We start from the raw sequence: 115,343 nt of genomic DNA on the forward strand, positions 1-115,343 counted from the left end.
GAATTGCTTGATTCAATTTGTTAAAGAGCGTTTGGTTAAGAGCTTTTCGTCTCAACCGAGGCGCGCATTCTACGCTTCCCTCATTTGCTGTCAAGCGTTTATTTGAAGTTTTTTACAACCGCTTTCTTTCGAAAGCCAACAACTTCAAACACTTACCGCCTGCCCCGAAGCGTTTGTCGCTGCGAGGAGGCGAATAATACGCGCTTTGAAATTAGAGTCAACACCTTGATCTAAAAAACTTTCCGAATGTGTTTCGCCGCCAGCTGGCAACTAATGAAAGCGCCGCGGATCTGTAATGAAACACCCCCACGGAGCGTAGCGGCCATGAGCGATGGGCAAAGCGAGAAGACCCCGGGCCTTTCTGCAGATGAAGAGCAGGAAGCCAGCCACAACCAGCCGCCGCGGGCGGCAGTGCTGCACGAGATCATTCGTTCCCAGGGCGACCAGGAACTGGAGCGTACGCTCGCCGCGCTGTGGTGGTCGGCACTGGCCGCCGGCTTGTCCATGGGGCTGTCGCTGATGGCCATGGGGCTGTTCTACGCCCGCCTACCGGAAGGTGACGGTGCCCAAGTGATCGCCAGTATCGGCTACAGCGCCGGCTTCCTCGCCGTGATCCTTGCTCGCCAGCAACTGTTTACCGAGAACACCCTCACCGCCGTGTTACCCGTGATGACCTCCCCCACCCTTGCCAACTTCGGCCGCCTGCTGCGCCTCTGGGGCGTGGTACTGCTCGGCAACCTGGCCGGCACCTTGCTGGTGGCCTGGGTCATGCTGGAGCTGCCGATCTTCGACAGCAAGACGGACGTGGCCTTTCTGGAGGTCGGCCGCAAGGTCATGAAGAACGACGTGAGCCAGATGTTCGCCAAGGGCATCGTGTCGGGCTGGATGATTGCCACCATGGTCTGGATGATTCCTTCCATGGAGCACGCCAAGATCTGGATCATCCTGATGGTCACCTACCTGATGGCCCTTGGCGACTTCACCCATATAGTAGTGGGTTCGGTCGAGGTGTCTTATCTGGTGTGGGCGGGTGAAGAAACCTGGCGCGGTTTCTGGCTGGAGTTCGCCTTGCCGACCCTGGCAGGCAACATTATTGGTGGCAGTTTCATCTTCGCCCTGATCAGCCATGCTCAGGTGCGCAGTGACAGCGGCAAGCCGCCCTCACAACGCTTGAAAGACGATCAAGCCCGGCCACCACGCGGCAGGGACGACAAGAACTGAAGCTTAGCGTGCCGCCATCGTGCGCGCTTTCGCCTGCCCCTTCTGACGCACAGGCCGCGGTTGCCACCAGTTCTGCCCCGCATGCGGTGAGACAAGGCTGACCCGTTCGCCCATCTGCGGCGTGCTCAGGCGCACCTGAGCCTGGTTGGCCAGTGTCAGTATGCGTTCGAAGGGCTCCTGCCAGCCATGGGTAGACAGGTCGAAGGTGCCGTTGTGGATCGGCAGCATCCAGCGCCCGCGCAAATCCATGTGGGCCTGCAAGCTTTGCTCCGGCTGCATGTGTACGTTGGGCCAGGCGACGTTGTAGGCGCCGGTTTCGATCAAGGTCAGGTCGAACGGCCCGAAACGCTCGCCTATCTGCTTGAAGCCGTCGAAGTACCCGGTATCACCACTGAAGAACACCCGCACATCGTCGTTGACGATCACCCAGGACGCCCACAGCGTCCGATTGCTGTCCAGCAGCCCGCGCCCAGAAAAGTGCTGTGCCGGGGTGGCGACAAAGCGCACGCCCTCCACCTCGCTTTCCTGCCACCAGTCCAGTTGTCGCACCTTCGCCGGTGCCACACCCCAGCTCATCAGCAGGTCGCCCACGCCCAGTGGGGCCAGGAACACCTCAGTATGTGGCGCCAACTGGCGAATCGCCTGCTCGTCGAGGTGGTCGAAGTGATCGTGCGACAGCACTACCGCAGCCAGCGGCGGCAACTGGTCCAGCGCTAGCGGCGGCGCATGGAAGCGCAACGGGCCTGCCCACTGCACCGGCGAGGCGCGCTCGGCGAACACCGGGTCGGTAATAAAGAAGCGCCCACGCAGCTTGAGCAATACTGTGGAATGGCCCAGGCGCCACACGCTTTGATCGGGGGCGTCGAGTACCTGCTCACGGGTCATGGGCTGGAGGCTGATCGGCATGGCAGGCCGGGTTTGCGGTGGTTTGCGCAGGAACAGGTACTTGAGACCGATGCGCAGCTTTTTCAGCACACCATCCTGCGGCAGCGACGCCTGATTGTGGAAACGCCCATCTCGCTGAGGTGCCGACTCGCCGGCGGCATTGGCCAAAGCAACCATCAGCAACACTCCGAGCAACAGGAAAGCCTTCATGTTACCCCACAGTGACCGGATCAACCGTGAATTGGCTTGTAAGGTCATTTTTCGCCGATGAAACACTGTTCAACAATATTCATGCGCGTTATGCGATAAACGGTACCCCGGCAGAAGAACGATGAACATGATGGACAACCGCAGCGGCAAAGGCCTTTCATTCGTCAAACGCATCTACCTGCCGCGCGTCATCGGCCTGGGCATAGGGCTGTTCAGTGTCATGGCAGCCATTGCACCGCTGTCGCCACCTGTCTGGGCATGGCTGCTGGTACTGTTCAACGGGCTACTGTGGCCGCACATGGCCTACCTGTGGGCAAGCCGCTCGGCAATGCCCTACCAGGCAGAACAGCGCAACCTGCTGCTGGACTCCCTGATGGGCGGGTTCTGGACCGCCGCCATGCACTTCAATCCGCTTCCCAGTGTGACGGTACTCTCCATGATGACCATGAACAATGTCGCTGCCGGCGGCAGGCGCATGGTCTTTCGCGGGCTACTGGCCCAGATCGCCGGTATGCTCATCGCCACCCTGCTGCTCGGCCCCGGCCTGCAGCTGACCGCCACCCCCCTGCAGGTTTACGCCTGCCTGCCAATGCTGACGCTATACCCGCTGGCCTTGGGCTGGGTGTGCTACCAGCTGGCAATAAAGCTGGCTGACCACAAGCGTCGGCTGAGCGCCCTGAGCCTGACCGACAGCCTGACCGGGCTGCTCAACCACGGTGCCTGGAAGGACCTGCTGTTACTGAAGTTCCAGGCCTGTCGGCAACAACAGGGGCACGCCGTGATTGCCCTGATCGACATCGACCATTTCAAGACCATCAACGATACCTTCGGCCATGTGGTCGGCGACTGCGTGCTGCGCCAACTGAGCGCAGAGCTGCGCCGTAATCTGCGCGAAGGCGATCAGGCGGGGCGTTACGGCGGCGACGAGTTCTGCGTCATCCTGCCGGACACCAGCGAGGCTCAGGCCTGCCAGGCCATGGAGCGCCTGCGCGAACGGGTCGCCAACTACCGCAACCCACAGCTGCCGCACCTGCGCATCAGCCTGAGCATCGGCCTCTCCGCGTTCGAGGCTGGCCTGGAATCCCCGGAACACTGGCTGGAACAGGCAGACAAGGCGCTGTATACCGCTAAGCACGCAGGGCGTGACCAAGTCAATTTTGCCCGCGGCGAGGCTGCGACGCTCAGGCTGGCCTATCCTGATTGAACTTCCTGCCTGACTGCCCGGCGGGAGGCTGCTTGAAGGAGCCGCTCGAGCATGGCCAGGACCGCCAACCTTCCACCCGCCAGCCCCACGCCGCGCTTTCAGGTGCGACGCCTCATTGCTGGCTTCAGCGCTGTTTTTGGACTGGCCTGCCTGGTCATCCTCGGTGCGCTGTTCAATATCGCAACCACCCTCGATCAACAGGAGCGTCAGCGCAGTGCCTTCCAGGCCAACCAGGCGCTGGAGCAACGGCTGCTTGCCTCGCGTCAGTTCCTGTCCAGCTACGCCGTGTGGGACGCAGCCTTTGAGCACCTGGCAGGCAAAGCCGACTGGAAATGGGCCTATGAAGAAAAAAACGTAGGGGAGTCACTGTACAGCGCCAGCGGCTATGAAGGGGTGTTCGTGGTAGAGGACACACATACCACCTACGCGTTATTCAAGGGCCAGCCCAGCCAGACAGGCGCCAATACCTATATAGACGCCCCCCTGCAGCCGATCATCGACCAGGCCCGTGCCGCTGCAATACCACGCGAACAGATCACCCGCTTTGTACTGTTCAACGGCTGGCCGGCAGTGCTCACTGCCGCCGCGGTGCGCCCGGACCGGGATGTCACCGACAATGAGGTGCGCTAGGCACCGGTAATGCTGTTTGTCGACCAGCTCACCGAGGACAAACTGGCACGGCTGGGTACTGGCGCCGGCTTGACCGGCATGCATGTGGAAAAGGGCAATGTGGGTGAACACGGCCATCTGCGCATCGAACTCGGCGACACCGGCTACCACCTGGCCTGGAACAGCCCGCTGCCGGGGCGTCAGCTGCTATGGGCCGTATTACCGCCACTCGTGAGCGCACTGCTGGTTCTCGGCCTGGTCATGCTGTACCTGTTCCGCCTTACCTTGCGCAGTTCGCGAGCAATCGGCCTCACGCTTTCGTACCTGCAACAGAGCAACAAGGCCCTAGAGGCCAGCGAGCAGCGTTTTCGCGCGGTGGCCGAGTCGGCATCGGACTGGATCTGGGAAACCGACCGGCAACAACGCCTGACGTACCTCTCGCAACGCTTTACCAACGTCACCGGCTACCCCGTGGACGACTGGCTGGGCCACCCGCTCAACCAGTTGCTGGCCTGCGATACCACACCACTCTCGTCTTGGCTGGACGCCCTGACCAGCGCCGACCCACAACAGTTGGCCAATCTTCGCTGCACCTACCGCGACCAGAATGGCCAGAATCGTTACTGCAGGATTTCGGCCCGCGCCATCTGGTATGACGACAAGCCCATCGGTTTCCGTGGCACCGCCAGCGACATTACCGACGAAGTCGACGCCCACGCGCGCATCCAGCACCTGTCGCTGCACGACCCATTGACCGGGCTGGCCAACCGCAACAAGCTCGCCAGGCACCTGGAACAGGCATTGCTACGCGGCAATGACTCGCCGCCACTGACCCTGCTGTTGCTGGACCTGGACAGTTTCAAGCCGATCAACGATTCCCTTGGCCATGCTGCTGGAGATGCCGTGCTGCAGGAAGTGGCAACACGTCTGCGCGATACCACCCGCGATGGCGATCTGGTCGCGCGCCTGGGCGGCGACGAGTTCATCCTGGTGCTTGGCGGCATGGACAACCGCAGTGAAATCGACCGTTTCTGCGCACGCCTGATCAGCCTGCTGCAGCAACCCATCCTCTTCGACAACCAGCCCCTGCACATTGGCGCCAGCATTGGTGTCGCCCAGACGCGCACCCAAGGCTTCGATGCCGGCGAGTTGATCCGCTGTGCCGACATTGCCCTGTACCAGGCCAAAGCCGATGGCAAGAACACCTGGCGCTATTTCGCTGCCGAAATGAACCAGCAGATCCAATACCGGCGTCAGCTGGAGAACGACCTGCGCCGGGCCCTGCGCAACGAGGAGTTCGAGTTGCATTACCAACCGCGTTACCGCCTCAGCGACCGGCGAATCGTCGCGGTCGAAGCCTTGCTGCGCTGGCAGCACCCGCAGGAAGGGTTGCTGGGGCCGGATACCTTCATCCCGTTGGCCGAGCAGAGCGACATCATCGTTGCCCTTGGCCGCTGGGTACTGCGCGAAGCTTGCCGCACCGCCCACGACTGGCCAGCCGACATTCTGGTTTCGGTCAACCTGTCGCCTGCACAGTTCCTGCGTAGCGACGTGGTGGCCGATGTGCGCGAGATTCTGCTGGACACCGCCTTCCCGGCCCAGCGCCTGGAGCTGGAAATTACCGAGAACGTGATGCTCAACGACATTGAGGGCGCGCTGGGCACCATGCTGTCGCTCAAGGAGCTGGGTGTGCGCCTGAACATGGACGATTTCGGCACCGGCTACTCATCGCTGGGTTATCTGCGCACATACCCGTTCGACAGCATCAAGATCGACAAACGTTTCATCAGTGGCCTGAACAGCAACGGCGGCAGCGACCGTGCGGTGGTTCAGGCCATCATCAACCTGGGCGAGGCAATGGGGTTGACGGTGACGGCCGAGGGTGTCGAAAGCGAACAGCAACTCAGCGCGCTGGAAAAGGACCGCTGCCACGAAGTGCAGGGGTATTTCATGAGTCGGCCGCTGGACAGTGTGGCGCTGGAGGCGTTGATACACCAAACATCCCAAAGCAACACACAGCGTTTGTAGGGCTTGCACCTTTTCTGTGGGAGCGGGCTTGCCCGTGAACAGCGGCGAAGCCGGTGCCATGCACCGCGTTGAATGCTTCGCCGGCACGCCCGCGCCCACAGGGGCGGTGTGAGCTTTTGAGCTTCAGCAAGGCTGCTGCAAGCTGCGCTCCGCCACGATCTCTGGCAGGTCACGACGGCGCAGGTACGCACGCAACGGTTCATCAATGTTCAAGCGGTCATCCATGTGCTGCTCCAGCAACAGCGCAAGCCGCTCGCGGCACAGCGCCATGCGCTGCCCTTTTTCGGGCCGCCAGACAAACTCGTTGCACGGGATAATGCTGTCGTCGGCCACGTCCATGCCGAACGAGTCCTCGGAAAAACGCACGATATGCACACCGCGCTTGCCATGAAAACCGACAAAGCCCTTGAGCTGGTCGGCGGCGTTGCAGATGTCCTGGGAAGTGATGGCCACGACGTAACCTCGCAATGATATCGGAAGATACGCACGCCTGGCGGGGGATGGGTCGCCTCTACCGGGCAACTCGCAAGTCGCAGCCTAACGCAGGTGCGCATGAACTCGCCATGGTTTTCAGCGCTCACCGTTCAGGGTGTAGTGTTGGGGCTACTGCCGATCCCGGTCCTCATGCACCTGCACACTGGCCGTCATCCCCGCACTCAGGGTCACGCCTTCCGGCACCTGGTCCAGGCGAATCCTTACCGGTATGCGCTGGGCCAGACGCACCCAGTTAAAGGTCGGTTCCACCTCCGGCAGTAACTGGCTGTCAGGGTTGCTGTTGCGGTCGGTAATACCGCGGCTGATGCTCTCCACATGTCCCTGCATCGGCTCACCCGCCCCCATCAGCCAGACTTTCACGGTATCCCCCACGCGAATACGTGGCAGCTTGGTTTCCTCGAAATACGCCTGGATATAGAAGGTTGAATCATCCACCAGGGCCATGACCGCTTCCCCGGTGTTCACATAGTTGCCTTCGGCCAGACGCAAGTTGGTGATATGCCCGCTGCGCGGCGCCCGTACTTCGCTGCGCGACAGGTTGATCTTGGCCACCTGCAGTTGCGCCTCGGCTTCGTGTAACTCGCCACGCGCAATGGCCGCATTGATCTGGGCATTTTCACGCAACTCGGCACTGATCGCCTCTGGCCCCAAGGCGGTACGCCGGGCTGCTTCGCGTTCGCGCAAGCGCAACTGCTGGCTGCGGGTTTCGGTCACGGCGCTGGCCTGGTCGAAAGCGGCCTGGAAACGCTCGCGGTCGATACTCATCAACAGGTCGCCCGCCTTGACCTGCTGGTTGTCATGGACCTTGAGTCCGCGTACCCAGCCGGACACGTCAGGTGCAATCACCACCACATCGGCGCGCACACGGGCATCACGCGTCCAAGGGGTAAGCATGTAGTACTGCCACAGCTGGTAGCCGGCCAACACGGCCAGAGCCACCACACACAGCGTCACCAGGGTACGTACGACCGCACGCATCAAAACACTCCTTTATAAAGCTCCCAGCAGCCTTACCACCAGGAACAACACACAGACGAACAACGCCGCGTCGAACAACGCCTCATGCCAAATCCAGCGCCCCAACGGCGTCGCCTGCACCACCAGGCGCAACAGGCCGGTGAACAGCAGCGCCAGCAACACATAAAGCAGAAACGGGCTGAGCAGCACGCCGCCCACTTCCCATTCACGCAACCCCATGGGCTTCCTCCTGCCAGCGGCACCACTTGCCCCAGCTTTTCTGCAATTGCAGCACCGCACCTTCGGCCAGCCGCAGCGGGTCGCTGGCTGGCAGCCGGCGCAGGGCGGAAATGAATTGTTCACTGGCGGCATCCAGGCGCTGCCCGCGCCCAGCGGCAGGCCCTTTGGCCAGTACCACCTCCAACTGCTGCAAGTACTCACGCTCGGCTCGCCCCAAGGGGGCCTGGGCGACCGCCAGGCACATGCGCAGGTGCACCAGTTCATCACCAATATCCAACCCATGCAGGCCGTCGTCCCAGCGCTTGCGCTCGCCTTCCGGTAATTCACTGGCATGCCGCGCCAGTTGCATCAGGCGGTCGGCCATCCGCCCGCCAAACCAGCTGTCGGCCCCACGCAGGTCACGCCGGGTCAGGCGCACCAGGTCACTTTGGGTGGCCGCGCGCAGGCGCCGGCCCAGCCAGGCCGGGTGGCGAAACACCAACAAACGAAAGGCCATGACCGCTGCAGACACACCCACCAGCATGGCCAAGGCACTGTTCAGCAGGGTCGCCACGCCAAACTGCATGGCGTTGAGCGGCGACACCAGCACAATGAAGTGCAAGCAATAGGAGGTGGCCGTGGCCCCGGTACGCGGGTGGGCCATGCCCAGCGCGCCAAGAAACAGCGGCACCCCCATGCCCAGGCAGAGCATGGCGAAGCTGCTCCATTGCGGCAGCACAATCTGACCCACCAGAAAAGCAGCAGGTATGGCCAGGAAGATCCCGCGCAAAAAACTCAAGCCAATCTGCGCGCCGTTCTCACGGCTGGCAAACAGGCTACAGACTACGCAGGTCAGCACCAGGCCACCCGGCGCCGAAGGCCAGGCCGTGGCCAACCAGAACCCGCTCATTACCAGAAAGGCCAGCGCGCTGCGCGAACCAAACAGTAAGGCCAGCGACCAGTCGCGGTGCGCAGCCAGGCCTTGGGACACATCCTTGGGCGCCCTGCCCGCTTCCACATCCTCCAGCGCCTGGCTGGCGGCCATGGCGTAATCCAGCAGCAGGGCCATGCGCGCCAGGCAGAAGTGCTCCGCCGGACTGATCTGCTCATCGTGGGCGGCATCCCAGATACGCTGGCGCAGCAGTAACAGGCCGGGCTTGTCGGGTTTGCCCAACAGTGTGCGCACTTCGTGCAACCAGGGCGCCAAGTGCTCAGCCTCCCGCTCATCCAGTTGCCGCCACTGACGGCGCACCGAACGAGAGATACGCAACAGCACCATCAGCTTCTGGCTAAGGCCACGAATGGCACGGGCACGCTGGCGCCCGCGGTTACCTTCAAACCAGGCATGTTCGCGCTGGCTGTCGATGGCAACGATGCGCCCCAGGCTTTCCAGCAGGCCTTTGCGCGCCTCGTCCTCGCCGCCCAGCATGGCACTGGCGGCCTGCAGGCCGTTCTGCCAGGCCTGCCGCGCCTGCCCGCCCAGTTGCTGCTCGACCCGCATGGGCCAGAGCAAGGCACTGCTGGCGGTGGCGCAGAAAATGCCCAGGCAGATCTCGGTGCAGCGCGCCACCGCCTGGTCGAACACCTGCAGCGGATGGTCGATGGCCGGCAAGGCGATGATGGCTGCGGTGTAGCCAGCCAGCACGAAGGCATAGGCCCAGGCGCTACGTAGCTGTGTAGAGGCGGCGGTGCACAGGGCCAGCCAAAGGGCCAGGGTGAGCAGGAACAGGCCAGGGGTCTGGGCGAACAGGCCGATGAACAGTACCGACATGACGGTACCAACCAAGGTGCCAGCCAGCCGCGCCAGGCCTTTCTGCACCACCATGCCTGACAGCGGCTGGGCAACGATGAAGGCGGTCATCAGTGCCCAGGCTGGTTGCTCCAGGCCCCAGCGCATCGCCAGCCACAACGCCAGGCCGCCACCGAGCAGGGTCTTGATGGCGAACTTGAGGGCGAGACTGCTGGGGGCAAACAGGGCCTGGAGGGTGATGGGCACGAGGCGGACCTTGCGGGGGATGGTCTTGTAGAAAAGATAGACAATGGGGAGCAGGATAAAGTGGAAATGATTAATTAGCTAGCTACGCATCTTTATCGAAGTGAGGCGAAACACAAATCCCAGGCAAAAAAAATGGGCGACCGTAGTCGCCCTAAATGCCTTGCGTGCTCGTGTACCCGGAAGGTCAGCGCGGCTTGCGCTTGTTCGAGTCCTTCCAGATGAAAATGCCCAGACCTGCAAAGAAGGCGACCATCAACCCGACTGTTACCACACCGGCGATAACCACGTTGTCGAAGAACATGCTGGCCTCCCCATTCGTTTGCCGTTGTCCGATGGATGCAAGGTAACCAATGTGGAGGCGGGGGAAATTGATCAGGATCAATGGTGCCCGGGGCCGGGCACACGAGGCGGGTGCAGGGTTGACCTGCATCAAGTTTCAACGTTTCTTTGGCTTGCCCTTGGGCTTCTTTTTCTTGCTAGTGCTCAACGGCAGGGCCTGCTCGAACGCGTTGCGCATTTCGTTCAGGCGCTTTTCCTTGAGGTCGTGGACGCGCTTGGCGCGTTCGGCATCGAAATCGATGAGGTTGTCTTGGCTCATGGGTGGGCTCGACGATCAACTGAGACTTGCATGATGAAGCCAGGCGCAGGCGCTGACCAGCCCTGCGTCAGACTTCGATGTCCACCAGCAGCCCCTGGCGCACATGCTCCCCCATCAACGGGGCCACCGGCACCGTGTTGTCGGCGTTGACCTCGTCACCCGGTACGGCACTGTAGCGTTCCTGGTCGCCCTTTTGCCGACGTTGCTGCTGGCGACGCTGCTCGTCACGCAACAACAGTGCCTGCTCCTGCGGGTCGCGCTGCTGCTTGAGGTCGATGGCACTTTCGCCGGACGTAGGCTGGGCCGGTACTACCGGCTTGATGTCGGGGGTTGGCTTGACCGGATCCTGTTGCGAGGTTACCGGGGCGGCACTGAGCGGAATGATCGGCGGCAGCATGGACGTTCTCCTATGCCCCCTGTATCGGCAGGCGCGGGTTTACCTTGATGTCATGGACAACGTTTACCCGGCGTCGTCGTCAGGCTCGTCGTCACTTGGCGGGCTGGCTTCGCTCCAGGGCCGCTTGTAAACCTGCTGCCAGACCGCATCCATATGATCGCGCAATACTTGCGGCGCGGTTTTCAGCGAGGCGCTGTCCTCGCGCTCGCCACCGACAGGTTCCTCGCCCGCTGGCGTAATCAGCGACTGGCCGGTAATGGTGTAGCTGGCCTGCCCCTCACGCATTTCGATAGCAATGTCGTGCGGGTCGATGCCACCGCCACAGAAGGCATGGCTAGCCACTGTCACCTCGGCCACGCCGTCCTTGTTCAGGTCGCTGACATCACTGACGTCAGTATAGAAATCCACATCCAGATCCAGCCCCGGGCAGGTGGTTTCCTGCTCGATCTGCCAGCGCGCCTTGAACGCATCGCTTTCGGCAGCACGCCCGTACAGCGTGGCCTTGAGCACCACCTTGTCCACTTCCTGTTCGCTTTCCGGGTCGCTGGCCTGGCCATCGCTGCGGCTCAATACCAGCAAGCCTTCGCCGTCGCGGTCACGAAAGTGCACGCTCTTGATCGGCGTCTGCACGCCCAGGACCTCAAGTTGGTCCATCGGGATGGCGGGCAAGGTCTCGAAGTTTTTCTGCTCGCAGGCGGCCAGCAGCAGCAGGCTGCCCGCGGCCATGGAAGCGCTGATCCAGCGGTGCTTGGCAGACATATGGATGCGGTGCCCTCGTCGGCTGCACAGTGCGAGGCAATGAAACGGCTAGACTGACTTACTTCCTGTTGTCGTTCGGCACCTTTCGGTGCGTTCGCACTTTGGTCTGACCGGCCGATCCGTTAACATAATCGGCTTTTTCATCGCGGGAGTTCAGGCAGTATGGCGCAGCAGTATCAACCGGGGCAACGCTGGATCAGCGACAGCGAAGCAGAGCTCGGCCTGGGTACCATCCTGGCGCAGGATGGCCGCCTGTTGACCGTGCTCTACCCGGCCACTGGCGACACCCGTCAGTATTCCCTGCGCAATGCGCCGCTGACCCGCGTGCGTTTCTCGCCAGGTGACCAGATCACCCACTTCGAGGGCTGGAAGCTGACCGTGCGCGAGGTCGAGGACATCGACGGGCTCATGGTGTACCACGGCCTGGACGGGCAGAACCAGCCGCGTACCCTGCCAGAAACCCAGCTGTCGAATTTCATCCAGTTCCGCCTGGCCAGCGACCGCCTGTTCGCCGGGCAGATCGACCCACTGTCGTGGTTCAGCCTGCGCTACAACACCTTGCAGCACACCAGCAAGCAGATGCAGTCGGCGCTGTGGGGCCTGGGCGGTTGCCGCGCGCAACCGATCGCCCACCAGTTGCACATCGCCCGCGAAGTTGCCGACCGCAGCGCCCCGCGCGTATTGCTGGCCGACGAAGTGGGCCTGGGCAAAACCATCGAGGCCGGCCTGGTGATTCACCGCCAGTTGCTGTCGGGCCGCGCAAGCCGCGTACTGATCCTGGTGCCGGAAAACCTCCAGCACCAGTGGCTGGTGGAGATGCGCCGCCGCTTCAACCTGCAGGTCGCCCTGTTCGATGCCGAACGCTTCATCGAAAGCGACGCCAGCAACCCGTTCGAGGACGCCCAGCTGGCGCTGGTTGCCCTGGAATGGCTGGTCGACGATGAAAAGGCCCAGGATGCCTTGTTTGCTGCGGGCTGGGACCTGATGGTGGTCGACGAAGCCCACCACCTGGTCTGGCACGAAGACCAGGTCAGTGCCGAATATGGCCTGGTCGAACAACTGGCCCAGGTGATCCCGGGTGTGCTGCTGCTTACCGCCACCCCCGAACAGCTTGGCCAGGACAGCCACTTCGCCCGCCTGCGCCTGCTGGACCCCAACCGTTTCCACGACCTGGCCGCCTTCCGGGCCGAGAGCGAGCATTATCGCCCGGTGGCCGAAGCCGTGCAGGAACTGCTTGATGAAGGCCGCCTGTCGTCCAAGGCTCACGCCACCATCCAGGGCTTCCTGGGTGCCGAAGGCGAAGCCCTGCTGGCCGCAGTCAGCGACGGTGACAGCCAGGCCAGCGCGCGCCTGATCCGCGAGCTGCTGGACCGCCACGGCACCGGCCGTGTGCTGTTCCGTAACACCCGCGCAGCGATCCAGGGCTTCCCCGAGCGCCAACTGCACCCCTACCCACTGGCCACACCCGAGCAATACCGCGACCTGCCAGCCGGCGAGCATGCCGAGCTGTACCCGGAAGTCGCCTTCCAGGCACAGGGTGAGGTTGCCGATGACGAACGCTGGTGGCGTTTCGACCCACGCGTCGACTGGCTGATCGATACCCTGAAGATGCTCAAGCGCACGAAAGTTTTGGTGATCTGCGCCCACGCCGAAACCGCCATGGACCTGGAAGACGCCCTGCGCGTGCGCTCGGGCATCCCGGCCTCGGTGTTCCATGAAGGCATGAGCATCCTCGAACGCGACCGCGCCGCCGCCTACTTCGCCGACGAAGAGTTCGGCGCGCAGGTGCTGATTTGTTCCGAAATCGGCAGCGAAGGCCGCAACTTCCAATTCGCCCATCACCTGGTGATGTTCGACCTGCCAGCACACCCGGACCTGCTCGAACAGCGCATCGGCCGCCTTGACCGGATCGGTCAGAAGCACACCATCCAGTTGCACATCCCGTACCTGCAGGACAGTCCGCAAGAGCGCCTGTTCCAGTGGTACCACGAAGGCCTCAACGCCTTCCTCAACACCTGCCCCACTGGCAACGCCCTGCAGCACCAGTTCGGCCCGCGCCTGCTGCCGTTGCTGGAAAGTGGCGAAAGCAAGGCCTGGGACAGCCTGGTGGCTGACGCCCGCAACGAACGCGAACGCCTGGAGGCCGAACTGCACACTGGCCGTGACCGCCTGCTGGAGCTCAACTCCGGTGGTGCCGGCGAAGGCCAGGCGCTGGTCGAGGAAATTCTTGAGCAGGACGACCAGTTCGCCCTGCCGATCTACATGGAAACCCTGTTCGACGCCTTCGGCATCGATAGCGAAGACCATTCCGAGAATGCCCTGATCCTCAAGCCGAGCGAGAAGATGCTCGACGCCAGCTTCCCGCTGGGCGACGACGAAGGCGTAACCATCACCTACGACCGTGGCCAGGCGCTTTCGCGCGAGGACATGCAATTCCTCACCTGGGAACACCCGATGGTGCAAGGCGGCATGGACCTGGTGCTGTCCGGCTCGATGGGCAACACCGCCGTGGCGCTGATCAAGAACAAGGCGCTCAAACCGGGCACCGTGCTACTCGAACTGCTGTTCGTCAGCGAAGTGGTGGCACCGCGTAGCCTGCAACTGGGCCGCTACCTGCCGCCGGCGGCACTGCGCTGCCTGCTCGACGCCAACGGCAACGACCTGGCATCGCGCGTGGCCTTCGAAACCCTCAACGACCAGCTGGAAAGCGTGCCGCGCGCAAGCGCCAACAAGTTCGTCCAGGCCCAGCGTGATGTGCTGGCCAAGCGTATCAGTGGCGGTGAGGAGAAAATCATGCCGACTCACGTCGAGCGTGTGGCCGAAGCCCAGCGCCGCCTGGCGGCGGAGGCCGACGAAGAGCTGGCCCGCCTGGTCGCACTGCAAGCGGTCAACCCGAGTGTGCGTGACAGCGAAATCGACGCGCTGCGCAAGCAGCGTGAAGATGGCCTGGCAATGCTGGAAAAAGCCGCCCTGCGCCTGGAAGCCATTCGGGTGCTGGTAGCAGGCTGATTCCATCGGTCTCGTGCAGGAGCAGCCCATCGCGACACGGGGCTGCTCCTACAGGGATCGCACAACGGGCTAGACCTATATTCCTGGCTGCGATCACACTGATAACCAAATCGTAGAAATCAATGTGCCATTAGTCAGGAAGGCTTAAATACTCCTTCCTATACTGCCTCTGGACAGTCTGCACAGGGTTGTAGCGCAGACGAGTGAAAACTCGATCAAGAGGCATTCCATGGAATGGCTGGGGCTGCAACTGTTCGCCGACTTGCCGGCAACCGGGCGTATCGTCATTGATTGCCGCCATGAACCGTTCCAGGTTCTGCTCGCTTATTTCGTTGCCTGCGCGGCCTGCTTCGCCACGCTCGACATGGCCGAGCGACAATCCCACAGCCCCGAACCTACCGCCCACCGCCAATGGAACATGCTAGGCGCTTGCTGCCTGGCAGGTGGCATCTGGGCCATGCACTTCATCAGCATGCTGGCCTTCCAGGCACCGGTGGAAGTGCACTACGACGTTTCCCTGACCATTCTTTCCCTGCTCATCGCCCTGGCCGTAGCCTGGCTGGCCATGCACAGCCTAGAACGCACACAAATGCGCACGCACCACGTTGTGCAAAGCACAGTGCTGATTGGCCTGGGCATCATCCTCATGCACTTTGTCGGCATGGCCGCGATGGAAACCGGTGCCGTCCAGCATTACCAGACCGGCCTGCTGCTGGCCTCTGCCGCCATTGCCCTGCTCACCAGCCTGGCCGCGCTGTGCCTGGCCCGATACTTGCGCAAGGGTAGCGGCACCCTGAATCAGGCCATGAAGTACTGCGCCAGCCTGCTGATAGCCGGCGGTATCGTCGCCACCCACTTCACCGCGATGTCAGCCATGACCCTGGTCATCCCCGCCGACACCGCACTGCGGCTGCCTTCTGGAGACAACAGCCTGCAACTGGCGCTGGGCATCGGTTTCATCACCCTGCTGATCAGTGGTGCCAGCATCAGTGCCGCGCTGGCCGACAAGAAGCTGCAAAGCAAGGAACACGACCTGCGCCGGGTCAGCATGCTGCTCAGCCAGCTGGACCAGGCCCGCGCTTCGCTGCAACAAGCGGCGCACTACGACGCGCTGACCAACCTGGTCAACCGCCGTGGCTTCAACCAGGTGTTCGCCGAGCGCCTGGCCGAACACCTGGCCAGTGAAAGCCGCCTGGCGGTGATGTTCCTCGACATCGACCATTTCAAGCGTATCAACGATAGCCTCGGCCATGACGCCGGTGACGAGTTGCTCAAGGTGATCGCCAACCACATCAAGGCCGCCACCCGCAGCCAGGACCTGGTCGCGCGCTTCGGGGGCGACGAGTTCTGCATCGTTACCAGCCTCAATAACCGCGACGAAGCCCGCCATCTGGCCCAGCGCATCATGCAACGGATGAAGGAGCCGATCGACCTGGGTGGCCGGCGCATGGTCATGACCACCAGCATCGGCATCAGCATCTTCCCAGACGACGGCACCTGCGCCGAAGAGCTGCTCAAGCATGCCGACCTGGCCCTGTACCAATCCAAGGACAACGGGCGCAACAGCCTCAACTTCTTCAACGACAGCCTGAAGGCCCAAGCTTCGATTGCCTTGCAACTGGAAGAGGAACTGCGCCTGGCCCTTCTCGAAGAGCACGGGCTGTGCGTGCATTACCAGCCGATCTTCGACCTGCGTAGCGGGCAGGTGGCCAAACTGGAAGCCCTGGTGCGCTGGCAGCACCCACAGCATGGCCTGCTCGGCCCCGAACGCTTTATCGGCATTGCAGAGGCCAACGGCCTGATCATCGACCTCGACCTGTGGGTGCTGCGCCACGCCTGCACCGACCTGGCCCACCTGCAACGCTACGGCTACGGCGACTTCAAGGTTACGGTCAACTGCTCGGCCGTGACCCTCAGCCACGACGAGCTACCCAACGAAGTGGAAAAGGCGCTGTTCCACGCCGGGCTCGCCCCCCGCCAACTGGAACTGGAGGTGACCGAGAACGCCCTCATGGGTGATATCCAGCGCACGGTCAACCTGCTCAAGCGCGTTCGCGCCCTGGGCGTGGCGCTGTCGATCGATGATTTCGGCACCGGCTACTCGTCTCTGGCCTACCTCAAGCGCCTGCCGCTGGATGTACTGAAGATCGACCGCACGTTCTTGCAGGATGTACCGGGTAGCCAGAAGGATCGCGAAATCGTCCAGGCGATCATCATCATGGCGCATACGCTGCACTTGCAGGTGGTCAGTGAGGGTGTAGAGACCGCGGAACAGCAGGCGTTCCTGGACGCCCACGGCTGCGACTACCTGCAGGGATACCTGCTGGGTCGCCCGGCACCACTGGCCGAGCTGCGACCGCTACTGGAGCGGCTGCAGCGTCAGAACGGCGTACTCAACCCTTGTTACGGTAAAGCTCAACCAGTGTCGCCGGATCTTTTTGCAGGTAACCCTGGCTACCGTGCAGGCGCATCAATTGCGCGGCGAGGCCACTGAGCGGCGTCGCCGACCCCTGCTCGCGGGAGAACTTGACCGCACCATCAAGGTCCTTGAGTAGCGTGCGCACATGCCACTTGATCGGCTCAAAGCGGCTTTCGGCCATTTGTGGTGCCAGAATCTGCAGCGGTTTGGAATCGGCAAAGCCACCCGCCAGCGCTTCGGCGATCAGCGCCGCGTCCACACCGGACTGCTCGGCCAACGCCACCACTTCGGCAATCACCAGGGCATTGCAAGCCACGATCATCTGGTTGCAGGCCTTGGTCACCTGGCCCGCGCCCACCGCCCCCATATGCGTCACCCGCTGGCCAAGCACCTGCAGCACCGGCCGGGCACGCTCAAGGTCGACCGCCTCGCCACCGACCATGATCGCCAGAGTACCGGCTTCGGCACCCGGCGTGCCGCCGGACACCGGGGCATCCAGCCAGGCCATGCCGCACAGTACCGCGAGCTCGGCGGCCATTTCACGCGTGGCCGTGGGTTCCAGGCTGGAGAAATCGATCAGCAACTGACCACTGCGCCCACCCTGGGCAATGCCGTGTTCGCCGAACACTACCTCGCGCACCACGGCCGTGTCGGCCAGGCACAGCAGCACCATGTCGCTGCCCTGGCACAGTTCGGCGGGGCTGTTGGCCAGGCGCGCATCGGCGGCAACCAGTGCGGCGCACTTGTCCGGGCTGCGGTTCCACACGGTCAGCGGGTACCCCGCCGCCAGCAGGCGTCGGCACATGGGCAGGCCCATCAGGCCGATGCCAGCGAATCCAAGCGAAGGTAGTGCAGTGCTCATCAATGACTCCCGACTGTTCGAATTGTTTTACAGGTTGGCAGAGGGATAGACACATTACGCATCGCGTAAACTGTTACCGCCACGCCGAATTGTTACTTACCTCTACCCGCCTTGAGCGCCTTCAAGCACCAAAACGGGGCTTCTGCGCATTTTCGCGCACTAAAAAAGATCACGCCTCTGGTGCTTGCTTCACCTGAATCACGATGAACGGCGAAACGACCACCGCCCAGATCTCTGGATCGCGGCTTTGCAGGTCCAGCGCCTGCTCGGCCGACACAGGCCCAACAGTGCCATCACTACGCCACTTGGCGAAGATCTCGCCGCGATTCTCGGCCATCGCCTCGGCAACGGTGATCAGGTCCAGGCTGGGGTCGACCCAAATCAGGTCACCCTTGGCCCAGAAACGCTCCAACGCTTTCCACTCGATGATTGCCGTCTCGCCAAGCAATTTGGCATAGAGGGTGCTTGTTTGATCAGTCATGGGTGGTATCCGCAAAAATCGGCCAATAAAAAAGGCCGGCATTTTTGCAGAAAAACCCGGTTTCAAATATGTAATTTGGTCGATTGGCCCCGAAGTTATGGGGTGGGGTCACAGATACAGGCAGTTTGATGGCGCCTTTTTGTATCTTTCTGTCGATCAAGCGACAACCCAGGAAACAGGCACTTTTCGACCGCTTTTCAAGCGCTCGAACAGCGCTCTACACTGTACCGGTACAGTTCCGGGACATGTTCCGGGGGAAGGTGGGCTTGCGCGTTGGCATGGCCACGCCGCAAATCCCGCCCGGTCTGTAGCCCTGGCCGCCAGGACTATAAGAATTACAACAGAATGAGTGGAGCACTATGATCAAGATTTCCAAGCTGTTCGCCGCAATGGTACTGGCCGGGGTAGCCAGCCATTCGTTTGCCGCCGATACCATCAAGATCGGGATTGCTGGCCCTAAAACCGGCCCTGTGACCCAGTACGGCGACATGCAGTTCATCGGCGCCAAGCAAGCCATCAAGGATATCAACGCCGCGGGCGGCGTCGATGGCAAGATGCTCGAAGCCAAGGAATACGATGACGCCTGCGACCCTAAACAGGCCGTGGCAGTCGCCAACAAAGTGGTCAACGACGGCGTCAAGTTCGTCATCGGCCACCTGTGCTCCAGCTCCACCCAGCCTGCGTCCGACATCTACGAAGACGAAGGCGTGATCATGATCACCCCGGCCGCCACCTCGCCGGAAATCACCGCCCGTGGCTACAAGCTGATCTTCCGCACCATCGGCCTGGACAGCGCCCAGGGCCCGGCTGCCGGCAACTACATCGCCGACCACGTCAAGCCGAAAGTGGTTGCAGTACTGCACGACAAGCAGCAGTACGGTGAAGGCATCGCCACCGCGGTCAAGCAGACCCTCGAAGGCAAAGGCACCAAGGTTGCCGTGTTCGAAGGCCTGAACGCCGGTGACAAGGACTTCTCCTCGATCATCCAGAAGCTCAAGCAGAACAACGTCGACTTCGTCTACTACGGCGGCTACCACCCAGAGCTGGGCCTGATCCTGCGCCAGGCTCAGGAAAAAGGCCTGAAAGCCAAGTTCATGGGCCCAGAGGGCGTGGGTAACGACTCGATCTCGCAGATCGCCCAGAACGCCTCCGAAGGCCTGCTGGTCACCCTGCCGAAGTCGTTCGATGCCGACCCGGAGAACAAGAAGATCGTCGACGCCATCAAGGCTGACGGCAAGGACCCTAGCGGCCCGTTCGTGTTCCCTGCCTACTCGGCTGTCGAGCTGATCGCCCAAGGCATCAAGGCCGCCAAGTCCGAAGACACCGACAAGGTGGCAGCCGCCATCCACGCCGGCTCCTTCAAGACCCCGACCGGCACCCTGTCGTACGACGAGAAGGGCGACCTGAAAGACTTCAAGTTCGTGGTCTACGAATGGCACTTCGGCAAGCCGAAGACCGAAGTCTCCCCTCAGTAACTGCGTGACTAATAGCTGACCGTAGAAGCCCACTGTGCGAGCAGTGGGCTTTGTTTTACGAGGTTCATGGGCCCGATCCCCGCGATCCGGGGGCAGGCTCACCTGAAAATCTTAAAACCGTCACCCGCGGTTTCCTGGCCTACCCCCGCCAGCGAAATGCAAATCAGGTTTTTAGGAGCGCTGTAATGCCTGAGATCTACCATTTCTTCCAACAACTGGTTAATGGATTGACCATCGGCAGCACCTATGCCTTGATCGCCATCGGCTACACGATGGTGTACGGCATCATTGGCATGATCAACTTCGCCCACGGCGAGGTGTACATGATCGGTTCCTATGTGGCCTTCATCGCCCTGGCGGGCCTGGCCATGATGGGTATCCATTCGCTGCCGATCCTGATGACCGTCGCCTTCGTCGCGACGATCTTCGTCACCAGTGCCTATGGCTACAGCATCGAGCGGGTTGCCTACCGCCCACTGCGCAACAGCAACCGGCTGATCCCGCTGATTTCCGCCATCGGCATGTCGATCTTTCTGCAGAACACCGTCCTGCTGTCGCAAGACTCCAAGGACAAGTCCATCCCCAACCTGATCCCCGGCAGCTTCTCCTTCGGGCCAGGTGGTGCTGAAGAAGTACTGATCAGCTACATGCAGGTCCTGGTGTTCGTGGTCACCCTCGTGGCCATGACCCTGCTTACCCTGTTCATCTCCCGTTCCCGCCTGGGCCGCGCCTGCCGCGCCTGCGCCGAGGACATCAAGATGGCCAACCTGCTCGGCATCAACACCAACAACATCATCGCCCTCACCTTCGTCATCGGCGCCGCCCTGGCCGCTGTGGCGGCCGTGCTGCTGAGCATGCAGTACGGGGTAATCAACCCCAACGCCGGTTTCCTGGTAGGCCTGAAAGCCTTCACCGCGGCGGTACTGGGTGGCATCGGCAGCATCCCGGGCGCCATGCTCGGCGGGCTGGTGCTGGGTGTAGCCGAAGCGTTTGGCGCCGACATTTTCGGCGACCAGTACAAGGACGTGGTGGCATTCGGCTTGTTGGTTCTTGTCCTGCTATTCCGGCCGACCGGCATCCTGGGCCGCCCGGAGGTTGAAAAAGTATGAACAAAAATCTCAAACAGGCGTTCTTCAGCGCCTTGCTGGTATGGGCCGTGGCCTTCCCGGTACTGGGCCTGAAACTGAGCATCGACGGCATCAGCCTGGTCGTGCACAGCCAGGGTTCGTTCACCATCAGCATCATCGCCGTGTGCTCGGTACTGATGTTCCTGCGCGTGCTGTTCGACAAACAGTGGAGTGCGGTGATGGGCAGCCGTTCGGATCGCAAGTTGATCCCGCCGGCTGTCAGCAACTACCTGACCCTGCCCAAGACCCAGCGCTATGTGATCATTGGCCTGATCGTCGCGGCACTGGTGTGGCCGTTCTTCGGTTCGCGCGGCGCGGTCGACATTGCCACGCTGATACTGATCTATGTGCTGTTGGGCCTTGGCCTTAACATCGTGGTCGGCCTGGCGGGCCTGCTCGACCTGGGTTACGTCGGCTTCTACGCCGTTGGCGCCTACAGCTACGCCATGCTCTCGCACTACCTGGGCTGGAGTTTCTGGGTTTGCCTGCCGATCGCCGGCCTGATGGCCGCCACCTTCGGCTTCCTGCTCGGCTTCCCGGTGCTGCGCCTGCGCGGTGACTACCTGGCGATCGTGACCCTCGGTTTCGGCGAGATCATCCGCCTGTTCCTGCGCAACCTCACCGACTGGACCGGCGGCCCCAACGGCATCAGCAACATCCCCAAGCCGGAGTTCTTCGGCCTCACCTTCGAACGCCGTGCCGCCGAGGGCATGCAGACCTTCCACGAGTTCTTCGGGCTGGAATACAACTCGATCAACAAGGTCATCTTCCTGTACCTGGTCGCCTTGCTGCTGGCCCTGCTGGCGCTGTTCGTCATCAACCGCCTGCTGCGCATGCCGATCGGTCGCGCTTGGGAAGCCCTGCGTGAAGACGAAATCGCTTGCCGCGCACTGGGCCTCAACCCGACCGTGATCAAGCTGTCGGCGTTTACCCTGGGTGCCTGCTTCGCCGGTTTCGCCGGCAGCTTCTTCGCCGCGCGCCAAGGCCTGGTGACGCCGGAGTCGTTCACCTTCATCGAGTCGGCGATCATCCTCGCCATCGTCGTGCTTGGCGGCATGGGCTCACAACTGGGCGTGATTCTCGCGGCCATCGTGATGATCCTGCTGCCCGAGCTGATGCGTGAGTTCAGCGAGTACCGGATGCTGATGTTCGGTGCGCTGATGGTATTGATGATGATCTGGCGTCCGCAAGGCCTGCTGCCTATGCAACGCCCACACATGGAGCTGCACCGATGAGCCGCGAAATTCTGCAAGTCAGCGGCCTGAGCATGCGCTTCGGCGGCTTGTTGGCGGTCAACGGCGTGGCCCTGACCGTCAAGGAAAAACAAGTGGTTGCGCTGATCGGCCCGAACGGCGCCGGCAAGACCACCGTGTTCAACTGCCTGACCGGCTTCTACAAGCCCAGCGGCGGCACCATCCTGCTCGATGGCCAGCCGATCCAGGGCCTCGCCGGCCACCAGATCGCCCGCAAGGGCGTGGTGCGGACCTTCCAGAACGTGCGCCTGTTCAAGGAAATGACCGCGCTGGAAAACCTGCTGATCGCTCAACACCGCCACTTGAACACCAACTTCTTCGCCGGCCTGTTCAAGACCCCGAGCTTCCGCCGCAGCGAGAAGGAGGCCATGGAACGCGCGCAGTACTGGCTGGAGAAGGTCAACCTGACCGAATTCGCCAACCGTACCGCCGGCACCCTGGCCTACGGCCAGCAACGCCGCCTGGAAATCGCCCGCTGCATGATGACCCAGCCGCGCATCATCATGCTCGACGAACCGGCCGCAGGCCTGAACCCGAAAGAAACCGAAGACCTCAAGGCACTGATCGCCTACCTGCGTGAGTCGCACAACGTCACCGTGCTGCTGATCGAGCACGACATGAAGCTGGTGATGAGCATCTCCGACCATATCGTGGTGATCAACCAGGGCACTCCCCTGGCCCACGGCACACCGGAAGAGATCCGCGACAACCCTGATGTGATCAAAGCCTACCTGGGGGAAGCGTAAATGCTGAAGTTCGAGAACGTTTCCACCTTCTACGGCAAGATCCAGGCGCTGCACAGCGTCAACGTGGAGATCAATCAGGGCGAGATCGTCACCCTGATCGGCGCAAACGGCGCTGGCAAGTCGACCTTGCTGATGACCCTGTGCGGCTCGCCGCAGGCGCACAGTGGCAGCATCAAGTACCTGGGTGAAGAACTGGTCGGCCAGCCGTCCTCGCACATCATGCGCAAGAGCATCGCCGTCGTGCCGGAAGGCCGCCGCGTGTTCGCCCGTCTGACCGTCGAGGAAAACCTGGCGATGGGTGGTTTCTTCACCGACAAGGGCGACTACCAGGAGCAACTGGACAAGGTGTTGCAGTTGTTCCCGCGCCTGAAAGAGCGTTACATCCAGCGTGGCGGCACCATGTCGGGTGGCGAGCAGCAGATGCTCGCCATTGGCCGGGCGCTGATGAGCAAGCCCAAGCTGCTGCTGCTCGACGAGCCCTCGCTGGGCCTGGCGCCAATCATCATCCAGCAGATCTTCGACATCATCGAACAGCTGCGCCGTGATGGCGTGACGGTGTTCCTGGTGGAGCAGAACGCCAACCAGGCGCTGAAAATCGCTGACCGGGCGTATGTGCTGGAGAACGGCCGGGTGGTGATGCAAGGGACGGGTGAAGCGCTGTTGACTGACCCGAAGGTGCGCGACGCGTACCTGGGGGGTTGATCGGGAAAGGGCCTTCGGGCCCTTTTTCATGCCTGCTGAATGTGTATGACTTGTGATCCCCGCACACCCTGCGTAACGTGGCCGGCTCTTTGCCAAAGATTCCACGGAGCCCGCCTCATGCGCCTCACCCGCACCCTGCTGCTTACCGCCCTGCTGCCCCTGTTCGCCGGCTGCCAGCTCATGGCTGAAACACCAAGCGACCCGAACATCGGCACCACGCGCATGCAGGGCGAGCTGCGTGCCGCCGGTGGCCAGCTGCTGTTCAAGCCGTGCAGCGAAAACCGCACGTTCGTGATCAACGACGTCGGCACCACCGGCATCCTGCAGGAGGCCGCCAACCTCGCCAAAGATGCCAACGACAAGCTGTTCGCCGACGTTCGTGGGCGCCTCACCGGCAGCAAGCAGGCCAACAACGACGGTCAGCTGGAAGTGCGCCGCCTGTACCGGCTGGAACCTTCGACTCGCGCGTGTGAAGACCCCAACTTCAAGCAACTGACCCTGCGCGCCAATGGCCACGAGCCGGAGTGGGACATCAAGGCCAGCGGCAAGGGCATGGTGCTCAACCGCGTCGGCCAGGAACCCCTGCCCCTGCCCTTCCTCGAAGAAGAAGTACCCGGCGGCGGCCTGACCCTCACCAGCGAAGCCAACGGCCAGCATGTGGAGCTGTGGGTCGCACCGCAGCGCTGCGTGGACAGTGCCACTGGCGCCATCCACCACCTGCGTGCCGAGCTGCACATCGAAGGTAAAACCCTGCAGGGCTGCGGTTACTACGGTGGTGCGCGCGACAACTGATCGCCGGGCGCTTTTATCCTGCCAGTCGGGGCGGCTAACAGCTTATACTTGGCGGTTTGTGTAAAGCCGCCGGCCGCCCATGGCCGGGATACTGGACCCTGCCATGCTACGAATCACCGAACTCAAGCTGCCCCTGGACCACCCCGACGAAGCGCTGCGTGAAGCCATCGTCCAGCGCCTGGGCATCAGCGACGAGCAACTGCTCAGCTTCAACCTGTTCAAGCGCAGCTACGATGCGCGCAAGAAGAACAGCGAACTGCTGTTCATCTACACCATCGACCTGGAAGCCAGCAACGAAGCCGAGCTGCTTGCCAAATTCGCCGACGATCACAACATCGGCGTAGCACCGGACGTGGCTTACAAGTACGTTGGTCACGCCCCAGCCGATATTCAGGAACGCCCGATCGTGGTCGGTTTCGGCCCGTGCGGCATCTTCGCCGGCCTGCTGCTGGCACAGATGGGTTTCAAGCCGATCATCCTCGAACGCGGCAAGGAGGTGCGCCAGCGCACCAAGGACACCTGGGGCCTTTGGCGCAAGAGCGTACTCAACCCAGAGTCCAACGTGCAGTTCGGCGAAGGCGGCGCCGGCACTTTCTCGGACGGCAAGCTGTACAGCCAGATCAAGGACCCGCAGCACCACGGCCGCAAAGTACTGGAAGAGTTCGTCAAGGCTGGGGCGCCGGACGAGATCCTGTACATCAACAAACCGCACATCGGCACCTTCCGCCTCACCGGCATGGTCGAACAGATGCGTCAGGACATGATCGCCCTCGGTGCAGAGGTGCGCTTCCAGCAGAAGGTTACCGACCTGCTGGTCGAAGACGGCCAACTGACCGGCGTGGTGCTGGAGAGCGGCGAGCAGCTGCATTCGCGCCATGTGGTCCTGGCCCTGGGCCACAGTGCCCGCGACACCTTCCGCATGCTGCATGCCAAAGGCGTGTACATGGAAGCCAAGCCGTTCTCGGTCGGTTTCCGTATCGAGCACCCGCAAACGCTGATCGACAAGGCGCGCCTGGGCAAGTACGCCGGCCACCCGAAACTCGGCGCTGCCGACTACAAGCTGGTGTACCACGCCAAGAACGGCCGTTCGGTGTACAGCTTCTGCATGTGCCCGGGCGGCACCGTGGTCGCGGCTACCAGCGAGCCGGGCCGGGTGGTGACCAACGGCATGAGCCAGTACTCGCGTAACGAGCGCAACGCCAACTCCGGCATCGTCGTCGGCATCGACCCCGAGCGCGACTACCCGGGCGGCCCGCTGGCCGGTATCGAGCTGCAAGAACGCCTGGAGGCCCATGCTTATGTGATGGGGGGCAGCAACTACCAGGCTCCGGCACAGTTGGTGGGCGACTTCGTTGCAGGGCGGGCATCCACTGCGCTGGGCAGTGTAGAGCCGTCCTACAAGCCGGGCGTGACCTTGGGCGATCTCGCGCCGAGCCTGCCAGATTTTGCCATTGAGGCAATCCGTGAAGCGCTGCCGGCGTTCGACCGGCAGATCAAGGGCTACAACCTGCACGATGCCGTGTTGACCGGGATCGAGACGCGCACTTCGTCGCCACTGCGGATTACCCGGGGTGAGGATTACCAGAGCCTGAACATGAAGGGGCTGTTCCCGGCGGGTGAAGGGGCCGGGTATGCGGGCGGTATTCTGTCGGCGGGTGTGGATGGCATCCGCATTGCTGAAGCGGTGGCGCGGGATATGCTCGGCCTCTGATGCTTGATCGCCTGCCAGCGGCCTTTCACGCGTAAACCCGCGAAAGGCCGCTGGCAGGCATCAGAATAATCCACCCCCAACGTCAGGCTTCCCCTCCCCCTTCCTTCCTCATTTCCATCTAGGCTTCCCCCAAGCCTGTCGGCAACACCATATAACAAAAACGAATATAGTTTTTGTTTTAAAGCATATCGTCACAGGCTAGGGTGTACGCCCGTTCCATTCGTAAACTGCTCATGGAGAGCCTATAGCCCGTGCGTAGCCTGTTCACCCGTTTTTTCCAGCTTGAAGCCGCCAGCGGCCTGCTGCTGATCGCCGCCGCCGTACTGGCACTGGTCATCAACAACTCACCGCTTTCCTACCTGTACAGCGGCCTGCTCGACGTTCCCGTCGCCGTCCAGGTCGGCGCGCTGAACATCGCCAAGCCGTTGCTGCTATGGATCAACGATGGCCTGATGGCTTTGTTCTTCCTGCTCATCGGCCTGGAGGTCAAGCGCGAAGTGGTCGACGGCCACCTCTCCAAGCCCTCCCAGGTCATCCTGCCGGCCACAGCTGCCGTGGGCGGCATGGTGATTCCGGCGCTGCTCTACTGGTTCATCAACCGTGACAACCCGGCGGCCGTGGCAGGCTGGGCGATCCCCACCGCCACCGATATCGCCTTCGCCCTTGGTGTACTGGCCCTGTTGGGCAAACGCGTGCCGGTGTCGCTGAAGTTGTTCCTGATGACCCTGGCGATCATCGACGACCTGGGTGCGATCATTGTCATCGCCCTGTTCTACTCCGGCACCCTGTCGAGCGTATCGCTGATGCTGGCTGCGGCCTGCCTGGTGGTACTGGTAGCGATGAACCGGCTTGGCGTGGTCAAGCTTGGGCCGTACATGGTCGTTGGCCTGATCCTGTGGGTCTGTGTGCTCAAGAGTGGCGTGCATGCCACGCTGGCGGGTGTCGCCTTGGCCTTGTGCATCCCGCTGCGCACACGCAACGCCGAAACCTCGCCGCTGCTGTCCCTTGAACATGCTCTGCACCCTTGGGTCGCCTACGCCATCCTGCCGCTGTTCGCCTTCGCCAATGCGGGTGTTTCACTGGCAGGCATGACGGTAGAAAGCTTCACCCACCCTGTGCCGATGGGTATCGCGGTAGGCCTGCTGCTGGGCAAGACCGTAGGTGTATTTGGCCTGACATGGCTGGCGGTCAAGCTGCGCCTCGCCGCGTTACCCGCAGGTGCTGGCTGGGGGCAATTGCTGGGGGTGGCGATACTCTGCGGTATCGGCTTTACCATGAGCCTGTTCGTAGGCTCGCTCGCCTTTGTCCCGGGTAGCAGTGAGTACGCCGGCATGGACCGCATGGGCATTCTTACCGGCTCGTTCTTTGCCGCAGTGATCGGCTATGCCGTCACTGCCATGGCCAGCCGAAAAGCCAGCGCAGGCTGACTTCGTCTGTGCATGAAAAAACCCCGACTGGCAGGTGCCATGTCGGGGTTTTGTTTTACTGTGCTACGGTCAGTGCGAAACGCGGCTGGTACCGTCAACCGTCATGATGCGCACGCGGTCGCCCACGCGGAAGATTTCGTTCTCCTGCACCGCCTGAACGTAGGCGCGCATGCTGCCATCGTCCTCACGCACGGTGATCTCGACACCCTGGGTGCGAGTCAGGCCTTCCTCGGCAGCGGACCCGGCCAGGCCACCGGCAACAGCACCGATAACCGCTGCCACGATGCTGCCACGGCCACCGCCTACGGCACTACCGGCCACGCCACCGACGATGGCGCCAGCGCCGCCGCCGATCGGGGTCTTGGTACCCTCGATCTTGACCGGACGCAGGGATTCGATGGTGCCCATGCGCACGGTTTGCACGCGGCGGGCCTCGTCACGGGAGTAGCTGTCACCGGTCAGGCTCGAGGCACAGCCCCCCAGCAGCAGCGACATGGTGGTAAAGGTCGCCACCAGCAAAGCGGATTTACGCATGGGTAAAGTCTCCATAAGTCAGGTGCTCATTAGACGCTGCACGTTGACGGCTGTCACGGTACAAACGTAATAAAATTGTTTTCATTCAGCCGGGGTACAGCCTGCCGGGCTGTGTCGAAGGCCTTTCAAGTGAGACCAAGGATAGCCATGGATTACTTCATCGTCGTGGTCACCACCGTTGCGGGGCTGTATTTCCATTGGTGGTTGTTTGTGCGCATGCGGCGCTGGATGGACCGTGACCTGGCGCTGTCATTGGCGGGGGCTGACGCGGGGAAGCGCGCGTATATGCTACAGCGGCTGGAGCAAGCGCGGGTGGAGAAGGTGGGACGCAAGCAGTTGGCGGGGTGGTTGGAGCGAGAGGCTGCGGGGTATGTGGGGTAGCCTGGTCGAGTGTTGGGGCCGCTTTGCGGCCCCAATTTTTCAGGGTGCCAGCCGCTCGCGCTGCCATTGCCCATCAACCAGCCGATAGTTCAACCGATCATGCAGGCGGCTCGACCGCCCCTGCCAGAACTCGATGCGTTCGGGCAGCAAGCGGTACCCGCCCCAATGCTCCGGGCAATGCGGCTGAGTGTCGGAGAATCGCGCTTCGGTGGCCTTCACCAGGCCTTCCAGCTCTTCACGCCCAGCAATCACCCGGCTCTGTGGAGAGGCCCAGGCCCCAAGGCGGCTGCCCAGCGGGCGCACCTGGTAGTAGTCATCCGACTCCTTGGCCGTGACCTTTTCCACCCGCCCTTCAATGCGCACCTGGCGCTCCAGCGCCGGCCAGAAGAAGGTCATGGCCGCATAGGGGTTGGCTTGCAGTTGCTGGCCCTTGGCACTGTCGTAGTTGGTGAAGAAGGTGAAGCCACGCTCGTCGAGCCCCTTCAGCAGCAGTACACGGCAATGCGGACGGCCTTCGCCGTCTACAGTGGCCAGGGTCATGGCGTTGGCTTCCACCGGTACCTGCTCGGTTTTCACCGCATCGGCAAACCACTGGTGAAACAGGGCGAACGGCTCCCCCGGCGCCTGGGCTTCGGCCAGGCCATCACGGGTATAGTCGCGGCGCATATCGGCCAGGGATTGGGTCATTACTGCGTTCCTTGACGATCAGTTGGTCTTCGCAGGGCTGTTGGCAGCTACTTTCTTGTCAGCAGTAGCTTTCTTGGCGGCAGGCTTTACTGGCGCGGCTTTTTTCTTGGCCGTGGCCTTGGCAGGGGCCTTGGCCTTGGCTACCGGCTTCTTCACCACAGGTTTCTTCGCTGCTGGCTTTTCGGCAGGCTTGGCGGCGGGTGCCTTGGCATCCTGCACCGCAACCATCGACGCCGGCGCAGGTGCCGGGGCGGCCTGCTGGTACTTGGCCAGCAATGCAACCATGGTGTTCTGCGGGGTCAGCAACATTTCAACACGGCGGTTCAAGGCACGGCCTTCAGCGCTGTCGTTGGCGGCACGCGGCATGACCGAACCCATGCCCTTGAGGGTCAGGCGATCACGCTGCAGGCCGCTGAGGCGGAAGATGGCCGATACCGAAGCGGCGCGTTCCAGGCTGAGCTTCTGGTTGGCGGCAGCAACACCGCTGCTGTCGGCGTGGCCGAGCACCAGCACGGCAGTCTTGGGGTCACCTTCGACGGTCTTGGCTACCCGAGTGATCGGGCCGAGGGTCATTGGCAGCAGCATATTCGGGCGGTCAGGGTTGTACGAGCTGTCTACCGGCAGGGTTACCGCCAGCACATTGTCGCGGCGCTCCAACTCCAGCTTGCTGTCCTTGATGGCTTCGCGCAGCTTGGGCTCGTACTCGTCCAGCCAGGCCTGGGTGGCCTTCTGGTCGATTTTCGGCACCACGGGCCCCTTGGCTTGCTTGTCGTCACCGCCGAACGGCCACCACCAGCGGCTGGCGCTTTCGGACTTGGCGTCGGCCTTGGCCACGTTTTCAGTGACGGCTGCCTTCACTTCCTGCTCGGCGACCTTGTCCGAACCGAAAGGCCACCAGCTGGAGCCACCTTCCTTGGAGCCGTCCGGGGAGTGACTGGCGCAGCCGGTAACGGCGGTCAGGCACAGGGCGAGTGCTAAGGTTTTATGTGAAGACATCAGCGATACACCATGAAATAGAAAGAAAATTTGCCAACGCACTTCAGGCGTTGGCATTGAGGATAGTCAAAGGGGTGGGGCAATACCCGCGTTACCCGATCAAAGGCAACTGGCAAGAACACGTACCAGTTTCTGGGCGCGCGGGTCCATCAGCACATAAGGGCCAAGGGTGTTGACCACAAAACCAAAGGCCACATCGTGCTCCGGGTCGGCGAAACCGACCGAACCACCGGCACCGGGGTGACCAAAGGCACGGGCGCCGAGGCCGAAGGTGGCATTGGCCACATCAGGTTGATCGAGCATGCAGCCCAGGCCGAACCGGGTCTGGGTGAGCAAGGTGCGGTCCTGGCCAAGGCTGTGCTCGCGGGTCAGTTCATCAAGCAATTCGGATTCGAGCAGGCTGCCGTCCAGCAACCCGGCATAGAAGCCCGCCAGGCTGCGCGCATTGCCATGGCCATTGGCCGCCGGCTGCTGCATACGCCGCCATTCCGGCTTGTTGGTGCTGGTCAGGATCGCTGGCGGGTTGGTGAAGGCGCGGGTCGACAGCGCCTCGGGCTCACGCATGGTTACCTGCAGCAAACGCTGCGCTGCGGCATCCCCAGCGTTGCCCTTGCCACGGGCAATATGCGCCACGCGGTGGAATTCTTCATCTGCCAGGCCAACATGGAAGTCCAGCCCAAGCGGGCGGGCGGTGCGGGCCACGATCGAGTCGCCGGGGCCACGGCCATCGGCGCGGCGAATCAGTTCACCGATCAGCCAACCGTAGGTAATGGCGGCATAACCGTGTTCGCTTCCGGGCGTCCACCACGGCGTTTCGGCCGCCAAGGCATCGACCATGGCCTGCCAGTCATACAGGGCTTCGGCTGGCAGCAGTTCACGGATGGCAGGCAGGCCGGCACGGTGGCTAAGCAGTTGGCGCAAGGTGATCGACTGTTTACCCGCCTGGGCAAACTCGGGCCAGTACTTGGCCACTGGTGCATCGAGGGCCAGCTTGCCCTCGCCTACCAGTTGCAGGGCGGTAACGGCGGTGAACGTCTTGGTACAGGAAAACAGGTTGGCGATGGTGTCGCTGTGCCAGGCCTGCTGGCCATCCTTGTCAGCACTGCCGGCCCACAGATCGACGACGGTTTCGCCACCGACCTGGATGCACAGCGCAGCGCCACGCTCCTGGGGATCATCGAACAGCGCGGCAAAGGCCTCGCGCACGGCTTCGAACTTCAGCTCATAGTGACCCTGGATCTGCACCCGCTGTACCCCGTACGACCATGTTCAAAAAAGGTGTGCATTGTTTCAGTAGTTGGGTGTTTTGCAAACTGGCTTGGGCCAAATGGTCGCGACGAACGGTAGCCCGTACTCAGGGCGCCGGCTTTTCAAGCTGGGCGCGCAATTGGCTCACGGCCTGCAGGTTGCTCTTGCGCACAGCGTCGACAAACCCCGGGTACGGCATATCAGTGATCGCCACCAGCCCCAGGTGCCCGTTCTCACCATCGAGCAGGCGACCGCTAGCCGGCTGATCGAGGTACTGGAACCAGTGAGCGCCCACAATCATCGGCTGCGCCAGGGCCGCCTTGAGGAAGTTGCCATAGGCCGGGCCTCGATCCTCTTCCCGTGCCACCTCCAGCGGCCCTGGCCAGAACGGCCCACGATCGCGCGAACCGAACTGGAACTCGGACACCAGCACCGGTTTGTCCAGCTCGGCCAGGCGGGCGAAGTCGTAGCCGTCCTGCGGCTTGAGGGTATAGAAGTTGAAGCTGAGTACATCGCAGAATTCGGCACAGGCCTTGACCGCCTCCGGCGTGCTGACCGCATAGCGGCCACCCAGCAGCAGGTGATTGGGGGCATGCCACTTCAACGAGTCGGCAATGGTCTTGAAATAAGTATCGGCAAACACCTGCTGGAAGTGCTGGTAGTCGCGCTCGATTTCCGGGTGCTCCGGGTTGGGCAGCGGTGCCTCGAAGCCCGGGTCTTCCATCAGCTCCCAAGCGGTCAGTTCGATGCCCCAGGCCTTGGACAACCCCTCCTGGTTACGGTACTTGTCGCGCAACTGCTTGAGGAAGGCGCGCTTGGCCGGCACGTCGGTGGTCAGGCGCAAGGTCCCATAGGCCAAGCCATAACGGGCCTTGGGGTCGTTACCGGGGGCAGCCCAGGCCAACTCGTTGTCAGCAAAGTAGCCAATCAGCCAAGGGTCGTCGCGGTGATCGCGGGCGGCAATGGCCACGGCGCGTTCTGTAGCCATGGCAAAACGTGGGTCGAACGGGTCGGGCATACTGCCCCACCAGTCCATGCCGGTACTGATGCTGGCGTAGTCACCCACGATCGACAGCGGCAAGGTGTAGGGCATACGTCTGGCCTGGCCCAGGGCAGGCTCGCTCCAGTTGCCGACCGTATTGAAGCCCCAAGCTTGCAAACGGTCGAGCGCATGCGCCTGCCAGCGGGCATTATCCACTACCAGCGCAGGGCAGTCAGCTGGCTGCCCTTCCACCACCGGCGGGCAGGGTTTACCGTAGGTGCGCTGCAGGTTGGCAGCATAGAAATCGAACCAGCGCCCTTGCTTGAAGTTGCGCCCTTGCGATGAGGCATTGCCATCGTCGTTGTTGCCTTCGCCATAGAACGCGGCCAGTGCATCGCCCTCACCCGGCAATGCCTTGAACATGCCTTCACGGCCGGCGACATAAGTACGCCCGCCGTCTGCCGCTATCGCATTTACCCCCAGTGAATAGAACGGGTGCCCCTCGGGCGTTACGAGGTACCAGCGGCCATCACGCTTTTCGGTGCGGAAGAACCCTTTGGCCTCGAACGCCGGCCCGGCGACAAGCCCGCCGTAGCCGTCCAGTTGCTGCTTGCCACGCTCCGCCAGCCAGCCCTTGAGCTGTTGCTGCTCGCGCGCATCGGCTGCCTTGAGTTGCTCGTCATTGGCAACCTTCTCGGGCCAGTTGGCGCGGGTGGACTGGCCATAGGCATCGATCAGTTCGTGGTAGGCAGCCTTATAGGCCTGGTCGTCATCCTGGATGCCCACCCGCTCGATCAGCAGGTTCTGCGCCACCTTGGGGTTGGGGATGCTCAGGCTGACCGAGGCCACCTGTTTGAGGTCAACCGCGCCAGCGCTGCTGGTCAGTAGCAGGCGCTGGCCGCCATGGTTCCAGGGCATGGGAGGGCCGGCGCGCATGCCCTGGCTCAACGGCGAACTGGCCGTCAGTGGCACCATCACGGTTTGCGCAGGGCCGGCCGGCAGGTCAATGCGGCTGGTCAAGGTGCGGCCATCGCTGCCTTGCACCGTCACATCCACCGTCAGCGCCCAGTCCATGGCACTTTGCAGGCGCAAGGTGAGGAACTGCCCGGCAGACCAGTCCCACGCCCCCCCTTGCGGGCTCAGGCGCAAGGTAGGCCGCTCAGCCGGGTTGAACACCACACGCCTCAACACCTCGCCCTCGGCCGTCTGCTCCGCGTTGTACTGCGGCATGCCGGCATCCTCGGTCGCCACATTGACCACCGAGGCCGGGCGCACGAAGCTGAACAGCGTCTGCTGCCCAGCCAGCAAGGGCGAGCTGAACAACAGGGCGAAAATGGCAGGCAGGGTATGGCGGACCATAAGGCTGGGGCTCTCCTTCAGAGCCCAGATGGGCCCAAGACTGAGTAATGGACAACGCACCGGAGCAAGTGCTCCGGCAGTCAGGAAATCTCCCGCCGGAACGGCGGCAGCGCATTGAGAATAGCCTTGCCGTAGCGTTGGGTGACCAAGCGCCGGTCAAGCAAGGTGATGACGCCACGATCCTGCTCGGTACGCAGCAGACGGCCACAGGCCTGGATCAGTTTCAGCGAGGCGTCAGGCACGGCAATTTCCATGAACGGGTTGCCGCCGCGAGCCTCGATCCACTCCGACAAAGCGGCTTCCACCGGGTCGTCGGGCACGGAGAAAGGAATTTTGGCGATGACCACATGCTCGCAGTACGCCCCCGGCAGATCGACACCTTCGGCAAAGCTGGCCAGGCCGAACAACACACTGTGCTGGCCATCATCGACCCGTGCCTTGTGCTTGTTCAGGGTTTCCTGCTTGGACAGGTTGCCCTGGATCAGCACCAGCTTGCGCCAGTCACGGTCCAGGCCGTCGAACACATCCTGCATCTGCTTGCGTGACGAGAACAGCACCAGCGCGCCACGAGCATCTTCGACGATGTTCGGCAGCTCACGGATGATCGCCGCCGTGTGCGCCGCTGCATCGCGGGGGTCGGCCTGCAGGTCGGGGACGCGCAGCAAGCCGGCATCGCCATGCACGAACGGGCTGGGCACCACACAGGTGACCGCATCACGCGGCAAACCCGAGCGCATGCGGAAGCGGTCGAACTTGCCCAGCGCGGTCAATGTCGCCGAGGTCACCAGCGCGCCGTGGGCCACGCTCCACAGGCTGCGACGCAGCATTTCTGCGGCAAGGATGGGGCTGGCGTTGACTTCGATGTCGAACATCGCACCGCTCTCGGCCAACGTCAGCCAGCGAGCCATGGGCGGGCTGTCTTCCGGGTCTTCGGCGGTAAAGGCCGTCCACAGCTCCCAGTTACCCTGGGCGCGGGTGACCAGGCTGCCGAACAACGGGTACCACTCCTCGGCCTGGTGGCTGGCGATGCCAATGTTGACCTCGCCGTCCATGCCTTCCTTCAGCAGGTCGGCCAGGCGGGTGAACAGGTCGTTGAGGCGGGCAAAGCCCTTTTTCAGCTCGATGCCCACCTCGCGGATCTGTTCCGGCACCACGCCGCCCTCGAAGCGGTAACGCGGGCGTTCGCGGCCTTCGGTGTCCTCGCTGGGACGGAAGTCCGCAACCTGCTCGCACAGGGTGAACATGAACTGCTGCTGGGTGCGCACTTCCCGCGCCAGCTCGGGGACCTGCTCGATGTACTTGCCCAAGTCGCCGGGCAGCGGGTGCTGGGCCAGCAGTTTGGTCAGGTTCTTGGCCGTTTGTTCCAGCCAGTCGGACGTGGAGCGCAGGCGCGAATAGTGGGCGAAATGGCCAATGGCCTTGTCTGGCAGGTGGTGGCCTTCGTCGAACACATACATCGTGTCGCGCGGGTCGGGCAACACTGCGCCGCCACCCAGCGCCAGGTCGGCCAGCACCATGTCGTGGTTGGTGACGATCACGTCGACCTTGCCCATGCCTTCACGCGCCTTGTAGAACACGCACTGCTGGAAGTTCGGGCAGTGGCGGCCGGTGCACTGGCTGTGGTCGGTGGTCAGGCGTGCCCAGTCCTGGTCTTCCAGCGCCTCGGGCCAGCTGTCACGGTCACCGTCCCAGCGATTGCCGGCAAGCTTCTCGATCATGCTGTTGAACAGCTTCTGGGTGCGCTCGTCGACTTCGATGTGGAAGCCTTCTTCCTCGAACAACTGGGCAGTGGCCGACTGGGCGTGGCCCTCCTGCAACAGGATGTCGAGCTTGGACAGGCACAGGTAGCGGCCACGGCCCTTGGCCAAGGCGAAGCTGAAGTTGAGCCCGCTGTTGCGCATCAGGTCGGGCAAGTCCTTGAAGACGATCTGCTCCTGCAGGGCCACGGTCGCGGTGGCGATGACCAGGCGCTTGCCGGCGGCTTTGGCCGCTGGAATGGCCGCCAGGCTGTAGGCCACCGTCTTGCCGGTACCGGTGCCTGCCTCAACTGCCACCACGGCAGGCTCGCCGGCACGGCGTCCTTCATCGTCGCAGGCGATGTCGCCAAGCACCTTGGCCACCTCGGCGATCATCAGGCGCTGGCCATAGCGAGGCTTGAGGCTCTTGGCTTCGAGAAAACGCGAGTACGCGCCCTGGATGGTGGCTTTGAGTTCGGTGCTGATCATGGTCTGCAAGTGCCCGGAGGGCTGGATATATTTTCAGTGTTTCGTATGGGGCGGCTATCATACCCCGCTATTGCCCTTTATGCCGCACGGAGATCCGGATGCTCGCCTTTGCCCTGCCCTACACACTGCATGTTCTGGCTGCCCTGGTATGGGTCGGCGGCATGTTCTTCGCCTGGCTGGTGCTGCGCCCGGCAACGGTTACAGCCCTTGAAGGGCCTGCGCGGTTGCGCCTGTGGGTGGAAGTTTTCCGACGCTTCTTCGGCTGGGTCTGGCTGGCGGTGGCGATCTTGGCGATAAGTGGTATCGGCATGTTGCACATGCGTTTCAGCGGTTTCGAGACTGCGCCGAAGTATGTGCAGGTGATGATCGGCGGCGGGATCGCCATGTTTGCCTTGTTCATGCGCATTCAGGCGTTGCTGTTGCCCGAGCTAAAGGCAGCGGTGCAAGCGGAGGACTGGCCGACGGGGGCGGCTGTGCTGGGGCGGATTCGGCGGATGGTGGGGATCAACCTGCTGCTGGGGCTGGCTGTGGTTGCAGTGGCCAGTTCGCGGCTGATGCTCTGACAGGCTCTACGCGGTCCCTGTAGGAGCGGCCTTGTGTCGCGATGGGCTGCGCAGCAGCCCCAGGTTTCAGCGTTTCCACACAAATTGCTGGGGCTGCTGCGCAGCCCATCGCGACACAAGGCCGCTCCTACAGGGGGGCGCGGCGTGGTTCAGAGGCGCTGCAAGATCAACTCACCCGCTGCCCCCGCCAACCCTGGCTGGCCCGGCTGCCCCGGCCGGCCATTGGCCCCGGCGTCGGTGCTGTACACAAGGCAACCTTTACTCGCCCCGCCTTTACCCGCCTTGCCTGCCGCCCCGGCCTTGCCCGGTGCGCCGCCATCCAGGCGCACCACAATGTGCTCCTGCGGGAACCCTTGCGGCAGGCTCAGACGAATGCGCCCACCCGAGGCACCGTCGTGCCCGTTGCCGCCATTATCACCATTGGCACCGCGACTGGCTTGGCCCCATGCGCAACCACCTGCCCGGCCATTGGCACCATCAAGCCCCACATACCCCGGCGCACCGGCGCCGCCACGGGCATCGATCGCCACCCGCTCGGCATCCAGCTCAGCCAGTTTCAGGTCCAGGCTGCGGCCCGAGCGGGCTGCCCGCTGGTAGCTACCGGCGGCCCCTGGAGCACTGAATTCACTGCCTTCGCCCAACCTGGCGCTGCGCGCCTCGATCAGCAACGGGCTATCGGAGGGTGCAATGGCGATACGCGCATCACGCCCCAGCTCAAGCTGGTCGACCTTCAATTGCGCAAGCGAGGCAGGCAGCAGCAGGGTTGCCGAATCAGCGACACGCAAGTGCGTGAGGTGCACGCTGGCCGACTTGTCGGGCAGGCGCAGCATGGAATTTTCGGCGACTTCCAGGCTTTCGGCCTGAGCCAGAGGAGTGGCCAACATGGCCAGCAACATCAGATTACGCATTTCGCGGCGCCTCCTGCGCACGGGGAATGGACATGACATGAAAGATACCCGTCAACAGGATCTGCAAACGGTCGAACCAGCGGTGGCTGCGCCCACGCAGGCTGCCATTGAAGAACAGCACTTCGAGCAGGTGCAAGCCGAACAGGAAGATGCCAGTGGCCTTGATCAGCAGATTGAAGGGCAAAGGTTGTGGCATCAACTGATTGAACAACACCACCCCCCAGAAAGCGACCGTCAGGACCTTGCCCAGGCCCAGGATGAACTTCATACCCCGCCCCTATCGTTTGTTGTTATGTCGAGACGGCCCGATCGAGCGGGCCGTGCGACCCACATTAACTGCAATGCCAAGGCAGGCGCCAGCATCGCTCAGTTGAGGTGCAGCTCCACCCGTCGGTTGCGCGCGCGGCCCTCCTCGCTTTCGTTGTCGGTGACCGGCTCGCTCTCCCCACGCCCCTGGCTGGTGACCTTGCCCGGCTCCAGGCCCTGGCTGATAAGGTACTCGGCAACGCTGCTGGCACGGCGCTCGGAAAGTGCCTGGTTGTAGGTGTCGGACCCCACGCTGTCGGTGTGCCCGATCACGCTGACCTTGGCTACCGTCGGCGAATTGAGTTTCGCCACCAGGCCTTGCAGCCGCTGTTGGGCCGCCGGAGTCAGGTCGGCGGAATCGAAGGCAAACATCACCGCGCCGTTGTCATCGAGGATGATCACCTCAGGCGAAGGTTCAGGTGCAGTGGCAGGCGGCGCTGCCGGGTACACTTTCAACGGGCAACCCATGTGGTCGACTGCGGTGTTGGCGGGGGTGTCGGGGCAACGATCGCGGCGGTCGAAAATACCGTCGCCATCTTCGTCACCATCCTGGGCGTAGCAGATCAGCCCCCCGGTGATGGCGCCCAGGGCGCCGCCGCCTGCCGCCCAGGCAGAACTTTCGATAGCGCCCAGGCCGCCGCCAACCAGGCCGCCCAGCAGGCTGCAGATGGGCCAGGTCCTTTGGTTGAGGGGCGCGCTGCCATCACTGTGGGTAGCGCAGCCCGTGAGCAGGCTGGCAGCCACCAACAGCGGCAATGCCGCCTTCGACGTCACACTCATGCTGAATGCTCCTGTGTCATTGGCCACAAACGGCTGACCGGCATGAAGACGCGCCCGCGCCACTGCTCAAGGCACGGGCGCACGCCGTGTTACCGCTGGATCTTGATCTCGGTACGACGGTTCATGGCACGCCCTTCGGCCGTGGCATTGTCAGCCACCGGTTGGGTTTCACCAGCACCGACCACCGAAACAAAGCTGCTGCGCGGTACACCGCTCTCGACCAGGTAATCGGTCACCGAGTGGGCACGACGTTCGGACAGTTTCTGGTTGTAGCTGTCGGAACCGACGCTGTCGGTATGGCCGCTGACGCTCAGGCGGGCGGATGGCGCTTCCTGTTTCAGGCGAGTGGCAATGGTATTGAGGCGCTCTTTGTCGCGGGCGGTCAGCTTCGCAGAATCAAACTCGAAGTGCACATCGCGGATGACGATGACTTCTTCTTTCTGCACCACCACTTCCTCGACCACCGCTGCCGGCTCAGGCGGGCATCCGTTGGCATCGACCTGCACACCACGCGGGGTGCCAGGGCACTTGTCACGGCTGTCCGGCACGCCGTCGCCATCCTCGTCGCCATCGCCATGGGCCCAGCAGTAGCCCGCCGCCAGGCCACCGCCCAGCAACGCGCCCCAACCAGCCCAGCTGGAGCTTTCAATAGCGCCCAACGCGGCGCCGCCTACACCCCCGACGGCGGCACATTTCGGCCAGTCGGTTTTTTGCAAACCTGCACAACCAGTCAACACACTGGTGAGCAGTACCAGGGGTATCGCTGTGCGTACAATGCTCATTTCATTGCTTCTCCTAGGGGGAATCGGCATAAGGCCGATCTCTGGGAGTAAAGACCGCGCATTCCAACCCTGCCAGCAATAAGCCACGACGCGGTCACATGCCTCTTTGCCCGCAGGCCTCGGCCCGCTAGTCTTGGACGACTTGAACGAGGAATGGCAATGACCGAAGGTTTCTCCCAACGCACGCCGCAGCAGGCTTTGGCAGCCCTGCTGGAGCGATTTACCCCGAAACGCCTGCTGCTGGTGGGCACACGCTTCCCGGCGCTGGACGCTTTCGCCGAAGCGCACCCACAGGTGACCATCGCCACGGCTGCCCCAGGCCCGCTGCCGGCGGAGCTGGCAGCCCAGCGCTTTGACCTGGCGGTACTGGTGGACTGCCTGGAGCACCTGCCAAAACGCACCGGCCTGGAACTGCTCGGCGGCATTCGCAACCTCAATGCCAGCCGGGTTGCCGTGCTGGCCGACCTGGCTGCCTGCGGCTGGCAGGACACCGACTTTTTTGCCCTGGCCCTGTCGGCCAGCGAGAAATTCTGCCGTGACCAGCAGGTATTGAGCCTGTTCACCTATGATCTACATGACTACAAGCAGGTCCCGGACTGGCTCAACGCCAGGTTCTGGGCCAACCCTGAAAACTTCGGCAAGTACTGGTGGTGATGATGAGTGTCTCGGTCTGCCCTTGTGGCAGTGGCAACCTGCTTGACGCCTGCTGCGGGCATTACCATGCCGGTACCCCGGCGCCCGATGCCCAGGCGCTGATGCGCTCACGCTACAGTGCCTATGTGCTGGGCCTGGTCGACTACCTGGTGGCTACCACCCTGCCGGCCCAGCAAACTGACCTGGACCGTGCCGCCATGGCCGCGTGGAGCGCCCAGAGCACCTGGCTGGGCCTGGAGGTAGAAAGCGCGGAAGTGCTGGGCGGACAACCGGAACACGGCTTTGTCACCTTTACCGCACGCTGGCATGACCATGACGGCGACCACCAGCACCGTGAACGCTCGGCGTTCGTCCAGCATGCCGGGCGTTGGTACTTCATCGACCCTACGGTCGGGCTGAAGGCCGGGCGCAATGACCCCTGCCCCTGCGCCAGCGGGCAGAAGTTCAAGAAATGCTGTGCCAGTTATGTGGGGAACTGAACATGAATGCCCGCGCCCGTCTGCTGCTGCTCGGTGCGCTGATGGCATGGCTGACGGGCTGTGCCAGCTGGGGCGGTGACGACTGGCGCGAACCCGAGGTGCACCTGGTCGAGGTCGAAACGGTCAAGGCCAGGTTGCTGGAGCAGGAGTTCGTCCTGCACCTGCGCGTCGACAATCCCAATGACAGCCGCCTGTTCATCCGCAACCTGTCGTATGCCGTACGCCTGAACGACCTGCTGCTGGTGCAGGATGAAACCAGCGTATGGCGCAGCGTGGGCGGACATGCCCGGCGCACCTTCAAGATCACCGCGCGAACCAATCTGTGGCAACACCTGAAGCCACTGGCCAAGCTGCTAAGAAGCAAGCAACCGCTGCATTACACCCTGCAGGGCGAGCTGGCGACCGGGCTGCTTATCCATCGAGACCTGCACTTATCGCGCAGTGGTGAGATAATCCCCGGCGATCTCATCCCGGAGTAACCCTGCAATGTCCCAACAACCCCACGTTCATGGCCCTGACTGCAACCACGACCATGATCACCACCATGACCATGACCATGGCCATGTACACGGTCCGCACTGCAACCACGGCCACCAGGAGCCGGTACGCAACGCCCTGAAAGACGTTGGCCGTAACGACCCGTGCCCGTGCGGTAGCGAGAAGAAGTTCAAAAAGTGCCACGGCGCCTGATCTGACGTTGCCCCCCTGCTGAGGGCCTTGGCCTAGGCGGCCTTACGCCGGGTCGCCCCCAGCAGGTCCTGGTACCAAAGGCCGGCGTCATAGGCGATGGTAACCACAGTGGTCCCGGCATACCGCGGATGCTGGGCCATGCGCTGAGCAACGGCCAGGCAGGCAGCGGCGGTATTACCCACGAAAATGCCACTTTGCATGTAGAACCAGCGCTGTGCAGCCAGCATCTCTGCGTGTTGCACCTGGGCCCGCTCGTCCACCAGCGACCAGTCCATGAAGGGCGGGCAAACCCCCACCGCCATGCCTTCGAAGCGATGATCCGCAAACACACCCGCCCTTGAGTCACACCCACAGGGGTCGACCAACACCGTCGACACCTCGAAACCGTGATCTTTCAGCCCCAGCGTAATACCCGTGAAACTTGCCCCCGTACCCGCACAGCCAACAAACAGGACTTCCCGCCCTACTCCGGCGTTGGTCAGTTGTACGGCCAGCTCGCTGGCGGTCTGGTAACGATGGGCTTCGATGCCCACCGGGTTGTTGAACTGATCGGTATAGAAGTATGACTTGCCCAGCGCGGCCTGGTTATCCAGGTGATGCATCACCACATCCTTGGGTGTGGCGCCGGCCATCAGCATTTCCTTGCCAATCAGCCGGGCACCGAAACACTCGAGCAAATCCCGCTTGGTCTGGCTGAAACTCAACCCGACCGCCAGCTCCACGGCGACCTGGTACTTGTGACACGCCGCCAGCAAGCCGAAACCGAAACTGCCACCGGTTTTCTCGATGACAGTTGTCACCCCGGGAATGATGTCGCCATTACGCACGGCATGCTCGACGATGCGCCGGGCCGCCCGGTATTTGTGGCTGCCACCCGGGTTGTTCATTTCCAGCTTGGTGTAAATGCGATCGCTGACGCTGATGAGCTCGCTCATTTGCGGCTACCTTCCATTGAAGTATGCAGGCAGGCCTTTTTCTGCAGCAGGCCGGCAGTGGCAACCAGCAGCCCGATGCAAAGGGCCATGCAGATGGCATTGGTGCCGTCCCAGCCGACCGTGCTCAGTAACAGCGAAGGGCTGAACGCACCGAGGGTGGCGAAGATGGCGATGGCCAGGTCGTTCTTGCCCTGCATCTGCATCGCTGCTGGGCTGTTCTGCAGCGACTGGGCCAGCAAGGCGCCGCCGCCTACATACGTCAGGTTCCAACCCAGCCCGAGGGCAATCAGTGCCAAGGTCATCATCGCGTAGCTGTGCGACCAGATATTCATGGCCGAGCACCCGATCAACAGGACCAGGCCCGCGCAAATGGTGGTCCTGATACCCAACCGCTGGATGATTGCACCGGTGAAGAACGACGGGGCAAACATGGCAATCACATGCCACTGGATCGCCAGGCGCACGTCAGAGAAGTCCTCGTGCATGTGTTTCATGTGCATCGAGGCCTGGATCATCAGCAGGTTCATGATCGCGTAGCTCAGCGCAGCAACGCCCATTGCCACCACCACGCTCGGGCTTGACGGTTCGGTGCGTGTGCTGGCCGACCGGGCGGCGCTGTTGACCGTACTGGCCATGCCGCCATCGTTTGGCAGGCACAGGGCAATCAGCAGTGACAGCAGCGCCAGGCCGACAAACGCGGCATAACACAGCGAAAACAGTGGATAGCCGCCAACGTCCCGCAGCCACTCGGTGAGCGTCGGCCCGACCACCGCCGCGATGACGCCCCCTGCCACGACCAGCGAAAGGGCTTTGGGCTTCAACGCTTGGGATAGATTGTCGGTGGCCGCGAACCGGTTGAAGTTGGCGAACGCGATATACACACCCAATGCAGAATGGCTAAGTACCAGCGTTGCAAAATGCTGGTGCTCCACCGCCAGAAAACCGCTGATGCCAGACAAGGCCAAGGGAATGGCGCCCAGCATGAAGGCCTTTTTGCGGCCGATGCGGCTCATCAGCCTGGAAACCGGGTAGGTTGCCAGCATCAGGCTCAGAAACTGAAACCCGTACGGCACCGTGGACCACGCGGCATCAGGCGCCAACGCCGCGCCGACAATGGCGGCCATGGTCACTGACATGACCGCGGTGGTCAGGTTGATCGACTGTGCGGTGAAATACAGGTAGGTGCGCCGCGGTAACGTGCTGTTCATAGTGCGTGCCCGTGATAGGTGGACAGGTCGATTTCGGCATCGGGGAACGCGCAGATCAGCCGCTCCTTGCCTTTGCCCAGGCGTTTGCGCCTGACGCTCAGGCGCCCGATACGCCCAGGTGAATCGAGGTGTGTGCCACCGCACGGAATCTCGATACCGTTGTAGGTCCACAAGCGCGCGTCTTCCAGGCCCTCAACCGCATAGTGCTCGATGGGTGCATCGCAGCCGATCAATTCGTTGGCCCGCCGTTCTATTTCAACCACCTCTTCGGCCGTGAAAGCGTCCTCGACCAGGAAGTCGAAACGTGCCGAATCCTCTTTGATGTGGCAGCCGATGGTCCATTGCTGCAGCTCTTCACGCAGCCCGATGGCAGCGGCATACAGGAAGTGACTGGCACTGTGAGACAGCGTCAGCCGTTCGCGCCGTGCAATATCGATGGTGATGCGTGCCGGCATGCCTGGCGTGACGTCATCCAGCAGGTGCAAGTCATCAGGGTGCAGGCTGTGAATAATGATGCCGCCCAGTTTTCCGCCTTTGAAACCTTCGAGGCGAATGGGGCTTCCATAGAGTTTTTTAACCCAAATAAATCGTACGGTACCGATGGGCAGTTCAATCGTGCCGACGTCTGCCTCCTGGCCGCCACCTTCCGGATAGGCCACGGTACTCTGCAACTCTATACCGTCACTGTGCACCCGCGTTACTTGAGTATTCGCGCCCGCCAGGTATTGGTCTTTGTAATACAGTTTTTCGGTATTGCGTAAAACTTCATAGTTCAGAGCGTTCATGATTCAAGTACCACCTGCAATGATGTTTTTACCTGTACCCGGGCGGAGGCAGGAACGTCGTTGGTAATAATGCAGCCTGGCCCGATGAATGCGCCGTCGCCGACATGGATAGCGCCCAGCACACTGGCGAAAGCGCCAATCTGTACCCGGTTGCCCAAGGTGGGATGCCTGGGGCTCGAAGGGTTGCCACTGATACCGCGGGCGCCCAGGGTCACGCCGCCCAGCACATAGCAATCGTCACCGATGGTCGAGGTTTCGCCTATGACGGTGCCCATACCGTGATCGATGATGAAACGTGCACCAATACGGCTGCGGAAGTGGATCTCCGCCCCGGAGAGCATTTTTCCGCGCCTGGAGATCATGGCCGCCAGGCATTGGCCGCCGGCGCCGTAGGCAGCAGCGGTATTGTTGTAGATCCAATGGGCAAGCCGATAATGCAGAACCGCAGAATAAGAGGTGTACGTTCTTGCAATGAATACCAGGTCGCGGCCAGCTGCCGGGTCTTTCAGGGCAAAGGCCTGCAAGTCGGCATGGGCTTGTTCGGTGACGCATTGAATAACCGCAGTTTCTTTAAACGCTTCGAATTCATCAACTGAACAACACTCCAATAGCGCCGATGTAACAAGGTTCCTTACAACCTTGAATGTTTCCAGTTCATCAGGCACAGGTAGCCTGGCAATGACGGCTGATTGCATATCCATAGAGTGCATGGGCTCGATATCCAGTTGTCTGGTTGAACAGACGCTTAAGGTGCTGCCTTTGCGGGCAACCAACACTTCCGACAAGGGGATAGTGGCAGGTACTGGCCATTTGCAAACGAACAGTCGACAAGCATTTCCGTTAACTGTTAGGATTTTTTTTCTAACGGTTTGAGACCTGCCATGAACACCAGCAGCCTTCATCACCAGTTGAGACAACGCCTGGATGCAGGGGAGTGGCTGCCTGGGCAGCGCATGCCCTCCATCAGGAAACTGACAGCTGCGGTCGACTTCAGTTACCACGACGTTGTCTCGGCCTACGCCCAACTGGTCAGCGAAGGTGTGTTGACGGCTTCGCCGGGCAGAGGCTACTTCGTCGCGACCCGGTCACGGCAAACCGGTGTGATCCACGAACCCGAGTGCATGGCGGGCGACCCGCTCTTCAAGTTGCTGCAAGGCGGCCAGCACTACACCAAGCTGGGCAGCGGCTGGCTCCCCCCCGCCTGGCGTGACACCGAGCTGCTGGCCAAGGCCATTCGCCGCACGGCGCGGCTGGAGCAAAGCTCGCTGGCCGAGTACGGCGATATCCAGGGCTACCTGCCCATGCGCAAACAGCTGTGCGTGCACATGAAGCGGCTGACCCGTGTCGATGTCCGCCCCAACCAGTTGCTGACCACACTGGGCGCCACACAAGGCCTGGACCTGGTTGCGCGGCTGCTGATCAAGCCAGGCGACCACGTTTTCGTCGACGAGCCGGGTAACGGCAACCTGATCAAGCTGATCCAGCTGGCGGGCGGGCACGTTGTCGGCATACGGCGGACCCAGGACGGGCCGGACGTGGAAGAGATGAAAACCTACCTGGCCAGGCACAAGGTCAAGGCATTTTTCTGCAACAGCACCTTCCACAACCCTACCGGCAGCAACATCAGCCCGCACAACGCCTTCAGCGTCCTGCGCCTGGCGGTAGAGCACGAGTTCTTCGTGGTCGAGGACGATGTGTATGGCGACTTCAGCCCGGCCGTACGCCAGACCTTTGCCGAGCTGGACAACCTTGACCGGGTCATCTACATCGGCAGTTTCTCCAAATGCCTGTCAGCATCGCTACGCGTGGGTTTCATCGCCTGCTCACAAGACCTGATCGAACCGCTGACACGCCTGAAACTACTGACCTGTGTCGCCGTCCCCGCGTTTTGCGAACGCTTCGTCAACACCATATTGTCGGATGGCACCTATGCCCGGCACATGAATGATGTGCAGCAGCGCCTGATCAGGCAGCAGGTCCAGACCCAGCGCCTTCTGATCGAGCGAGGCTGGCAGTTTGAAATCGCACCGCAAGGGGGGATGTTCCTCTGGGTCTACCACCCGGACCTACCAGACCTGCAACCCCTGGTGCGCAAACTGGAACAAAACAAGATCCTGCTGATGCCCGGCTCGGCGTTCGCCGTCACCCGTGACTACCGGCGCTATGCGCGCATCAATTGCACGCACTTTTCCGAGACGTTGGCAGACCACTTCAACGTTTGAGGCGGCGCTGGCAAATAAACCGACCTGGGACCTTGCATGGCGCCTGCGCGCTTACTACCTTAGCGCCTTTCGAAACCCGCCACGCCTTGCAGGAGCCCTTGTCATGGCCGCCCCCGCCTTTCCTCCCTTCCGCCCGCGGTTCGCAACCGCTGCCACGCTGCTCGGCATGCTCGGGCTGGCTGGCTGCCAGACGGGCGGCTACCAGGACAGCGTGCCACCGACCAGCGGCATGCAGCCGCTCAAGGGCCTGGCGCAGAACGTCTCGGTACGCCGCAACGCCATGGGCGCCCCGCTGATCGAAAGCAGCAGCTTCCATGATGCGCTGTTCAGCCTGGGCTATGTGCATGCCGGTGACCGTATCGAGCAGATGGTCGCCATGCGCCTCTTGGCCCAAGGCCGCCTGGCCGAACTGGCCGGCAGCGAAGCGCTGGACATCGACCGCCTGATGCGCGCGGCCAACCTCAAGCAAAGCGCCGCCCAGCAGTACGCCGACGCCTCGCCACGGCTCAAGCGCTTTTTCGAAGTGTACGCACGCGGGGTCAACGCCTACCTGTTCCGCTATCGCGACAAGCTGCCGGCCGGCCTGGCCAGCAGTGGCTATCGCCCGGAATACTGGAAGCCCGAAGACTCGGCGCTGATCTTCAACCTGTACGCGTTCAGCCAATCGGTGAACCTGCAGGAAGAATTGAGTGCCCTGACCCTGGCGCAGAAAGCCGGCAGCGACAAGCTGGCCTGGCTGCTGCCCGGCGCCCCGGACGAGCCATTGGCCGAAAGCGAGGTGGACAAGCTCAAGGGCCTGAACCTGGCCAGCCAGCTGCCTGGCCTGCCAGCGCTGGCGGCTGCCAGCCAGAAACTGGCCGACCTCGACCTGCTCGGCAGCCCGGGCTCGGCCAACCTGGCCCTGGCCCCCCAGCGCAGCCGCAGCGGCAAGAGCCTGCTGGCCAGCGACAGCCGCGCGGCCTGGGCCCTGAGCCCGGTACAGATTCATACCGGCAAGTACCAGGTTGCCGGCCTGTCGTTACCAGGCTTGCCGATCGTGCTGGCCGGTTACAACGGCAAACTGGCCTGGAGCAGCAGCGCCGTGATGGCCGACAACCAGGACCTCTACCTGGAACAACTGCGTCGCCAAGGCAGCCAGCTGAGCTACCTAGCCGACGGCAAATGGCTGCCGGCCCGCGCCCGTAGCGAAACGTTCTTCGTCCGTGGCCAGCGCCCGCTGCGCGAGGTGATGTATGACACCCGCCACGGCACCCTGCTGGCCCAGCCAGACAACGCCAGCCTGGGCCTGGCGCTGAACCTGCCGCAGTTCAAGGGCGACCGCAGCCTGGATGCGCTGTTCGACCTGACCCGGGCCAGGAACGTGGAACGCGCCTTCGACAGTACCCGCGAAGTGACCGCCGCTGCCCTCAACTTCGTCTTCGCTGAGCCCGAGCACATTGGCTGGCAAGTCAGTGGCCGCTACCCCAACCGCCGCGAAGGCCAGGGCCTGCTGCCCTCACCGGGCTGGGACGGGCGCTACGACTGGGACGGCTATGCCGACCCGATGCTGCACCCGTACGACCAGGACCCAACCGCTGGCTGGATCGGCCATGCCAACCAACGCAGCCTGCCGCGCGGCTACGGTATGCAGCTGTCCAGCACCTGGTACTACCCTGAACGCGCCGAACGCCTGGCCCAGCTGGCCGGCAATGGCCGCCACGACAGCCGCAGCCTGATGGCCCTGCAGAACGACCAGGTGACCCTGCTGGCCGACAAGCTCAAGCAGATGTTCGACGCCCCCGGCATGGCCCAGCCCTTGAAGCAAGCGATCGACGCCCTGCCTGCCGCACAGCGCGACAAGGCCCGCGACACGCTGGCCCGGCTCAAGGCCTTCGATGGCCGCCTGAGCCCGGTGTCGGCAGATGCCGCGCTGTACGCGCTGTTCTTGCAGGAAGTAGCGCGGCAGACCTTCCTCGATGACCTGGGTCCAGAGTCCGGGCCAGCCTGGCAGGCGTTCGTCAACAATGCACGCTTGTCATTCTCGGCGCAGGCCGATCACCTGCTGGGCCGCGACGACAGCCCGTTCTGGGATGACCGCAACACCCCGCAAAAAGAAGACAAGCCAGCCATCCTCGCCCGCAGCCTGGCCGGCGCAATGGATGCCGGTACCGCACAACTGGGCGACGACCGCCGCGCCTGGCAGTGGGGCAAGCTGCACCAGTACCGCTGGCCAGCACCGGCCTACCATGGCCTGGGCGACGCCATCAACCGCTCACCGCTGGCTGCAGGTGGCGACTTCACCACCCTGGCCCTGACGCCGTACGCCTGGGGCAGCGACTTCGACACCCGCCTGCCGGCCTCTGCGCGGATGATCGTCGACTTTGGCCAGGCAGAACCGTTGCAAGTGCTGACCAGCAGCGGCCAGTCTGGTAACCCGGCAAGCGTGCACTACAGCGATGGGCTGGATGCCTGGTTCAAAGGCCGGTTCATGAGCCTGCCGCTGCAGCAGCAGAACTTCGGGCGGGCGTATGGCAACCAGCGCTTGACCTTGGTGCCTGGCAAGTAAGCCTTCGGTCCGAGCCGCCAGCTGTGGCGGCTCAGGCTTTAAACAGCTACGACTGAAAGCTCGATCCGAAGGCCTTTACTGCACGCCGGGTGATTTTTGCCTTGCTACAGCAGCGCATAGGGCGCAAAACGTTGGGCAAGAAATTGCTGAACGATGTGCCGGTGGTGCTGCAGGCCTACCAAGCAGGTAGAAGAGGCGGACGACCTGGCCACATTGCAGGCACTGCTGGGGCTGAAAAGGTCGCGACCCCATTGAGGCGCAACGCCAAAAACTATGCTTCTATCAGTGTGCCGACCTGTGTCGCAGACCGTATTCGCCACGCATCCAGGACCACCATGCACCATTCAACCCACGACCTGCTCTCACCCGTTCCGGGCATCACCCGCCAGTTGCACAGCTTCCACTTCGGCCCTCGCAGTGGCGGCAAAATCTATATCCAGGCTTCCCTGCATGCCGACGAACTGCCCGGCATGCTGGTGGCTTGGCACCTCAAGCGCCGCCTGGTAGAACTGGAAAAACTAGACCGGCTACAGCGCGAGATCATCCTGGTGCCGGTGGCCAACCCGGTCGGCTTGGAGCAAGTGCTGCTGGATGCGCCGCTGGGGCGCTTCGAACTGCAAAGCGGCGAGAACTTCAACCGCAACTTCGTCGACCTGTCGGACAGCATCGGCGACCAGATCGAAGAACACCTGACCCAAAACCCGGCGCACAACGTTGAGCTGATCCGCGAATACCTGCGTCGTGGGCTGGACGCACACCCGGCCCGTACACCGCTGCAAGCCCAGCGCCTGATCCTGCAGCGCCTGGCCTGCGATGCCGACATGGTGTTGGACCTGCACTGCGACTTCGAGGCGGTCGAGCACCTGTACACCACACCAGACGCCTGGCCACGGATCGAACCCTTGGCCCGCTACCTGGGTGCCCAGGCCAGCCTGTTGGCCACCGACTCGGGCGGGCAGTCGTTCGATGAATGCTTCAGCCTCGTCTGGTGGCAGTTGCAGCAACGTTTCGGCAAGCGCTTCCCTATCCCGCTGGGTTGCTGCTCGGTAACTGTCGAACTGCGCGGCCAGGCCGATGTCAGCCATGACCTGGCCGGCAAGGATTGTCAGGCGATACTCGACTTCCTCACCCACGCAGGTGTTATCGAAGGCGCCAGCCCTACCCTGCCGCCCTTGCTCAGCCCAGCCACGCCGCTGGCCGCTGTCGAACCGGTCGTGACGCCACTGGGCGGTTTGCTGGTGTACCACGCCAAACCTGGGCAGCACCTGGAAGCTGGCCAGTTGATTGCCGAAGTCATTGACCCGCTCAGCGACCGGGTAACGGCAGTGCGCAACAGTCAACCGGGCCTGCTGTATGCCCGCAGCGTAAGGCGCATGGCCACTTCAGGCATGGTCATCGCCCATGTTGCTGGCGAGCAGGTGTGTCGCAGTGGCTACCTGCTGGGCAACTGATTCGGTAAAACCATTGCACCTGCCGGGCGATCTGTAGAAGCACAACCTTCGATGGACCATGTGCCTCATGCCCGCCGCCACCGACCTTGCCAAGGTGTGGTTTGCCAAGCGTGGCTGGAAGACATTTGCTTTCCACCGACGCGTTTGAAGGGCGCGTCTGGCCACTTTAAAGGCGCTCAGGCTACAGGCGCTGGGGGCGGCTCATCCGGCAAGGTCGGCTCGCCCGGCTCCATGGGTGGCGTTTCACCAGGCTCTGGTGGCTGCGGGGTATCGGGATCAGGCTGATGGGGCACGCCCCCCGCCTGCAACGGCAGCGGATGCGCCAGCAGTGACCAGGGCAACAACCCCACATGATTGGGCTGCAGGCCTGCCAGCTTGGCACTGATTGCGGGATGGAGTTTCATTGGCTGCTCCTGACGAAAGCCGATGCACATCATGCGCACCGGCATTACTCCGTTGGAGCGCCAAAGGCGCGGGGAATTCCCCGCGCTTGTCGGCTCAGGTACGCGGCAGGGTAACGCCGCGCTGGCCCTGGTACTTGCCGCCACGGTCCTTGTAGGACACTTCGCATTCTTCGTCAGACTGCAGGAACAGCATCTGCGCCACGCCTTCGTTGGCGTAGATCTTCGCTGGCAGCGTGGTGGTGTTGGAGAACTCCAGCGTCACATGGCCTTCCCACTCGGGTTCGAGTGGGGTGACGTTGACGATGATGCCGCAACGGGCGTAGGTGCTCTTGCCCAGGCAGATGGTCAGCACGTCACGCGGAATGCGGAAGTATTCGACGGTGCGCGCCAGGGCGAAGGAGTTTGGCGGGATGATGCACACGTCGCTCTTGATGTCGACGAAGCTGCCGGCATCAAAATTTTTCGGATCGACGGTAGCCGAGTTGATGTTGGTGAACACCTTGAATTCGTCGGCGCAGCGTACGTCGTAGCCATAGCTGGAGACGCCAAAGGAGATCACCCGGCTGTCCTGTTCGCCGCGCACCTGGCGCTCGACGAACGGCTCGATCATGCCGTGTTCCTGCGCCATGCGGCGAATCCACTTGTCCGATTTGATGCTCATGGCGGGGGTGTCCTGAAGAGTTGCATGGTGAAAATCGTGACGCGCATCTTACCGGTCCCGGCGCCCAGGTTAAAGTTCTATACCTCATCCCGCGCCGGGCGGGGGCTGTAGCCGCCGTCGATCCGAATTTGCGTAAAGCGCCTTCTGACCATTGGCAGGTTGCGGAAAGTGGGGTAAGGTGGCGCCACTGTGCTGCACGTGACACCGAGAATCTCTAGTTTGATGCACGATCCTGATCGGCCCATCGCTGAATTTTCTGCTCTCTTTGCGCTCAGTCCCGGGCAGGGTTTTTCCTGACCGTTATCAAATTGTCCAAGGAGACAGAAAAATGTCCAACCGTCAATCCGGTGTTGTTAAGTGGTTCAACGATGAGAAAGGCTACGGCTTCATCACCCCTCAGTCGGGCGACGACCTGTTCGTGCACTTCAAAGCCATCCAAGCTGACGGCTTCAAAACCCTGAAAGAAGGCCAGGCTGTTACTTTCGTCGCTACCCGCGGCCAGAAAGGCATGCAGGCTGAAGAAGTTCAGATCGCCTAAGTCGATCTAGCTTTTTAGCTTTCTAAAAAACCCGCCTTCTGGCGGGTTTTTTTATGCCTGTTCGAAATTCGGCGCAGGCTTCTTCGCGGCTAAAGCCGCTCCCACAGGGACCGCGCGGGCTTCAAGTGCTACGCAATGCCTGTGGGAGCGGGCTTGCCCGCGAAGCAGGCGACTCGGTCTCCGATCAGTCTTCGCTGATGGTAATGCTCGGCATCGCCGGTGCCGCCGCTTCCTGCAACACGATCCGCGCACCCACCTGGCGCGCCAGCTCCTGGTAGACCATGGCAATCTGGCTTTCCGGCTCGGCAATCGCCGTCGGTTTGCCGCTGTCGGCCTGCTCACGGATCAGCATCGACAATGGCAGCGATGCCAACAGGTCGACACCGTACTGGCTCGCCAGTTTCTCGCCGCCGCCTTCGCCGAACAGGTGCTCGGCATGGCCGCAGTTCGAGCAGATGTGCACGGCCATGTTCTCGACCACCCCCAGCACCGGGATGTTGACCTTGCGGAACATCTCCACGCCTTTCTTGGCATCCAGCAACGCCAGGTCCTGCGGGGTGGTGACGATCACCGAACCTGCCACCGGCACCTTCTGCGCCAGGGTCAGCTGGATGTCGCCGGTGCCAGGTGGCATGTCGATCACCAGGTAGTCCAGGTCGTCCCAGGCGGTCTGGGTTACCAGTTGCAGCAGCGCGCCGGAGACCATCGGGCCACGCCAGACCATCGGCGTGTTGTCGTCGGTGAGGAAGGCCATGGACATGACTTCCACGCCATGGGCCTTGATCGGCACAAACCACTTTTGCTCGCGAATCTGCGGCCGGGTGCCTTCGGCGATACCGAACATCACGCCCTGGCTGGGGCCGTAGATGTCAGCATCGAGAATACCCACCCGTGCACCTTCGCGGGCCAGGGCCAGGGCCAGGTTGGCCGCAGTGGTCGACTTGCCCACACCGCCTTTGCCCGAGGCCACGGCGATGATGTTCTTGACGTTGGCCATGGCTGGCACCTGGGCCTGGGCCTTGTGTGCGGCCACCACGCAGTCGATCGACACTTGGGCGTTGCTGACGCCCTCAAGGTTGCCGATGGCGGTCTGCAGCACCTGGGCCCAGCCATTCTTGAATAGCCCGGCGGCATACCCCAGTTGCAACTGCACACTGACCTGCCCACCCTGGATATCGATGGCGCGCACGCAGCCGGCGCTGACCGGGTCCTGGTTCAGGTAGGGGTCGGTATACTGGCGAAGCACGCCTTCGACGGCGGCACGGGTGACGGCACTCATGGAGACTCCCATTGGCAAACTGAATGTAAAACAGGCGCCTATCCTAACCCGTCAATCGTCAGTAGACGCGTATGCGGGGTGAAATATCTTCGCCAGCCCTTTATAGTGGCCGATCACCCTTAATTTTTACCCCGTCGCCAGATAAGTAGCCGAGCCACCATGTCCGAGCCACGTCAGATTCTCGTCACCAGCGCCCTGCCCTATGCCAATGGATCAATCCATCTAGGCCATATGCTCGAGTACATCCAGACAGACATGTGGGTCCGCTTCCAGAAAATGCGCGGCAACCAGTGCATCTACGTCTGCGCTGACGACGCCCACGGTTCGGCCATCATGCTGCGCGCCGAGAAAGAAGGCATCACCCCGGAACAGCTGATCGCCAACGTCCAGGCCGAGCACAGCAGCGACTTCGCTGACTTCCTGGTGGACTTCGACAACTTCCACTCTACCCACAGCGAAGAGAACCGCGAGCTGTCGAGCCTGATCTACACGCGCTTGCGTGAAGCCGGGCACATCGCCACCCGTTCGGTCACCCAGTACTTCGACCCTGAAAAGGGCATGTTCCTGGCCGACCGTTTCATCAAGGGCACCTGCCCAAAGTGTGCGGCCGAAGACCAGTACGGCGACAACTGCGAAAAATGCGGCGCCACCTATGCGCCCACTGAGCTGAAGAACCCCAAGTCGGCGATCTCCGGTGCCACACCGGTACTGCGCGACTCCCAGCACTTCTTCTTCAAGCTGCCAGACTTCCAGGCCATGCTGCAGCAGTGGACCCGCAGCGGCACCCTGCAGGACGCGGTAGCCAACAAGCTGGCCGAATGGCTGGACTCCGGCTTGCAGGAGTGGGATATCTCCCGCGACGCGCCGTACTTCGGCTTCGAAATCCCGAGCGAACCGGGCAAATACTTCTATGTGTGGCTGGATGCGCCAATCGGCTACATGGCCAGCTTCAAGAACCTCTGCGCGCGCCGCCCGGAGCTGGACTTCGATGCGTTCTGGAGCGAAGGCTCCAAGGCCGAGCTGTACCACTTCATCGGCAAGGACATCGTCAACTTCCACGCCCTGTTCTGGCCAGCCATGCTCGAAGGTGCCGGCTTCCGCAAGCCGACTGCCGTCAACGTGCACGGCTACCTGACCGTCAACGGCGCGAAGATGTCCAAGTCGCGTGGCACGTTTATCAAGGCCCGCACCTACCTCGACCACCTGCAGCCGGAATACCTGCGTTACTACTACGCGGCCAAGCTGGGGCGTGGCGTCGACGACCTGGACCTGAACCTGGAAGACTTCGTGCAGAAGGTCAACTCCGACCTGGTGGGCAAAGTCGTCAACATTGCCAGCCGCTGCGCCGGCTTCATCCACAAAGGCAACGAAGGCGTGATGGTAAGCGGTGATGCCGCGCCTGAGCTGACCGAAGCCTTCCTGGCTGCCGCTCCATCCATCGCCGAAGCCTATGAAGCCCGTGATTTTGGCCGCGCCATGCGCGAAATCATGGCACTGGCCGACCGCGCCAACGCCTGGATCGCCGACAAGGCCCCCTGGTCGCTGGCCAAACAGGAAGGCAAGCAGGATGAAGTACAAGCCATTTGTGCCCAGGGCATCAACCTGTTCCGCCAGCTGGTGATCTTCCTCAAGCCGGTACTGCCGGTGCTGGCCGCAGACGCCGAGGCGTTCCTCAACGTTGCCCCGCTGGCCTGGAGCGACCACCCATCGCGCCTGGAAAACCATAAACTGAACCCGTTCAAGGCCCTGATGAGCCGCATCGAACTGGCCAAGGTCGAAGCCATGGTCGCAGCCAGCAAGGAAGACCTGCTGGCCGCCGAAGCCAAGGCCCCGGCTGGCAACGGCGAGCTGAGCAAGGACCCGCTGTCGGCAGAAATCGAGTTCGACACCTTCGCTGCCGTCGACCTGCGCGTGGCGCTGATCGTCAAGGCCGAAGCCGTAGCGGGTGCCGACAAGTTGCTGCAACTGACCCTGGACATCGGTGACGAGCGTCGTAACGTGTTCTCCGGCATCAAGTCGGCGTACCCCGACCCGTCCAAGCTGGAAGGCCGCCTGACCATGATGGTGGCCAACCTCAAGCCCCGGAAGATGCGCTTTGGCGTATCCGAGGGCATGGTCATGGCTGCCGGCCCTGGCGGTGAAGAGATCTACCTGCTGAGCCCGGACAGCGGCGCCAAGCCAGGCCAGCGTATCAAGTAACACCCCCTGCCCCGGCCCTCGTGCCGGGGCAGTTTCTTCTGCACCTTGATTACCGGACAATCACCAGCATTCCCGGCTATCGTCATCTCATGAGCGATTACTTTCTGGTCGTGATCAGCGCCGCGCTGGTCAATCACCTGTGCCTGTTGCAACAGCCAATCTCCAGGCAGCACCTGCATGTGCACGGCCTGGCCTGCGCCCTGTGCATCGCGTTGGGTGCGATCGGCGCACAGCTGCTGATACGCGGGGTACTTGCCCCGCTGCACATCCCCGACCTTGCCCTGTTCCTGTTGTTGCCCTGGCTAGCACTGCTCGCCTGGGGCGTTCCCTGGCTACTGACCAAATGGCGCCCGGCCTGGCCCGTAGCCGGGTTGCCAGCGCTGCTGTTGAGCAATGCCACAGTGCTGGGGCTGACACTGCAGCAGGCAGGCGATGACAGCACTTGGCCGGCTACGCTGCTGCAAAGCTTGCTGGCAGGCGGCGGCTTCTGGCTGGCGCTGGTGTTGTTCGCCGATTTGCGCCAGCGCAGTGCCCATGCCGATATCCCCGGTGTACTGCGCGGCCTGCCTATCGAATTGATCGGTGCCGGGTTAATGGCCATGGCATTTTCCGGTTTCAACGGAATGTTCGGTCAATGAACAGCAAGCCCGACCCGCGGCTACGCACCAGCATGGGCCTGGTCTTGCTGGCCTGTATGCCTGGCCTTCTGACGTTGTTGTGGCTGCATGGCTGGGGCATGCTGCTGAACCTGCTGCTATGTGCCACCGCCGCATTACTGTGCGAAGCAGTGCTGCTGACGTTGCGCGCTCAACCACTGAGCACGGCGTTAGCCGACGGCAGCGCACTGGTAACCGCCGTGCTGCTGGCGGCCGCCCTGCCCACCTTGGCCCCATGGTGGTTGCCGATGATCGCCGCAAGCGTTGCCATCGGTTTCGGCAAGCAGGCCTTTGGCGGTGTCGGACGCAACCTGTTCAACCCGGCCATGGTCGGCTATGCCTTCGTGCTGCTGAGCTTCCCGTTGCAAATGAACCATTGGCCGGGGCAGCCTCCAGGCCTGCTCGACAGCCTGCAGCAGGTATTCGCCGGAGGCGAACAGATCGACGCCTGGGCCCGGCCGACGTTGCTCGACGGCTTGCGCCACAACCGCAGCCTGACCATCGAGGAGCTGTTTGCCAGCCATCCGGGCTTCGGCAGCATCGGCGGGCGCGGCAGCGAATGGGTCAACCTGGCATTCCTGCTCGGCGGCCTGTTCTTGTTGCAGCGTAAGGTGATCAGCTGGCATGCGCCGCTGGGCCTGCTGACAGGGTTGTTCGTATTCAGCCTGTTGGGCTGGAACGGTTCTGGGTCGGACTCCAACGGCTCACCCTTGCTGCACCTGTTCTCCGGCTCGACCATGCTGGCAGCCTTCTTCATTGCCACCGAACCAGTATCCGGGCCCAGGAACGAACAGGCCAGGCTGTGCTTCGGCCTGGGCGCAGGGCTACTCATCTACCTGATTCGCACCTGGGGCAGCTACCCGGATGGCACCGCGTTCGCCGTCTTGCTGATGAATCTCATGGCACCGACGCTTGAGCGCCTGACCGCGCAGCGCCAGCAGGCCGCCAGGTGAAACGCCTGGCGCGTGATGTGGGCCTACTGTTGCTGACAGGGGTACTGGCAGTGTCTGCCACCTTGGCATGGCGGCATTGGACCGGCCCAGCCATCACCAACGCCGAGAAGCAACTGCAAAGCCGCCAACGGCTGGCGGTGCTGCCCGAGGGCAGTTATGACAACCAGCCACTGGACAGCCCGCTACCAAAGCCCGACGCACAGAGGCCCAACAGCCGCATTCTGGCGGCTTACCGTGCCACGATGGCGGGCAAGCCAAGCGCTATCATCCTGGTCACTCAAACCCAAGGCTATACCGCACCGATCGTACTGAGCGTCGCCATCGCCACAGACGGCCGCCTGATCGGCAGCCAAGTGATAGAACAACAGGAAAGCCCAGGCCTGGGCGCGCGCTTGGGCGACCCGCAGTTGCACTGGCTGGGGCAGTTCGACAACCGCCATCAGGGCGATCACTGGGCGCTTAAACGGGACCAGGGTGACGTTGACCAGTTGGCCGGCGCAACCGTGACCTCCCGAGCGGTAATCAGCGCACTGCAGGAGGCGCTGAGCTATTTCGATGAGCAGCGCAGCGTACTGCTGGAGGGTGCCGCGCATGAATAAGTTCTGCCTGCTGGCCGTAAGCCTGGTGCCCCTGCTGGGCGCTACCCGAACACTGCGTGAGGGCGCTGCCATTGGCCTGTGCGCGGTAGTGACAGGCAGCCTGCATCAGCTTTTGCTGATGCCGCTGCGTCAGCGCCTGGCCAGTTGGGCCTTTGTCCTGGCCAGCCTGCTGCTGCTGGCAGCCTTGGTCAGCTGCCTGCAAATGGCCCTGCGTGCCTGGTCGCTGCCTTTGGCACTTGCCCTAGGCCATTATCCCGCCTTGCTGTGCCTGCAATGCCTGGCCAGCGATCATCTGCTGCCCGACCAAGGCCGCTGGCGTATGCTCGCCAGGCACCTCTGTGCGTTTTTTGCCAGCTGCCTGCTGCTCGGCGCCAGCCGCCAATGGTTGGCCGACTTTGCCGACCTGCACTTGGCCAGCCTGGCCCCGGGCGCCCTGCTACTGCTCGGACTGCTGCTGGCCTTGTACAATCGCTTGCGTCCGGGCCCTGCCCACCCACGTCGTCAAGGAAAGCTCTGATTTCATGAATGCCGCCAAACGCCTGGAGATCTTTCGCAGGCTGCACGAAGACAACCCCGACCCGAAGACCGAACTGGCCTACACCACCCCGTTCGAACTGCTGGTCGCCGTGACGCTGTCCGCGCAATCCACCGACGTCGGCGTCAACAAGGCCACCGCCCGCCTGTTCCCCGTCGCCAACACTCCCGAGGCCATCTATGCCCTAGGCGTTCAAGACCTTAGCGAGTACATCAAGACCATCGGGCTGTACAACAGCAAGGCCAAGAATGTCATAGAGGCCTGCCGGCTGCTGATCGAGCGCCACGACAGCCAGGTGCCACAAACCCGCGAAGCATTGGAGGCGCTGCCCGGTGTGGGCCGCAAGACCGCCAACGTGGTGCTCAACACAGCGTTCCGCCAACCGACCATGGCTGTGGATACCCATATCTTCCGCGTGAGTAACCGCACGGGCATTGCGCCAGGCAAAACGGTGCTGGAAGTGGAAAAGAAACTGGTCAAGTTCGTACCAAAAGATTACCTGCTCGACGCCCACCACTGGCTGATCTTGCACGGGCGTTATGTGTGCCAGGCGCGCAAGCCAAGGTGCGGCAGCTGCAGGATCGAAGATTTGTGCGAGTACAAGCACAAAACCTCTGACGATTGAGGCGATAGCTGAAAACCACTCACGACGATTGAAAAAATCTTTTTTACCAGCGTCTGCTTTCTGGTTATAAGGACGGCCAATGGCCCCTTGGCTTGGAGCGACTCATGAGTACCGATAAAGACGACCTGTCGATCGAAGATGATTTTGTTGCCGCAGACGATGACGCGGAGCCCCAGGTGGAAACCGCAAAGACCAACCTGAGCAAACGCCGCACCATCGACAACATGTTGGAAGAACGGCGCCTGCAAAAGCAGCTGGCCGATTTCGACTACGACCTGTAATGCCGGACCTGTAGCCTTGCAAAGCCTCCTGGCTGGAGGCTTCAAGGCCTGACAGTCAGTTCAGACCTTGCCGTTGCGCCAGCTCGATCAGGTCGACCAGCGACCGTGCATTGAGCTTGAGCAACAGCCGCGACTTGTAGGTACTGACCGTCTTGTTGCTGAGGTACATGCTGTCAGCAATCTCCTTGTTCGAACGCCCTCGCGCCAGCTGTTGAAGCACCGTCATCTCACGCGCAGAGAGGCGGTTGACCATATCCACCTCGCTTCCCGCGCTCCGACCACGTGACGCGTGCAGGGCTTGGTTGGGGAAGTAGCTGTAGCCCGACAACACGGCCTTGATGGCGCTCAACAGCTCGGTAAGTTCCTGCTGCTTGCACACATAACCCGCTGCCCCCGCCTGCATGCAGCGCATCGAGAAGTTGCCAGGAGCCTGCGACGTCAGCACCAGTACCTTGCTACCCGGGCTGAACGTCGCCATGCGGGCGATCACCTCCAGGCCATCCAGTTTCGGGATACCGATATCCAGCACCACGATATCCGGCAGGTGTTGCCGGGTCAGCTGCAGCGCAGCCACCCCATTGTCGGTCTCCGCCACGACGTCATACCCATGCCGCTCCATCAGCATGCGTACGGCCAGGCGTATGACCGGATGATCATCCACGATAAGCACTTTATTCATGCGATATCCATTCATTCATTGTTGTTGCTTTGGCACGCCACGATAACCGACAGGACGCCTGCTGGCGCGGTGATTTACCGACGAAACTCATGGACAGACAAAACTTACAACACTTACAGAAATTTCCTACACATCACGACCAGGGTTGTAACAAACGAGTTCTTTAGTACCAAAATCAACGTTATCACCCACCTGCTAAAACACACCAGTTGAAAACAGAACATTTGCGGGCGAAACTTCCAACTCAAACGCGCTGAAAAAACAAAGCTGTATGGCTTTATGCCGATTATTCCTCACCCGGAAAACAATCCAGTCTTTAGTTGAGTGCCGCAGTAAGGTAAAGATGGGCAAAACCGCTGGAGATGGCCCACATGACCCAAGCACAACCTGTTGCCCCGCTGACGATCATTGCCATCTTCGCGGGGATTATCGAAGCCTCCGCACTTGCCACACTGCCGTTTCTCAGCGAGTCCAGCCAAAAGCTCTACACCTGGTTCCTGGTAGGCTTTCCGTTCTTTCTGACAGCGCTGTTTTTTCTGACGCTCAACTTCAATTACAAGTCGTTTTACAGCCCGCCACCCAGCAGAATGACACACGACAATACGCCAGCAGTGAACAGTGTGACCGCGCCAGCCATGGCCAATGATGCCCTTGAAGCGGTACAGGGTGAGCCTGTCACATTCATGTTCTCCGGCCCCGACGCCTATCGCATGATGGAGCAGCAACTCCTGCATGCACTTGCCCAACCGACCGTGCCAACGCGAACCTGGCGCTTTTACAACCTGGATAAACGTCAATGTGCGCAACTGTCGATCGGTGCACTCGAGAGCGATATTGTGAGCAATCACAATTGAATGCCCTCACCTTTCGGCACACATAAAAAAACCCCGGCCTGAGCCGAGGTTTTCTTTGCACTCGCCAGCAATCAGAGCATCGAACGGCCCTTGTTGGCGGCAATGCGCATGCGCAGTGCATTCAGCTTGATGAAGCCTGCAGCGTCTGCCTGGTTGTAAGCGCCGCCATCTTCCTCAAAGGTCGCGATGTTGGCATCGAACAGCGAATCGTCCGACTGGCGGCCGACCACGGTGACGTTGCCCTTGTACAGTTTCAGGCGCACGACGCCATTCACGTTGACCTGAGAAGCGTCGATCATCTGCTGCAGCATCAGACGCTCCGGGCTCCACCAGTAGCCGGTGTAGATCAGGCTGGCGTACTTCGGCATCAGCTCATCTTTCAGGTGAGCGACTTCGCGGTCCAGGGTGATCGACTCGATGGCACGGTGGGCCTTGAGCATGATGGTGCCGCCCGGGGTCTCGTAGCAGCCACGCGATTTCATGCCAACATAACGGTTCTCGACGATGTCGAGGCGGCCGATACCGTTGGCACCGCCGATACGGTTCAGGTCGGCCAGAACGGTGGCTGGGGTCTTCTCGACGCCGTCGATAGCAACGATGTCGCCGTTGCGGTAGGTCAGCTCGATGTAGGTTGCCTGGTCCGGGGCGTTCTCAGGCGAGACGCTCCAGCGCCACATGTCTTCTTCGTGCTCGGTCCAGGTATCTTCCAGGACACCGCCTTCGTAGGAGATGTGCAGCAGGTTGGCGTCCATCGAGTACGGCGACTTCTTCTTGCCGTGGCGCTCGATCGGGATACCGTGCTTCTCGGCGTAGTCCATCAGCTTCTCGCGGGACAGCAGGTCCCACTCACGCCATGGGGCGATGACCTTGACGCCAGGTTTGAGGGCATAGGCACCCAGCTCGAAACGGACCTGGTCATTGCCTTTGCCGGTGGCGCCATGGGAAATGGCGTCAGCACCGGTTTCGTTGGCGATTTCGATCAGGCGCTTGGCGATCAGCGGACGGGCGATGGAAGTACCCAGCAGGTACTCGCCTTCGTAAACGGTGTTGGCGCGGAACATCGGGAACACGAAATCACGCACGAACTCTTCGCGCAGGTCGTCGATGTAGATCTCTTTAACGCCCATTGCCTGAGCCTTGGCACGGGCCGGCTCGACCTCTTCGCCCTGACCCAGGTCAGCGGTGAAGGTCACCACTTCGCAGTTGTAGGTATCCTGCAGCCACTTGAGAATCACCGAAGTATCAAGGCCGCCGGAATACGCCAGTACGACCTTTTTTACGTCCGCCATGCCATCACTCCACGGGGTTGTACGGAAAGGGGTCGATTCTAACGGCCTTGTAGAAAAAATTACAGTGGGGCGACAGCTTCTGACGACAAAGCGACAGGAACTGTCGGAAGGGCGACGGCGTGTGCCGGGGTCTCAGGGCGCCTTGGCTTCAGGCGCAGCCGGCGCCGGACTGGCTGGAGCAGCAGCTGCTGCTTGCTCATCCGTTTTCTGCACCGGCTTCTCAACCGCCGCAACCCGATCCAGCTCAATATTCACCCGGCGGTTACGCGCCCGGTTGGCAGCATTGTTGTTCTTTGCCAACGGGTAGCGCTCACCATGGAAGCGCACGGTAATCTGCTCTTCCGGCACGCCATGGGCCTTGAAGTAGTCGGCCACGGCCATCGCTCGGCGACGCGACAGGTCACGGTTGGTCAGGCGGTTGCCACTGTTGTCCGAATGGCCGTCGAGCTCGATGTGGTTCACCGTCGGGTCGGCTTTCATGTAGTCAAGGATCAGGTCCAGCCGGGCCTTGGCAGCGCCTTCCAGTTCGATGCCGCCCCCCGGAAAGCCGACCTGGGTCTGGCGCACCTGGTCGTAGTTCATCGCCAGCAGCTTGCCGGCACACGCCTGATAGTCACTGTAAGCCTTGGCAAAGCTGACCGGCAACACACGGACTTCCATCGGCCTGCCCGCCTCACCGGAATAGCTGCGCACCACCGTACTGCGCCCGTCGAGCAGGCCGTTGATCAGGCGGCTGGCCTGCCCTTGGGAGGAGCTGAACAGCACACCGGTACGCGCCAGGCGCACGCTCCCCAGATTGATATCACCACGCCCAGGCTGCCACGGCGCTGCCGCCGCCAGCAGGCTGGCTGTACCTGTGCCCAATGCGTTGCTGTCCGAGCGCAGCTGGAACACGGGCTGCTCACCCGCACGGCGTACGAACTCACCGCTGCCGAAACCTTCGATCGGCTGGGTCAGGCGGCACTCGAACGGGTCACCCTCGACCTTCCAGGCAATGTTCTCCATGCGCGTCTGGAAAGTCAGCGCGCCCGCCGGCAGGCTGGCGAACAGGGTCAACAGGGCTAGGTAACGCTGGCGCACGGGCGGCTCCACAAATTCTGACGGCTTACCTGCAGGCTATCGGACGCAGGCCGGAAAACTTGATAGCCGTGCTCGACCCAGGGTTTTCCGGTAGCATTGGGGCTTGAGTTCGACCCGCCTGGAATTCCCAATGTCCGATCGCCTGACCCTCCTGCGCCCCGACGACTGGCACATCCATCTGCGCGATGGTGCCGTCCTGCCCCACACCGTTGGCGACGTGGCGCGTACCTTCGCCCGTGCCATCATCATGCCTAACCTGGTTCCGCCAGTGCGCAATGCCGCCGAGGCTGGCGCCTACCGTGAGCGCATCCTGGCCGCCCGCCCTGCCGGCAGCCGCTTCGAGCCGTTGATGGTGCTGTACCTCACCGACCGCACCAGCCCCGAGGACGTTCGCGCGGCCAAGGCCAGCGGCATCGTGTACGCCGCCAAGCTGTACCCGGCCGGCGCCACCACCAACTCCGACTCAGGCGTGACCAGCATCGACAACATCTTCCCGGCCATCGAGGCCCTGGCGGAAGTTGGCATGCCACTGCTGGTGCATGGCGAAGTGACGCGTAGCGAGATCGACGTGTTCGACCGCGAAAAACGCTTCATCGACGAGCACATGCGCCGCTTGGTCGAGCGCTTCCCTACGCTGAAAGTGGTGTTCGAACACATCACCACCGGCGATGCCGCGCAGTTCGTCACCGAGGCCCCGGCCAACGTCGGTGCCACCATCACCGCGCAGCACCTGCTGTACAACCGCAACCACATGCTGGTTGGCGGCATTCGCCCGCACTTCTACTGCCTGCCTATCCTCAAGCGCAACACTCACCAGGTGGCGTTGCTGGACGCAGCCACCAGCGGTAACCCGAAATTCTTCCTCGGCACAGACTCGGCGCCGCACGCCCGTCACGCCAAGGAAGCTGCTTGCGGATGCGCCGGTTGCTATACCGCTTATGCGGCCATCGAGATGTACGCCGAAGCGTTCGAGCAGCGTAACGCGCTGGACAAGCTGGAAGGCTTTGCCAGCCTGCACGGCCCGGCCTTCTACGGCCTGCCGGCGAACACCGACACCATTACCCTGGTGCGCGAAGAATGGACCGCCCCAGACAGCCTGCCGTTTGGCGAGCAGACCGTAATCCCGCTGCGCGCTGGCGAAAAACTGCGCTGGCGCCTGCTGGAGGACAACGCGTGAGCGAAGACCTCTACGAAGACGACCTGGACACCCAGGGCAGCAGCGGTTCGCGCCACCCGATGGCCGAGCGCTTTCGCGGCTACCTGCCGGTAGTGGTGGATGTGGAGACCGGTGGTTTCAACAGCGCTACCGATGCCCTGCTGGAAATTGCCGCCGTCACCATCGGCATGGACGAAAAGGGCTTCCTGTTCCCCGAGCATACCTACTTCCACCGGGTGGAGCCTTTCGAGGGCGCCAATATCGAGCAGGCGGCGCTGGAGTTCACCGGGATCAAGCTGGACCACCCGCTGCGCATGGCCGTCAGCGAGGAAACCGCGCTGACCGACATCTTCCGTGGCGTACGCAAGGCGCTCAAGGCCAATGGCTGCAAACGAGCGATCCTGGTCGGCCACAACAGCAGCTTCGACCTGGGCTTCCTCAATGCGGCAGTGACGCGCAATGACCTGAAGCGCAACCCGTTCCACCCGTTCTCCAGCTTCGACACCGCCACCCTGGCGGGCTTGGCCTATGGGCAGACTGTGCTGGCACGGGCTTGCCAGAGCGCGGACATCGACTTTGACGGGCGCGAGGCGCACTCGGCGCGTTATGACACCGAGAAGACTGCCGAGCTGTTCTGCGGCATCGTCAACCGCTGGAAAGAGATGGGCGGCTGGCGCGACTTCAACGATTGAGTTGAATGCTGGGGCCGCTTCGCGCCCCCAGAAGCCAGGCACAAAAAAACCGGCCACCAGGGCCGGTTTTTCATGCACGCAGCAATTACAGCTTGCCGGCGTTCTCGCTCAGGTAGGCAGCAACGCCCTCTGGCGAAGCGTTCATGCCTTTGTCGCCTTTTTTCCAGTTGGCAGGGCAGACTTCGCCGTGCTCTTCGTGGAACTGCAGGGCGTCAACCAGGCGCAGCAGCTCGTCCATGTTACGGCCCAGTGGCAGGTCGTTGACGATCTGCGAACGGACAACACCGTTGGTGTCAATCAGGAAGGCGCCACGGAAAGCCACGCCGCCTTCGGACTCGACGTCGTAGGCTTTGCAGATTTCGTGGGTCATGTCAGCAGCCAGGGTGTACTTCACCTGGCCGATGCCGCCGTTGTTGACCGGGGTGTTACGCCAGGCGTTGTGGGTGAAGTGCGAGTCGATCGACACACCGATCACTTCCACGTTGCGCGCCTGGAAGTCAGGGATGCGGTTGTCCAGGGCGATCAGCTCGGACGGGCAGACGAAGGTGAAGTCCAGCGGGTAGAAGAACACCAGGCCGTACTTGCCCTTGATGGCCGAAGCCAGGTTGAAGCTGTCGACGATCTCGCCATTGCCCAGCACGGCTGGAACGGTGAAATCGGGGGCTTTCTTACCAACGAGTACGCTCATTGTAATCTCCTGATGAGGGTGAAAAACCGTTTGCCGGGCCAGACGGGCTTGCCCGACATCCAACAAAGGCCGACCATCATACACGGCTTCTGATGACAGGCCGAATCCATCAGGCAGGCAACCGCCGGTCGCTCAAGCACGGCCCTTTCAGAAAGTCCTTTGACAAGCATTCTCATTAACATTAAGCTCCAACCCATCGACTCAACCCGCGATGGTCAGCCCTTATGTATGTGTGTCTTTGTGTCGGCGTTACCGACGGACAGATCCGCGATGCGATCTATGAAGGATGCTGCAGTTACAAGGAAGTGCGAGCCGCGACCAATGTCGCCAGCCAGTGTGGCAAATGCGCCTGCCTGGCCAAACAGGTGGTCCGCGAGACCCTGACCGAGCTTCAGGTCAGCCAGGCAGCCCTGCCCTACCCGGTGGAATTTACCGCCGCCTGAAACCCCAGAATTCAAAGAACCGGACCTTGTGTCCGGTTTTTTTATGCCTGAAATTCAATAAGTTAGCGCCGCAACGCGGTTCACAAACATTCTTATTCCTATTAATTTTCACTTATTATTCAACAACTTAGGTTTGACACTCCTAAGTATCGGGCTCAAACTTCACTGTATTGGCACACTTCTACAGGGCAGGAACCCGAAATGAAAGGCGACGTAAGCGTCATCCAGCATCTCAACAAGATCCTCGGAAACGAGCTGGTCGCGATCAACCAGTACTTCCTGCACGCACGCATGTACGAAGATTGGGGCCTGAACAAACTCGGCAAGCACGAGTACAAAGAATCCATCGACGAGATGAAACACGCTGACAAACTGATCAAGCGTATTCTCTTCCTCGAAGGCATTCCTAACGTTCAGGACCTGGGCAAGCTGATGATCGGCGAGCACACCAAGGAAATGCTCGAGTGCGACCTGAAGCTCGAAAAGAAAGGCCTGGTCGACCTGAAGGCAGCCATCGCTCATTGCGAAACCGCTGGCGACTTCGGCTCGCGTGACATGCTCGAAGACATCCTCGAATCCGAGGAAGAGCACATCGACTGGCTGGAAACCCAGTTGGGGCTGATCGACAAGATCACTATCGAGAATTACCTGCAGTCGCAGATGGGCGAAGAGTAAATATTCGCCGCATAAAAAAAACCCGCGATCAGCGGGTTTTTTTATGCTTGTCGGAAATCAGGCTTCAGAAGCCTTGGCCTTGGCAGCCGCTTCCTTGATCAGGGTTTGCAGCTCACCCTTCTCGAACATTTCCAGCATGATGTCACTGCCGCCAACCAGCTCACCGGCTACCCACAGCTGCGGGAAGGTCGGCCAGTTGGCGTATTTTGGCAGGTTGGCGCGGATTTCCGGGTTCTGCAGGATGTCGACGTAGGCGAACTTCTCGCCACAACCCATCACAGCTTGCGATGCCTTGGCCGAGAACCCGCACTGCGGGGCATTCGGCGAGCCTTTCATGTAAAGCAGAATGGTGTTGTTGGCAATCTGCTCTTTGATCGTTTCGATGATATCCATGTAGCACCTCGGCTGAACTTTCCGACGCGGTCGTCGGCACGGTGGCGCATTGTAACGGAAAGCCGAGCAGCGTGCTCGGCCTTACCGTTCCTCACGCGGCCTCTACCTGCACGGGCACGCCATTGAGGGCAGCGTTGCCGGAAACCGAGTCCCGAAAGCGCTCGTCGGTCAGGTCATTGGCACTCACGCCGGGCTGTGTCTGGGCGATCTGCATGTGCACACCCTGGCGGCCATGACCGAAGCCATGGGGCAGGCTGACCACCCCCGGCATCATGTCCTCGCAGGCCTGAACCTCGATTTCGAGGTCTCCCGTACGCGAGCGGATACGTACCCGCTGGCCGTCCTGCAGGTTCCGCTGCTGCAAGTCCTGCGGGTGCATCAACAACTGATGGCGCGGCTTGCCTTTCACCAGACGATGGAAGTTGTGCATCCATGAGTTGTTGCTGCGCACATGGCGGCGGCCGATCAGCAACAGTTCGCCGGGTACAGCGGGCGCCCGTTGCGCCAGCCGGCGCAGGTCGTCCAGCAGCACCTGGGGGGCCGCTTCGACAGCCTTGCTGACAGTTGCCAGGCGCGCAGCGAGGTTGCTGCGCAACGGCCCGAGATCAAGCCCGTGCGGGTGATTGTCCAGTGTCGCCAGCGAGAGCTGCCAAGGCGTTGCATCACCGTAACGTCCTTTGCGCAGGGCCAGGTCGATCATCTGCGCCGGCGCCCAGGTCGGTTTCAACTCCAGCCCGGCTCGCCTGGCAAACGCCTGCGCCAGGCCGACGAAGATCTCCCAATCGTGCAGCGCCCCTTCCGGCTTGGCCAGGATCGCCCGATTGAAGCGGGTGACATTGCGCACGGCCAACAGGTTGAAGGTGCTGTCGTAGTGATCGTTTTCCAGCGCTGAGGTGGAGGGCAGGATCAGGTCGGCATGTCGGGTGGTCTCGTTGATGTAGAGGTCGATGCTGAGCATGAACTCAAGCCCTTCCAGCGCCGCATCCAGCCGGCGCCCGTTGGGTGTGGACAACACGGGGTTGCCGGCCACTGTCACCAGGGCGCGAACCTGCCCTTCGCCAGGTGTCAGCATCTCCTCGGCCAGGGCAGCCACGGGCAGCTCGCCGGCGTATTCTGGCAAGCCCGATACCCGGCTCTGCCAGGCGTTGAAATGGCCACCCGAGGTAGTCGCCACCAGATCGAAAGCGGGCTCCGTGCATAACGCGCCGCCTTCCCGGTCGAGGTTGCCGGTTACCAGGTTGATCAATTGCACCAGCCAGTGGCAGAGGGTGCCGAAGGCTTGGGTGGAGATACCCATGCGGCCATAGAGCACGGCCTTGCCAGCCGCGGCAAAGTCCCGTGCCAGCTGGCGGATGTCCGTCGCGGCAATGCCACAGTGCGCACTCATGGCCTCGGCGCTGAGCGGCGCAAGCGCTTCGCGCACCTCTCGCAGGCCGTTGACCGGCAAGTGCGAACCCTGTGCCAGGCCCTCCTCGAACAGGGTATTGAGCATGCCGCACAACAAGGCCGCGTCCCCGCCCGGGCGGATAAACAAATGGGTATCGGCCATAGCGGCCGTTTCGCTGCGCCGCGGGTCCACCACCACCAGGCGCCCGCCGCGCCCACGCAGGGCCTTCAGGCGCTTCTCCACATCTGGCACGGTCATGATGCTGCCGTTGGATGCCAGCGGGTTTCCACCCAGAATCAGCATGAAGTCGGTATGGTCGATGTCCGGAATCGGCAGCAGCAGGCCATGGCCATACATCAAGTGGCTGATCAGGTGTTGTGGCAACTGGTCCACTGACGTGGCAGAGAAACGGTTGCGTGTCTTGAGCAGGCCAAGGAAGTAGTTGCTATGTGTCATCAAGCCGTAGTTGTGCACGCTCGGGTTGCCCTGGTACACCGCCACGGCATTGCGCCCATGGGCTTGCTGGACCGCCCATAATTTGTCGGCGGCCAGCGCAAAGGCCTCATCCCAGCCGATGGCCTGCCAACGCTCACCCACCCGCTTGTGGGGCTGGCGCAAGCGGTCGGGGTCGTTCTGGATGTCTTGCAGGGCCACGGCCTTGGGGCAGACATGGCCGCGACTGAACGGGTCCTCGGGGTCACCTTTGATCGAGCTGATCAGCGCCCGCCCATCGTCTTCGTGGCTGACTTCGATGTTCAGCCCGCAGATCGCTTCGCACAGGTGACAGGCACGGTGGTGCAGGGTCTTGGTCATGGCCGCCTCTGCCTTGTTGTTGTCGAACAATGACTATGCGCCCAGCCCCATTCCCCGGCCAGCGCCCTTCGCCGCGTGAATCCACCGACATCAGGCGCACGATTTGCGACAGCCATTTGCCAAATTGCCAGCAAGCCGTGTACAACCCTGTGTAGTAAATAAAAAACAGCATCGGCCAGCGGGTAAAGACACCCTTTGCAACATCCTTTCGAATAGCCCGCTGTTTCCCCCCTTGGCTTCAGGCGACATTTACTTATAGTATTGCGCCTTTCCCTATTTCGTCCGCCCCGTGCGGCTTACGCCGCAGGTCACTCCCGTTGTCAAAAAAAACCATACGGTCGACCTGCATACCGTTGCAGATAAGGTAGTCAATCATGAGCGCTAGGCACTTTCTCTCCCTGCTGGACTTCACCACCGACGAATTGCTCGGGGTGATCCGCCGCGGCATCGAGCTGAAGGACCTGCGCAAGCGAGGCGTGCTGTTCGAGCCCCTGAAGAACCGCGTATTGGGCATGATCTTCGAGAAGTCCTCGACCCGTACCCGGGTGTCGTTCGAGGCCGGCATGATCCAGCTCGGCGGCCAGGCCATCTTCCTGTCGCCGCGCGATACCCAGCTGGGCCGTGGCGAGCCGATCGGCGACAGCGCCATCGTGCTGTCGAGCATGGTCGATGTGGTGATGATCCGCACCCACGCCCACAGCACCCTGACCGAATTCGCCGCCAAATCGCGCGTACCGGTCATCAACGGCCTGTCCGACGAGTCGCACCCGTGCCAGCTGCTGGCCGACATGCAGACGTTCCTGGAACACCGCGGTTCGATCCAGGGCAAGACCGTGACCTGGATCGGCGACGGCTTCAACATGTGCAACTCCTATATCGAGGCTGCCCGGCAGTTCGATTTCCAGCTGCGCATCGCCTGCCCCGAAGGCTACGAGCCGGATGAACGCTTCATGGCGCTGGGCGGTGACCGCGTGCAGATCATCCGGGATGCAAAGGAAGCCGTGCGTGACGCACACCTTGTGGTCACCGATGTCTGGACTTCCATGGGTCAGGAGGAGGAAACTGCACGGCGCCTGGCGCATTTCGCGCCTTACCAGGTCACCCGCGAACTGCTCGACCTGGCGGCACCCGATGTCCTCTTCATGCACTGCCTGCCCGCCCACCGTGGCGAGGAAATCAGCCAGGACCTGCTCGACGACCCACGTTCGGTCGCCTGGGACGAGGCTGAAAACCGCCTGCATGCACAGAAGGCGCTTCTCGAATTCCTTGTAGAACCGGCTTACCACCACGCATGAGTCAACCCCTACTGCTCAACCTGCGCAACCTCGCCTGCGGCTATGGCGACCAGCGCATCGTCCAGAACCTCAACCTGCACTTGAACGCAGGCGACATTGGTTGCCTGCTAGGTTCATCCGGTTGCGGGAAAACCACCACCCTGCGCGCCATTGCCGGCTTCGAGCCGGTGCACGAAGGTGAAATCCAACTGGCTGGCGAGGTCATTTCCCGGGCTGGCTTTACCCTGGCCCCGGAAAAGCGCCGCATCGGCATGGTGTTCCAGGACTACGCGTTGTTCCCGCACCTGACCGTGGCGCAGAACATTGCCTTTGGCATCGCCAAGCACCCACGCCAGGCCGCCGTCATCGAAGAGATGCTCGAGCTCGTCAAACTGGGCGGCCTGGGCGGGCGTTACCCGCATGAGCTGTCGGGTGGCCAGCAGCAGCGGGTCGCCCTGGCCCGCGCACTGGCGCCAGAGCCGCAGTTGCTGCTGCTTGACGAGCCGTTCTCCAACCTGGACGTGGAGCTGCGTCGGCGCCTGAGCCATGAGGTTCGCGACATCCTCAAGAGCCGCGGCACCAGTGCCATCCTGGTGACCCATGATCAGGAAGAAGCGTTTGCCGTCAGCGACCAGGTGGGTGTGTTCAAGGAAGGCCGCCTGGAGCAGTGGGATACGCCCTACAACCTTTACCACGAGCCGCAGACGCCGTTCGTCGCCAGCTTCATTGGCCAGGGGTACTTCATCCGTGGGCAGATGAGCAGCCACGAAGCGGTCAATACCGAGCTGGGTGAACTGCGTGGCAACCGCGCCTACACCATGGCGCAGGGCAGCTCGGTGGATGTGCTGCTACGCCCCGACGATATCGTGTATGCACCGGACAGCCCGCTGCGGGCGGCTATCGTTGGAAAAAGTTTCCTTGGGGCGTCGACCTTGTATCGCCTGCAGTTGCCGACCGGCAGCCAGCTGGAAGCGATTTTCCCCAGCCATGTCGACCATCAGGTCGGTGGAGATGTGGGGATTGCGGTGAAGGCCGATCACCTGGTGCTGTTCCCGGTGCCGGGCAGTGTGGCGGCGCAATTGCCGCGCCAGGAGAACGGGGTACGTCGGTACAGCTCGGCGACCTGATTTCACAGCAATTGGGGCCGCTTTGCGGCCCCAGAAATCTCAGCCTCGACCGATCCCGGCAAACTTGCCCTGGGTATGCTCGGCCAACACCCCCGCTGCCAATTCTACTTCCAGCCCACGCCGTCCAGCACTGACATGGATGGTTGCAAAGTTCTGCGCTGATTCGTCAATGAACGTACGCAGGCGCTTCTTCTGCCCCAACGGGCTGATTCCACCCACCAGATAACCCGTAGCCCGCTGCGCCGCCACAGGGTCGGCCATCTCGCATTTCTTTACCCCGGCAGCATGGGCCAGGGCCTTCAAGTCCAGGGTACCTACCACAGGCACCACCGCTACCAGCAACTCCCCCTTCTCACTGCTCGCCAGTAAGGTCTTGAATACTTGCTGTGGGTCGACCCCAAGCTTTTCCGCCGCCTCCAGACCATATGACGCCGACTTCGGATCATGTTCATAACTGTGCACGCGGTGTTCGGCACGGTGCTTCTTCAGCAGGTCTAGTGCGGGGGTCATGCAGGGGCTCCGGTCTGGGACGGCTCGGCGGCTACTTTAGGACAATTCCCACAGCGCAGCCAGCGCACCGCAATCGCGCACCTCTAGCTCGGGGATCCGCAGCTGATTTTAGCGGCCATTTCGTGACTGGTCGTTCACTTTCGACCTTTGACATCAGCGTTTCTTGTCTATATTTTTTCGCTTCTGAACAAATGGCGCACTTTTAAGGTGCGTTTCCTGTATTTGCCCGGGGTCAATGGGGATCGACACCGGGCTTTGCTGTCGAGCGCCACGCGCCTCACAACAAAAAAAACGAGGTCATACATGACGACTGCTCTACGCCAACCCACATTGTCCAGCCAATGCCTGGCCGAGTTCCTCGGCACCGCGCTGCTGATCTTCTTCGGTACCGGCTGCGTTGCCGCGCTCAAGGTCGCCGGCGCCAGTTTCGGCCTATGGGAAATCAGTATCATCTGGGGCGTCGGTGTGAGCATGGCGATCTACCTCACCGCCGGCATTTCCGGCGCGCACCTGAATCCGGCCGTGAGCATCGCCCTTACCCTGTTTGCCGGTTTCGACAAGCGCAAGCTGCCCTTCTACATGCTGGCCCAAGTATGCGGTGCGTTCTGTGGTGCGGCGCTGGTCTACACCCTGTACAGCAACCTGTTCTTCGATTTCGAACAGGCCCACACCATGTTGCGCGGTAGCGAAGCCAGCCTGGAGCTGGCCTCGGTGTTCTCCACCTATCCACACCCGTCGCTGTCCACTGGCCAGGCGTTCCTGGTGGAAGTGGTGATCACCGCCATTCTGATGGCCGTGATCATGGCCCTGACCGACGACAACAACGGCCTGCCACGCGGCGCCATGGCGCCGCTACTGATCGGCCTGCTGATCGCCGTGATCGGTAGCGCCATGGGCCCATTGACCGGCTTTGCGATGAACCCGGCCCGCGATTTCGGGCCAAAACTCATGACTTTCCTGGCCGGCTGGGGCGAAATCGCCTTCACTGGCGGGCGGGATATTCCTTATTTCCTGGTTCCGGTATTCGCACCGATCCTTGGCGCCTGCGTGGGAGCCGCGACCTATCGCGGTCTTATCGCCCGCAACCTGCCAACGGCGCCTGCTGCGAACCCTGAGACAAATGACATTCGCCAGGGCGATACTCAAGCCAATTGATGCCGGCATCACGCCCAGCCCTGACCCCCTATTTTTGCAAGGCCTACGACCATGACAGACACCCAGGATAAGAACTACATCATCGCCCTGGACCAGGGCACCACCAGTTCGCGGGCGATCATTTTCGACCGCGACGCCAATGTGGTGGGTACCTCCCAGCGCGAGTTCGCCCAGCACTACCCCCAGGCGGGCTGGGTCGAGCACGACCCGATGGAGATCTTCGCCACGCAAAGCGCGACCATGGTCGAAGCGTTGGCCCAGGCAGGTATCAGCCACGCCCAGGTTGCCGCGATCGGTATCACCAACCAGCGCGAAACCACCGTGGTGTGGGACAAGGAAACCGGCCGCCCGGTCTACAACGCCATCGTCTGGCAGTGCCGCCGCAGCACCGAGATCTGCGCCCAGCTCAAGCGTGACGGGCATGAAGACTACATTCGCGAAACCACCGGCCTGGTCACCGACCCCTACTTCTCCGGCACCAAGCTGAAATGGATCCTCGACAACGTCGAAGGCGCCCGCGAACGCGCCGAGCGTGGCGAGCTGCTGTTCGGGACCATCGATACCTGGCTGATCTGGAAGTTCTCCGGCGGCAAGGTACACGTCACCGACTACACCAATGCCTCACGCACGCTGATGTTCAACATCCATAGCCTGCAGTGGGACGACAAACTGCTGGAGATCCTGGGCATTCCTCGGCAGATACTGCCAGAGGTGCGCCCCTCCTCGGAAGTGTACGGTCACACCAAGAGTGGCATCGCCATCGCCGGTATCGCGGGTGACCAGCAATCGGCACTCTTTGGCCAGATGTGCGTGGAGCCGGGCCAGGCCAAGAACACCTACGGCACCGGCTGCTTCCTGCTGATGAACACCGGCGACAAGGCGGTAACGTCGTCCCATGGCCTGCTCACCACCATCGCCTGCGGCCCGCGTGGCGAGGTGGCCTATGCGCTGGAAGGTGCAGTGTTCAACGGTGGCTCCACCGTGCAATGGCTGCGTGACGAACTGAAAATCGTCAACGATGCGCTGGATACCGAGTACTTCGCCAGCAAGGTCAAGGACAGCAATGGCGTTTACCTGGTGCCCGCCTTCACCGGCCTGGGTGCGCCGTACTGGGACCCGTATGCCCGCGGCGCGCTGTTCGGCCTGACGCGTGGCGTGAAGGTGGACCACATCATCCGCGCCGCACTGGAGTCGATCGCTTACCAGACACGCGACGTACTCGATGCCATGCAGCAAGACTGCGGCCAGCGCTTGTCCGAACTGCGCGTAGACGGCGGCGCGGTGGCCAACAACTTCCTCATGCAGTTCCAGGCCGACATCCTCGGCACCTGCGTGGAGCGCCCGCAAATGCGCGAAACCACGGCGCTGGGCGCCGCCTACCTGGCTGGCCTGGCCTGTGGCTTCTGGAGTGGCCTGGATGAGCTGCGCGACAAAGCCATCATCGAGCGCGAGTTCAGCCCACAGCTGGATGAAGCGCAAAAAGAGAAGCTGTATGCCGGCTGGAAGAAGGCGGTCGAGCGCACCCGTGACTGGGAAGATCACGAAGCGTAATGCCTATCGGGGCCGCCACGCGGCCCCAATCGTCTACTGGCCGTCATCCGCGTCCTACGGCATCATTGCAGAATTTGTCCGGCTGCCCCAAAGGACCGCCCATGAATCTGCCCCCTCGCCAACAACAAATCCTCGAACTGGTGCGCGAACGCGGTTACGTCAGTATCGAAGAAATGGCGCAGCTGTTCGTCGTGACGCCGCAAACCATCCGCCGTGATATCAATCAACTGGCCGAACTCAATCTACTGCGTCGCTACCACGGTGGCGCGGCCTACGACTCGAGCGTGGAGAACACCGCCTACGCCATGCGTGCCGACCAGATGCGCGACGAAAAGCAGCGGATCGCCGAAGCCGTAGCCCGGCAGATTCCCGACCATGCTTCGGTGTTCATCAACATTGGCACGACCACCGAGTCCATCGCCCGTGCGCTGCTCAATCACAGCCACCTGAAGGTCATCACCAACAACCTGCATGTGGCCGCGATCCTCGCCGCCAAGGATGATTTCGAAGTGCTGGTGGCGGGTGGCACGGTACGTCGCGATGGCGGAGTGGTCGGCCAGGCCAGCGTCGACTTCATCAACCAGTTCAAGGTCGACTTCGCCCTGGTCGGCATCAGCGGCATCGATGAAGACGGCAGCCTGCTCGACTTCGACTATCAGGAAGTGCGGGTATCTCAGGCCATCATCGCCAATGCCAGGCAAGTGATCCTTGCCGCCGACTCCAGCAAGTTCGGACGCAACGCCATGGTGCGTCTGGGATCGATCAGCCTGGTCGATTGCCTGGTAACCGACCAGGCGCCGACGACCACCCTCACCCAGCTGCTCAACCAGTACAAGATCCGTCTCGAGGTGGTTTGAGCCACTTGCGGGCTGCCATGCGGCCCGCCATTTTCGTAAATGTTCACTTTATTGTCATCTGATCAGTTTTTTCTATAAAGACTGACTGGCGACAGGCTTTCTGTTGCGCTAGTATTTTCGAAAACGAACATCAATGTTCATATTCGATGTGAACAGCCCCAGGAGGCCTTGCCCGTGTCCCAGCCCGTTTCGTCCCAGCCCCCGCTCGCCGACTGCTATGACCTCGCCGTGATCGGCGGTGGCATCAATGGCGTGGGCATCGCTGCCGACGCCGCTGGGCGCGGCCTGAAGGTATTTCTTTGCGAGAAGGACGACCTGGCCCAACACACCTCGTCAGCCAGCAGCAAATTGATCCACGGTGGCCTGCGCTACCTGGAGCACTACGAGTTCCGTCTGGTGCGTGAAGCGCTGGCTGAACGTGAAGTGCTGCTCGCCAAGGCACCGCACATCGTCAAACCGATGCGTTTCGTGTTGCCACACCGCCCGCACCTGCGCCCGGCGTGGATGATTCGTGCAGGCCTGTTCCTGTATGACCACCTGGGCAAGCGCAAGCGCCTGGGTGCCTCGCGCAGCCTGCGCTTCGGCCCGGGGTATCCGCTCAAGCCTGCAATCACCCGCGGTTTCGAATACGCCGATTGCGCGGTAGACGACGCTCGCCTGGTGGTGCTGAACGCCATGGCAGCCCGCGAACATGGCGCGCATGTGCGCACTCGCACCCGTTGCCTGCGCGCCGAGCGCGTCGATGGCCTGTGGGAGGTGTCGCTGCAGCACGCCGATGGCAGCCTGCAAACCATTCGCGCCCGCGCCCTGGTGAACGCCGCCGGCCCATGGGTGGCCAGCTTCATCAAGGACGACCTCAAGCTTGACGCCCCCTATGGCATCCGCCTGATACAGGGCAGCCACATCATCGTCCCGCGCCTGTACGAGGGTGAGCATGCCTATATCCTGCAGAATGAAGACCAGCGTATCGTCTTCTGCATCCCCTACCTGGACCGCTTCACCCTGATCGGCACCACCGACCGCGAATACAGTGGTGACCCGGCCAAGGTGGCGATTACCGAGCAGGAAACCGACTACCTGTTGAAGGTCGTGAACGAACACTTCAACCATCAACTCAGCCGCGCCGACATCCTGCACACCTATTCCGGCGTGCGTCCGCTGTGCAACGACGAGTCTGATAACCCATCGGCGGTGACCCGCGACTACACCTTGGCATTGTCTGCCACCGAGGGCGAAGCACCGTTGTTGTCGGTGTTCGGTGGCAAGTTGACGACCTACCGCAAACTGGCCGAGTCGGCCATGGTGGAACTCAAGCCATTCTTCATCCAGATGCGCGACAGCTGGACTGCCGAAGCTACCTTGCCAGGTGGCGAAAACATGACAACCGTCCAGGCATTGGTCGATGCCATCCTTGCCCGCAATGGCTGGTTGCCGGTAGACATTGCAAAGCGCTGGGCCGTGACCTATGGCAGCCGCGTCTGGAGCCTGCTGGACGGCGTCAGCGGGCCAGACGATTTGGGCCAGGCCATCGGTGGCGGGCTGTTCAGCCGGGAAGTCGATTATTTGCGTAGCCAAGAATGGGCAATCAGTGCCGACGATATTCTCTGGCGGCGCACCAAGCTGGGCTTGTTCACCTCGACAAGTGAACAAGAAACGCTGAAGGACTATCTAAAGGAAACCGCCTGCAACGTGTCGGTTGGCGATCAGGCTGCGTGAGTAGACTCGGCGCGATGCATGAGCAATGCACCGCGCCGATACGCCCAGTCAGCGTTGCCAGCGCATGAAGGCTTCCTGAGTCAATTGCTCGATCAATGCGCGTTCTTTCGTTTCCAGTTCCTTGGTCTGTGCCTTGCACTGTTCGAGATAAGTGTTTTCACTGATCGCTCCGTCATTTACAAGCGCTTCGGCATGCTCCAGCGCCAGACGCTGGTCATCTACCAACGCCCTGAATCGCAGAAAGTACGTGTTGCGCAAGTAGTCTTGCCAATAGGGTTGGTCGGCGAGTGACTGCCTAAGCCGTACATCGCTCTCCGCTGACAGGATTTCTGCCCTGGCGACATTGATGTCTTCAACGGTCACCAACGACTCTGCCAGGTAGTGCATGCGCACCGGTTGAGCCGGTAATTGCAAAGGCCCGGCGAGCCCGACCCGATAGGCAAGATACGTTTCGATGTCGTCGATGCTCTCCAGGCGCGCGGGCTCGTTGGCAAAGGCCTCTCTGAGCCGGTTGAGCTTTTGTGCAGCCGCTCTGTCAACTTCTTGCAACCGATACAGCGAGCGCCCCAATCTTACCAAGGCCCTCTCGCTCTGCATCTGCGACAAGCCCGCCGTTTCGCGATGAACCAGCGCACGGACCTCCAGCTGGCTAAACAACCAGAGCAGACGGTCTTCACAGGTCGCCACGCCCCCTGTCTGCGCGAACATGAGCTCACGCAACTCACCGTTCTGCTCGCACGCCTCGATAATGCCCCACACCCTTGCCCGGTAGTACATCGGGTGTTTCAAGAAGTCTGGCGACCTGCCAAAGTCATTCAGGAAGTGAAAGAAATCATTGGAGCCCGGCTCATTGCGCAAATTGAGCCATGCCTGCTCACGCGAAGTCCGCAACGCACCGACTGCCCCCGTCAGCCACTGAGACAACTCCGCCTGCTGCAACAGATGCTCACGGTAGCTCGGGCTTCCCTCCACAGCGGGTTGCACCGCGCTCGACGGGCCCGGCTGTGCTTGTACATAGCGTTCACTGGCTTCGTCCAACGGATTGCCGCGCAGCTCCATTTGTTGCAGGCGCGCCCGCAGGCCTTGCAGATCCTGGTTAACTTGCTGGATCTGGTTTTCACGCAGGTCGACAAGGCCGCGCCATGGCAATTGCTGGAGATTCTCCGGCAATTCGGCAAGCGCTGCTCCGCGTAATCCCACATTCCGCAGGTTCAACAACCCCCTCACCTCCGGGGCAATACCCAACGGGTTGAAGTTGATCTCAAGGTTTTCAAGGTTACGCAGCCTGCTCAACCGCTCGTTATCTGCCAGGGCAAAAATGATCTGGTTGTTGTCCAGACGCAGTTGTCGAAGCTCGGGCAAATGCTCCAGGCCCGCAGGGATCGACAACAACCGGTTGTTACGCAAGTCCAACTCCCTCAGATTTGGAAAACGCCTGAGGAAATCGGCGTCGACTTCCACCAACGCCATATCGCGCATAACCAGTCGCGTCACATGCTCGAACATGATGTCCTGCGGCAAGCCAGGCAGGCGGCCCACACGTTCGGCGCAAATTTCTAGCGCGTAAGTGCCATCGCTCAGCAGCCCCGTTTTACGGCGCCAGCAACGGCGAATTGCCCTCACCACTCTGCTGCGCCTTAGCAGGTCGAGAATATTTACATACGCCGCTCGCCAACTCGCCAGCCCTTGACGCAGGCTCATCCACTGCCCATGTAACCGCTCATAACGTGACCACGGGTCAGCCCCCGCCACCATGGCATCCAGCACATAGCGCTGCAGCTGCTCATCGTCGAGCGTAGGAAAAATCTGCCTGATTCCGCGCATGCTGGCTTGCGCACGGCCATTCCCCCGCCCACTCAGCGGGTAACCAAGCCGACCATCGGCAAAGCGAACCGGCGGCCGTACCGCCCCAGGGACAGGCCCTTGCCCAATGAGACGGGAAGCAACATCGCGGTGAAGACGCGCGTGAGCCGCCAGCACGTTTACCAATTGCGGCTCACTAAGCATTGCATCCCCCAGCAGTAACTTCTGGTCTTCCCCCATCACCAGCAAGAGCGCATTCATGAGGCTGTCGGTGGTGGTCACGCCAGCTTGAGCGCCCCCCGTCAGATCATGAATGCTGTAACGGCTTTTCTCGCGCACGATGCAAATGACCTGCTGCGTCACCTCTGCCCCCACCTGGCCAAGCACCTCCCCTTCGGGCGCGCCCTCGCGTAACTCGACGCGAAGCGAATCGGGCCAGGCGGCGAGCTCCTGCACCAACCCCAAGGCCAGTCGTTCAGTATCGGTATTGATCGCAGGTGCTTGCCTCAGGCCCGCGCAGGCTCGGTCCAGGCGGCTGTCACGGAGCAACCAGCGCGCTCTTTCTGCCATGGCCAGCGACACCCGCCCGGTGCTATTCAGTAGCTCCAGATCACCACTGTTCACTTGCTGACGTATTTCTTTTGCGCCTCGCACGCTGAGCCCAGGGAAATGCCGGCGCAGTAGAGCATCTTCCACCTCTTCAGCCTCCTGCGCAGCCGCGACCAACATGTCGAAAGCAGCGGTCTCCATCGCTGAATGCGCAGCATGTAACCGGTAACGGTCCAACGCATCCTGAAGGCGCGCAGGTGCGGGCGCGTTTTCTACGTTCAAGCGCCGTAACTGTGCCTCATCGAACCCTGTGCAATCGAGCACGGCCGTAGCCTGCTCTGGGCTGATATCAGTGAACCTGGCCGCCAGCCTCTGCAGTAACAAGTGCTCTCCCTGCCATTCCTGAGGTTGCTCGAGCGCATGGCGCCAACCACCACTGCCATTGCGCTCCAGCAGTGGGCGGTAGGCATCTTCACGCGCGGGGTGGCGGATCAGCAGGTCCTTGCGGTCCCGAGAACTTGCCAGCTGGAAATCCCCTTCTGACAAACGCAGATGCCCAGCTTGGCGATCGATAGAGACCAGCCCCGTCGACGGGCTACCCGTTCTGTCGACACGGTAGGCACTCATATCGCGGGAGCACAGTTTCAGGCGCTCGCTGCCAACCAGTACCGGTATCAAGTCATCAACAAAACTCACGCGCTCTAACAGCCGTGCGCCTGCCGTTGCGCCCGCCCCCAGGGCCGCACCAACGACAATCGTTTCTGCTACCAAGAACAAATGCCCCAGCGCGGCCTGCCGATCACCGATTTTCCAATCCTGATAGCCCTCATAGACTTCGTCGGCGACTTGAAGCGCTGCAATGCCCAGCATGACCTCACCCAGTACGGGGACAAAAAATCCAGCCAGGCCAAGCAACGCCAATCCAGTGCTTGCATAGGATCTCAGTTCGGCGTTACGCGACTCGGCATCCTTGACGCCGGTCGGGATGGCCAGAACCTTGGCGTCATCAAGGATCTTGTTGATACGCTGGCTCCGCAGGTAGCGGAACAGCGACAGTTCAACAACCAGGTTTCGACAATCGAGGCTGAGCGGTGTGCCAGCCTTGGCTTTCTCTTTGCGCCCCTCAAGCTGGGTACTGAATGAAATCCGATCACGCTCGGCGATGAACCGGCCGAAAAAACCGGCATAGGCTGCCTCGCGCAAGCGCAGCCCCAATACCTCATAGAACCCCTCCCAGGACCGGAAATGCTGAATGGCCTGAACGGGATCACCCGGGATCCACACCAGCAGATTGCGCATTGCGCCCTTACTGTCTCTGACTTCAACAGTCACCACTCCGTGTACGCATTTGCCCAATACATAAAGCTGCCGAATCTTGAACATGCTCGGTGAAGCCGGGCTCGATTCAGCGCCTTGCATGCTGCCCGATACCGTCTTGTCGCAGAGACTCAAAAGCTGCACATTCGAGTGCTCATCAATCAGCCCTTTGAGCGCCGCAATACGCACCGCGGCCTCCATGGCTGACCGGGAAGACTCTTCAAGCAGGTTCACCACGTTTTGCCGAGCCTGCTCATCGGCGGGCAGCAAAGTCTTATGCAGTGCGTTCTGGTACAGACCGCCAAGATCCAGTTCACGGCTTAGCTTGGCAAACTGCACGAAAGAGACAGGTAACACTGCGCCAGATGGGGCCTCGAGCCGGCGACGAACAAGAGGCCGTGACTGCACTTCATCCAGGGCGAAGTTATGCAGGGCCGCAGACAACAGGGGCACTGAAGCGGTACGCACAACCCGCACGACGGGGGGCAGTGGAAACATACTGGCGTATTCCTTTCGCACCACCGTGCACAGCGAGGCCGTGCGTACATCCACGTTGATGTTGTGCCCTGCTTGCAGCTGTTTCTCCAGCTTTGGCGCGGCGAACTCCACCAGCCCGGCAAGGCCTTTCAGCAGTTCTCTTACGCGTTCTGCACCCGCCTGCTCCGCACGCAAGGCAAGGTGCAGATCCCTGAGCGCTTCGACAGACGCATTTCTGATCCAGTCCGGTATTTGCTTGGCGATCACGGCATCGATGGAGTCCGCAGGGATGGGGTTCGAGCCAAGCTGTTCACGCGCATCGGTCATGGGTTCTGCCTCCTGAAATTCAGGTAGCAGGCCACGGCCTCACGCTACGAAAGTGGTAATTAAATATGAGTACCATCAACTAACCAGGCCATCCATTCGGATTACCGAACACCAGAATGCAACGCGTTCGGAATACCGGCCGAAAAATGACGTCACAATTGCCCGGAAAACTTCAAACCTCAGGAATTTCGCGGCGTTATGATCGGAGTCAGGGCTTGGCACGAGTCATGCTCTACACTTGGTAGCCGAATGCACTCGCTTCTTGCGGTATTCGTTGAACGAAAGAGTCCGCCAACGGCTCCATAAAAAAAACAAACACGTCGAGGAAAATTTGATGCGTATCGTTCGTCAATTGCTGGGCGCCGCCATCGCGGCCGCTGTGATCGCTTCGCCGGCCATGGCCGAAGAACTGACCGGCACCCTGAAGAAGATCAAGGAATCGGGCACCATCACCCTGGGCCACCGCGACTCCTCCATCCCGTTTTCCTACCTGGCCGGCAAGCCCGAGCCCGTGGGCTACTCGCATGATATCCAGCTGGCTGTCGTCGACGCCCTGAAGAAGCAACTGGGTACGGACATCAAGGTCCGTTACAACCTGGTCACCTCCCAGACCCGCATCCCGCTGGTGCAGAACGGCACCGTGGACCTTGAGTGCGGCTCCACCACCAACAACGTCGAGCGCCAGCAGCAAGTCGGCTTCTCGGTCGGCATCTTCGAAGTCGGCACCCGCCTGTTGACCAAGGTCAAGGACGGTGCACCTGCATACAAAGACTTCCCGGACCTGGCCGGCAGGAACGTGGTGACCACCGCCGGCACCACCTCCGAGCGCATCCTCAAGGCGATGAACGCCGACAAGCAGATGAAGATGAACGTGATTTCCGCCAAGGACCACGGTGAAGCCTTCAACATGCTCGAAAGCGGCCGCGCCGTGGCCTTCATGATGGACGACGCTCTGCTCGCCGGCGAAATGGCCAAGGCCCGCAAGCCTTCGGACTGGGTCATTACCGGCACCCCACAGTCGTATGAAATCTACGGTTGCATGGTGCGCAAAGAAGACGCGGCCTTCAAGAAAGCGGTCGATGACGCCATCGTCGGTTACTTCAAGTCGGGCGAAGTCAACAAGAGCTACGACAAATGGTTCATGCAGCCGATCCCGCCAAAAGGCCTGAACCTGCAGTTCCAGATGAGCGACGAACTGAAAAAACTGATCGCCGAGCCGACCGACAAGGCGGCAGACGAGAAGAAGTCCTGATCCTCAGCAAATAGTGGCCTGGTGCTCAAGCGCACGAATCAATTCTGCAGGCCACTCATTAGTGTCTAACCTTTCATCCGAGGGCGCTTGCCGCCCCCGGATGCTCGAAGGTGCCCGTGAAACAACCGTCTGAGGGGAAATCCCGATGAATTACAACTGGGACTGGGGCGTGTTCTTCAAGTCCACCGGCGTGGGCAGCGAAACCTATCTGGACTGGTACATCACCGGCCTGGGCTGGACCATCGCCATCGCCATCACCGCCTGGATCATCGCGCTGCTGCTGGGGTCAGTCCTCGGCGTCATGCGTACCGTGCCGAACCGCCTGGTATCGGGCATCGCTACCGCCTATGTGGAGCTATTCCGCAACGTGCCATTGCTGGTGCAGCTGTTCATCTGGTACTTCCTGGTACCGGACCTGCTGCCCGAAGGCCTGCAGGAGTGGTTCAAGCAGGACCTGAACCCGACCACTTCGGCACTGATCAGCGTGGTCATCTGCCTGGGCCTGTTCACCGCAGCCCGCGTCTGCGAACAAGTGCGTACCGGTATCCAGGCGCTGCCGCGTGGCCAGGAAGCCGCCGCCCGCGCCATGGGCTTCAGCCTCCCGCAGATCTACAACAACGTGCTGCTGCCGCAGGCTTACCGGATCATCATTCCACCGCTCACCTCTGAGTTCCTCAACGTCTTCAAGAACTCCTCGGTGGCGTCGCTGATCGGCCTGATGGAGCTGCTGGCGCAGACCAAACAGACCGCTGAGTTCTCCGCCAACCTGTTCGAGGCGTTCACCCTGGCCACGCTGATCTACTTCACCCTGAACATGGGCCTGATGCTGCTGATGCGCATGGTCGAGAAGAAAGTCGCCGTGCCTGGCCTGATTTCCGTGGGGGGCAAATAAATGGACATGGATTTCAGCGAAATCATTCCGGCCCTGCCCGCCCTCTGGGACGGCATGGTCATGACCCTGCAACTGATGGTCATGGGCGTGGTTGGCGGTATCGCGCTGGGCACCGTCCTGGCACTGATGCGTCTGTCGTCGAGCAAGCTGCTGTCACGTGTGGCTGGCGCCTACGTCAACTACTTCCGCTCTATCCCGCTGCTGCTGGTGATCACCTGGTTCTACCTGGCAGTGCCATTCGTGCTGCGCTGGATCACCGGCGAAGACACCCCCGTGGGTGCCTTCACCTCGTGCGTGGTGGCGTTCATGATGTTCGAGGCTGCGTACTTCTGCGAGATCGTGCGTGCCGGCGTGCAGTCGATTTCCAAAGGCCAGATGGGCGCCGCGCAAGCGCTGGGCATGAACTACGCGCAAACCATGCGCCTGATCATCCTGCCCCAGGCCTTCCGCAAGATGACCCCGCTGCTGCTGCAGCAGAGCATCATCCTGTTCCAGGACACCTCGCTGGTGTACACCGTGGGCCTGGTAGACTTCCTCAACTCGGCACGCTCCAACGGCGACATCATCGGGCGCTCCCATGAGTTCCTGATCTTCGCCGGCGTCGTGTACTTCCTCATCAGCTTCTCCGCTTCGTGGCTGGTCAAGCGCCTGCAAAAAAGGATCACCGTATGATTTCCATCAAGAACGTCAACAAGTGGTACGGCGACTTCCAGGTACTGACCGACTGCAGCACCGAGGTCAAGAAAGGTGAAGTGGTGGTGGTCTGTGGCCCGTCGGGCTCGGGCAAGTCCACCCTGATCAAGTGCGTCAACGCCCTGGAGCCGTTCCAGAAAGGTGACATCGTGGTCGATGGCACTTCGATCGCCGACCCGAAGACCAACCTGCCCAAGCTGCGTTCGCGGGTTGGCATGGTGTTCCAGCACTTCGAACTGTTCCCGCACCTGTCCATCACCGAGAACCTGACCATTGCCCAGCGCAAGGTGCTCGGCCGCAGCGAAGCGGAAGCGACCAAAAAAGGCCTGGCCCTGCTCGACCGCGTCGGCCTCGGTGCCCACGCCAAGAAGCACCCCGGCCAGCTGTCCGGTGGTCAGCAGCAGCGCGTGGCCATTGCCCGCGCCTTGTCAATGGACCCGATCGTCATGCTGTTCGACGAACCGACCTCGGCACTGGACCCGGAAATGGTCAACGAAGTACTGGACGTAATGGTTGAACTGGCCCACGAAGGCATGACCATGATGTGCGTGACCCACGAAATGGGCTTCGCCCGCAAAGTGGCCAACCGCGTCATCTTCATGGACAAAGGCAACATTATCGAGGACTGCCAGAAGGAAGACTTCTTCGGCAACCCGACTGCCCGCCACGAGCGTACCCAGCACTTCCTCAGCAAGATCCTGCAACACTGATTTTGCCTCACTGAACCGGCCGGCGCCGCTGCCCTTTCGGGCAGCTGGCGCTGGTCGTGACAAGGCCACTGTGATGAAATGCGACCCTTCGCTTCTTCTCCCTGCCAAGCCTGCCGTGAATTCCCGCCTGCTCCGCCAATTGCTGTTGCCTCCCCTGATCATCCTGCTGATGGTCGGCCTGGGGTTGGCTGGCTATCTGATCAGCGAGAGCAACGGCATTCGCACCCTCAGCGAAAACGGCGAACGCCAGCTGGAGCTGCACGCGCGCACGGTCGAAAGCGAAATCAGCAAGTACACCTACCTGCCAAGCCTGCTAGAGCTGGAAGACAGCGTCTCGCACCTGCTCACCGACCCGGACGGCGGCTCACGCCAGACCGTCAACGAATACCTTGAAGGCCTGAACCGCCGCAGCCGCAGCCGGGCCATCTTCGTCCTCGACACCAATGGCCGGGTGCAGGCCACCAGCAACTGGCGCGATGCCGACTCATTCCTGGGTGAAGACCTGTCGTTTCGCGCGTACTTTCAGACGGCCGTGCGCGGCGAGCCTGGTCGTTTCTATGGCATCGGCAGCACCACCGGCGAGGCCGGCTACTACCTGGCCCATGGCCTGGAGGAGCACGGCAAGATCATTGGCGTGGCGGTGATCAAAGTGCGCCTGGACACCCTCGAAGAGCGCTGGCAGCGTGCGCGCCTGGAGGCGTTCGTCAGCGACGAGAACGGCATTATCATTCTCTCCAGTGACCCGGCCAGACGCCTGAAGTCAGTACGCCCGCTGACCCCGCAAATCAAGGAACGCCTGGCGCGCAGCCTGCAGTACTACTGGTGGCCATTGAACGAGCTGCAGCCACTGGCACGGGAAACCCTGGCCGATGGCGTGGAAAAACTGACCTTCCCTGCCAACAGTGAAACTGCCCAGGGCAAGCCCCACGAAGTGGCCTACCTGGCCCAGACCCGGCGCCTGGCCGATACACCCTGGCATTTCACCCTGCTGACCCCACTGCAGGACCTACGTCGTGAATCCATGGTGCAAGGCATCCTGGTAGCCGTGGCCTTTGCCTTGCTGGCGATCCTTGGCATCGCCTGGAACGAGCGACGCAAAGTTATCGCCACCCGCCTGGCCGCCCGCGAGGCGCTGCAAGAAGCCAACAGCCAGCTGGAGCGGCGAATCGCCGAACGCACAGCCGACCTGCGTGCCAGCAATGAACGCCTGAAGGGGCAGATTCGCGAGCGCCGGCATGCCGAGCAGACCTTGCGCCACGCCCAGGATGAGCTGGTGCAGGCTGGCAAGCTGGCCGCCATCGGGCAAATGTCCACCAGCATCGCCCATGAGCTGAACCAGCCGCTGGCCGCGTTGCGCACCTTGTCTGGTAACACGGTGCGTTTCCTCGAACGCGGGGCACTGGAAACGGCTAGCACCAACCTGCGTACCATGAACGACCTGATCGACCGCATGGGCCGTATTACCGCAAGCCTGCGCTCGTTCGCCCGGCGTGGCGATGACCGCGGCCAGGCTTCGCTGGCCAAAGCGGTGGAAGCCACCTTGCAGGTACTGGCCAACCGTATCAGCGCGTGCCATTTGCAGTTGCACCATCAGTTCGAGGACCAGCAACTGGCCATCGACCAGACTCGCCTGGAGCAGATTCTGGTCAACCTGATCGGCAACGCCCTCGACGCCATGGCGGCGCAACCCTTGCCCGAGCTGTGGCTGGAAGGCGAACTGCAGGGCGACAAGTACCGCTTGCAGGTGCGCGATAATGGCCACGGCATCGATGCTGAGGCGCGCAAGCACCTGTTCGAACCTTTCTTCACCACCAAACCGGGCGAACATGGCCTGGGCCTGGGCCTGACCCTGTCGGCGAGCCTTGCCGCCGCCGCCAAGGGCAGCCTCAACGTCGAGCACCCCGCCACTGGCGGCACGGCCTTCGTCCTGGCCCTGCCACTGGTATCCCCCCCTAGCGAATCGGCAGAGCACCCATGAACCAAGCGCCTCTTACCGTCCTGATCGTCGAAGACGACCCGCATGTGCTGCTCGGCTGCCAGCAGGCGCTGGCGCTGGAAGATATCGCCTGTGAGGGCGTGGGCAGCGCCGAACAGGCGCTGGAACGCATCGGCGACGATTTCGCCGGTATTGTCGTCAGTGACATCCGCTTGCCGGGCATCGATGGCTTGGAGCTGCTCAACCGCCTCAAGGCCCGCGATCGCAGCCTGCCGGTGGTGCTGATCACCGGCCATGGCGATATCGACATGGCAGTCGGCGCCATGCGTGACGGCGCCTACGATTTTATGGAGAAACCGTTCTCCCCTGAACGCCTGGTCGATGTGGTGCGCCGAGCACTCGAACAGCGCGGGCTGTCGCGGGAAGTTGTGGCCCTACGTCGCCAACTGGCCGAGCAGAGCAGCCTTGAAGGCCGCATCATCGGCCGCTCCCCCGCCATGCAGCACCTACGCGAGCTGATTGCCAACGTCGCCGATACCTCAGCCAACGTGCTGATCGAAGGCGAGACCGGCACCGGCAAGGAACTGGTAGCCCGCTGCCTGCACGATTTCAGCCGCCGGCAGGGCCAACCGTTCGTGGCGCTGAACTGTGGCGGGTTGCCGGAAAACCTGTTCGAAAGCGAGATTTTCGGCCACGAGGCCAACGCCTTCACCGGTGCCGGCAAACGTCGCATTGGCAAGATCGAACACGCCAACGGCGGCACGCTGTTCCTCGATGAAGTGGAGAGCATGCCGATCAACCTGCAGATCAAGCTGCTGCGCGTGCTGCAGGAACGCACCCTGGAGCGATTGGGCTCGAATCAGAGCATCCAGGTGGATTGCCGGGTGATCGCCGCGACCAAGGCCGACCTCGACAGCATGGGCCAAAGCGGCCAGTTCCGCAGCGACCTGTACTACCGGCTGAACGTGGTGACCCTGGAGCTGCCGCCACTGCGCGAACGCCGCGAAGACATCCTGCAACTGTTCGAACACTTCCTCCAGCAGTCGGCCCTGCGCTTCGACCGGGAAACACCAACGCTGGACAGCCAGACCTTGTCGCGCCTGATGGCCCATGACTGGCTGGGTAATGTGCGCGAGTTGCGCAACGTGGCTGAACGCTATGCCCTCGGCCTGCCCGCGTTCAAGAAAGGCCCCAGCGGTGGCGCCAGCCAGGGCCTGGGCTTTGCCGAGGCGGTGGAGGCATTCGAACGCAACCTGCTCAGCGACGCCCTGCAACGCACGGGTGGCAACCTGAGCCAGGCCAGTCAGGAGCTGGGCATGGCCAAGACCACGCTGTTCGACAAAGTGAAAAAATACGGCCTCGGCTGACCTCAACCCAAACTGGAAAGACAACGTGGATCTGGTATTCAAAGCGGCCCTGGGCGCTGGCGTGGTGCTGTTGCTGGCGGTGCTGTCGAAGACGCGCAATTACTACATCGCCGGGCTGGTGCCGTTGTTCCCCACCTTTGCCCTGATTGCCCACTACATCGTCGGCAAGGGGCGCAGCATTGCAGACTTGAAGACCACCATCCTGTTCGGCATGTGGTCGATCATTCCGTATTTCGTGTACCTGGCGACCTTGTATGTGCTGGTCGACCGCCTGCGCCTGGAGGCGTCGCTGGCGCTGGCCACGGTGGCCTGGCTGATGGCTGCGACTGTGCTGGTGACGTTGTGGGTGCGGATGCACTGAGCCTGCAACTGTGGGAGCGTGTCTGCCTTTGGTTCACAGCCCTGCGATGTGCGTGGCATCCTGCCGATGCGCTTGCAGATATGGCAACACCGCCCCTAGCAGCGGCGCCTTGAACGGCTCTTGGAAGCGGTGCGCCAGCCCTGGTATAAGCCGCAACTGGCTGCCCTGGATATGCGCAGCCAGGTGCACGCCATGCATCACCGGCAACAACGGGTCAGCCGTGCCGTGTACCACCAAGGTCGGTACCCGCAGCTGGTTGAGCAATTCGACCCGGCTCGGCTCGGCCAGTATCGCCATGATCTGGCGCTTGGCCCCGTCAGGGTTGAACGCCCGGTCGTAGGCCACCGCCGCCTGATGCAGCAACACTTCACGGTCGTCCCGCACCTCGGGGCTGCCCAGGGCCGCCAGCAGATCGGCCTGCTGCTCGATGGCCACTTCGCGGCTCGGCGCGCTGCGCCGGGCCAGCAACTGCACCAGCGCCGGATCCGGCGCCGGCAGCCCCGCCGCCCCTGAACTGGACATGACCAACGTCAGGCTGCGAACGCGCTCAGGTGCCATGGCCGCCAGGTGCTGGGCAATCATGCCGCCCATGCTCACGCCCAGTACATGAAACTGGCGCACACCCAACGCATCCATCAGACGCATGCCGTCATCCGCCATGTCGGTCAACGTATAAGGCGCCGCCACCGGCAAGCCCAGCTTGTAGCGCAGCAGCTCAACCGTCAGGTTGGCCGACGGAGGCATCTGATTCCAGCGTGACAGGCCAACATCGCGGTTGTCATAGCGGATAACCCGAAAGCCTTGGCGGCACAACGCCTCGACCACATCGTCCGGCCAGTGAATCAGTTGCCCACCCAGGCCCATGACCAGCAACAACGCCGGGTCACGCGGCGCGCCAACGCTCTGGTACACCAGGCTGACCGCGCCGAGTTCGGCACGTTGTACCGGCACATGGGCGTCACACCGCTGTTCGGCGAAACTCGCAGGTACGCTGACAAGGAATAAAAGAAAAAGCCAAAAAGCCCGCATGAAAGAAACACCAGAATGCAGATCCCCAGTAGAGCGCGAGTCTGATGAATTCTGTTCGGGCGCGCTGCCACAGTTCGGTGACAGTTTCATGACTCCCGCCAGGCGGTGCGGCTGAACGCCCAGTCGACAGGCACAACAACATGAGAGAAACTCAACTCATTCTCTGCTTCTTCAATCCCACACCCCGGAGTCAGCTGTGCTGGAGATCCGTCACCTGAAAACCCTTCATGCCCTGCGCGAAGCCGACAGCCTGGTGGAGGCCGCCGAGCGCCTGCACCTGACCCAGTCGGCACTGTCACATCAGTTCAAGGAGCTGGAAGAGCGCCTGGGCCTGCCGCTGTTCGTGCGCAAGACCAAGCCGATCCGCTTCACCAGCGCCGGGCTGCGCCTGCTGCAACTGGCCGATGCGACCCTGCCGTTACTGCGCGGCGCCGAGCGTGACATCGCGCGCCTGGCCGGTGGCACGGCCGGGCGCCTGCACATGGCCATCGAATGCCACAGCTGCTTCCAGTGGCTGATGCCGACCATCGACCAGTTCCGCGATGCCTGGCCGGAAGTGGAGCTGGACCTGGCCTCCGGCTTTGCCTTCGCCCCGCTGCCGGCCCTGGCCCGCGGCGACCTGGACCTGGTGGTAACCTCCGATCCGCTGGACCTGTCGGGGATCACTTATGTGCCGCTGTTCACTTACGAGGCGATGCTGGCGGTGGCCAACCAGCACCCGCTGGCCAGCAAGCCCTACATCGTGCCGCAAGACCTGCTCGACCAGACGCTGATCACCTACCCGGTGGAGCGCGACCGCCTGGACATCTTCACCCGTTTCCTGGAGCCGGCCGACATCGAACCGGCCGCTGTGCGCACCTCGGAGCTGACAGTGATGATGATGCAGCTGGTGGCCAGCGGCCGTGGCGTGTGCGGCATGCCCCACTGGGCACTGCACGAGTACAGCTCGCGCGGCTATGTGAAAGGCAAGCGCCTGGGTGAGAAAGGCCTGTTTGCCACCCTTTATGCCGCCGTGCGCACCGACATGCTCGATGCGCCGTACATGCGCGACTTCCTGTTGACCGCCAAAGACACCTCGTTCGCCACCCTCGATGGGGTCAGCGCGGTACGCTGACGGCCTGGCGATACAGCGGCAGGATCAGGTCGCGGGTCAGCGGTGCCAGTTGCAGGACTGGCGACTGATCGGCGGCCAACCACACCACCTCTTCGATCTCCGCAGCCGGTGTTACCAGTGCTGCGCTGTCGACACGGAACAGTTCGGCTTGCACTTCAAAGCCGGGTTCGTTCGCGGCCGGGGCGCTGAACTGGCCCAGATGCACGGCCTGATCCGGGCTGATGTTCAGGCCCAGCTCTTCCTGCAGCTCACGCACCAGCGCCTGCAGGGGCGATTCGCCGGCATCGATCTTGCCACCTGGCTGCATGAAGGCCTCGGTGCCGCGCTTGCGCACCAGCAGGGTGCGGCCCTGAGGGTCAATCAGCAGGGCAGCGGCGATGCGGATGATGTTGGGCATGGGAGGGCTCGCTGGAAACAATGGCCGGGGAGGATCCCATGGGGGGCTTTGGCCTGACAAGGCCAGCCTCCTCCATACCCCTTTCGCGGGTGAACCTGCTCCCACAGGGTATGTGTTGCGCCTGCGGTCATCGCCTTGATTCGAGAATGATTTTCGCTACCCCGATTTTAATTTGCAGCGCCCCGCAACTTGGCTATGGTCGGGGTTTGCCCCCAGGCCCTGAGCCTGACCGCGCCATCGCAAGGACCCCGTATGAGCCTGTCACTTCTCAGCCGCTATGCCTTCTTCGCCGCCTGTGTGCTATTCACCCTGGCGAGCCTGCCCTTCACCCACCACGAATGGTTGTGGCCGTTCACCCTGACCACGGGCATCCTCAGCCTGATCGGCCTGTTCGACCTGCTGCAGCAACGCCACGCGGTGCGTCGCAACTACCCGATCCTGGGCAACATCCGCTATCTGGTCGAAGCCATTCGCCCGGAAATCCGCCAGTACCTGCTGGAATCGGACAGCGATGCATTGCCGTTCTCCCGCGCCCAGCGTTCGCTGGTGTATGCCCGGGCGAAGAACGAAGCTTCGGACAAACCCTTCGGCACCCTGATCGATGTGTACGAGTCCGGCTTCGAGTTCATCGGCCACTCCATGCGCCCAGCCCCCCTGGCCGACCCGGCCAGCTTCCGCGTCATCGTCGGCGGGCCGCAGTGCAGCCAACCGTACTCGGCCTCGATTTTCAACATTTCGGCAATGAGCTTCGGCTCGCTCAGCGCCAATGCCATCCGCGCCCTCAACCAAGGCGCCAAGCTGGGCAACTTCCACCATGACACCGGCGAAGGCAGCATCAGCCCTTATCACCGGGAACACGGTGGCGATCTGGTCTGGGAGCTTGGCAGTGGCTACTTCGGCTGCCGCACACCAGACGGGCGCTTCGACCCCGAACGCTTTGCCGCCCAGGCGCGCAGCCCGCAGGTTCGGATGATCGAAATCAAGATGAGCCAGGGCGCCAAACCCGGCCATGGCGGCATCCTGCCCAAACACAAGGTGACCCAGGAAATCGCCGAGACGCGTGGCGTGCTGATGGGTGAGGACTGCATTTCGCCCTCACGCCACAGCGCATTCTCGACGCCGATCGAGATGATGCAGTTCATTGCCCAGCTGCGCGAACTGTCCGGCGGCAAACCGGTGGGTTTCAAGTTCTGCCTGGGCCACCCCTGGGAGTTCATGGGCATCGCCAAAGCCATGCTGGAAACCGGCATCCTGCCCGACTTCATCGTCGTCGATGGCAAGGAAGGCGGCACCGGCGCAGCACCGGTGGAGTTCACCGACCATATCGGTGTACCACTGCGCGAAGGACTGCTGTTCGTGCACAACACGCTGGTTGGCCTGAACCTGCGTGACAAGATCAAGCTAGGCGCCAGCGGCAAGATCGTCAGCGCCTTCGACATTGCCAGCGTGCTGGCCATTGGTGCTGACTGGGCAAATTCGGCGCGCGGCTTCATGTTCGCCATCGGCTGCATTCAGTCGCAGAGCTGCCACACCAACAAGTGCCCGACCGGCGTGGCCACACAAGACCCGCTGCGCCAGCGTGCGCTGGTGGTGCCGGACAAGGCCCAGCGGGTGTTGAACTTCCACCACAATACGTTGCGCGCCTTGGCCGAAATGCTCGCGGCGGCAGGTTTGGAACACCCGGCGCAACTGGAGGCCAAACACCTTGTGCGACGCATCTCCGCCACCGAGATCAAGCTGTTCTCGCAGATGCATGTGTTCTTGAAGCCGGGGGAGTTGCTGACGGGCGAGGTGAACGGCCAGTTCTATTCGCGCATGTGGCAACTGGCGCGGGCGGACAGTTTCGAGCCCAATAGCGAAGTGGCGGCCTGACAGAACGCTGGGGCTGTGTTGCAGCCCCAGCCATATCCGATCAGGAGGCGGTACTGGCTACACCTTGTACTTCTTTCGGCGCCAGACGGAACGCGTAGTACAGCACCGTCAGCAGCACCAGGAACGCCGGGCCGATGTACAGCGCCACGCGGGTATCCTCGAAGTACGCCATCAAGCCAACCACCAGCACCAGGAAGCCCAGCGCCAGGTACGAGCTCAGCGGCCACAGCCACATGCGGTACTTCAGCGCCTTGCGCTCAGCGGTAGTCAGGCCTGCGCGGAACTTGAGCTGCGCCAGCAGGATCATCACCCAGGTCCAGATCGCACCGAAGGTGGCAATCGACGTGACCCAGACAAAGACCTTTTCCGGCACCAGGTAGTTGGCCAGCACGCCCAGCAGCAGCGCGCCAATCGACAGCAGCAACGCGTTACGCGGTACGCCATTCTTCGAGGTACGGGCGAAGGCCGCCGGGGCCTGGCCGTTCTGCGCCAGGCTGTAGAGCATGCGCCCGGTGCTGAAGATGCCGCCGTTGCACGACGACAGCGCCGCAGTGATGACCACGAAGTTGATGATACCGGCGGCGGTCTTGATGCCGAGGCGTTCGAAGGTCATGACGAACGGGCTGCCCTGGCTGCCGATTTCGTTCCACGGGTAGATCGACAGGATCACGAACAACGCACCGACGTAGAACAGCAGGATGCGCCAGAACACCGAGCCGATGGCCTGCGGGATGGTCTTTTGCGGGTTGCGTGCTTCGCCGGCGGTCAGACCGATCATTTCCACGCCCAGGTAGGCGAACATCACCATCTGCAGCGACATCAGCACGCCGGTCACGCCATTGGGCATGAAGCCACCGTTGCTCCACAGGTTGGAAATGCCCACAGCCACACCGTCATTGCCGAAGCCGAAGGCAATGACGCCGATGCCGCCGAGGACCATGGCGATGATGGTGACGATCTTGATCAGGGCGAACCAGAACTCGAACTCACCGAAGGCCTTCACCGCCACCAGGTTGACCGCGCCCATGCTACCCAAGGCCGCCAGGGCCCAGATCCAGCGCGGTACATCGGGGAACCAGATGCCCATGTAGATGGCCACTGCGGTGATTTCGGCAACGCAGGTCACCAGCCACAGGAACCAGTAGTTCCAGCCGGTGAGAAAGCCCGCCAGCGGGCCGAGGTAATCCTGGGCATAGCGGCTGAACGAACCGGCGACGGGGTTGTGCACGGCCATTTCACCAAGGGCGCGCATGATCACCAGGATGGCCAGGCCGCCGATGATGTAGGACAGCATGATGGCTGGGCCGGCCATTTCGATGGCCTTGGCCGAGCCGAGGAAGAGACCGACACCGATACAGGCGCCCAGCGCCATCAGGCGGATGTGCCGTTCGCCCAGTTCACGCTTGAGCGGGCCGCCTTCAGTGGCAGGGCCGTGGGCAGGGTGGTTGCCGACTGGCATAGCAATACAACCTCATTTTGTTATTGGATTTGACCTTCGTGCAGCACCGGCCATGCCGATAGGCGTGGCGTTGGCTTGCCAGGCTGGCCTTATGGGCCGGCCCGTGTGCCGGAATAGAGCGCCCGGCAGGGCGAAGGGGGCGAGCAGTATAGGAAGAGCGTTGTAGGGGTTTTCACTGTATATGTGCAGAAATTTGGCGAGAACCCCGGGATCGCGTCGCACTCATCACGATCGCCCGGGCACCATAGCAACATCCCTGTACGAAGAAACCCACACCAAAGCCGCATAGCCCTACCTCAGCTTTCTTCCCTTCCTACAAATTTTTCACCTCACCCGCTCAACGTCTAAGCTTCAGACAAGCAAGACGAAAATACCTGGCCGGATAGAAGACTATGGGCGCACTGTGGCAATCGGAACCAACCAGAACGGAAGCACCCGAGATACCTCCGGCCGAGACGCCACAACCCAAGTCACCCCGTCAGCGTCGGCTATGGTGGCGGCTGATCATCCTTATTCTGCTGGTGGCGCTGGTAGCCATAGGCTTCGCTGCGTATGACGAATTCCGCACCTCCGAGCTGCAATCGCGAGAATTCAGCAAACTGGCCGGCACGCTGACCTATTCACTGCAGCCCGGCCCCAGCGATGCCATCGTCTACCCCGGCGAAGGGCCGTTCGACAAACGCCTGGGCTACAGCGCCCTGGGCGAATTCCTGCCGCGCCTGCTCAAGCGTGACTACCTGATCAGCGAACAGGTGAAGTTTTCCCCAGCGTTAATGAACTACGTTGATCACGGACTGTTCGTGCCCTATATCGAGAAAATCCAGGCCGGCCTGTCGATCACCGACTGCCGTGGCGACATGCTGTACCAGTACAACTACCCGCAGCACCTGTACCCAGACTTTGCGGCGATCCCGCCGGTGATGGTCAACAGCCTGCTGTTCATCGAGAACCGCGACCTGCTCGATACCCAGGACCCTCGCAACAACCCCGCCGTGGACTGGCCGCGCTTCGCCAAGGCCGCCTACAGCCAGGTGGCCAAGTACCTGGCCCTGCCCGGTCAATCCGCCGGCGGCAGTACCTTGGCCACGCAGCTGGAAAAGTACCGTCATTCACCAGACGGCCTGACGGTCTCGGGTGCCGAAAAAATCCGCCAGATGATTTCCGCCAGCGTGCGTGCCTACCAGGGTGGCCCCGACACCACCGAGGCGCGCCAGCGCATTGTGCGCGACTACCTCAACAGCGTGCCGCTGTCTGCGGTGCCTGGGCATGGTGAGGTGCATGGCATGGCCGAAGGTTTGCGGGTCTGGTACGGCGCCGATTTCGACCAGGTCAACCAGGCCCTGACGTCCACTGCCAGCGACCCCGAGAGCATGGCTGCACGCGGCCTGGCCCTGCGCCAGGTGCTGTCGCTGATGATTGCCCAGCGCCGCCCTTCACACTACCTGTCCAAGGGCCGGGTCGAGTTGGCCGAACTCACCGATTCGCACATCCGCGTGCTCGCCGCCAACAATGTGATCGAGCAGCCACTGGCCGATGCCGCGCTGGCCAGCAAAGCGGTGTACCGCGACTGGGTGGCGCAACCGACCATCGTGCCGATCGTCACCAACAAGGGCATCAGCCTGGCACGCAACCGCATGGCAGCCATGCTCAACCGCCCGCTGTATGACCTCGACCGCCTCGACGTGTCGGCCACCAGTACGTTGCAGGCAGACTTGCAGTTGCAAGTGAGCCAGTACCTGAAGAACCTTGCCGACCCCGAATTCGCGGCGCAGATCGGCCTGATCGGCGAACGCCTGCTGACCAGCAAGACCACCGACCAGGTGAGCTACAGCTTCACCCTGTTCGAGCGCACCGGCGACGGCTCGCGGGTGCGGGTACAGACAGACAGCACCAACCAACCCTTCGACATCAACGAAGGCAGCAAGCTGGAGCTGGGCTCCACCGCCAAGCTGCGGGTGCTGACCACCTATCTGGAGATCATCGCCGAGCTACACGACAAGTACGCTGGCAAGCCAGCCGCCGAGTTGAAGAAAGTCGAAGTCGCCGAACTCGACCGCATTACCCAGTGGTCGCTGGAGTGGCTGGCGCAAAACAGCAAGAACCAGAGCCTGGATGCCATGCTCGACGCTGCGCTGGAGCGCAAGTATTCCGCCAATACCGGTGAAGCCTTCTTCACCGGCGGCGGCATGCATGTGTTCAACAACTTCCGCAAGGAAGACAACAACCGCAACCCGACGCTCAAGGATGCCCTGCGCGAATCGATCAACCTGCCGTTCATCCGGCTGATGCGCGATCTGGTGCGCTATGTGACCTACCAGCAGCCGTACAACCGCGTACCACTGCTGAAGGACGATGCCGATCCGCGCCGCCAGGAATACCTGGCCCGCTTCGCCGACAAGGAAGGCACCAACTACCTGATGCGCTTCTGGAAGAAATACCAGCGCAAGACCTCGCAACAACGCCTGGACACCTTCCTCGACAGCATGCGCGTGACCCCACAGCGGCTGGCTGCCGTGCACCGCTACCTGTTCCCCGAAGCCGGCCAGGAAACCTTCAATGCCTTCGTACGTGCCCACCTGAAGGGCGACAAGATTGCCTTGGGCAAGCTGACCGACGGCCGACTGTCAGAGATGTACGAAGCCTACGGCCCGGGCAAATACGACCTGCCCGACCAGGGCTACATCGCCAAGGTTCACCCGCTGGACCTGTGGCTGCTCGGCTACTTGCTGAAGAACCCCAGTTCGACCCTGACCGAGATGGTCAACGCCAGCCGCTTCGAGCGCCAGGAAGTGTACGGCTGGCTGTTCAAGAGCCGCCACCAGGGCGCCCGCGACAGCCGCATCCGCACCATGGTCGAGATCGAAGCCTTCCTCGACATCCACCAGCGCTGGAAGCGCGTGGGCTATCCGTTCGACCACCTGGTGCCCTCGCTGGCCACCGCCATCGGCAGCTCGGGCGACCGCCCCGCCGCCCTTTCCGAACTGGTGGGCATCATTCAGAACGACGGCATTCGCCTGCCAACCCTGCGCATCGACACCCTGCACTTTGCGGCCAACACACCTTACGAGACCAAACTGATCACCGACCCGGACCGGGGCGTGCGGATTCTGCCGGTTGAAGTGGCACGTGCGCTCAAAGGCGCCATGTCGCAGGTGGTAGATGCAGGCACTGCGCGGCGTATTTCCGGCAGCTTCAAGCTGCAGGACGGCACGCCGCTGGTGATGGGTGGCAAGACCGGTACCGGTGACAACCGCATCGAAAGCTTCGGCGCCGGCGGTCGGTTGATTGGCTCGCGCTCGCTGAACCGTACCGCCACCTTCGTGTTCTTCCTGGGCGACAACCACTTCGGCACCCTCACCGCCTTCGTCCCGGGGCGCTCGGCAGAGGCGTTCAAATTCACCTCGGCGCTGCCGGTGCAGGTGCTCAAGGGCATGGCCCCGATCCTCATGCCGTACCTGCAGCCGGGCAATCCGAATGAATGCAAACCGCCGCAGGTTGCCCTGCACACACCACCAGCGGCAGGGAACGTATCGAATGACTAGATGATAATCATCGGCATTGAAGGGCTTGTCTTTAGATATATCTTGAGTAATATCTTAAGATATATCGCAAACGACGGAGCCCTGTCCCCATGCGCGAACACACCCCCCATGATCCCTTCGAGCGGCGCCCCGGCCGCGGCGAGCGCGGCCCACGCGTCTTCGCCCCCGGTGACCTCAAGCTGCTGATGCTGGACCTGCTGGCCGAGCAGCCCGGCCACGGTTATGACCTGATCCGCCAGATCGAAAACCTCTTCGACGGCAGCTACAGCCCAAGCCCCGGAGTGATCTACCCCACGTTGAACTTCCTTGAAGAAGCCGAGCTGATCAGTGGCCAGGTGCAAGGCAGCAAGCGCCTTTATGCCATCACCGATGCCGGCCGCAGTGCCCTGGCCGAGCAGGCTGTCGCCCTGGACGGCGTGCGCATGCGCATCGAAGTCAGCAAACGCGCCCTGCGCGGCCATGACCGCCCGCCAGAAATTCACGAAGCGGTCGGCAACCTGCGTCACGCACTGCACATGCACAGCGGCCGCTGGACACCGGAAGAAATCGAACGGGTTCGCGACCTGCTCAACCATACCGCCAAAGCCATCGCCTCCGGGCCGGCCGAACCTGTCAGGGAGACTTCCCATGAGTGACACCATCCACCGCGTCAACCACGAGATCCGTCAACGCCGCCTGCAAGTACTGCAGGTCACCGACCTCACCCCACGCATGCGCCGCATCACCCTCGGCGGTGCCGAACTGCAAGGCTTCACCAGCGTAGGTAGCGACGACCATATCAAGCTGCTGTTCGCCGAAACGCCGGAGCAACAGCAGGCCATCGAGGCACGCAATCTGGGCCGGGACGGTGGTGCACGGCCCACCATGCGCGAGTACACGCCGCGGCGCATAGACCTGGTGGCCAATGAGCTGGATATCGACTTCGTGCTGCACGGTGACGGCCCTGCCTCCACCTGGGCTGCGCAGGCCGCGCCGGGGCAAACCCTGGACATCGCCGGGCCACGGGCGTCGATGGTGGTGCCGGATATTTTTGACAGCTACTTGCTGATCGGTGACGAAACGGCCATTCCGGCGATTGGCCGCCGGCTGGAGGAACTACCGGCTGGCCGCCAGGTGCTGGCCGTGATCCAGATTGAAGACGAGCAGGAACGTCAACCGCTGCCAAGCAAGGCACAAGTCGAAGTCATCTGGGTACGCCGCCAGCAGGAAGATTTGCTGGCATTGGTAAAAAACCTGACCTTGCCGCAAGGCCGGTTGTATGGCTGGGTGGCACTGGAAAAAGCCCTGACCCGCCAGGCCAAGGCGCTGCTGCTGGAGAAAGGGGTGCCGGAAGATGCGCTGAAGGCTGCGGCCTACTGGCGTGCTGACGGGACTGCGGACGACGAGTGATTGTTATTACCTGTTCCGGCCCTTTCGCGGGCAAACCCGCTCCCACAGGTACATCGCCGCTCTTGAGGGCTGCGCTGTACCTGTGGGAGCGGGTTTACCCGCGAAAGGGCCGGTACTGACACAACAAATCTAGAGTTTTAGCGCCGCACGTCGCCCTTGCCACTTGTCCAGCCCCAGCAAAACGAGACCAATCCCCCAGAACCCCGCCAACACCCCCAAGGCATTGAGCATCACCTGCCCATACCCCAGGCTCGCCACATCGATGAACGGATAGGCATACACGCCAATCTCGCTCCCCCGCCACAGCGCATAGGCGAAGTACACCGCCGGGTATATCGCCCAGACCGCCAGGTGCCATAGCCGCAACGTGCCCTTCGGCACCTCGCCCCACCAGTACAAGGCGTACAGCATCGGCATCACATCGTGTAGCAGTTCATCCGCCAGCCACTGCCAACCCTGCGGTTGCCACAAATGGCGCAGCAGCACGCTGTAGGCCAGCGCCACCAGCACGATGCTGGCTGCCACTGCAGAACCCACCGAAGGCGACAGGAAAAAACGCTTGGCCCGGCCTTCACGGCCGAACGCCGCATAACTGAACACCGTCGCCACCAAGGTATTGGTCAGCACGGTGAAGTAGCCGAACACGTTGATCAGGCCGCCAATCAGGCTGGCCTGTTCCTGCCAACGTGCCACCAGCACCAGGTACACCTGCACGGTCAAGCCGAACCAGCCCAGCACAGCCATGCCGGTCAGCCAGGGTCGCCGCGGCATATCAGGCCTGGCGCTGCAGTTTCACATACAGCTGCTCGACCTTTTCCCGCGCCCACGGTGTTTTACGCAAGAAGGTCAGGCTCGACTTGATGGTCGGGTTGCTTTTGAAGCAGCGCACATCGATGCGCTCGGCCAGGCCCTGCCATTGGTAGTGCGCCACCAACTCGGTGAGGATCTGTTCAAGGGTCTTGCCGTGCAGCGCGTTGTGTTGGGCCGTGCTCATGCTGTGCTCCGTAGGAAAGATGCGCACCTTACACGAGTGTAGTGGCGGGTGGGATCCGTCGAGTCGACAGAAAAACCGCTGGCCATGGGCAAAACCTCTGTGCTGAAATAGATATGTTATGTTGTAACATTACAAAAGCATCTGCCAAGGAACGCCCCATCCCCATGTTGTACGCACCGCTTCGCCTCTCCCCCCTTGCCGTCGCGCTCTGGCTGGCAGCGTCACCCAGCCAGGCCGTGGAACTCGAACCCCAGGTCATCACCGCCAACCCGCTGGGTAACCGCCAGCTGGCCGCCCCCAGCACCGTGCTCGAAGGCGACAACCTGCTGCAACAACAGCACGGCAGCCTCGGTGAAACCCTGAACAAACAGCCCGGTGTCGCCTCTACCTGGTTCGGCCCTGGCGCCAGCCGCCCAGTAATCCGCGGCCTGGACGGCGATCGTATTCGCATCCTGCGCAACGGCGTCGGCGCCCTGGATGCCTCGTCGCTGTCCTACGACCACGCCGTGCCGCTGGACCCGGTCACCGTCGACCGCGTCGAGATCGTTCGCGGCCCGGCCGCCCTGCTGTACGGCGGCAACGCCATCGGTGGCGTGGTCAACACCTTCGACAACCGCATCCCGGATGCGCCCATCGAAGGCATCCACGGTGCTGGCGAGCTGCGTTACGGCGGCGCTGATACCACCCGCAGCAGCGCCGGCAAGCTGGAGGCCGGTAACGGCGCCTTCGCCCTGCATCTGGATGCCAACAGCCGCCAGTTCAACGACCTGCGCATCCCCGGTTACGCCCGCAGTTCCAAGGTACGTGACGCCGATGAGCCCGGCAGCAAACACCGTCTGGAAAACAGCGACGGCCGCCAGGATGGCGGTGCGGTCGGTGGCGCCTACCATTGGGATCACGGCTACGCCGGCCTGTCGTACAGCGGCTACGACAGCAACTATGGCTCGGTGGCCGAGTCCGGCGTGCGGCTGGACATGAAACAGGACCACTACGCTTTCGCCTCCGAGCTGCGCGACCTGGATGGCCCGTTCAGCTCGGTCAAGGTCGATGCCGGCTATACCGACTACGAGCACAGCGAGATTGAAGAAGGCGAGGTGCACACCACCTTCAAGAACAAGGGCTACGAAGCACGTATCGAAGCCCGCCACCAACCGCTCGGGCCGGTGGAAGGGGTGATCGGTGCCCAGGTCAGCCGCAACGAATTCTCCGCCCTGGGCGAGGAAGCCTTCGTCCCGCACACCAATACCGACAGCCTGGCGCTGTTCATGCTGGAGCAGTGGCAGGCCACCGAACGCCTGAACCTGAGCTTGGGCGCACGCCTGGAGCACACCCGGGTCGACCCGGATGCCAAAGGCAACGAAAATTTCGTCGACGCCGACAGCGCCAGCAGCTTCAACGCCTTCAGCCTGTCTTCCGGGGCGGTTTACCAACTCGACCCGGTCTGGTCGCTGGCTGCCAACCTCGGCTACACCGAGCGCGCACCGACCTTCTACGAGCTGTACGCCAATGGCGCCCATGTGGCTACCGGTGCATTTGAAGTCGGTGATGCCAGCCTGAACAAGGAAAAAGCCATTTCCGCCGACTTGGCGCTGCGTTTCGACAACGGCACCCACAAAGGCAGTGTCGGGGTGTTCTACAGCCACTTCCGCAACTACATCGGGCTGATCGGCACCGGCAACATCCGCGAAGGCGGGCACGACCACGACCATGACGAAGAAGACCACGATCACGATCATGACCACGACGGGTTCCCGGAGTACCAGTACCAGGGCGTACGGGCGCGCTTCTACGGCATCGAGGCCCAGGACCGCTGGCAACTGGTCGAGAACCGTTACGGCAGCTTCGCGCTGGAAATGTCCGGTGACTACACCCGCGCCAAGAACCTCGACAGTGGCGAGCCGCTACCACGCATTGCCCCACTGCGCCTTAACAGCGGCCTGGTGTGGGAGTTGGACCGCTGGCAGGCACGGGTCGATGTGCAGCATGCAGCATCGCAGCACCGCAAGCCGGCCAACGAAACCAGCACCGATGGCTACACCACACTGGGGGCGAGCGTTGGCTACCGCTTCGACATTGGTCAAAGCCAGTGGTTGGCATTTGTGCGCGGCGAAAACCTGACCGACCAGACCGTGCGTTATGCCAGCTCGATCCTGCGCGATATCGCGCCGGCGCCAGGACGTAGTGTGGAAGTCGGGTTGCGTACCACCTTCTGAAAGGTTTGGGGCTGCGATGCAGCCCTTTTTCAAGACTATTACTCAATGAGCAACAATCAACTGCGACAATTTGTCTTTTTTTCTTACAACTTCCTCTATATCCTCCCCGCCTCAAGCTGAATCGCTTCATCGAAACCATCTTGTCGTCATATCCATTGAAGGGCTTACCCTTCGATGCGCTTGTCGTTTTTTCAATAATCAAAAGATAGCGCTATCTCATGCTCCAACTGCCCAAAACCTGTTACATCGGCCTTGCCCTCAGCGCCTTGGCGGCCCCCGCCAGCGCCAGCGAAATGTTCGCCAGCGACTCCCCCTGGATGCTCGGTGACTGGGGCGGCACCCGCAGCGAACTGCTGGAAAAAGGCTACGACTTCACCCTCGGCTACACCGGCGAGATGGGCAGCAATCTGCACGGTGGCTACGACCACGACCGCACGGCGCGCTACAGCGACCAGTTCACCTTTGGCAGCCACCTGGACCTGGACAAGATCCTCGGCTGGCATGACACCGAGTTCCAGCTGACCCTCACCGAGCGCCACGGCGACAACATCAGCAACGACCGCATCAACGACCCGCGCGTTGGCGGCTTCACCTCGGCCCAGGAAGTCTGGGGCCGTGGCGAAACCTGGCGGCTGACGCAGATGTGGATCAAGCAGAAGTACTTCGATGGTGCGCTGGACGTGAAATTCGGTCGCTTCGGCGAAGGCGAAGACTTCAACAGCTTCCCTTGCGACTTCCAGAACCTGGCTTTCTGCGGCTCGCAGGTGGGCAACTGGGTGGGTGGCATCTGGTACAACTGGCCGGTCAGCCAGTGGGCCCTGCGCGTGCGCTACAACCTTAGCGACGAGCTTTACACCCAGGTCGGCGTGTTCGAGCAGAACCCTTCCAACCTCGAATCGGGCAACGGCTTCAAGCTCAGCGGCAGCGGCACCCAGGGCGCGGTAATGCCGGTCGAACTGGTATGGACGCCACATATCCAAGGCCTGAAAGGGGAATATCGCGCCGGCTACTACTACAGTAATGCCAAGGCACAGGATGTGCTCAAGGACAGCAACGGTCAGCCGGCCGCCCTCAGCGGCGCCGCCTACCGCAGCAGTTCGAGCAAGCACGGCATGTGGATCGGCGCCCAGCAGCAGGTGACCTCGCTGGCCTCCGACCAGTCGCGTGGCCTGAGCTTGTTCGCCAACGCCACGGTGCACGACAAGAAGACCAATGCCATCGACAACTATGTGCAGGCAGGACTGGTATACAAAGGGCCTTTCGACGCCCGCGCCAAGGACGACATCGGCTTCGCCCTCGCCCGCGTGCACGTCAACCCTGCCTACCGCAAGAACGCCCGCCTGGCCAACCAGGCCGCGGGCATCGACGACTACGACAACCCCGGTTTCCTGCCCGTGCAGGACACCGAGTACAGCGCCGAGTTGTACTACGGCATCCATTTGGCCGACTGGCTCACGGTACGCCCCAACCTGCAGTACATCCGCCACCCGGGCGGGGTGTCGCAGGTGGATGGCGCCCTGGTCGGCGGCCTGAAGATCCAAAGCAGTTTCTAACCCCCTTTTTGACCTGACGGAGAACCTACGATGAGCACTGAAGGTGCCAACAATGGAAGCCGCTGGCTACCGCGCCTGATCGGCGCGTTGCTGTTGCTGATGGGCCTGGCGCTGCTGGCCGGCGGCATCAAGCTGAGCCAGCTGGGCGGATCGCTGTACTACCTGATCGCCGGTATCGGCTTTGCCCTGTCGGGCATCTTGCTGCTGGCCCAGCGTCGCATTGCCCTGGGCCTGTACGGCCTGGTGCTGCTGGGCAGCACCGTATGGGCCTTGCTTGAGGTGGGCCTGGATTGGTGGCAACTGGTGCCACGCCTGGCCATCTGGTTTGCCATCGGCGTGGTGCTGTTGCTGCCATGGGCACGTCGCCCGCTGATCGGTCCTGCCGTCAAAGCCAATACCGCTCTGCTGAGCGTTGCAGTGGTCGCTTCGGGCGCTTGCGCAATCGCTAGCCAGTTCACCCACCCTGGTGAAGTATTCGGCGAACTGGGCCGCGAAAGCAGCGAAATGGCCAGCGCCGCCCCAGCCATGCCCGATGGCGAATGGCAGGCCTATGGCCGCACCGAGCATGGCGACCGCTATTCGCCACTGCGCCAGATCACCCCGCAGAACGCCTACCGCCTGGAAGAAGCCTGGCGTATTCGTACCGGTGACCTGCCGACCGAAAACGACCCGGTGGAGCTGACCAACCAGAACACCCCGCTGAAGGTCAACGGCATGCTCTATGCCTGCACCGCACACAGCCGCCTGCTGGCCCTGGACCCGGATACCGGCGCGGAAATATGGCGCTACGACCCTCAGGTCAAAAGCCCGGTCGGCACCTTCAAAGGCTTTGCCCACATGACCTGCCGTGGCGTTTCGTACTATGACGAAAACCGCTACGTCAGCCGCGACGGCAGCCCGGCGCCGAAAATCACCGACGCCGGCCAAGCCGTGGCCCAGGCCTGCCCGCGCCGCCTCTACCTGCCTACCGCCGATGCCCGCCTGATCGCCATCAACGCCGACAACGGCAAGGTGTGCGAAGGCTTCGCCAACCAGGGCGTGATCGACCTCACCACCGGCATCGGCCCATTCACCGCCGGCGGCTACTACTCCACGTCGCCTGCTGCGGTCACCCGTGACCTGGTGATCATCGGCGGCCACGTTACCGACAACGAGTCGACCAACGAGCCGTCCGGCGTGATCCGCGCCTACGACGTGCACGACGGCCACCTGGTGTGGAACTGGGACAGCAACAACCCGGAAGACACCAAGCCATTGGCCCCCGGCAAGCTGTACAGCCGCAACTCGGCCAACATGTGGTCGATCGCCAGCGTCGATGAAGACCTTGGCATGATCTACCTGCCGCTGGGCAACCAGACCCCGGACCAGTGGGGCGCCGACCGCACCCCGGGCGCCGAGAAATACAGCGCCGGCGTGGTCGCCCTGGACCTGGCCACTGGCAAGGCCCGCTGGAACTACCAGTTCACCCACCACGACCTGTGGGACATGGATGTCGGCAGCCAGCCGACCCTGGTCCACCTGAAGACTGACGATGGCGTGAAGCCGGCGATCATCGTACCGACCAAGCAAGGCAGCTTATATGTGCTCGACCGCCGCGACGGTACGCCGATCGTGCCGATCCGCGAAATCCCCACCCCGCAAGGTGCGGTGAAGGGCGACCACACCTCGCCGACCCAGGCCCGCTCCGACCTCAACCTGCTCGGCCCTGATCTGACCGAGCAGGCCATGTGGGGCGCCACGCCGTTCGACCAGATGCTGTGCCGCATCCAGTTCCGTGAGCTGCGCTACGAAGGCCAGTACACCCCGCCGTCCGAGCAGGGCTCGCTGATCTACCCAGGCAACGTCGGCGTGTTCAACTGGGGCAGCGTGTCGGTTGACCCGGTGCGCCAGCTGCTGTTCACCTCGCCCAACTACATGGCCTTCGTGTCGAAGATGGTCCCACGTGAGCAGGTGGCCGAAGGCAGCAAGCGCGAAAGCGAGACCAGCGGCGTGCAGCCGAATACCGGCGCCCCTTATGCAGTGACGATGCACCCGTTCATGTCGCCACTGGGCGTACCGTGCCAGGCGCCGGCCTGGGGTTACGTTGCCGCCATCGACCTGTTCACCAACAAGGTGGTGTGGAAACACAAGAACGGCACCACCCGCGACAGCACCCCGGTCCCGATCGGCCTGCCGGTTGGCGTGCCGAGCATGGGCGGCTCGATCGTTACCGCAGGCGGCGTCGGATTCCTCAGCGGCACCCTCGACCAGTACCTGCGCGCCTATGACGTGAACAACGGCAAGGAACTGTGGAAAGCCCGCCTGCCAGCAGGTGGCCAGGCCACGCCAATGAGCTACACCGGCAAGGATGGCAAGCAGTATGTGCTGGTGACTGCGGGCGGCCATGGCTCGCTGGGTACCAAGATGGGCGATTACATCATCGCTTACAAATTGGCTGACTAAGTTACCGAGCCCTGCTTGCAGGGCTCATTCCCCTGCTGCCTTCGTCTACCATTGAAACCCATCCCCCCCCGCCCCATCTAAGCACCATAGTCATTCACGCAGGTGCCCCATGAGCGACCAGCAGGATTTCCCGGAACACCCCGACGAACACAGCGAAGTCGAACACACCACCACCCAGGCCGAACCCGGCCACGCCCTTGCCCTGCCCGGCCAGCAACTGCCGGACAAGGTCTATGTGATCCCGATCCACAACCGCCCGTTCTTCCCGGCCCAGGTACTGCCGGTCATCGTCAATGAAGAACCCTGGGCCGAAACCCTCGACCTGGTGGCCAAGTCACCGGACCACTGCCTGGCGCTGTTCTTCATGGACTCCCCGCCAGAAGACCACCGCCATTTCGATACCTCGGCACTGCCGCAGTACGGCACGCTGGTCAAGGTGCACCATGCCAGCCGTGAAAACGGCAAGCTGCAATTCGTCGCTCAGGGCCTGACCCGGGTACATATCCGCACCTGGCTCAAGCACCACCGTCCGCCCTACCTGGTCGAAGTCGAATACCCGCGCCAGCCCGCCGAGCCTACCGACGAAGTCAAGGCCTACGGCATGGCGCTGATCAACGCGATCAAGGAGCTGCTGCCGCTCAACCCGTTGTACAGCGAAGAGCTGAAGAACTACCTCAACCGCTTCAGCCCCAACGATCCGTCGCCGCTCACCGACTTCGCCGCCGCGCTGACCTCGGCCACCGGCAACCAGTTGCAGGAAGTGCTCGACTGCGTGCCCATGCTCAAACGCATGGAAAAGGTGCTGCCAATGCTGCGCAAAGAGGTGGAAGTCGCGCGCTTGCAAAACGAGATCTCAGCGGAGGTCAACCGACAGATCGGTGAACACCAGCGGGAGTTCTTCCTCAAGGAGCAGCTCAAAGTCATCCAGCAGGAGTTGGGGCTGACCAAGGACGACCGCAGCGCTGACCTCGAACAGTTCGAACAACGCCTGGAAGGCAAGACCCTGCCGCCCCAGGCACGCAAGCGCATTGACGAAGAGATGGGCAAGCTGGCCATTCTCGAAACCGGCTCACCCGAGTACGCCGTCACCCGCAACTACCTCGAATGGGCCACCGCCCTGCCGTGGGGCGTGTATGGCAAGGACAAGCTCGACCTCAAGCATGCGCGCAAAGTCCTCGACCAGTACCACGCGGGCCTCGACGACATCAAGGAACGCATCCTCGAATTCCTCGCCGTGGGCGCCTGGAAAGGCGAGATCAGCGGCTCGATCGTGCTACTGGTGGGCCCACCCGGGGTAGGCAAGACCAGCATCGGCAAGTCCATTGCCGAGTCGCTTGGTCGGCCCTTCTATCGTTTCAGCGTTGGCGGCATGCGCGACGAGGCCGAGATCAAGGGCCATCGCCGCACCTATATCGGCGCCCAGCCCGGCAAACTGGTGCAAGCGCTGAAAGACGTCGAAGTGATGAACCCGGTAATCATGCTCGACGAGATCGACAAGATGGGCCAGAGCTATCAGGGCGACCCGGCTTCAGCCTTGCTGGAAACCCTCGACCCGGAGCAGAACGTCGACTTCCTCGACCACTACCTCGACCTGCGCCTGGACCTGTCCAAGGTGCTGTTCGTGTGCACCGCCAACACCCTCGACTCGATCCCAGGCCCGTTGCTCGACCGCATGGAAGTGATCCGCCTGTCCGGCTACATCACCGAAGAAAAACTGGCCATCGCCAAACGGCACCTGTGGCCCAAGCAGCTGGAAAAGGCCGGCGTGGCCAAGACCAGCCTCAGCATCAGCGACAGCGCCTTGCGCCTGGTGATCGAAGGCTATGCCCGCGAAGCCGGCGTGCGTCAGCTGGAGAAGCAACTGGGCAAGCTGGTGCGCAAGGCCGTGCTCAAGTTGCTGGAAGACCCTGAAGCCAAGCTGAAGATCGGCACCAAGGACCTGGAGGCCGCGCTCGGTACGCCGGTGTTCCGCAGTGAGCAGGTACTGGCTGGCAAAGGCGTGATCACCGGCCTGGCCTGGACCAGCATGGGCGGCGCCACGCTGCCGATCGAGGCGACCCGCATCCACACCCTCAACCGTGGCTTCAAGCTGACCGGCAAGCTGGGTGACGTGATGAAGGAGTCGGCCGAAATTGCCTACAGCTACGTCAGCTCCAACCTCAAGCAGTTTGGCGGTGACCCCGGCTTCTTCAACGAAGCGTTCATCCACTTACATGTGCCTGAAGGCGCTACGCCCAAAGACGGCCCGAGCGCCGGCATCACCATGGCAAGTGCCCTGCTGTCGCTGGCCCGCGACCAGGTGCCGAAAAAAGGCGTGGCCATGACTGGCGAGCTGACCCTCACCGGCCAGGTGCTACCGATTGGCGGTGTACGCGAGAAAGTGATTGCGGCACGACGACAGAAAATCTTCGAGCTGATCCTGCCGGAGCCTAACCGTGGGGACTTCGAGGAACTGCCCGACTACCTGCGTGAAGGCCTGACAGTGCACTTCGCCAAGCGCTTTGCCGACGTGGCCAAGGTCCTGTTCTAACCTGCACCGCCCCCTTCGCGGCGAAAGCCGCTCCAACAGGGAGACCACTGCCTTCAAAGGCTGCGCATATCCTGTGGGAGCGGCTTCAGCCGCGAAGAGGCCCGAACAGGCAACACAAATCATCAACAGGTTCGGTTATCCTCAGGCCATCGCCAGCCTCCGGAGCCAACATGACCGCCCCTCGTCTGCTCGTTCCCCTGAGCTTCATCCTGCTTTCTGCCTGTGCCCAGCAGCCCACCCAGCCCGTCGAACTGGACGCCGAGAGCGAATGCCCAACGCGGCTTCAGGTGGGCCAGGCGCTGACCCTGAGCTTGCCCAGCAATCCGTCCACCGGCTATCGCTGGCGTGTCGAGAACCCCGCCACCAATGTGTTGCGCAGCCTCGGCCCGGAGATATACAGCGCTCCCGAAGAGGAGGACGTGGTAGGCAGTGCGGGGGTCTCCACCTGGCGCTTCCTGGCCAGCAGCACCGGAGACGCCCGACTGGTGCTGGTCTACCAGCAGCCGTGGGCGGCAGACGTGGCCCCGGTGCAAACCTTCGACTGCAAGATTGTCGTCCGCTGAGCGCGATCAACTACGGTCATACATCATCTGGACGACCTTCAGGTAGTCACAGAGGTCTTTCAGCGCGACCGTGGCAGCCTCCACGCCCATCGTCGCGTTGAGCTTCACGGCCTGAGCCTGCCACTCCAGCTCAACCTTGCGCAGTTCGTGCAACCACGCGTTCTTGAGTGGTTCAAGCCCAGACAAGGCCGTGATCGCCTCCCGCTCATCCCGCGCACGTTGCAACGCTCGCTGTAGCTGCCGCTGGTCGCCCAGCGCTTCCTCTATTTTTGCATCAAGCCTGGTGCGGGCCTTGCTCAAGTCGCTGAACGTCTTGGCCCCCTCCAGTGCATCAGCGTGCCGGGCCAACTTCCCTGTCACAGCCTTCAACAGGCTGGCATCAACTTTCGGGTCCGTGATCAACCCTATCACCTGGTCGATTTCTTTATCGCTCGGGATCAGGCCCTTCAGTGCACTGGCAACGGACGGTCTTTCGAACAACTCGATGGCCTAGCCAATATCTGCCCGCTGCTGGCGTAACTGGGCCAATCGCTGATCGAAGGCTAGCGCCTGGTTCTGGAGGCTGACGATTCGTTTATCCAGTTCCGATAACGGCTCTACCAAAGCAGACAGCGTGAAGAGTTCCAACCGCACATTCTGCCTGGCCAACAGCGAATGAAGCTGGCTCAAACGGCTCAGCACACTGGCAAGCCTGTAATGGGTATCGGCCCCCTGTTTGACCGGAATGAAATCCCGGTCCTCCAGCAAAACGATAGCGCCTATCAGGCTCTCCTTGAAGGCGCGCTCGACAGCGAGCAACAGCGTGCGCAATTCACCCAATTGCTCACGCGCCCCTGGCAGTACATTCATGTCCCAGTTTTCTATCAGGTGGAATACCTGATCTTGTACGTTTTGCATCTGCGCGAAATCAGGCAAGGTCATATTGACGTTGGTAACATCCATGTCAGGCGCCCTCACATTCTTCGATCAGCTCATTGAATAACTCAGACAGCGTGTGGCAAATATTGCCTATTTTGCTCCACGGCTTGATGACCTCAGAAAAATCATGAACAAAAGATTCAAGTTGAGTGAGAGTGCTCAGCTCTTTGGCTTCATTGACGGAGTTGTTGGCGTACGAGGCCAGAAACAGCCATACATCTGACAGGCGCCTGGTCGCTGCTGACAGGTCCTTGCACCTGAACTGCAAGTCCCTGACCAATGTCGAGATACGTTCGAAGTCGCTCAGCGCGGGGGCCGTCTTGCCCAGTGCATCCGCCAGTTCTTCGCGCTTTTCGATCAGTATGTTTTTTCTTGCCCTGATTTTTTCTGCCTTGTCACCGAACACACCGCCGGTGATTACCAGGCCAATCGGCCCCAGCAAGATACCTGTGAACGCGTAACCCACATTGGCATCGTACTCGGACTTCAATTGATCAATCTGTTCGTCCCATTGATCCAGCTGCCGGCGTTTTTTCAGAATATCTTCATGAGAAACCTTCTCGTCGAAGTGCTTCAGCAACCGTACCATTCGCGGCTTCAGCTCGCGCTTGATCTCACTGTTGAACCAGTTGGCACGTGCGTCAACGTCATCGATTCGCCGGCGGGTGCCTTCAATTTCCCTGACCAGTTCGTTGATGCCAAGTGTCAGCACACTGGCGATCTGCGCTTGATCCTCTTCACTCAGCTCCAAGGTGTATACATCATCGCCCTGCTCGGCCTTGCGCTGCTTGATCGCCATAAAAATATCACTGCTTTCAAGGTGCTCCAGCAGGCTGCTGCCACGCTGTACCAGGCTTTCAGCGAACAGTTCAATTTCAGGCCCCAGTTGCTTGATGCTACGCTCCAGTATGTCCCATTCGTACACATGCCTGTGCAGCGCCGTATACAAGTCATGTACCTTCGAAGCGTCAAGGCCCAGTGCCGCATAATCGACTTCTCGTTCGATTTCGACGCGTGTACGCGGCAACTGGTTTACGGTATTGGCGTAACGCTTGATGACCTTCAGATTATCAGCCGTCAATAGGCTACCTACTTGTTGCCCCCCCTCGAGTCGGCTCTCGATGAAGGAAAAATAGCGTTCCGGCAACATTTTAACCTTGGACACCGGGTCCAGTTCATCTACGGTAACTTCTTCCCGCCCACTATTGGCATTCATCACTTAACCCAATATCCTTTTTAAAATTCAGTCAACCTGCATTCGAAGTGTCCTTCTTCACCCGACTGAATTCATTCATCTTGATAACTTAGCGTTGTGGGAAAGTTCACTGCTCCCGGTCTGAACGCTCCCACCCTGAAGCATTGCCATAGCAAGATGCGCGGCCATTGGATAAAATGCGCCCCCGTTTCACCCTGTATCGAGCCTGCCGTGAGCAAACAACCCGACCGCCTCTTCTCCCAGCCCCTGGAGCAGGTGCCTGATTTCGTCTTCAACGAGGACGTGGTACGTGTGTTCCCGGACATGATCAAGCGCTCGGTGCCAGGGTACCCGACCATCGTCGAGAACCTTGGTGTACTGGCAGCGCGCTTTGCCCAGCCGAACACCGCACTCTATGACCTGGGCGCGTCCCTGGGGGCCGTTACGCAGTCGCTGCGGCGCCATGTACGCGGTGACGGCTGCCGGGTGATCGCGGTGGACAATTCCGCGGCCATGGTCGAGCGCTGCCGCCAGTACCTCACCGCCCAGGACTCGATGTTCCAGGAGCTGCTGCCGGTACAAGTGCTGGAAGCCGATATCCTTGCCCTGCCCTTCGAGCCCGCCTCGGTAGTGGCGATGAACTTCACCCTGCAGTTCATCGCCCCCGACCAGCGTCTGGAACTGCTCGGCCGTATCCGCCAGGCACTGCTGCCAGGTGGCGCGCTGATCCTCTCGGAGAAACTGCGGTTCGCCGATGAGCAAGAGCAGGAGCTGCTCAATGAACTGCACCTGGACTTCAAGCGGGCCAATGGCTACAGCGAACTGGAAATCGCCCAGAAGCGCAGCGCCATTGAAAACGTGATGCGCCCCGATACCCTCGAAGCCCACCAGGAGCGCCTGCGTGCCGCCGGGTTCTCGAAAGTGGTGCCCTGGTTCCAATGCCTTAACTTCGCCTCGTTGATAGCCCTGCCATGATCGATCTGTCCCCCCTCGTCCGCCGCCTGGCGGGCACGCCCCTGGCTTCCTGGTCGCAAGGCCTGCAAGCGCAACTGGAAGCCAAGCTGGAGAAAGGCCACGGCGACCTCGACCGCTGGCGTGGTGCGCTCGATGCACTGCCCGCGCTAAAGCCCAGCGAAATTGACCTGGTCAACGGGCTGCGCCTGGACTGCGATTGCGACGACGCTACCCGCGCACAGATGCGCCAGGCACTGATGGGCCTGTCGCCCTGGCGCAAAGGCCCGTTCGACCTGTTTGGCGTGCATGTGGACACCGAATGGCATTCGGACTGGAAATGGTCACGCGTCGGTCCGCACCTTGACCTCAAAGGCAAGCGCGTGCTCGACGTCGGCTGTGGCAACGGCTACTACCAGTGGCGCATGCTCGGCGCTGGCGCCGACATGGTGATTGGTGTCGACCCCAACTGGCTGTTCTTCTGCCAGTTCCAGGCGGTGCAACAATACCTGCCGGAACTGCCGGCCTGGCACCTGCCCTTCGCCCTGGAAGACCTGCCGGCCAATCTGGAAGGCTTCGACACAGTGTTTTCCATGGGCGTGTTCTATCACCGCCGCTCGCCCATCGAACATCTGCTGGCGCTGAAAGACTGCCTGGTCAAAGGTGGCGAGCTGGTACTGGAAACGCTGGTGATCGAAGGCGACGAAAACCAGGTACTGGTACCAGAGGACCGCTACGCGCAGATGCGCAACGTCTGGTATCTGCCATCCGTTCCGGCCTTGGCCCGCTGGTTGCGCCGTGCCGGCTTCAGCGATGTGCGCTGCGTCGACGTAAGCGTGACCAGCATCGAGGAGCAACGCAGCACCGAGTGGATGCGCTACCAGTCCCTGGGCGACTTCCTCGACCCGAACGACCACAGCAAGACCATCGAAGGCCTGCCGGCCCCGCGCCGCGCCACCCTGCTGGCGCGCAAATAAAAAAGGCGCCCGCTTGGGCGCCTGAATACACCTGCGGCGAGGAGCTGTCGCGGCGCAGGTGCTGTTACCTCAGTCTTTGGCCACCTCGCGGGCCTTCTCTTGCGCCTTGCGCTCACGCTCGGCAACAGCCTGTTGCTTGTCGTCGTGCAGGCGCTGCTGGTCTTCGCGGAAGGCTTGCCAGAACTGCTTGGAGCGCTCCGCACCGCCCTCGGCATAAACACTGGCACTGCCCAGGGCAAGGGTGGCCAACAGCAGGTATTTGGTCAGGTTCATCGTGGTTGCCTCGTGATAACCGATCAGACACGGCCATCCTAGCGAGGGCTAGCTAACGGCAAGGTGAGGCGGGGATTACAGTCCTGCAATGTGGCCCTGACAGACAGCGAGATAACACCAGAATTACAAATCGGTTATCTGCACCTCAGCCGCTTTCTCATGCCGTAACATCCTGCGCCTTGACCCTGATGTCACTACAGGGTCGAGAATCGCCCTTTTTCATCATACCGAGCCCCCCATGCGCCTACTGATCATCGAGGATGAACTTCGTACCGCCGACTACCTGCAACAGGGCCTGCGCGAAAACGGCTATGTGGTCGACTGCGCCCACACCGGCACTGACGGCCTGCACCTGGCACGCCAACAGCCTTACGATCTGATCATCCTCGACGTCAACCTACCCGAGCTCGATGGCTGGACCGTGCTGCAGCGGCTGCGCGCCGAGTCGGCCACGCGCATCATGATGCTCACCGCCCACGGCCGCCTGGCAGACCGGGTCAAAGGCCTGGACCTGGGCGCCGACGACTACCTGCTCAAGCCCTTCGAATTCCCCGAGCTATTGGCGCGCATCCGCAGCCTGCTGCGCCGCAACGACCAGCAACTGCAGCCCAGCACCCTGCGTGTCGCCGACCTGGAGCTGGACCCCGGCCGCCACCGCGCCTACCGCGCCGGGCAGCGCATCGACCTGACCGCCAAGGAGTTCGCCCTGTTGCACCTGCTGATGCGCCAGACGGGCGAAGTGCTTTCGCGCACGCAGATCATCTCGTTGGTATGGGACATGAACTTCGACTGCGATACTAACGTGGTCGAGGTTTCGATCCGGCGCCTACGGGCGAAGATCGACGACCCATTCGACAACAAGCTGATCCATACCCTA

At 61.9% G+C, this 115,343-nt stretch carries 105 protein-coding genes and 1 pseudogene (1 of these 106 running past the window's edge); 61 read left to right on the plus strand and 45 right to left on the minus strand.

The features are described from left to right. Positions 1-324: 324 nt before the first annotated feature. Complete coding sequence (locus QQL85_RS14615) at positions 325-1,221, plus strand: formate/nitrite transporter family protein (RefSeq protein ID WP_284354246.1); 897 nt, start codon at positions 325-327, stop codon at positions 1,219-1,221. Between the two features lie 3 nt (positions 1,222-1,224). Here the strand turns inward: QQL85_RS14615 and QQL85_RS14620 are convergent, their stop codons facing one another. Further along, positions 1,225-2,316 carry an MBL fold metallo-hydrolase gene (locus QQL85_RS14620; RefSeq protein WP_284354247.1) on the minus strand — a complete coding sequence of 364 codons (1,092 nt, stop codon included), beginning with the start codon at positions 2,314-2,316 and terminating at the stop codon, positions 1,225-1,227. Positions 2,317-2,446: 130 nt separating this feature from the next. Between QQL85_RS14620 and QQL85_RS14625 the strand changes: the two genes are divergently transcribed. Both QQL85_RS14625 and QQL85_RS14630 read left to right on the plus strand, forming a co-directional pair. Further along, positions 2,447-3,520, plus strand: a complete 1,074-nt coding sequence (locus QQL85_RS14625; RefSeq protein ID WP_284354512.1) for a diguanylate cyclase — start codon at positions 2,447-2,449, stop codon at positions 3,518-3,520. A gap of 51 nt (positions 3,521-3,571) precedes the next feature. Beyond that, positions 3,572-6,157: pseudogene (locus tag QQL85_RS14630) on the plus strand (bifunctional diguanylate cyclase/phosphodiesterase). Positions 6,158-6,280: 123 nt separating this feature from the next. On the opposite strand, the gene QQL85_RS14635 reads toward QQL85_RS14630, so the two are convergent. The 8 genes from QQL85_RS14635 to QQL85_RS14670 form a co-directional block, all read right to left on the minus strand. Beyond that, positions 6,281-6,610, minus strand: a complete 330-nt coding sequence (locus QQL85_RS14635; RefSeq protein WP_284354248.1) for a DUF2025 family protein — start codon at positions 6,608-6,610, stop codon at positions 6,281-6,283. Between the two features lie 150 nt (positions 6,611-6,760). Next, positions 6,761-7,630 carry an efflux RND transporter periplasmic adaptor subunit gene (locus tag QQL85_RS14640; protein ID WP_284354249.1) on the minus strand — a complete coding sequence of 290 codons (870 nt, stop codon included), beginning with the start codon at positions 7,628-7,630 and terminating at the stop codon, positions 6,761-6,763. Between the two features lie 12 nt (positions 7,631-7,642). Beyond that, positions 7,643-7,849 (minus strand): DUF1656 domain-containing protein, encoded by a 207-nt coding sequence (locus tag QQL85_RS14645; RefSeq protein ID WP_284354250.1) that lies wholly within the window; start codon positions 7,847-7,849, stop codon positions 7,643-7,645. Next, on the minus strand, positions 7,836-9,824 hold the full coding sequence (locus QQL85_RS14650) for an FUSC family protein (protein WP_284354251.1): 1,989 nt from the start codon (positions 9,822-9,824) through the stop codon (positions 7,836-7,838). Before QQL85_RS14650 ends, QQL85_RS14645 begins: the two co-directional genes overlap by 14 nt. 184 nt (positions 9,825-10,008) lie before the next feature. Beyond that, positions 10,009-10,125, minus strand: a complete 117-nt coding sequence (ccoM, locus tag QQL85_RS14655; protein ID WP_003254862.1) for a cytochrome c oxidase subunit CcoM — start codon at positions 10,123-10,125, stop codon at positions 10,009-10,011. Positions 10,126-10,260: 135 nt separating this feature from the next. After that, on the minus strand, positions 10,261-10,422 hold the full coding sequence (locus tag QQL85_RS14660) for a hypothetical protein (RefSeq protein ID WP_003254864.1): 162 nt from the start codon (positions 10,420-10,422) through the stop codon (positions 10,261-10,263). 67 nt (positions 10,423-10,489) lie between these two features. After that, the gene (locus QQL85_RS14665) at positions 10,490-10,819 is read right to left on the minus strand and encodes an aspartate-semialdehyde dehydrogenase (protein ID WP_284354252.1); all 330 of its coding nucleotides are present in this window, start codon (positions 10,817-10,819) and stop codon (positions 10,490-10,492) included. Positions 10,820-10,882: 63 nt separating this feature from the next. Further along, on the minus strand, positions 10,883-11,578 hold the full coding sequence (locus tag QQL85_RS14670) for a M949_RS01915 family surface polysaccharide biosynthesis protein (protein ID WP_284354253.1): 696 nt from the start codon (positions 11,576-11,578) through the stop codon (positions 10,883-10,885). A gap of 162 nt (positions 11,579-11,740) precedes the next feature. On the opposite strand from QQL85_RS14670, the gene rapA reads away from it, so the two are divergent. Beyond that, the gene (rapA, locus tag QQL85_RS14675; protein ID WP_284354254.1) at positions 11,741-14,587 is read left to right on the plus strand and encodes an RNA polymerase-associated protein RapA; all 2,847 of its coding nucleotides are present in this window, start codon (positions 11,741-11,743) and stop codon (positions 14,585-14,587) included. Between the two features lie 229 nt (positions 14,588-14,816). Then, positions 14,817-17,081, plus strand: coding sequence for a putative bifunctional diguanylate cyclase/phosphodiesterase (locus tag QQL85_RS14680; protein ID WP_284354255.1), 2,265 nt, complete (start codon positions 14,817-14,819; stop codon positions 17,079-17,081). Here the strand turns inward: QQL85_RS14680 and QQL85_RS14685 are convergent. Both QQL85_RS14685 and QQL85_RS14690 read right to left on the minus strand, forming a co-directional pair. Further along, complete coding sequence (locus QQL85_RS14685; RefSeq protein WP_284354256.1) at positions 16,981-17,868, minus strand: NAD(P)-dependent oxidoreductase; 888 nt, start codon at positions 17,866-17,868, stop codon at positions 16,981-16,983. The two genes, QQL85_RS14680 and QQL85_RS14685, sit on opposite strands and share 101 nt — an antisense overlap. Before the next feature lie 169 nt (positions 17,869-18,037). Next, positions 18,038-18,349 carry a DUF2288 domain-containing protein gene (locus tag QQL85_RS14690; RefSeq protein ID WP_284354257.1) on the minus strand — a complete coding sequence of 104 codons (312 nt, stop codon included), beginning with the start codon at positions 18,347-18,349 and terminating at the stop codon, positions 18,038-18,040. Between the two features lie 359 nt (positions 18,350-18,708). Here QQL85_RS14690 and QQL85_RS14695 point away from each other — a divergent pair, with 359 nt between their 5' ends. The 8 genes from QQL85_RS14695 (at position 18,709) to nhaA (ending at position 27,582) form a co-directional block, all read left to right on the plus strand. After that, complete coding sequence (locus QQL85_RS14695) at positions 18,709-19,824, plus strand: branched-chain amino acid ABC transporter substrate-binding protein (protein ID WP_274080777.1); 1,116 nt, start codon at positions 18,709-18,711, stop codon at positions 19,822-19,824. 185 nt (positions 19,825-20,009) lie between these two features. Further along, complete coding sequence (gene livH / locus QQL85_RS14700; protein ID WP_003254876.1) at positions 20,010-20,933, plus strand: high-affinity branched-chain amino acid ABC transporter permease LivH; 924 nt, start codon at positions 20,010-20,012, stop codon at positions 20,931-20,933. Continuing rightward, on the plus strand, positions 20,930-22,186 hold the full coding sequence (locus QQL85_RS14705; RefSeq protein ID WP_284354258.1) for a high-affinity branched-chain amino acid ABC transporter permease LivM: 1,257 nt from the start codon (positions 20,930-20,932) through the stop codon (positions 22,184-22,186). The genes livH and QQL85_RS14705 overlap by 4 nt, the downstream gene beginning before the upstream one ends. Beyond that, entirely contained in the window at positions 22,183-22,950 is a 768-nt protein-coding gene (livG, locus tag QQL85_RS14710) for a high-affinity branched-chain amino acid ABC transporter ATP-binding protein LivG (protein ID WP_003254878.1), read from the plus strand. The genes QQL85_RS14705 and livG overlap by 4 nt, the downstream gene beginning before the upstream one ends. Further along, positions 22,951-23,652, plus strand: a complete 702-nt coding sequence (locus tag QQL85_RS14715; protein ID WP_003254879.1) for an ABC transporter ATP-binding protein — start codon at positions 22,951-22,953, stop codon at positions 23,650-23,652. Between the two features lie 117 nt (positions 23,653-23,769). Continuing rightward, the gene (locus QQL85_RS14720) at positions 23,770-24,444 is read left to right on the plus strand and encodes a COG3650 family protein (RefSeq protein WP_284354259.1); all 675 of its coding nucleotides are present in this window, start codon (positions 23,770-23,772) and stop codon (positions 24,442-24,444) included. Positions 24,445-24,547: 103 nt separating this feature from the next. Beyond that, complete coding sequence (locus QQL85_RS14725; RefSeq protein ID WP_284354260.1) at positions 24,548-26,155, plus strand: NAD(P)/FAD-dependent oxidoreductase; 1,608 nt, start codon at positions 24,548-24,550, stop codon at positions 26,153-26,155. Between the two features lie 251 nt (positions 26,156-26,406). Continuing rightward, positions 26,407-27,582, plus strand: a complete 1,176-nt coding sequence (nhaA, locus tag QQL85_RS14730; RefSeq protein ID WP_284354261.1) for a Na+/H+ antiporter NhaA — start codon at positions 26,407-26,409, stop codon at positions 27,580-27,582. A 69-nt stretch (positions 27,583-27,651) separates the two neighbouring features. Here nhaA and QQL85_RS14735 read toward each other — a convergent pair whose 3' ends face one another. Then, complete coding sequence (locus QQL85_RS14735) at positions 27,652-28,116, minus strand: glycine zipper 2TM domain-containing protein (protein ID WP_009684613.1); 465 nt, start codon at positions 28,114-28,116, stop codon at positions 27,652-27,654. A 147-nt stretch (positions 28,117-28,263) separates the two neighbouring features. Here QQL85_RS14735 and QQL85_RS14740 point away from each other — a divergent pair, with 147 nt between their 5' ends. After that, positions 28,264-28,497 (plus strand): hypothetical protein, encoded by a 234-nt coding sequence (locus tag QQL85_RS14740; protein WP_284354262.1) that lies wholly within the window; start codon positions 28,264-28,266, stop codon positions 28,495-28,497. A gap of 39 nt (positions 28,498-28,536) precedes the next feature. On the opposite strand, the gene pdxH is transcribed toward QQL85_RS14740, so the two are convergent. From pdxH to dinG, 5 genes are all read right to left on the minus strand, one after another. Further along, positions 28,537-29,184 (minus strand): pyridoxamine 5'-phosphate oxidase, encoded by a 648-nt coding sequence (pdxH, locus tag QQL85_RS14745; RefSeq protein ID WP_284354263.1) that lies wholly within the window; start codon positions 29,182-29,184, stop codon positions 28,537-28,539. 18 nt (positions 29,185-29,202) lie between these two features. Further along, positions 29,203-30,180 (minus strand): OmpA family protein, encoded by a 978-nt coding sequence (locus QQL85_RS14750; protein WP_284354264.1) that lies wholly within the window; start codon positions 30,178-30,180, stop codon positions 29,203-29,205. A 99-nt stretch (positions 30,181-30,279) separates the two neighbouring features. After that, positions 30,280-31,425 (minus strand): serine hydrolase domain-containing protein, encoded by a 1,146-nt coding sequence (locus tag QQL85_RS14755; protein WP_284354265.1) that lies wholly within the window; start codon positions 31,423-31,425, stop codon positions 30,280-30,282. A gap of 109 nt (positions 31,426-31,534) precedes the next feature. Next, complete coding sequence (locus tag QQL85_RS14760; RefSeq protein WP_284354266.1) at positions 31,535-33,769, minus strand: beta-galactosidase; 2,235 nt, start codon at positions 33,767-33,769, stop codon at positions 31,535-31,537. An 80-nt stretch (positions 33,770-33,849) separates the two neighbouring features. Continuing rightward, on the minus strand, positions 33,850-35,994 hold the full coding sequence (gene dinG, locus QQL85_RS14765) for an ATP-dependent DNA helicase DinG (protein ID WP_284354267.1): 2,145 nt from the start codon (positions 35,992-35,994) through the stop codon (positions 33,850-33,852). A 98-nt stretch (positions 35,995-36,092) separates the two neighbouring features. Between dinG and QQL85_RS14770 the strand changes: the two genes are divergently transcribed. After that, a complete protein-coding gene (locus QQL85_RS14770) occupies positions 36,093-36,557 on the plus strand; it encodes a CopD family protein (protein ID WP_284354268.1) in 465 nt (154 codons plus the stop codon). A 149-nt stretch (positions 36,558-36,706) separates the two neighbouring features. Here QQL85_RS14770 and QQL85_RS14775 read toward each other — a convergent pair whose 3' ends face one another. The 4 genes from QQL85_RS14775 to QQL85_RS14790 all read right to left on the minus strand — a co-directional run bounded on the left by QQL85_RS14775 (position 36,707) and on the right by QQL85_RS14790 (position 39,333). Next, complete coding sequence (locus QQL85_RS14775; RefSeq protein WP_284354269.1) at positions 36,707-37,465, minus strand: collagen-like protein; 759 nt, start codon at positions 37,463-37,465, stop codon at positions 36,707-36,709. Beyond that, positions 37,458-37,733, minus strand: coding sequence for a DUF1145 domain-containing protein (locus tag QQL85_RS14780; protein ID WP_284354270.1), 276 nt, complete (start codon positions 37,731-37,733; stop codon positions 37,458-37,460). Before QQL85_RS14780 ends, QQL85_RS14775 begins: the two co-directional genes overlap by 8 nt. A 98-nt stretch (positions 37,734-37,831) precedes the next feature. Beyond that, complete coding sequence (locus tag QQL85_RS14785; RefSeq protein WP_284354271.1) at positions 37,832-38,551, minus strand: OmpA family protein; 720 nt, start codon at positions 38,549-38,551, stop codon at positions 37,832-37,834. 89 nt (positions 38,552-38,640) lie between these two features. After that, complete coding sequence (locus QQL85_RS14790; protein ID WP_016713781.1) at positions 38,641-39,333, minus strand: OmpA family protein; 693 nt, start codon at positions 39,331-39,333, stop codon at positions 38,641-38,643. Positions 39,334-39,492: 159 nt separating this feature from the next. Between QQL85_RS14790 and QQL85_RS14795 the strand changes: the two genes are divergently transcribed. From QQL85_RS14795 to QQL85_RS14810, 4 genes are read left to right on the plus strand one after another with little or no spacing between them, the layout of a single operon-like run. Next, positions 39,493-39,987: a DUF6231 family protein gene (locus QQL85_RS14795; RefSeq protein ID WP_284354272.1), complete on the plus strand. Its 495-nt coding sequence runs from the start codon at positions 39,493-39,495 to the stop codon at positions 39,985-39,987. Between the two features lie 2 nt (positions 39,988-39,989). Then, positions 39,990-40,466, plus strand: a complete 477-nt coding sequence (locus QQL85_RS14800; protein WP_284354273.1) for a YchJ family protein — start codon at positions 39,990-39,992, stop codon at positions 40,464-40,466. A gap of 2 nt (positions 40,467-40,468) precedes the next feature. Continuing rightward, positions 40,469-40,945, plus strand: a complete 477-nt coding sequence (locus QQL85_RS14805) for an LEA type 2 family protein (protein WP_284354274.1) — start codon at positions 40,469-40,471, stop codon at positions 40,943-40,945. Positions 40,946-40,952: 7 nt separating this feature from the next. Beyond that, the gene (locus tag QQL85_RS14810) at positions 40,953-41,156 is read left to right on the plus strand and encodes an SEC-C metal-binding domain-containing protein (protein WP_110679145.1); all 204 of its coding nucleotides are present in this window, start codon (positions 40,953-40,955) and stop codon (positions 41,154-41,156) included. A 32-nt stretch (positions 41,157-41,188) separates the two neighbouring features. Here the strand turns inward: QQL85_RS14810 and QQL85_RS14815 are convergent, their stop codons facing one another. The 4 genes from QQL85_RS14815 to QQL85_RS14830 are packed head-to-tail and all read right to left on the minus strand — an operon-like array spanning position 41,189 to position 44,794. Next, positions 41,189-42,091 carry a pyridoxal-phosphate dependent enzyme gene (locus QQL85_RS14815; RefSeq protein WP_284354275.1) on the minus strand — a complete coding sequence of 301 codons (903 nt, stop codon included), beginning with the start codon at positions 42,089-42,091 and terminating at the stop codon, positions 41,189-41,191. Further along, positions 42,088-43,299, minus strand: coding sequence for an MFS transporter (locus tag QQL85_RS14820; RefSeq protein ID WP_284354276.1), 1,212 nt, complete (start codon positions 43,297-43,299; stop codon positions 42,088-42,090). The genes QQL85_RS14815 and QQL85_RS14820 overlap by 4 nt, the downstream gene beginning before the upstream one ends. Further along, on the minus strand, positions 43,296-44,084 hold the full coding sequence (locus QQL85_RS14825) for an alanyl-tRNA editing protein (RefSeq protein ID WP_284354277.1): 789 nt from the start codon (positions 44,082-44,084) through the stop codon (positions 43,296-43,298). The genes QQL85_RS14820 and QQL85_RS14825 overlap by 4 nt, the downstream gene beginning before the upstream one ends. Next, complete coding sequence (locus QQL85_RS14830; protein WP_284354513.1) at positions 44,081-44,794, minus strand: serine O-acetyltransferase; 714 nt, start codon at positions 44,792-44,794, stop codon at positions 44,081-44,083. The genes QQL85_RS14825 and QQL85_RS14830 overlap by 4 nt, the downstream gene beginning before the upstream one ends. Positions 44,795-44,965: 171 nt before the next feature. Between QQL85_RS14830 and QQL85_RS14835 the strand changes: the two genes are divergently transcribed. From QQL85_RS14835 to QQL85_RS14845, 3 genes are all read left to right on the plus strand, one after another. Beyond that, complete coding sequence (locus QQL85_RS14835; RefSeq protein ID WP_105945858.1) at positions 44,966-46,306, plus strand: PLP-dependent aminotransferase family protein; 1,341 nt, start codon at positions 44,966-44,968, stop codon at positions 46,304-46,306. A gap of 103 nt (positions 46,307-46,409) precedes the next feature. Then, positions 46,410-48,851: a penicillin acylase family protein gene (locus tag QQL85_RS14840; protein ID WP_284354278.1), complete on the plus strand. Its 2,442-nt coding sequence runs from the start codon at positions 46,410-46,412 to the stop codon at positions 48,849-48,851. Between the two features lie 335 nt (positions 48,852-49,186). Beyond that, positions 49,187-50,302 (plus strand): succinylglutamate desuccinylase/aspartoacylase family protein, encoded by a 1,116-nt coding sequence (locus tag QQL85_RS14845; protein ID WP_284354279.1) that lies wholly within the window; start codon positions 49,187-49,189, stop codon positions 50,300-50,302. 176 nt (positions 50,303-50,478) lie between these two features. Here QQL85_RS14845 and QQL85_RS14850 read toward each other — a convergent pair whose 3' ends face one another. Both QQL85_RS14850 and dcd read right to left on the minus strand, forming a co-directional pair. Next, a complete protein-coding gene (locus QQL85_RS14850; RefSeq protein ID WP_284354280.1) occupies positions 50,479-50,706 on the minus strand; it encodes a hypothetical protein in 228 nt (75 codons plus the stop codon). 94 nt (positions 50,707-50,800) lie between these two features. Next, on the minus strand, positions 50,801-51,367 hold the full coding sequence (dcd, locus tag QQL85_RS14855) for a dCTP deaminase (protein ID WP_003258001.1): 567 nt from the start codon (positions 51,365-51,367) through the stop codon (positions 50,801-50,803). Positions 51,368-51,695: 328 nt separating this feature from the next. Here dcd and QQL85_RS14860 point away from each other — a divergent pair, with 328 nt between their 5' ends. Then, on the plus strand, positions 51,696-51,905 hold the full coding sequence (locus tag QQL85_RS14860) for a cold-shock protein (protein WP_003254922.1): 210 nt from the start codon (positions 51,696-51,698) through the stop codon (positions 51,903-51,905). Positions 51,906-52,089: 184 nt separating this feature from the next. Here the strand turns inward: QQL85_RS14860 and apbC are convergent, their stop codons facing one another. Continuing rightward, a complete protein-coding gene (apbC, locus tag QQL85_RS14865; RefSeq protein WP_284354281.1) occupies positions 52,090-53,184 on the minus strand; it encodes an iron-sulfur cluster carrier protein ApbC in 1,095 nt (364 codons plus the stop codon). 159 nt (positions 53,185-53,343) lie between these two features. Between apbC and metG the strand changes: the two genes are divergently transcribed. The 7 genes from metG to QQL85_RS14900 all read left to right on the plus strand — a co-directional run bounded on the left by metG (position 53,344) and on the right by QQL85_RS14900 (position 59,032). Beyond that, positions 53,344-55,383, plus strand: coding sequence for a methionine--tRNA ligase (metG, locus tag QQL85_RS14870; RefSeq protein WP_284354282.1), 2,040 nt, complete (start codon positions 53,344-53,346; stop codon positions 55,381-55,383). Between the two features lie 89 nt (positions 55,384-55,472). Beyond that, positions 55,473-56,021, plus strand: a complete 549-nt coding sequence (locus QQL85_RS14875; RefSeq protein ID WP_284354283.1) for an Rnf-Nqr domain containing protein — start codon at positions 55,473-55,475, stop codon at positions 56,019-56,021. Further along, positions 56,018-56,992 (plus strand): RnfABCDGE type electron transport complex subunit D, encoded by a 975-nt coding sequence (locus tag QQL85_RS14880; RefSeq protein WP_284354284.1) that lies wholly within the window; start codon positions 56,018-56,020, stop codon positions 56,990-56,992. The genes QQL85_RS14875 and QQL85_RS14880 overlap by 4 nt, the downstream gene beginning before the upstream one ends. Beyond that, positions 56,989-57,591, plus strand: a complete 603-nt coding sequence (locus QQL85_RS14885) for an RnfABCDGE type electron transport complex subunit G (RefSeq protein ID WP_284354285.1) — start codon at positions 56,989-56,991, stop codon at positions 57,589-57,591. Before QQL85_RS14880 ends, QQL85_RS14885 begins: the two co-directional genes overlap by 4 nt. Further along, entirely contained in the window at positions 57,584-58,108 is a 525-nt protein-coding gene (locus QQL85_RS14890; protein WP_284354286.1) for an Rnf-Nqr domain containing protein, read from the plus strand. The genes QQL85_RS14885 and QQL85_RS14890 overlap by 8 nt, the downstream gene beginning before the upstream one ends. Positions 58,109-58,112: 4 nt before the next feature. After that, positions 58,113-58,751 (plus strand): endonuclease III, encoded by a 639-nt coding sequence (gene nth, locus QQL85_RS14895; protein ID WP_284354287.1) that lies wholly within the window; start codon positions 58,113-58,115, stop codon positions 58,749-58,751. A 104-nt stretch (positions 58,752-58,855) separates the two neighbouring features. Then, positions 58,856-59,032: a PA3496 family putative envelope integrity protein gene (locus QQL85_RS14900; protein WP_012273877.1), complete on the plus strand. Its 177-nt coding sequence runs from the start codon at positions 58,856-58,858 to the stop codon at positions 59,030-59,032. A gap of 55 nt (positions 59,033-59,087) precedes the next feature. On the opposite strand, the gene QQL85_RS14905 is transcribed toward QQL85_RS14900, so the two are convergent. Continuing rightward, positions 59,088-59,711, minus strand: a complete 624-nt coding sequence (locus tag QQL85_RS14905) for a response regulator transcription factor (RefSeq protein WP_284354288.1) — start codon at positions 59,709-59,711, stop codon at positions 59,088-59,090. 371 nt (positions 59,712-60,082) lie between these two features. On the opposite strand from QQL85_RS14905, the gene QQL85_RS14910 reads away from it, so the two are divergent. Continuing rightward, positions 60,083-60,565 carry a hypothetical protein gene (locus tag QQL85_RS14910; protein WP_284354289.1) on the plus strand — a complete coding sequence of 161 codons (483 nt, stop codon included), beginning with the start codon at positions 60,083-60,085 and terminating at the stop codon, positions 60,563-60,565. A gap of 71 nt (positions 60,566-60,636) precedes the next feature. On the opposite strand, the gene QQL85_RS14915 is transcribed toward QQL85_RS14910, so the two are convergent. Beyond that, entirely contained in the window at positions 60,637-61,854 is a 1,218-nt protein-coding gene (locus QQL85_RS14915; protein WP_284354290.1) for an argininosuccinate synthase, read from the minus strand. A 132-nt stretch (positions 61,855-61,986) separates the two neighbouring features. After that, positions 61,987-62,934 (minus strand): flagellar protein MotY, encoded by a 948-nt coding sequence (locus tag QQL85_RS14920; protein WP_284354291.1) that lies wholly within the window; start codon positions 62,932-62,934, stop codon positions 61,987-61,989. Between the two features lie 130 nt (positions 62,935-63,064). On the opposite strand from QQL85_RS14920, the gene pyrC reads away from it, so the two are divergent. Further along, complete coding sequence (pyrC, locus tag QQL85_RS14925; protein ID WP_016713746.1) at positions 63,065-64,111, plus strand: dihydroorotase; 1,047 nt, start codon at positions 63,065-63,067, stop codon at positions 64,109-64,111. Positions 64,112-64,170: 59 nt separating this feature from the next. Continuing rightward, the gene (gene rnt / locus QQL85_RS14930) at positions 64,171-64,782 is read left to right on the plus strand and encodes a ribonuclease T (protein ID WP_434482138.1); all 612 of its coding nucleotides are present in this window, start codon (positions 64,171-64,173) and stop codon (positions 64,780-64,782) included. Between the two features lie 85 nt (positions 64,783-64,867). Here rnt and QQL85_RS14935 read toward each other — a convergent pair whose 3' ends face one another. Next, positions 64,868-65,470 (minus strand): peroxiredoxin, encoded by a 603-nt coding sequence (locus QQL85_RS14935; RefSeq protein WP_003254945.1) that lies wholly within the window; start codon positions 65,468-65,470, stop codon positions 64,868-64,870. A gap of 224 nt (positions 65,471-65,694) precedes the next feature. Here QQL85_RS14935 and QQL85_RS14940 point away from each other — a divergent pair, with 224 nt between their 5' ends. Further along, on the plus strand, positions 65,695-65,913 hold the full coding sequence (locus QQL85_RS14940; RefSeq protein WP_045185737.1) for a bacterioferritin-associated ferredoxin: 219 nt from the start codon (positions 65,695-65,697) through the stop codon (positions 65,911-65,913). Positions 65,914-66,114: 201 nt separating this feature from the next. Then, a complete protein-coding gene (bfr, locus tag QQL85_RS14945) occupies positions 66,115-66,588 on the plus strand; it encodes a bacterioferritin (RefSeq protein ID WP_019096555.1) in 474 nt (157 codons plus the stop codon). 57 nt (positions 66,589-66,645) lie between these two features. On the opposite strand, the gene grxD is transcribed toward bfr, so the two are convergent. Continuing rightward, positions 66,646-66,981: a Grx4 family monothiol glutaredoxin gene (grxD, locus tag QQL85_RS14950; protein WP_056802131.1), complete on the minus strand. Its 336-nt coding sequence runs from the start codon at positions 66,979-66,981 to the stop codon at positions 66,646-66,648. 91 nt (positions 66,982-67,072) lie between these two features. Next, positions 67,073-69,181 (minus strand): molybdopterin oxidoreductase family protein, encoded by a 2,109-nt coding sequence (locus tag QQL85_RS14955; RefSeq protein WP_284354293.1) that lies wholly within the window; start codon positions 69,179-69,181, stop codon positions 67,073-67,075. Between the two features lie 374 nt (positions 69,182-69,555). On the opposite strand from QQL85_RS14955, the gene argF reads away from it, so the two are divergent. Beyond that, the gene (argF, locus tag QQL85_RS14960; RefSeq protein WP_284354294.1) at positions 69,556-70,476 is read left to right on the plus strand and encodes an ornithine carbamoyltransferase; all 921 of its coding nucleotides are present in this window, start codon (positions 69,556-69,558) and stop codon (positions 70,474-70,476) included. Beyond that, positions 70,473-71,582, plus strand: a complete 1,110-nt coding sequence (locus QQL85_RS14965) for an ABC transporter ATP-binding protein (protein WP_284354295.1) — start codon at positions 70,473-70,475, stop codon at positions 71,580-71,582. The genes argF and QQL85_RS14965 overlap by 4 nt, the downstream gene beginning before the upstream one ends. A gap of 39 nt (positions 71,583-71,621) precedes the next feature. Here QQL85_RS14965 and ybaK read toward each other — a convergent pair whose 3' ends face one another. Further along, the gene (gene ybaK, locus QQL85_RS14970; RefSeq protein WP_284354296.1) at positions 71,622-72,092 is read right to left on the minus strand and encodes a Cys-tRNA(Pro) deacylase; all 471 of its coding nucleotides are present in this window, start codon (positions 72,090-72,092) and stop codon (positions 71,622-71,624) included. A gap of 303 nt (positions 72,093-72,395) precedes the next feature. Between ybaK and QQL85_RS14975 the strand changes: the two genes are divergently transcribed. From QQL85_RS14975 to glpD, 4 genes are all read left to right on the plus strand, one after another. Then, positions 72,396-73,247: an MIP/aquaporin family protein gene (locus tag QQL85_RS14975; protein ID WP_284354297.1), complete on the plus strand. Its 852-nt coding sequence runs from the start codon at positions 72,396-72,398 to the stop codon at positions 73,245-73,247. A 51-nt stretch (positions 73,248-73,298) separates the two neighbouring features. Then, entirely contained in the window at positions 73,299-74,798 is a 1,500-nt protein-coding gene (glpK, locus tag QQL85_RS14980; RefSeq protein WP_284354298.1) for a glycerol kinase GlpK, read from the plus strand. 101 nt (positions 74,799-74,899) lie between these two features. Continuing rightward, entirely contained in the window at positions 74,900-75,655 is a 756-nt protein-coding gene (glpR, locus tag QQL85_RS14985; protein WP_284354299.1) for a DNA-binding transcriptional repressor GlpR, read from the plus strand. A 174-nt stretch (positions 75,656-75,829) separates the two neighbouring features. Continuing rightward, positions 75,830-77,371: a glycerol-3-phosphate dehydrogenase gene (glpD, locus tag QQL85_RS14990; protein WP_284354300.1), complete on the plus strand. Its 1,542-nt coding sequence runs from the start codon at positions 75,830-75,832 to the stop codon at positions 77,369-77,371. A gap of 48 nt (positions 77,372-77,419) precedes the next feature. Here glpD and QQL85_RS14995 read toward each other — a convergent pair whose 3' ends face one another. Next, positions 77,420-81,844 (minus strand): NEL-type E3 ubiquitin ligase domain-containing protein, encoded by a 4,425-nt coding sequence (locus QQL85_RS14995; RefSeq protein ID WP_284354301.1) that lies wholly within the window; start codon positions 81,842-81,844, stop codon positions 77,420-77,422. Positions 81,845-82,178: 334 nt separating this feature from the next. On the opposite strand from QQL85_RS14995, the gene QQL85_RS15000 reads away from it, so the two are divergent. From QQL85_RS15000 to QQL85_RS15030, 7 genes are all read left to right on the plus strand, one after another. After that, positions 82,179-83,096, plus strand: coding sequence for a glutamate/aspartate ABC transporter substrate-binding protein (locus QQL85_RS15000; protein WP_284354302.1), 918 nt, complete (start codon positions 82,179-82,181; stop codon positions 83,094-83,096). A gap of 145 nt (positions 83,097-83,241) precedes the next feature. Continuing rightward, a complete protein-coding gene (locus tag QQL85_RS15005) occupies positions 83,242-83,988 on the plus strand; it encodes an amino acid ABC transporter permease (RefSeq protein WP_085675218.1) in 747 nt (248 codons plus the stop codon). Beyond that, a complete protein-coding gene (locus tag QQL85_RS15010) occupies positions 83,989-84,660 on the plus strand; it encodes an amino acid ABC transporter permease (protein ID WP_284354303.1) in 672 nt (223 codons plus the stop codon). It abuts the gene before it with no gap. Then, entirely contained in the window at positions 84,657-85,391 is a 735-nt protein-coding gene (locus QQL85_RS15015; RefSeq protein WP_284354304.1) for an amino acid ABC transporter ATP-binding protein, read from the plus strand. The genes QQL85_RS15010 and QQL85_RS15015 overlap by 4 nt, the downstream gene beginning before the upstream one ends. A 73-nt stretch (positions 85,392-85,464) precedes the next feature. Beyond that, positions 85,465-87,369, plus strand: a complete 1,905-nt coding sequence (locus QQL85_RS15020; protein WP_284354305.1) for a sensor histidine kinase — start codon at positions 85,465-85,467, stop codon at positions 87,367-87,369. Further along, on the plus strand, positions 87,366-88,694 hold the full coding sequence (locus tag QQL85_RS15025; protein WP_284354306.1) for a sigma-54-dependent transcriptional regulator: 1,329 nt from the start codon (positions 87,366-87,368) through the stop codon (positions 88,692-88,694). The genes QQL85_RS15020 and QQL85_RS15025 overlap by 4 nt, the downstream gene beginning before the upstream one ends. 25 nt (positions 88,695-88,719) lie before the next feature. Then, positions 88,720-89,055, plus strand: coding sequence for a GlpM family protein (locus QQL85_RS15030; protein WP_025754578.1), 336 nt, complete (start codon positions 88,720-88,722; stop codon positions 89,053-89,055). A 33-nt stretch (positions 89,056-89,088) separates the two neighbouring features. Here QQL85_RS15030 and QQL85_RS15035 read toward each other — a convergent pair whose 3' ends face one another. Then, complete coding sequence (locus QQL85_RS15035) at positions 89,089-90,084, minus strand: alpha/beta fold hydrolase (protein WP_284354307.1); 996 nt, start codon at positions 90,082-90,084, stop codon at positions 89,089-89,091. A gap of 196 nt (positions 90,085-90,280) precedes the next feature. Between QQL85_RS15035 and metR the strand changes: the two genes are divergently transcribed. Then, the gene (gene metR / locus QQL85_RS15040; RefSeq protein WP_284354308.1) at positions 90,281-91,198 is read left to right on the plus strand and encodes a transcriptional regulator MetR; all 918 of its coding nucleotides are present in this window, start codon (positions 90,281-90,283) and stop codon (positions 91,196-91,198) included. Here the strand turns inward: metR and QQL85_RS15045 are convergent. Next, positions 91,182-91,595: an NUDIX hydrolase gene (locus QQL85_RS15045; RefSeq protein ID WP_284354309.1), complete on the minus strand. Its 414-nt coding sequence runs from the start codon at positions 91,593-91,595 to the stop codon at positions 91,182-91,184. The two genes, metR and QQL85_RS15045, sit on opposite strands and share 17 nt — an antisense overlap. A gap of 252 nt (positions 91,596-91,847) precedes the next feature. On the opposite strand from QQL85_RS15045, the gene QQL85_RS15050 reads away from it, so the two are divergent. Further along, positions 91,848-93,467: an FMN-binding glutamate synthase family protein gene (locus QQL85_RS15050; RefSeq protein ID WP_284354310.1), complete on the plus strand. Its 1,620-nt coding sequence runs from the start codon at positions 91,848-91,850 to the stop codon at positions 93,465-93,467. Between the two features lie 40 nt (positions 93,468-93,507). Here QQL85_RS15050 and QQL85_RS15055 read toward each other — a convergent pair whose 3' ends face one another. Beyond that, entirely contained in the window at positions 93,508-94,926 is a 1,419-nt protein-coding gene (locus tag QQL85_RS15055) for an amino acid permease (protein WP_284354311.1), read from the minus strand. A 392-nt stretch (positions 94,927-95,318) separates the two neighbouring features. Here QQL85_RS15055 and QQL85_RS15060 point away from each other — a divergent pair, with 392 nt between their 5' ends. From QQL85_RS15060 to QQL85_RS15070, 3 genes are all read left to right on the plus strand, one after another. Then, complete coding sequence (locus QQL85_RS15060; RefSeq protein ID WP_284354312.1) at positions 95,319-98,468, plus strand: transglycosylase domain-containing protein; 3,150 nt, start codon at positions 95,319-95,321, stop codon at positions 98,466-98,468. An 89-nt stretch (positions 98,469-98,557) separates the two neighbouring features. Beyond that, a complete protein-coding gene (locus QQL85_RS15065; protein ID WP_284354313.1) occupies positions 98,558-99,103 on the plus strand; it encodes a PadR family transcriptional regulator in 546 nt (181 codons plus the stop codon). Continuing rightward, positions 99,096-99,857, plus strand: a complete 762-nt coding sequence (locus QQL85_RS15070) for a siderophore-interacting protein (RefSeq protein WP_284354314.1) — start codon at positions 99,096-99,098, stop codon at positions 99,855-99,857. Before QQL85_RS15065 ends, QQL85_RS15070 begins: the two co-directional genes overlap by 8 nt. Before the next feature lie 129 nt (positions 99,858-99,986). Here QQL85_RS15070 and QQL85_RS15075 read toward each other — a convergent pair whose 3' ends face one another. Both QQL85_RS15075 and QQL85_RS15080 read right to left on the minus strand, forming a co-directional pair. After that, positions 99,987-100,628, minus strand: coding sequence for a Pr6Pr family membrane protein (locus tag QQL85_RS15075; protein WP_284354315.1), 642 nt, complete (start codon positions 100,626-100,628; stop codon positions 99,987-99,989). A gap of 1 nt (position 100,629) precedes the next feature. Next, positions 100,630-100,851 carry a VF530 family DNA-binding protein gene (locus QQL85_RS15080; protein WP_003252112.1) on the minus strand — a complete coding sequence of 74 codons (222 nt, stop codon included), beginning with the start codon at positions 100,849-100,851 and terminating at the stop codon, positions 100,630-100,632. A gap of 164 nt (positions 100,852-101,015) precedes the next feature. Between QQL85_RS15080 and QQL85_RS15085 the strand changes: the two genes are divergently transcribed. The 5 genes from QQL85_RS15085 to QQL85_RS15105 all read left to right on the plus strand — a co-directional run bounded on the left by QQL85_RS15085 (position 101,016) and on the right by QQL85_RS15105 (position 110,152). Next, complete coding sequence (locus QQL85_RS15085; RefSeq protein WP_284354316.1) at positions 101,016-103,064, plus strand: TonB-dependent receptor; 2,049 nt, start codon at positions 101,016-101,018, stop codon at positions 103,062-103,064. A 218-nt stretch (positions 103,065-103,282) separates the two neighbouring features. Continuing rightward, the gene (locus QQL85_RS15090) at positions 103,283-104,617 is read left to right on the plus strand and encodes a carbohydrate porin (RefSeq protein WP_284354317.1); all 1,335 of its coding nucleotides are present in this window, start codon (positions 103,283-103,285) and stop codon (positions 104,615-104,617) included. A gap of 30 nt (positions 104,618-104,647) precedes the next feature. Continuing rightward, positions 104,648-107,059 (plus strand): glucose/quinate/shikimate family membrane-bound PQQ-dependent dehydrogenase, encoded by a 2,412-nt coding sequence (locus QQL85_RS15095; RefSeq protein ID WP_284354318.1) that lies wholly within the window; start codon positions 104,648-104,650, stop codon positions 107,057-107,059. A gap of 109 nt (positions 107,060-107,168) precedes the next feature. Continuing rightward, complete coding sequence (gene lon / locus QQL85_RS15100) at positions 107,169-109,589, plus strand: endopeptidase La (protein WP_284354319.1); 2,421 nt, start codon at positions 107,169-107,171, stop codon at positions 109,587-109,589. A gap of 170 nt (positions 109,590-109,759) precedes the next feature. Continuing rightward, the gene (locus QQL85_RS15105; RefSeq protein ID WP_284354320.1) at positions 109,760-110,152 is read left to right on the plus strand and encodes a protease inhibitor I42 family protein; all 393 of its coding nucleotides are present in this window, start codon (positions 109,760-109,762) and stop codon (positions 110,150-110,152) included. 6 nt (positions 110,153-110,158) lie between these two features. Here QQL85_RS15105 and QQL85_RS15110 read toward each other — a convergent pair whose 3' ends face one another. The 3 genes from QQL85_RS15110 to QQL85_RS15120 are packed head-to-tail and all read right to left on the minus strand — an operon-like array spanning position 110,159 to position 112,286. Continuing rightward, entirely contained in the window at positions 110,159-110,632 is a 474-nt protein-coding gene (locus QQL85_RS15110; protein ID WP_284354321.1) for an alpha-xenorhabdolysin family binary toxin subunit B, read from the minus strand. A gap of 9 nt (positions 110,633-110,641) precedes the next feature. Next, positions 110,642-111,094, minus strand: a complete 453-nt coding sequence (locus QQL85_RS15115; RefSeq protein ID WP_284354322.1) for a hypothetical protein — start codon at positions 111,092-111,094, stop codon at positions 110,642-110,644. Position 111,095: 1 nt separating this feature from the next. Then, the gene (locus QQL85_RS15120; protein ID WP_284354514.1) at positions 111,096-112,286 is read right to left on the minus strand and encodes an alpha-xenorhabdolysin family binary toxin subunit A; all 1,191 of its coding nucleotides are present in this window, start codon (positions 112,284-112,286) and stop codon (positions 111,096-111,098) included. 210 nt (positions 112,287-112,496) lie between these two features. Between QQL85_RS15120 and cmoA the strand changes: the two genes are divergently transcribed. Together cmoA and cmoB are read left to right on the plus strand one after the other, a co-directional pair. Next, positions 112,497-113,240: a carboxy-S-adenosyl-L-methionine synthase CmoA gene (gene cmoA, locus QQL85_RS15125; protein WP_284354323.1), complete on the plus strand. Its 744-nt coding sequence runs from the start codon at positions 112,497-112,499 to the stop codon at positions 113,238-113,240. Further along, entirely contained in the window at positions 113,237-114,193 is a 957-nt protein-coding gene (gene cmoB / locus QQL85_RS15130) for a tRNA 5-methoxyuridine(34)/uridine 5-oxyacetic acid(34) synthase CmoB (RefSeq protein WP_284354324.1), read from the plus strand. Before cmoA ends, cmoB begins: the two co-directional genes overlap by 4 nt. Positions 114,194-114,262: 69 nt before the next feature. Here the strand turns inward: cmoB and QQL85_RS15135 are convergent, their stop codons facing one another. Beyond that, positions 114,263-114,466, minus strand: coding sequence for a hypothetical protein (locus tag QQL85_RS15135; protein ID WP_284354325.1), 204 nt, complete (start codon positions 114,464-114,466; stop codon positions 114,263-114,265). A gap of 238 nt (positions 114,467-114,704) precedes the next feature. Here QQL85_RS15135 and QQL85_RS15140 point away from each other — a divergent pair, with 238 nt between their 5' ends. Then, a protein-coding gene (locus QQL85_RS15140; protein WP_284354326.1) for a heavy metal response regulator transcription factor crosses the window boundary here: on the plus strand, positions 114,705-115,343 show its 5' portion. 36 nt of this gene lie beyond the right edge of the window; the window shows 639 of its 675 coding nt (coding positions 1-639); it begins with the start codon at positions 114,705-114,707; the stop codon falls past the right edge of the window.

It is taken from the genome of Pseudomonas putida, from assembly GCF_030159595.1.
GTDB classification, from domain to species: Bacteria; Pseudomonadota; Gammaproteobacteria; order Pseudomonadales; family Pseudomonadaceae; genus Aquipseudomonas; species Aquipseudomonas putida_AC.

Coding starts and splice junctions, on each gene's coding strand:
- QQL85_RS14875 (WP_284354283.1), top strand. CDS start 55,473: ATGAGCGATTACTTTCTGGTCGTGATCAGCGCCGCGCTGGTCAATCAC.
- argF (WP_284354294.1), top strand. CDS start 69,556: ATGAGCGCTAGGCACTTTCTCTCCCTGCTGGACTTCACCACCGACGAA.
- apbC (WP_284354281.1), bottom strand. CDS start 53,184: ATGAGTGCCGTCACCCGTGCCGCCGTCGAAGGCGTGCTTCGCCAGTAT.
- pyrC (WP_016713746.1), top strand. CDS start 63,065: ATGTCCGATCGCCTGACCCTCCTGCGCCCCGACGACTGGCACATCCAT.
- QQL85_RS15020 (WP_284354305.1), top strand. CDS start 85,465: ATGAAATGCGACCCTTCGCTTCTTCTCCCTGCCAAGCCTGCCGTGAAT.
- QQL85_RS15085 (WP_284354316.1), top strand. CDS start 101,016: ATGTTGTACGCACCGCTTCGCCTCTCCCCCCTTGCCGTCGCGCTCTGG.
- lon (WP_284354319.1), top strand. CDS start 107,169: ATGAGCGACCAGCAGGATTTCCCGGAACACCCCGACGAACACAGCGAA.
- QQL85_RS14775 (WP_284354269.1), bottom strand. CDS start 37,465: ATGCGTAATCTGATGTTGCTGGCCATGTTGGCCACTCCTCTGGCTCAG.
- QQL85_RS15010 (WP_284354303.1), top strand. CDS start 83,989: ATGGACATGGATTTCAGCGAAATCATTCCGGCCCTGCCCGCCCTCTGG.
- QQL85_RS14935 (WP_003254945.1), bottom strand. CDS start 65,470: ATGAGCGTACTCGTTGGTAAGAAAGCCCCCGATTTCACCGTTCCAGCC.
- glpK (WP_284354298.1), top strand. CDS start 73,299: ATGACAGACACCCAGGATAAGAACTACATCATCGCCCTGGACCAGGGC.
- QQL85_RS14750 (WP_284354264.1), bottom strand. CDS start 30,180: ATGTCTTCACATAAAACCTTAGCACTCGCCCTGTGCCTGACCGCCGTT.
- QQL85_RS14735 (WP_009684613.1), bottom strand. CDS start 28,116: ATGCGTAAATCCGCTTTGCTGGTGGCGACCTTTACCACCATGTCGCTG.
- QQL85_RS15090 (WP_284354317.1), top strand. CDS start 103,283: ATGCTCCAACTGCCCAAAACCTGTTACATCGGCCTTGCCCTCAGCGCC.
- metG (WP_284354282.1), top strand. CDS start 53,344: ATGTCCGAGCCACGTCAGATTCTCGTCACCAGCGCCCTGCCCTATGCC.
- QQL85_RS14790 (WP_016713781.1), bottom strand. CDS start 39,333: ATGAGCATTGTACGCACAGCGATACCCCTGGTACTGCTCACCAGTGTG.
- QQL85_RS14975 (WP_284354297.1), top strand. CDS start 72,396: ATGACGACTGCTCTACGCCAACCCACATTGTCCAGCCAATGCCTGGCC.
- QQL85_RS14725 (WP_284354260.1), top strand. CDS start 24,548: ATGCTACGAATCACCGAACTCAAGCTGCCCCTGGACCACCCCGACGAA.
- QQL85_RS14880 (WP_284354284.1), top strand. CDS start 56,018: ATGAACAGCAAGCCCGACCCGCGGCTACGCACCAGCATGGGCCTGGTC.
- QQL85_RS14940 (WP_045185737.1), top strand. CDS start 65,695: ATGTATGTGTGTCTTTGTGTCGGCGTTACCGACGGACAGATCCGCGAT.
- QQL85_RS15045 (WP_284354309.1), bottom strand. CDS start 91,595: ATGCCCAACATCATCCGCATCGCCGCTGCCCTGCTGATTGACCCTCAG.
- bfr (WP_019096555.1), top strand. CDS start 66,115: ATGAAAGGCGACGTAAGCGTCATCCAGCATCTCAACAAGATCCTCGGA.
- pdxH (WP_284354263.1), bottom strand. CDS start 29,184: ATGACCCAATCCCTGGCCGATATGCGCCGCGACTATACCCGTGATGGC.
- QQL85_RS15025 (WP_284354306.1), top strand. CDS start 87,366: ATGAACCAAGCGCCTCTTACCGTCCTGATCGTCGAAGACGACCCGCAT.
- QQL85_RS14915 (WP_284354290.1), bottom strand. CDS start 61,854: ATGGCGGACGTAAAAAAGGTCGTACTGGCGTATTCCGGCGGCCTTGAT.
- QQL85_RS14760 (WP_284354266.1), bottom strand. CDS start 33,769: ATGGTCCGCCATACCCTGCCTGCCATTTTCGCCCTGTTGTTCAGCTCG.
- QQL85_RS14695 (WP_274080777.1), top strand. CDS start 18,709: ATGATCAAGATTTCCAAGCTGTTCGCCGCAATGGTACTGGCCGGGGTA.
- QQL85_RS14995 (WP_284354301.1), bottom strand. CDS start 81,844: ATGACCGATGCGCGTGAACAGCTTGGCTCGAACCCCATCCCTGCGGAC.
- QQL85_RS14680 (WP_284354255.1), top strand. CDS start 14,817: ATGGAATGGCTGGGGCTGCAACTGTTCGCCGACTTGCCGGCAACCGGG.
- QQL85_RS14715 (WP_003254879.1), top strand. CDS start 22,951: ATGCTGAAGTTCGAGAACGTTTCCACCTTCTACGGCAAGATCCAGGCG.
- QQL85_RS14720 (WP_284354259.1), top strand. CDS start 23,770: ATGCGCCTCACCCGCACCCTGCTGCTTACCGCCCTGCTGCCCCTGTTC.
- QQL85_RS14640 (WP_284354249.1), bottom strand. CDS start 7,630: ATGCGTGCGGTCGTACGTACCCTGGTGACGCTGTGTGTGGTGGCTCTG.
- QQL85_RS15060 (WP_284354312.1), top strand. CDS start 95,319: ATGGGCGCACTGTGGCAATCGGAACCAACCAGAACGGAAGCACCCGAG.
- ccoM (WP_003254862.1), bottom strand. CDS start 10,125: ATGTTCTTCGACAACGTGGTTATCGCCGGTGTGGTAACAGTCGGGTTG.
- QQL85_RS15050 (WP_284354310.1), top strand. CDS start 91,848: ATGAGCCTGTCACTTCTCAGCCGCTATGCCTTCTTCGCCGCCTGTGTG.
- QQL85_RS15135 (WP_284354325.1), bottom strand. CDS start 114,466: ATGAACCTGACCAAATACCTGCTGTTGGCCACCCTTGCCCTGGGCAGT.
- livH (WP_003254876.1), top strand. CDS start 20,010: ATGCCTGAGATCTACCATTTCTTCCAACAACTGGTTAATGGATTGACC.
- QQL85_RS15055 (WP_284354311.1), bottom strand. CDS start 94,926: ATGCCAGTCGGCAACCACCCTGCCCACGGCCCTGCCACTGAAGGCGGC.
- rnt (WP_434482138.1), top strand. CDS start 64,171: ATGGCCGAGCGCTTTCGCGGCTACCTGCCGGTAGTGGTGGATGTGGAG.
- QQL85_RS15065 (WP_284354313.1), top strand. CDS start 98,558: ATGCGCGAACACACCCCCCATGATCCCTTCGAGCGGCGCCCCGGCCGC.
- rapA (WP_284354254.1), top strand. CDS start 11,741: ATGGCGCAGCAGTATCAACCGGGGCAACGCTGGATCAGCGACAGCGAA.
- QQL85_RS14690 (WP_284354257.1), bottom strand. CDS start 18,349: ATGACTGATCAAACAAGCACCCTCTATGCCAAATTGCTTGGCGAGACG.
- QQL85_RS14615 (WP_284354246.1), top strand. CDS start 325: ATGAGCGATGGGCAAAGCGAGAAGACCCCGGGCCTTTCTGCAGATGAA.
- QQL85_RS14810 (WP_110679145.1), top strand. CDS start 40,953: ATGTCCCAACAACCCCACGTTCATGGCCCTGACTGCAACCACGACCAT.
- ybaK (WP_284354296.1), bottom strand. CDS start 72,092: ATGACCCCCGCACTAGACCTGCTGAAGAAGCACCGTGCCGAACACCGC.
- QQL85_RS14625 (WP_284354512.1), top strand. CDS start 2,447: ATGGACAACCGCAGCGGCAAAGGCCTTTCATTCGTCAAACGCATCTAC.
- QQL85_RS14805 (WP_284354274.1), top strand. CDS start 40,469: ATGAATGCCCGCGCCCGTCTGCTGCTGCTCGGTGCGCTGATGGCATGG.
- QQL85_RS15095 (WP_284354318.1), top strand. CDS start 104,648: ATGAGCACTGAAGGTGCCAACAATGGAAGCCGCTGGCTACCGCGCCTG.
- QQL85_RS15075 (WP_284354315.1), bottom strand. CDS start 100,628: ATGCCGCGGCGACCCTGGCTGACCGGCATGGCTGTGCTGGGCTGGTTC.
- QQL85_RS14685 (WP_284354256.1), bottom strand. CDS start 17,868: ATGAGCACTGCACTACCTTCGCTTGGATTCGCTGGCATCGGCCTGATG.
- QQL85_RS15080 (WP_003252112.1), bottom strand. CDS start 100,851: ATGAGCACGGCCCAACACAACGCGCTGCACGGCAAGACCCTTGAACAG.
- QQL85_RS14905 (WP_284354288.1), bottom strand. CDS start 59,711: ATGAATAAAGTGCTTATCGTGGATGATCATCCGGTCATACGCCTGGCC.
- QQL85_RS15120 (WP_284354514.1), bottom strand. CDS start 112,286: ATGAATGCCAATAGTGGGCGGGAAGAAGTTACCGTAGATGAACTGGAC.
- QQL85_RS15015 (WP_284354304.1), top strand. CDS start 84,657: ATGATTTCCATCAAGAACGTCAACAAGTGGTACGGCGACTTCCAGGTA.
- QQL85_RS14850 (WP_284354280.1), bottom strand. CDS start 50,706: ATGAAACTCCATCCCGCAATCAGTGCCAAGCTGGCAGGCCTGCAGCCC.
- QQL85_RS14820 (WP_284354276.1), bottom strand. CDS start 43,299: ATGAACAGCACGTTACCGCGGCGCACCTACCTGTATTTCACCGCACAG.
- QQL85_RS15070 (WP_284354314.1), top strand. CDS start 99,096: ATGAGTGACACCATCCACCGCGTCAACCACGAGATCCGTCAACGCCGC.
- nth (WP_284354287.1), top strand. CDS start 58,113: ATGAATGCCGCCAAACGCCTGGAGATCTTTCGCAGGCTGCACGAAGAC.
- QQL85_RS14910 (WP_284354289.1), top strand. CDS start 60,083: ATGACCCAAGCACAACCTGTTGCCCCGCTGACGATCATTGCCATCTTC.
- QQL85_RS14890 (WP_284354286.1), top strand. CDS start 57,584: ATGAATAAGTTCTGCCTGCTGGCCGTAAGCCTGGTGCCCCTGCTGGGC.
- cmoB (WP_284354324.1), top strand. CDS start 113,237: ATGATCGATCTGTCCCCCCTCGTCCGCCGCCTGGCGGGCACGCCCCTG.
- QQL85_RS14830 (WP_284354513.1), bottom strand. CDS start 44,794: ATGCACTCTATGGATATGCAATCAGCCGTCATTGCCAGGCTACCTGTG.
- QQL85_RS14660 (WP_003254864.1), bottom strand. CDS start 10,422: ATGAGCCAAGACAACCTCATCGATTTCGATGCCGAACGCGCCAAGCGC.
- QQL85_RS14705 (WP_284354258.1), top strand. CDS start 20,930: ATGAACAAAAATCTCAAACAGGCGTTCTTCAGCGCCTTGCTGGTATGG.
- QQL85_RS14825 (WP_284354277.1), bottom strand. CDS start 44,084: ATGAACGCTCTGAACTATGAAGTTTTACGCAATACCGAAAAACTGTAT.
- QQL85_RS14670 (WP_284354253.1), bottom strand. CDS start 11,578: ATGTCTGCCAAGCACCGCTGGATCAGCGCTTCCATGGCCGCGGGCAGC.
- grxD (WP_056802131.1), bottom strand. CDS start 66,981: ATGGATATCATCGAAACGATCAAAGAGCAGATTGCCAACAACACCATT.
- QQL85_RS14845 (WP_284354279.1), top strand. CDS start 49,187: ATGCACCATTCAACCCACGACCTGCTCTCACCCGTTCCGGGCATCACC.
- dinG (WP_284354267.1), bottom strand. CDS start 35,994: ATGATCAGCACCGAACTCAAAGCCACCATCCAGGGCGCGTACTCGCGT.
- QQL85_RS15105 (WP_284354320.1), top strand. CDS start 109,760: ATGACCGCCCCTCGTCTGCTCGTTCCCCTGAGCTTCATCCTGCTTTCT.
- QQL85_RS15115 (WP_284354322.1), bottom strand. CDS start 111,094: ATGGATGTTACCAACGTCAATATGACCTTGCCTGATTTCGCGCAGATG.
- QQL85_RS14645 (WP_284354250.1), bottom strand. CDS start 7,849: ATGGGGTTGCGTGAATGGGAAGTGGGCGGCGTGCTGCTCAGCCCGTTT.
- QQL85_RS15005 (WP_085675218.1), top strand. CDS start 83,242: ATGAATTACAACTGGGACTGGGGCGTGTTCTTCAAGTCCACCGGCGTG.
- QQL85_RS14840 (WP_284354278.1), top strand. CDS start 46,410: ATGGCCGCCCCCGCCTTTCCTCCCTTCCGCCCGCGGTTCGCAACCGCT.
- dcd (WP_003258001.1), bottom strand. CDS start 51,367: ATGAGCATCAAATCGGACAAGTGGATTCGCCGCATGGCGCAGGAACAC.
- QQL85_RS14795 (WP_284354272.1), top strand. CDS start 39,493: ATGACCGAAGGTTTCTCCCAACGCACGCCGCAGCAGGCTTTGGCAGCC.
- QQL85_RS14835 (WP_105945858.1), top strand. CDS start 44,966: ATGAACACCAGCAGCCTTCATCACCAGTTGAGACAACGCCTGGATGCA.
- QQL85_RS14740 (WP_284354262.1), top strand. CDS start 28,264: ATGGATTACTTCATCGTCGTGGTCACCACCGTTGCGGGGCTGTATTTC.
- QQL85_RS14955 (WP_284354293.1), bottom strand. CDS start 69,181: ATGACCAAGACCCTGCACCACCGTGCCTGTCACCTGTGCGAAGCGATC.
- livG (WP_003254878.1), top strand. CDS start 22,183: ATGAGCCGCGAAATTCTGCAAGTCAGCGGCCTGAGCATGCGCTTCGGC.
- QQL85_RS14965 (WP_284354295.1), top strand. CDS start 70,473: ATGAGTCAACCCCTACTGCTCAACCTGCGCAACCTCGCCTGCGGCTAT.
- QQL85_RS14800 (WP_284354273.1), top strand. CDS start 39,990: ATGAGTGTCTCGGTCTGCCCTTGTGGCAGTGGCAACCTGCTTGACGCC.
- QQL85_RS14860 (WP_003254922.1), top strand. CDS start 51,696: ATGTCCAACCGTCAATCCGGTGTTGTTAAGTGGTTCAACGATGAGAAA.
- QQL85_RS14900 (WP_012273877.1), top strand. CDS start 58,856: ATGAGTACCGATAAAGACGACCTGTCGATCGAAGATGATTTTGTTGCC.
- glpR (WP_284354299.1), top strand. CDS start 74,900: ATGAATCTGCCCCCTCGCCAACAACAAATCCTCGAACTGGTGCGCGAA.
- QQL85_RS14815 (WP_284354275.1), bottom strand. CDS start 42,091: ATGAGCGAGCTCATCAGCGTCAGCGATCGCATTTACACCAAGCTGGAA.
- QQL85_RS14780 (WP_284354270.1), bottom strand. CDS start 37,733: ATGAAGTTCATCCTGGGCCTGGGCAAGGTCCTGACGGTCGCTTTCTGG.
- QQL85_RS14770 (WP_284354268.1), top strand. CDS start 36,093: ATGCTCGCCTTTGCCCTGCCCTACACACTGCATGTTCTGGCTGCCCTG.
- QQL85_RS14785 (WP_284354271.1), bottom strand. CDS start 38,551: ATGAGTGTGACGTCGAAGGCGGCATTGCCGCTGTTGGTGGCTGCCAGC.
- QQL85_RS15000 (WP_284354302.1), top strand. CDS start 82,179: ATGCGTATCGTTCGTCAATTGCTGGGCGCCGCCATCGCGGCCGCTGTG.
- QQL85_RS14620 (WP_284354247.1), bottom strand. CDS start 2,316: ATGAAGGCTTTCCTGTTGCTCGGAGTGTTGCTGATGGTTGCTTTGGCC.
- QQL85_RS14665 (WP_284354252.1), bottom strand. CDS start 10,819: ATGCTGCCGCCGATCATTCCGCTCAGTGCCGCCCCGGTAACCTCGCAA.
- QQL85_RS15035 (WP_284354307.1), bottom strand. CDS start 90,084: ATGCGGGCTTTTTGGCTTTTTCTTTTATTCCTTGTCAGCGTACCTGCG.